Here is an 87,851-nt window from a genome sequence, read left to right on the forward strand (position 1 = left end):
GGTGGTGACGAGATCGAAGCAGAAGGCGAGGGCCGACGTCACCCTGATGGCCGGTGGCTTGAGGAGATCGAGGGTGCTCTCTGCCAGCCACTCGGCCGGTGGCGGGGCCAGCAGGGTGAGCGCCTGGGAGCGAAACGTGCCCTGCTCCGGCTGGTTGACGAAGGTGAGCCGGTGACCCGCCGGGATCAGCAGCCAGCTCTCCTTGTCAAAGGAGAGGCGCTGCTCCCGCCACCACAGCTGCTTGCGGCCCTGCTGCACCCAGATGAGGGTCGGTGCGTAGATGAGCACCCGGCGCAGGGGCTGCTGGCGGATCCCGAAGTAATGATTCAGTTGCAGCAGGGGCGTGCTCATCGGGCGGGCTCCTAGGGGGTGGTGAAAGTGGCGGTCAGGGTGGCCTTGCCAAGGGCCAGGCTGTTGAGCATGTAGCCTACCATGGCGGGCGGGGTGTTGGCCTTCACCTCCAGCGCCTTGGGCAGGGCCCAGACGGTGAACTGGTAGCGGTGCATGCCGTGACCGGCGGGCGGGCAGGGGCCGCCATAACCCTGGGTACCGTAGTCGGTGCCAAGCTCCAGCCCCTGCTTGATCTTGCCGGAGGCATTGCTCGGCAGCTCGCTCTGGCTGGCCGGCAGGTTCACCACCAGCCAGTGCCACCAGCCGCTGCCGGTGGGGGCGTCCGGGTCATAGGCGGTGATGGCGACGCTCTGGGTGCCGGCGGGCAGGCTCTGCCAGCTCAACTGGGGGGAGCGGTTCTCGCCGCTGCAACCAAAGCCGTTGAAGCTGAAGACCTTGTCCATGGATTCACCCTCGCGGATGTCGGTACTCTTGAGGGTCATGGCGCCGGCGGGCAGAGCCGCGAGGCAGAACAGGGGCAGCAGCGGGATAATGGGGGATCTCATGATGGGCACTCCTTTGTGTGAATATGGCATTCACTCTAAGGGGGCTGGCTCAAAACAGAGTGCCCGTATGGCTCAAATTATGCCATGGAGGTGGCTTTTGTGAGCTGTTCGGGGCTTTTGAGGGGCATAAAAAAACCGGCATCCTGGGATGCCGGTTTTTGGGAGAGGCGAGGGGCCTTAGCGCAGGATCATCTCGTCACGGCCCGGGCCGACGGAGACCATGGGCACCGGCACGCCCAGCAGGGCTTCGATGCGCAGCACATAGTCCTGGGCAGCCTTGGGCAGCTCGGCGAAGGTGCGGCAGGCGCTGATGTCTTCGCTCCAGCTCTCCATCTTCTCGTAGACGGGGGTGAGGGCGGCGGTCTGCGGCCAGATCGGGTTCTCGGTGTGGGCACCTTCGTAGGCCACGCAGATCTTCAGATCCGGCAGACCGGTCAGGCAGTCCAGCTTGGTCAGGGCTACTTCGGTGGCAGCCTGCAGCTCGACGCCGTTCTTGGTGGCGACGGCATCGAAGTAACCCACGTCACGGGGACGGCCGGTGGTGGCGCCGAACTCGTTGGTGATCTTGCGGAACTCGTCCTGGTTCTCCATGGCGGTCAGCAGGGTGCCGGTACCGACGGAGGAGCTGAAGGCCTTGGCCACGGCGATGACGCGCTCCGGGCGCAGGCCCGGCAGACCGCCACCGATGCCGGCGTAGGCGCCGGAAACGTGGGAGGAGGTGACCCAGGGGTATTCGCCGTAGATGAGATCACGGCCGGCACCCAGCTGGGCTTCGAACAGCAGGGTCTTGCCTTCGGCTTGCAGCGCCTTGAGGGGCATGCTGACGTTGCAGACGGCGTCCAGCCAGGGAGCGGACACTTCCAGCAGCCAGTCGGCCATCTCCTGGGCGGTCTGGGTGAATTCGAAGTCCGGATAGAGAGCCTTCATCTGCGGCAGTTTCCAGTCCAGCATGAACTGGATGCGCTCGACCAGCACGTCCGGCTGTTTCAGCCAGCCCACCAGGATCGCCTTTTTCATGACCCGATCACCGTAAGCCGGGGCGATGCCCTGACGGGTGGAGCCGTAGGCGCCGTCACCCAGGCGTTGCTCTTCCAGGGTGTCTTCCAGCGCGTGCAGCGGCAGGCAGAGGGTGGCACGGTCAGAGATGGCGAGCTTGGGAATGACGCCGGAGGCCTTGACCTCTTCCAGCTCGACGGTGAGCTTCTCGGGGCTGATCACCATGCCGGGGCCCAGCACGACCAGGCAATCCGGGTTGAAGACGCCGCTCGGCACCTGGTGCAGCTTGAAGGTGCCCAGATCGTTGACCACGGTGTGGCCGGCGTTGTTGCCGCCCTGGAAACGAATACTGGCGCCAGCCTGGCCTGCCAGATAATCGACGATGCGGCCTTTGCCTTCATCACCCCAGTTAGCACCTACGACTACGATAGACGACATGACTCTTTCTCCTAAGACGTTAGGCGTCCATCCTAGGAGCCCCGTGAGGATTAGAAAAATTAATTATCTTTATAATTCCGATAAGGAAGCCATATAATTCCGGTGCAATTATCGACACCGCGCTCCCTTGTGTGGTGCCCGTGCCCTGGCGGCGCTGGCCCAGCCATCGACCCGGGAGAAGAGGAACCCCATGCTGGACATTCACTGGCTGCACACCTTCGTCACCCTGGCCCGGTTGCAGCACTTCGGCCAGACGGCCACCGAACTGCACATGACGCAACCCAATGTGAGCCTGCACCTCAAGAACCTGGAGCAGGCGACCCGGGTCAAGCTGGTGGAGCGCAGCCCGTTTCGCCTGACCCAGGCGGGGGAGCGGCTGCTGCAAAGCGCCGAGCGCGCCATCAACGAGTTGCAGCTCTGCCAGTCCGATCTCAATGCCCTGAGCCAGTTGAGCCAGGGGACGCTCGCCATCGCCGCCAGCGACATCATCTCGCGCCTGCTGCTCATCCAGCCGTTCCAGCGCTTCAAGCAGGCCTTCCCCGGCATCGACCTCACCCTGTTCAACACCACCTCGGATCAGGCGGCGGATCTGGTGCGGGCGGGCAAGGCGGATCTGGGCTTCGTGATGGCACAAAAGCGCAGCGAGCCGCTCTTCTACACCGAGTTGCAGCAGGTGACCTGGTGTGCCCTGGGGCACGGCCTGACCCGCTGGCAGGCGCGGGCCAGCTCGGGGGAGAGCGATCCTCTGGACGAGCCGACCCTGATCCTGCTGGGGCACGACACCCGGACCCGGGCATTGATCGACCCCTCCCTGCCCCTGCTCGGCCTGCCGAGCTGCCGCATCATGGAAGTGGGGAGCGTGGATGCCCAGCTCGACTGGGCCGAGGCGGGCTTTGGCGTCGCCATCGTGCCGGATTTCTCCCTTCACCCCAGGCTCAAGCTGACCGCCCCGGTGACCCGGCTCACCGATTTTCCCGGTACCAGCCTGGGGTACGTGGTGCGCCAGAACCAGGTGCTGTCCCGGGCCATCAAGCAACTGCTGCACTGGGTGGAGGAGGAGATCCAGAATCCGGCGCTGCTGCTGGCGCCGTGACAGGCCAGGCGCCCGTTCCCGATAACCAAGAGGCCACCCCTGGGGTGGCCTCTTGGTTGGTGTTCATTGCCCGGCGGGGGCTGTGGTCTCCACCGCGTGGCTGGGCGGGCTGGCCGGCATGGCCTCCGGTGATGGCGCCTCCAGCGGCGTTGCCGACGAGGCGGGCGCCTCAGGCGGGGTCAGGGGATGGCCTGGTGCCAGGGTTGTGCTGCCCGGTGTGGGCGGCTCGGTCAGGGCCGGGGCCTGGTTGGTGGAGGCCGCCCCCGAACTGGTTGAGAGGGTCGCGGCGGCCGGCTGCTCCGGCAAGGTGTCGGACCCCTCCAGTGGCGCGGTGCCTTCCAGGGGGCCTGTCCCATCGGTCGGTGTGGCCGCGCTGCTCGCCAGGGACAAGGTCGGCAGGGCGCCCGAGGTGGCCCCTGCACCGGATGCAGTGAGGGTGTCCGCCGGGAGGATGGGCACGGCATCCAGCATGCCGGGATGGAGCAGGGCGATGCTGCCCGCCTGCATGCCTTCCCAGGTGAGGGTGGTCAGTGCCGGATGCAGCCGGGTGAACTGCTTGAGCCGCTCGTTCAGCACGTCCCGCAGGGTGCGCACCTCGCTCTCGGGCAGACTGGCCAGCGCCACCAGTTCGGCGGTGACGGCGAAGGTATTGACGCCGCTTGTCTGCCCCGGATAGAGGTTGGCGCCGATGCGGCTGCGATCATAGTAGGGGTGCTGCTTGAGCAGCTTGTCCACCTGTTCCCCCTCGATGGGAATGAGGCGGGCCTGACAGCGGCCGGTGAGATCGCCGATGGCCTGATTGGGGTGACCGGCGACCACGAAGGCAGCATCCAGGGTGCCGTCACAGAGCCCCTCCAGCCGGTTGCCCGGGGAGATCACGGGCGGGCGGCTGAAGTCGGCGATCCGCCACCCCATGGCATCGAGCAGGGCACGGCTGGTGACTCTGTCCCCGGAGTTGGGGGCGCCGACATCGACCCGCTTGCCCTTGATGTCGGCCAGGGTGGTGATGTTGCTGGTGGCGCTGGCAATCAGGGTCAGGGACTCCTTGTGGAGCCGCAAGAGGCTGCGCAGCTGATCGTCCGGGGCCTGGCCCGCGAAGGGGCCGCTGCCGTGCACCGCATGGTAGAGCACATCCGACTGCATCAGGGCGAGCTGTACCTCTCCCTTGGCGAGCGCCGCCAGATTGGCGATGGAGCCCGAGGTACTCTGCACCGTGCAGTGCAGGCCGTGGCGGGCACTCTCCTCGTTGAGCAGGCGGCAGATAGCGCCTCCTGTCGGGTAGTAGACGCCGTTGAGGGCTCCCGTGCCGATGGTGACATAGGCGGGGGAGGCGAAGAGGGAGGGCGCCAGCACGGCCGCGAGCCAGGGCAGGGCGGTACGTGACAGACGCAACAGGGCAGAGAAGGCGAATGGGCGCATAGTGGACCGAAACCGTGGCTGAACATGAGGAGGAGGCGGGCTCATCCGGTGATGAGCCTCATCTTATCCGTATCAGACGGGAAGCTGAACGGATTTTACCGCTTTTGCGCGCATCGGGCGGCCTGGGGCCGCCGCCCGGGACGGTTCGCTAGCGGGTCTGGAGAATGGCTTTCTCCATGCGGGCCAGGGCCTCGGTGAGACGGGCCCGGGTGCAGCCAAAGTTGAGCCGCACGAACTGGCCGTTGCCGAACTGGGCACCGGGAGAGAGACCCACACCCGCCTGTTCGAAGAAGGCGACGGGATCGTCCAGGCCCAGGGCGCTCATGTCGATCCAGGCGAGGTAGGTGGCCTGGTTGCGGGCCAGCTTGACGCCGGGCCAGCGGGCCACGGCCTGCTCGATCAGGGCCAGGTTGCCGGCCAGGTAGTCGAGCTGTTCATTCAGCCACTGCTCGCCCCCCTCATAGGCCGCCTCGGCCGCCACGAACCCCAGCAGATTGACGTCGGCGCTGATGCCGCGCATCGCCTGTTGCAGCTTGAGCCGCAGGCGGGCATTGGGGATCACGGCGAAGGAGCAGCACAGCCCTGCGATGTTGAAGGTCTTGCTCGGCGCCATCATGACGGCGGAGCGTTCGGCCGCCTCCGGGCTCAGGGCACCATAGGGGATGTGGCGGGCATCCTTGTCCAGCAGCAGGTCGCAGTGGATTTCGTCGGAGCAGATCACCAGGTTGTGGCGCTCGGCGATGGCGTCGATGGCCAGCAGCTCTTCCCGGGTGAAGACGGTGCCGCCCGGGTTATGGGGGTTGCACAGCAGCAGCAGATCCGCCGAGGGGGCCTGACGCTCAAGCTCTTCGAGATCCAGCACCCAGCGGCCTTCTTCCTCCACCACGGGGACGGTGAGCAGGGGGCGGTCATTGAAGCCCGGTGCCTGCAGGAAGGGGTAGTAGACCGGCTTGGGGGTGATGATGCCGCGCCCGTGCTGGCTCCAGGCCTTGCAGGCGAGATTGAGGCCCGGCACCACCCCGGGCAGGAAGACGAGCCATTCGGGCTGGATGGTCCAGCCATAGCGGCTGGCCAGACGCGATACGATGAGTTCGATGAGCCGGGGAGAGGGGCGCGAATAGCCGAAGATGCCGTGGGCGACCCGTTTGGTAAGGGCCTCCAGTACGGCGGGGGGAGAGACGAAGTCGGTGTCTGCGACCCACATGGGCAGGACATCCTGACCCTTGTATTTGTCCCATTTCAGGCTCATGGTACCGCTGCGATCTATTTCCCGGTCAAAATCAAACATGTTAAATCCTTGTACTGGCGCTGGATGGGCTTCCAATGTACGGACTTGGACGCCCCCCCGCAACCCTTGAGGTGGCTGTTGATAATGGCATAAAATAGCCGCCGCCATACGCCAAGCCCGCCCGCATCTGGCTCCTTTTTTTCTTCCATATCAATGGTATCTCTATGAGTTTGCTGTCTGCTGCCCGCAAGAGGCCGGATCCCGTCTCTCTCTCGTTTCTCGCCGTGACCTTCATGACCGGGGTGGCGGTGGCGCTGCAGGTGCCGACCTTGAGCCTGTTTCTGGCCGAGGAGGTGCAGGTGCGTCCCTTCCTGGTGGGGCTCTTCTACACGGTGAACGCGGTGATCGGCATCCTCATCAGCCAGTGGCTCGGCCACCGCTCCGACAACAAGGGGGATCGCAAGCAGCTTATCCTGCGCTGCTGCTTCGCCGGCATCGTGCTCTCCCTGCTGTTTGCCTGGAACCGGCAGTACTGGTTGCTGGTGAGCCTGGGGGTGCTGCTGGCGAGCCTGACCGCCACCGCCAGCCCGCAGCTGTTCGCCCTGGCGCGGGAATACGCCGACAGCCGCAACAAACAGGCCGACATGTTCAGCTCGGTGCTGCGGGCCCAGTTCTCCCTGGCCTGGGTGATCGGGCCGCCCATCGCCTTCGCGCTCGCCATCGGCTACGGCTTCAAAGTGATGTATCTGGCCTCGGCGCTGGCCTATGTCATCTGCGCCTTCGTGGTGTGGCGCTGGCTTCCCTCCCTGCCGCTGCCGGTGATGGACAGCGAGGTGGAGCGGGTGAGCAGCTGGCGGGATCCGTCGGTGCGGGCGCTCTTCATCGCCTCCACCCTGATGTGGACCTGCAACAGCATGTACCTCATCAACATGCCCCTCTACATCACTCGCGAGCTGGGGCTGGAGGAGAAGCTGGCCGGTTTGCTGATGGGCACGGCGGCGGCCCTGGAGATCCCCTTCATGCTGCTGGCGGGCTACTACACCCGGCGCTTTGGCAAGCGGCCCATGATGCTGCTGGCGGTACTGGCCGGGGTCGGTTTCTATGGCGGTCTCGTGACCCTGTCGAGCCAGCATGCCCTCATTGCGCTGCAACTGCTCAATGCCATCTTCATCGGCATCGTGGCCGGCATCGGCATGTCCTATTTCCAGGACTTGATGCCGGGGCGCGCCGGGGTGGCGACCACGCTCTTTTCCAACAGCATCCGCACCGGCTCCATCATGGCGGGGGCCATCGCGGGGACGGTGGCGGAGCTCTGGAGCTTCCACGGGGTCTTCATGGTGGCGGCGGCCCTGGCGCTGATGGCGCTGGCCGCCTGCTGGCGGGTCCCCAACGTATAGGGGATGCAAAGGGGAGCCGATGCCCGGATGTGCCGGCACCAGTGCCCCGGTCGTGCGGGGAAGAAGCGGCCTTACCTGGGGTTGTCTCCCTGGTATTCGATGCGCAGGCAGCGCAGCAGCAGCTCGGCCGCCGGCCCCAGCGCCTCCACCGAGGGGGTGAGCAGGTAGGTGTAGAGATAGCGCTCGCTGCCGCCGGTGAGATCCAGCTGCACCAGCGAGCCCTCGGCGAGCTCCTCCTGCACCAGGTGGCGGGGCACCCAGGCGTAACCCATGCCAAGGCGCACCATGTTGAGCACCTCGTGATAGTGGGTCGCCTTCCAGCCAGTGTCGTCCGCATCGTTCCAGTCCACCGAGCGGTGGATGGGGGGATGCAGGCTTATCTGGTTGTGGCTGGCCAGCACCTCGGCGGTGATGGGCTCTCCCTGCTCCGCAAGGGGGTGGTCCGCTGCGCACAGAGGAAGCAGACAGACTTCGTCCAGCGGCAGGCCGGTGCGATCCTGGGGCAGGTGCTCGGAGAGCATCAGATCTCCCGCCTGCAGCGCATTGAAGTGGCAGTGGATCCGCTCATGCAGGTTGATGCGGCAACCGCGGCTGCGGGGGTAGAAGTGGGCCAGCGCCCGGTAGAGGCGCTCCCGCGGCTGCACCACGGACACATAGAGGTTGATCTGCGGCTCCCACTGCCGCTCCAGGTTGTTGGCCAGGTTCTCCAGCTCTTCCACCTGCTGGCTGAGCTGGCGCGCCCGCTTGAGGAAGATCTCCCCCGCCGGCGTCAGCACCGCCTTGCGTCCCCGCACTTCCAGCAGGGCCACCCCCAGACTCTGTTGCAGCTTGGCAACCGCATGATTGAGGGAGGATTGGCTCTTGTTCAGCGCCTCGGCAGCCTGGGCATAACCGCCGCAGTCCACCACCGCCTGAAAGATCCGCCATTGCTCAAACGTGCTCTTGGGACGAAACATAGTGCAACCTGTCTGGGGCCGATGGGATTCAACAGGGCGCGCCTTGGCACCCCCTCTTCACTGTAATCCCATCCGGTTGATTTGTTGATTTATTTGGGTTGGGCCACGAAGGTCTTGCCGCTCTGGCCCTGACTGTCACGCCCCATCAGGTAGAGATAGAGGGGCATCAGATCGGCCGGGGTCTTGAGGGTTTGCGGATCTTCCGCCGGGAAGGCGCTGGCTCGCATCCTGGTGCGGGTGCCGCCCGGGTTCAGGGTGTTGACCCGCACCCTGGTGTTCTCCAGCTCGTCCGCCAGCACCTCCATCATCCCCTCGATGGCGAACTTGGAAATGGCATAGGTGCCCCAGTAGGCGCGCCCTTTGCGGCCCACGCTGGAGGAGGTGTAGACGATGGACGCCTCGCCCTGCTCCTTGGCGGTCTGGCGAAGGAGGGGCAGCAGCGCCTGGGTCAGCAGGAATTCGGATTTGACGTTGACCTGCATCACCTCGTCCCACTCCTGCTCCTGAATGTGTTCGAACGGCGACAGGGTGCCGAGCAGCCCGGCGTTGAACAGCACGCCGTCGAGGCGGCCGAACTGCTGGGCGAAGGTCTCCGCCATGCCGCGGTAGTGGGCGGCAGTAGCCCCTTTCAAGTCCACTGGCACGATGGCGGGCAGGGGGTGACCGGCCGCTTCAATCTGGTCGTAGACCGCCTCCAGCTTGGCACTGGTGCGCCCGAGCAGGATCACGGTGGCACCGTGGGCCGCATAGGTGAGGGCCGCTTCGCGGCCGATGCCGTCACCGGCGCCCGTCACCAGAATGACCTTGTCCTTGAGCAGATCACGGGGGGCCTGATAGTCGAGCATGTGGACTCCTGTTAACAATGCCTGGCGGCTTGGCGCAACGAATCGAGTGGGCAAGTGTACTGACCCGGCCCGGCAGTTGACCAGTATGAGACGGCAAAAATGTGAATAAAACAGGGCGATAGCGTCGATCCCTCCGCCCTTGGCACGGGAGATGGCAGAGTTTTTGCGCGAGGGGGGCAAACTCCTTACTATGTGAAAAAACCGGACATTGAGCGGAGCATCAAGTGGCATTTTTGACCGAATACGGCCTGTTTCTGGCCAAGACCCTCACCTTCCTGCTGGCCATCGGCGCCGTCATCCTGATGGTGGCGAGCAGCCGCCAGCCCAAATCCCGCAAGGGGGAGCTGGTGGTGACCGATCTCTCCGGCGAGCTGGAGCAGGGGCGCCATCAACTGCAGGCAGCCCTGGCGGGCAAGGCCGAGCGCAAGCAGATGGAGAAGACCCGCAAAGCCGAGCACAAGGCCAAAGCCAAGGGGGAGGATGAGCGCAGCCGGCTGTTCGTCATCGACTTCAACGGCAGCATGGATGCCAAGGAAGTGGCCTCCCTGCGGGAAGAGGTGAGTGCCGTGATAGGCGTGGCCCGGCCCGGGGACGAGGTGCTGCTGCGCCTCGAATCCGGCGGCGGCGTGGTGCATGGCTACGGCCTGGCCGCCTCCCAGTTGCAGCGGCTGCGGGACAAGGACATCACGCTGACCGTGGCCATCGACAAGGTGGCGGCGAGCGGTGGCTACATGATGGCCTGCGTCGCGGACAAGATCCTGGCGGCGCCGTTCGCCATCGTCGGCTCCATCGGTGTCATTGCCCAGATGCCGAACTTCAACAAGCTGCTCAAGAAGCACGACATCGAATTCGAGATGCACACCGCAGGCCAGTACAAGCGCACCATCACCATGTTCGGCGAGAACGACGATCAGGGGCGGGAGAAGTTTCGCGAGGAGCTGGGGGCCATCCACGAACAGTTCAAGGCCTTCGTGGCCGAGCACAGACCCGGTCTCGACATCGACAAGGTGACCACCGGCGAGCATTGGCTGGCGAGCCAGGCCAAGCAGCTCGGACTGGTGGATGCGCTTTGCACCAGCGATGACTACCTGCTGGCCCAGGCCAGCCATCACAAGGTGGTCGGCATCCGCTACAGCAAACCCAGGAGCCTGACCCAGAAGCTTGGCAAGCAGGCGGCACTGGGGCTGGAGGGGGCCCTCGGCCGCCTGTGGCAGCAGAGCCCCTGGCGCTGAGAACCTGTTTCGAGCTTACTGCGAGGTCGTGATCAAGGCTCATGTGCTGCTCGGAATCCTCATGTGTATCTACACACTCCGGTTCCTGCGCTGCTCTTCACCTTGCTGACGATCTCTCGCTACAGCTCGTGAACAGGTTTTATAGCTCAGTGCAAAGGACTAAAAAGAGAGCCGGGCATTGCCCGGCTCTCTTTTTTTATTGCGTCGGCTCTGCAGGCCGATGGCGCACCTCAGCGTTGGAAGGGGTAGACGGAACCCAGTTTCAGGATCTGGGTCAGCTCGTCCAGGGCGGTGCGGGTCTCCAGCACCAGGGACGGGTCGCGCAGATCGTCCAGCGCCAGGCTGTCGCGATAGTGCTTCTCGACCCACTGATCCAGGCGGGCAAACTGGCTGTCGGTGATGAGGCAGGCAGGGTTGACCGCGGCGAGTTCGGTGTCGTTCATGGCGACCCGCAGGCGCAGACAGGCGGGGCCGCCGCCGTTTCTCATGCTCTGCTTCACGTCCATGTAGTGGACGTCCTTGATGGGGGTGCCCAGGGTCACCAGCCTGGCCAGATAGGCGGACACCGCCGGGTTGTCGCGGCATTCGGTGGGGGCGATGATCGCCATCTCGCCGGATGGCAGGGTGAGGATCTGGGTGTTGAACAAGTAGGATTTCACCGCATCCTGCACCGACACTTCGCTGGTCGGCACCTCGATGAAGTGCAGTTCCCCGTCGCCGAACTTGGTACGCACCTCGGCCAGCGCCGCCTCGGTATGGAGGAACGCCTGCTGGTGGAAGAAGAGCACGTTCTGGTTGCCCACCGCGATGACGTCGTTGTGGAACACCCCCTGATCGATCACGTCCGGGTTCTGCTGGATAAAGACGGCGCTCTCATCCCCAAGGCCATGCAGGCGGGCGATGGCCTGGCTCGCCTCCAGGGTCTGCCGGGCCGGATAGCGTTTGGGGGCGGGCTGGGAGACGTCGAAGGCGCTGCGGCCATAGACGAACAGCTCGACCCCCGCTTCGCCATAGGCGCGGCACAGCCGGGTGTGGTTGGCGGCGCCTTCGTCACCGAAGTGGTCGTTCTCCGGCAGATGCTGGTGGTGATAGAAGTGGCGATCGTTGTTGAACACGGCCCGCAGGATGCGCCCGGTCACCTCGGGCTCCAGGGAGCGGTGGAACTTGTTGGTCAGGTTGGCGGGGGTGAAGTGGATGCGGCCATCCTGGGTGTCGGCGCTCGGGGAGACGGTGGCGGCGTTGGCGGTCCACATGCTGGAGGCGGAGTAGCAGGCGGCCAGCACGGCGGGGGCCTGTCTGGCCGCCTGGGCCAGGACGCTGGCGTCGTTGCCGGTGAAGCCCAGGCGGCGCAGGGTCGCGAGATCCGGCCTCTCCTGGGGGGCCAGCACGCCCTGCACCATGCCGAGGTCGGTCAGCGCCTTCATCTTGCGCAGCCCCTGCTTGGCCGCTTCCTTGGGGTTGGAGGCCTCTTTGGCGTTGCTCTGGGAGGCGACGTTGCCATAGGAGAGGCCGGCATAGTTGTGGGTGGGGCCGACCAGGCCGTCGAAGTTGACCTCGAAGTGCTTCATGATCACATCCTTTCGATTTTTATATGGGGAGCGGTTCCTTCCGCGCACAAAGCTGCGGTGTGCGGCCATTATAAAGAGATTTCATCCTTTGTAACAAGCTGATAACCAGAATGGGTTTTTATGTCACAAGGGTGGCTGGATATGTCATTTCCAATCTAAAAAAGGGGGGGATATAGCATAAAAACAAAAAAGCGGTTGCTTCCCGCGCCCCGGCTTCGCATTAATAAATAAAGAAGCAGGGCGGTTCGGGCTGTCGGGCAAATTGACCCGCAAGATTGCTTTTTCCCGTCAAATCTCTTATACAGCCCCACAAAACCGCACGCCAACCCCGTCGGGTGCAATGAGGATAATAGTTACAGCATGGGCAAATCACTGGTCATCGTGGAGTCTCCGGCCAAGGCCAAGACCATCAACAAATATTTGGGCAAGGACTACGTGGTGAAATCCAGCGTAGGCCACGTGCGCGATCTGCCGACCAGCGGCAGCGCCAGCACCGAGCCCAAAAAACCTGTCATTCGCGGCATCAAGCTCAGCGAATCCGAGAAGGCGGCCAAGGATCGCAACGCCCTGTTCTCAAGGATGGGCATCAACCCGACCGCAGGCTGGCAGGCCAACTACCAGATTTTGCCCGGCAAGGAAAAAGTGGTCAGCGAGTTGCAAAGTCTGGCCGCCAAGGCCGACACCATCTATCTCGCAACCGACTTGGATAGAGAGGGGGAAGCGATCGCCTGGCACCTGCGCGAGATCATCGGTGGCGACGACAGCCGCTACAAGCGCGTGGTGTTCAACGAGATCACCAAGAGCGCCATCCAGGAGGCGTTCGCCCAGCCGTCCGAGTTGAACATTCATCGCGTCAACGCCCAGCAGGCCCGTCGTTTCCTCGACCGGGTGGTGGGCTACATGGTCTCCCCGCTCTTGTGGAAGAAGCTGGCCCGCGGCCTCTCCGCCGGTCGGGTGCAATCCGTCGCGGTGCGCCTCATCGTCGACAAGGAGCGCGAGATCAAGGCGTTCGTGCCGGTGGAGTTCTGGGATCTCAACGCCGACCTGCTCACCGCCGAGAAGAGCGAGCTGCGCATGGAGGTGGTCAGCCGCAACGGTGCCGACTTCAAGCCGGTGACCCAGGCCGAGACCTTCGCCGCCGTGGCGGCCCTGGAAGGGGTCGACTACAAGGTGGTCAACCGGGAAGACAAGCCGACCGGCTCCAAGCCGTCCGCTCCCTTCATCACGTCCACCCTGCAGCAGGCGGCTTCTACCCGTCTGAGCTTCGGGGTCAAGAAGACCATGATGATGGCCCAGCGTCTCTATGAAGCGGGTTACATCACCTATATGCGTACCGACTCCACCAACCTCAGCAAAGAGGCGGTGGATGCGGTGCGGGAATACATCGGCGAGCAGTATGGTGCCGCCTACCTGCCGAGCGAGCCGAACCTCTACGGCGCCAAGGCCAATGCCCAGGAGGCCCACGAGGCGATTCGCCCCTCCAGCGTCCAGGTGACTGCCGAGATGCTGGAAGGGATGGAGCCCGATGCCATGCGGCTCTATGACCTCATATGGCGCCAGTTTGTCGCCTGTCAGATGACCCCGGCCCAGTACGACTCCTCCACCCTGACCGTCAAGGCAGGGGAGTTCGAGCTCAAGGCGCGCGGCCGCACCCTGCGCTTCGCCGGCTGGACCAAGGCCCTGCCGCCCATGGGCCGCAAGGGTGAAGACAGCCAGCTGCCGGCGGTGACCGTCGGTGAGGTGCTGAAACTGGTCAAGCTGGATCCGCGCCAGCACTTCACCAAGCCGCCCGCCCGCTTCACCGAAGCGGCCCTGGTGCGCGAGCTGGAAAAGCGCGGCATCGGCCGTCCGTCCACTTACGCCTCCATCATCTCCACCATCGTCGACCGTGGGTATGTGCGGGTCGAGAGCCGCCGCTTCTTCGCCGAGAAGATGGGGGAGATCGTCACCGACCGCCTGGTGGAAAACTTCGTCGAGCTGATGAACTACGAGTTCACCGCCAAGATGGAAGACAAGCTCGACGGCATCGCCGAGGGGAGCCTGGAGTGGAAGAAGGTGCTCGACGCCTTCTACGCCGAGTTCACCCAGGAGCTGGAGCAGGCCGACAAGCCCCATGAAGAGGGGGGCATGCGTGCCAACCAGATGGTGTTGACCGATATCGACTGCCCGGATTGTGGCCGCAAGATGGGTATCCGTACCGCCACCACCGGCGTCTTCCTCGGCTGCTCCGGCTATGCCCTGCCGCCCAAGGAGCGCTGCAAGAAGACCATCAACCTGGTCAGTGCGGACGAGTTCGTCTCCGCCACCGACGGGGACGAGGCGGAAACCGATGCGCTGCGTGCCAAGCATCGCTGCGGGATCTGCGGCACCGCCATGGACGCCTACATCATCGACGACAGCCGCAAGTTGCACGTCTGCGGTCGCAACCCGGATTGCGATGGCTACGAGGTGGAACAGGGGCAGTTCAAGCTCAAGGGCTACGAAGGGCCGAGCATCGAGTGCGATCGCTGCGGCTCCGAGATGCAGCTCAAGAACGGCCGTTTCGGCAAATACATGGGTTGCACCAACGAGAGTTGCAAGAACACCCGCAAGATCCTGAAAAATGGCGACATTGCGCCGCCGAAAGAGGATCCGGTACCCCTGCCCGAGCTGAAATGCACCCAGTCCGACGCCCACTTCGTGCTGCGGGACGGCGCCGCCGGCCTCTTCCTGGCCGCCAGCAACTTCCCCAAATCCCGCGAGACCCGTGCGCCCCTGGTGGAGGAGCTCAAGCGCTTCCGCGATCGCCTCTCCCCCAAGCACCAGTACCTGGCGGACGCCCCGGCGTCAGATCCTGACGGAAACGCCTCCGTGGTGCGCTTCAGCCGCAAGACCAAGGAGCAGTACGTGATGACCGAGGTCAACGGCAAGGCGACCGGCTGGACAGCCCATTACGACAACGGAAAATGGCAGGAGAGCCTGCCCAAGGCGAAGAAAGCCTGATGGCGACGCCGCTCACAGCATGATGAAAGAGGCCCCTTGCGAGGGGCTTCTTTGTTGGTGGATGGCGATATACTGGAATGGCTGCATGGATGGCAGCGCAAGACAGGGAGTTGTCATGGAGATACATGAAATACGGCCGGGCATGACCTGCCTGACCCGTGAAGGGACAGCCTATGTGCTGGAGGTGGACAGACAGAGTCTGCTGGTGCTCTTGCAACGGGAGGATGAGACCATCCCGGTACAGGTGCGCAGCGATGACATTCTGGGACCCATTGCCGGCGACTAGGGAAGAGAACGTGACGGAGGGCGACCACAGAGGCCCTCCCTTTGTTGCAAGAGCCCCCATCCCTTCGGGGCGTGCCAGCCTCGTCAGAAGGGAACCAGAAAGAGCAGCTCGGCCAGGTCGGGCTGCCACTGCCACTCCCGCATCCTGACCCGCCCGCCAATCACGGGCACCCCCTCCTCCTGCAGCAGCCCCGCTTGCTTGTCAAAGCCTGCGGATCCTTTTGGCAGCGAAATGGTGCCTGCCGCCCCCAGCACCCGGTGCCAGGGCAGCACCTTGTCGGTCTCCCGCAAGACTTTTCCCACCAGCCTGGCCCGTCCGGGCAGGCCCGCGAGATCCGCCACCTGGCCGTAGCTCACCACGCGGCCGGGGGGGATCAGGGCGAGGATCGCCTCGATGCGGGCCGTCTTGTCCAGAGGGGGCGCGTTCGTTCTCATGATGATGGCTCGTCAAAAACAGCAGAAGCGCCATTGTGGCGCTTCTGTCATGGGGCTTGCAATCTGTCAGCCGAAGGTCTGGCTCAGTCCCCTGAGCTCGCGGGCCCGCCTGAGCAGCTCCTGGCTGGAGTCGTCCACCGCCTGGATCTTCTGGCTGTTGGCGCGGGAGTATTCGGAGATCTGGTGGATGTTGCGGCTGATCTCCTCCACCACCACCTGCTGCTGCTCCGCGGCGGCGATCTGGGTGGAGAATTCGGTCACCTGATCGATTTCCCCCAGCACCAGGTGCAGGTTGCCTGATCCCTGGCGGGTCATCTCGACACATTCCCGGGTCTGGGCCAGGTTGTCCTGCATCATGCCCTGCCAGCGTTCCAGGGTGTGCTGGATCTGGCTGATGCTGCCCTGGATCTGCTCGGTCGCCTTGTGGGTACGGGTCGACAGGGTGCGCACCTCGTCCGCCACCACCGCAAAGCCGCGCCCTTGCTCGCCGGCACGGGCGGCCTCGATGGCGGCGTTGAGGGCCAGCAGGTTGGTCTGCTCGGCGATGCCCTGGATTTCACCCATCACGCTGCCAATGCGCTCCGACTCGCTGGCGAGCTCCACCGCGGAGTGGAAGGCCTGCTCCGCCTGGCTGGCCAGCCTGGTCATCTGCTGCTGGGTCTGGTCCAGCTGTTCCACCGTGCTCTGGCAACTGCTGCGTGCCTCGGTCACCTGGCCGTTGGTGTCCTGGATGTTGCGGGCGATTTCGTGTGCGGTGCTGGCCATCTGGGTCATGGCGGCCGCCATCTGCTGGGTCTGGGCATCCTGCTCGTTGATGTCGAGGAAGGCGCGGTGTGAGGAGTCCTGCAGATCGGTTGCCAGGGCCTGAAGCGGATGGGTGGCATCGTCGACCCGCCCCAGCACGGTGCGGATCCGGGCCTGCAGCATCTTCAGGTGAAAATCGGCGATGGCACCCGGGGCATCCCCCGAATAGACCAGCCGGGTCAGGCTGTCATATTGCTGACCGAGCTGCCTGAGATAGCGGGGCAAGGCGATGAGCTCGCGCCAGTAGGTGCCCGCAATGGCGAGGGGGGGAAGCAGCATCAGCAGCGCGGTGAGGGGGCCCTGGGTGAGGGCGGCCCAGACCAGCAGCGCCAGCAGCGGCAGGCCGAGCATCAGCGGCCTGAAGCGGCGCAGCGAGGGGCGGGCCGGGGTGCCCCGTTGCTCGGCCGAAAGCAGGGCCCGATAGGCCTGGGCGGCAGCCTGCTTGAGCTGGGGGTCGGGCTTGCAGCGCACCGACTGGTAGCCGCTTATCTTGCCGTGCTCGTAGATGGGGGTGACGTAGGCGTCGACCCAGTAATAGCGGCCATCCTTGCAGCGGTTTTTCACCACTCCCCGCCAGGGGTTGCCCTCCTTGAGGCGATCCCAGAGGTCGGCGAAGGCGGCCTTGGGCATGTCGGGGTGGCGAACCAGGTTGTGGTTGTGGCCGACCAGTTCATCGACCTGGTAACCGGCGATGCGGCAGAAGGCGGGGTTGGCGTAGGTAATGACGCCGCGCAGATCCGTGGTGGAAACGAGTTGCACGTCGGCGGGAAATTCCACTTCACTGTCCACGACCTGGGCGTGTTTGCGGGCCATAAGGGTAAGCTCCGATCTGTTTGCTGATTGTTATTGTGGCGGAACCGCAGGGAGGTGCATCCCCTGTCTGGTTTCATCGGGGGCCTTATTTTGCCAACAAAGGCAGATGAAAAGTAGGGGCTAGGTTGGGTTTTTGTTGTCGATGGGTAAAAAAACGGCGACCAAAAGGTCGCCGAAAAGAAAAAGATAACACTACCTCTGTGGCACCCGGTAACGCACTTGCAACTGGTCGAGGATGTGCAGCTGGCCGGGCAGACGGGCGACGAAGTGCTCCCACACCTTGCGGGCGGGAGTGCTCCAGGCCACCTCTGCCGTGGCCAGCATGCGCGGGAACAACATGTAGTCGAGACGATCGCGAGAGGTGATCAGTTCCGACCACAAGGGGCTCAGCACCCCCAGGATGTTATCGTTGGCATGGAAATCGGCCGGGGCAGGATCGCATGCATGCACCTGCGCCAGGTTGAGGGTACCCGCCCAGTAGAGTCCCGGCTCGTGGATGTCCTGACTCCAGGCGAGATCCAGATAGAGGTGCTGGGCAGGCGCCATCACCACGGGGTAACCGGATGCGGCGGCATCCAGGCCGGCCTGGAAGCTGGTCCAGGCGAAGACGGTGGCCTCCCGGCTCACCTTGTCACCGTGCAAAATCTCCTCCCACCCCAGCATCTGCTTGCCCTTGCCAGCCAGGTATTGCTGGCAGTGGCGCAGCAGGTGCCCCTGCAGCTCGCGGCAATCCTGATACCCCTGCTCGGCCATCAGCTGCTGGCAGGCGGGACTGTCGGTCCAGACGCCGGTGGGCACTTCGTCACCCCCCATGTGAACCTGACTCCCTGGGAAGAGATCGCACACCTCGTCCATCACGGCGTCCAGGAACCGGTAGGTGCCGGGCAGGGCCGGGTTGAGCACGTTGTCGTCGAAATATTGCACCGAGAGGTAGCGGGAGCGGTCTGCCTCTTCCACCAGCAGCTCGGGCAGCGCCTTGATGGCGGCGTGACAGTGCCCCGGGATGTCTATTTCCGGAATGATGGTGATGCCAAGCCCGGCGGCGTAGGCGACCAGCTCGCGCACCTCGCTCTGGGTGTAGTAACCGCCATAAGGGTCGGGGCCGCCGCTCAGCTGGGGCCCCACCGCCAGGCCATGGCCGCGCCAGGCACCCACGGCGGTCAGCTGGGGGAAGGCCTTGATCTCAAGGCGCCACCCCTCGTCGTCGGTCAGGTGCCAGTGGAAGCGGTTGAACTTGTAGAGGCTCATCTGCTTGAGCAGGCGCTTGAGGGTGGCGATGGAGTGGAAGTGGCGGGCACAGTCGAGGAAGATGCCGCGAAAACCGAAGCGCGGTGCATCCCGCACCGTCAGGCAGGGCAGGCTCTCTCCGTGTTGCAGCGCCCACTGGGCCAGGCTCACCAGCCCGTGGCGCCAGCCCGCCTCGCCGGCGGCCCGGATGACGATCTCCTCAGGGGTGATGGTGAGCTCATACCCCTCGGGGGGAAGTGTCGCCTCGACGAGGTGGATCTCCGCATCGTGATCCTGGGTCAGGGCCAGGCCTGTCAGCTCGTTGAAATGGGCTAGCAGGGAGGCGAGGGGAACGGGACCGCCGACGTGGGCCCGCTCGGCCAGCCGGAAGTTGCCTTCTGTATAAATCAGGTGGGCGGGTTGGGGCACGAGGCCGTTGACGGCCTCCACCTGTGGCAGATCGGGTCCCGGGGAAGGCGGGTTGGTCAGGCCAAGGTCTTCCCCCTTCAGCACCAGGGGTTGCAGCTGCCCCTTGCTCTCCAGGCTCAGGAAGAAACCCTTGGGCATATCGGAGTCATGCTTGAGCGGGGTGTTGCGACAGCAGAAGCGCAGCTCGCTCCCCCCCTCATGGGGCACCATGACCTTGTAACTGCCGCTCTGGCGCTCCAGGGAGCCCCCTTCGATCGAGTGGGGATCGATCTGGCGGGCGAGGCAGAAGTGGAGTTTCCAGGGGGCTGCTGGCAGTTGGCTCAGGGTGAAGCGAAACCAGACATCGTCACCGTCACGGTGATCGACCCGGGTGTGGATCAGGGGTGCGGACATGGGAATTCCTCTGATGGGGTGAAGGAAACGGGAGCCTGTCCCGCAGGTGTTGTCGGCCCGGCAAGGCTCAGGGATGCAGACATGGCAGCGCCTCCGTCCTGGCAAACAGGATGGCCCCCTCCAGCGCGTCGCGCTTGGGGGCGACCAGATGGAAGTGGCCCAGACGGGGGGTGAGGCGCGTGCCGATGCCGCCCAGCAGGGCGATCCGGTCTGCCCCGAGCTGGGTCATGCCCTCCAGCAGCATGCCGAGCTGGGCACAGGTCTCATCCAGCAGGGCGGTGGCGAGATCGTCCCCGTCGCTCGCGGCATCGAACACCCAGGGGGCGAAGCGGCCATAGTCGGCCGGGATGGCGCGCGCAGCCCAGCGCACCACCTCGGCCTGATCCCGCTTGAAGTGATCCATCAGGCGCACCGCCAGGGTGCTGGGGGGCAGGATGCCGTCGTGGCAGAGCAGGGATTGCTGGATGGCGCGCAGCCCGAGCCAGGCGCCGCTGCCGAGATCCGAGACGGGGAATCCGCGACCCGAGCAGGTGCGAAGGCGTCCCTCCCGGTAGATGAGCCCCGCCGAGCCGGTGCCCGCGATCAGGATGGCCCCCTCCTGGCCGTCGAAGGCGCCGAGGCAGGCACCAAAGGCATCGGAGGTGAGCTTCACCCGCGCAAACGGGAAGGGCATGGTCAGCATGGCGTGGTAGCAGTCGGCGAGCTCGGCGGAGGCGAGTGCGAGCCCGACTCCCATCCGCTGTTCGCTCTCCCTGGGCAGACCCGCGTCGATGCGGGCCTGATCGATGGCAGCCAGTACATGGCCGTGGGCGAGGGCGATGCCCAGCTCCAGATTGGAGCCGGCGGCGCGCCCCTCGCCGAGCAGCTTGCCTGCGTTGTTGCGAATGCGGGCCCGGGTGTGGGTGCCGCCGCCGTCCACCCCGACCCAGAATTCAATCATGGGGGCCTCCCTGCGCGCTTTGCCAGGTGATGGCCAGGGTAAACCTGGCTGGCGGTATGGAGGATCCAGGGCTCTCCCCGGTGCGAGTGATGTGTGAACCGCTCTCAATCATGGTGGCCTCCTTGTGCGCTCTGCCAAGTGATGGCCAGGGCGAACCAGGCGGCGTGCGGGATCCATTGCTCCCCCCAGCGCCAGTTCTGATCCAGCCGATCCTTGTACGCCTCTGGAATAAAGGCCACGTCATTTTCGTCATCGAAGCCGGCGGTGATGCCGTTGCAGATCCCCCCCTGCGCATTGGGGTAGCCGGCGGTGTATTCCGGGTTGTTGATGCCCTGACCCGCCAGCATGCAGGCGTTGAAGGGGTTTCTCCCCAGGATCCAGTCGAGCTGCTGCTGGCCGAAGGTGCGCAGCAGTGCGCTCTGCCCGGGCAGGTGCTGCGCGGCAGCAAACGCCATGGTGGCGAGCGATGCCAGCCGGGCGTTCTCCCCCTGCCACCAGTAACCCGACTCGTTGTGATGGGGCATAAAGAAGCTCACCCGGGGCGCCTCATCGACCCCTTTCACATACTGGCGGGCGAGGGCGAACGGGTTGCCTGCCCGGGCCGCGAGGGCCAGCTCGGCCGCCAGGGCCTGCTCGGCGACGGTCCTGGCCGCCCACTGGCGCGCCGGATCCGGCTCGATGGCGAGATACTCCAGCAGCGCCAGTACCGGCAGGCCCGCCTCGGCGGCGTGGTAGTAGGGGCGAGAGCCATCGTCGTTGGCGGCCCAATGGTGGCCGAGATCGGTGTGGGCGCGCTGGCGGGCGCACAGCCGGCCGGCCCGATCCCGCGCCTCGGCGAGCCACTCGGCGCCCAGCGTTTTGGTGAGCTCGACCGCCGCCAGCAGGGCGCAGTAGTCGTCGATGATGTTCTCGACCCCGTCGTCCAGGTAGGCGAGGTTGTGCTCGCGCAGGTGCAGGTAGCCGCGTCTGGCCGCCTCGGCGTACTGGCTTGTGTCAAGGTCGCCGCCACTCGGTTCCCGGGCGGCGCGGGCCAGGGCGGCGATGGCCATGCCGCCCCCCTGGCGAAAACCCGCCTGCCAGCGGGCGGACTTGATCCCCTGCTGGGTCGAATAGGCGCACAGCTCCCGCTGGGCGGGATCCTTGCTCCACTTGTCGAACAGGGTCATGTAGAAAAAGCCGCGCTCGTCCTGCATCCGGCAGAGAAAATCCGCCCCGTGCAACCCCTCGTCATTGAGCCGTTTGCACAGGTTCACCCCGTCGATGTCACTACGTGTCGCCAGGAGTTCCCGGCACTTGAGCAGGGACCAGACCACCATGGGGGTCTGCTGGGGATTGAGGTAGTTGGCGTAGGATAGATGGCTCAGGTACTTGCTCATGTCGCCGCTGGCGTCGAACCAGCCGCCATGTACGTCCCGGTGCTGATCGGTGCCAAAGAGGCGTGCCCTGCGGTCCGCCCGGTCGAAGGTGCCGCTGGCGCGTTGTCCCTTGAAGTAGTGGATGACATCGGAGAGGCAGCGGCGCGCCAGCAGCCCCCGGCCGATTGCAAAGGGGGGGGAGCGCACCAGACGCTCCTGCGCTTCCGTGGTCACGACGGCCTCCAGCCGGTAGTGGCCGGGCTCGGTGAAGGCGGAGAAATCGGCCCGCCAGTAGTGGCGCCCCTGCCAGCCGGGGACGCTCCCCGCCGCCACCAGCGGCGTCTCCAGCAGGAGGTGGTCGTCCTCCTGGCGCAGCAACCTGACGTGGCCGCGGATATCGAGGTCGGCGCCACACTGCAGCAGGGCGCTCTTCTCCCCGTCACATTCGTAACCCACCTGGTTGATCAAAAGTTCCATCAAGGTCTTACTCCGAAGGCTCGCCCCTGGCGGGCGAGGCTCATTGCGGGGCCTTGCGGCCCCGACGCGAGGCATGGCCGGGCGACGGCGCCCGGCCGCGGGCCTGCTTACCCCTGCTCGTGGAGGTAGCAGCGCACGAAGTGGTTGTCGGCGAGCCGGGTCACCGGGGGCAGGCTCTCCTTGCAGCGGGGCATGGCCTGATGGCAGCGCCCGGCAAAGGGGCAGCCACGGGATTCCGGGGTCCAGAGCGGGATTTCCCCCTTGCGGCCTCCCTCCAGCTCGGCGTGGATGCTCTTCTCGGGATCCGGCACCGCCGAGATGAGCAACTGGGTGTAGGGGTGCTGGGGGTGGTGCAGGATCTCGTCCACCTCTCCCCACTCCACCATGTGACCCACGTACATCACCGCCAGATCTTCCGCCACGTAGCGGGCGGTGGCGATGTCGTGGGTGATGTAGAGCATGGAGACGCCGAGCTCGTTCTTCATCTGCTCCATCAGGTTGAGGATGCCGATGCGAATGGAGACGTCGAGCATGGAGGTGGGCTCGTCCGCCAGCACCACTTCCGCCTCCACCGCCAGGTTGCGGGCGATGTTGACCCGCTGGCGCTGGCCGCCGGAGAGCTGGTGCGGGTACTTGGCCGCAGTCGCCTTGGCGGGGGTCAGCCCCACCTTTTCAAGGAGGCCATAGACCATGTCGGGCAGATCCCGCTTGTCGCTCACCTTGCTGTGCAGCAGCAGGGGGCGGGCGATGTGGTGGTAGATGGTGTGGGTCGGATTCAGTGAACCGAACGGATCCTGCCACACCATCTGCACGCTCTGGCGATAGTCCAGCAGGGCGGTGCCCTTGTTGAACTCCTCCAGGTCGCGGCCACGGTAGAGGATGCGGCCGTTGGAGAGCTTGTACATCTTGGCGATGATCTTGGCGATGGTGCTCTTGCCGGAGCCGGATTCCCCCACCACTGCCAGGGCGCGGCCCCGGTGCAGGTTGAAGGTGATGTCGGACAGCGCCCGCATCTTGCCGCTCTTGATGGCGTTGGAGTTGACGGCGAAGTCCTTGTAGAGGTGCTGGACCTCGATGATGGGCGCGTCGGTTTGGGCGATTTGCATGACAGACATCCTTAACAGCCAGCGGCCTTGTCCAGATGGATCGGAAGATCCGGTTGTTCCTCTGCTGCCTCATGAAGGTGACAGGCAGCCTGTTGGCCGGGCCGGATCTCGGCCAGCCGGGTGTATTCCTGGCGGCAGCGCTCATGTACCTTGGCGCAGCGTGCCTGGAAGCGGCAGCCCACCGGCACCTCCAGCAGATTGAGTGGGCTGCCAGGGATCCCCTCCAGCACGGTCTTGGGCCCGTGCAGGGGCGGGAAGGAGTTGCCAAGGCCCCGGGTATAGGGGTGCAGGGGCGCGGTCAGGATCGCCTTGGCCGGCGCCACCTCCACCAGTTCCCCCGCGTACATGATGCCGATGCGATCGCAAAATTCGACCATCAAGGAGAGGTCATGGGTAATGAAGAGGATGGAGAAGTTGAACTTCTCTTTTAGTGCATAGACCTTCTGCAGGATCTCCCGCTGCACCACCACATCGAGCGCCGTGGTGGGTTCGTCCATGATGAGCAGCTCGGGGTTGAGGGCCATGGCGATGGCGATCACCAGCCGCTGGCGCATGCCGCCGGAGAACTGGTGCGGGTAGTCCTTGAGCCGGCTCGGGTGGATGTCGACGATCTCCAGCAGCTCCTGGGCGCGCTTGATCGCCTCATAGCGGGTCATGCCGGGGTTGTGGGCCAGGAGCACGTCGCAGAACTGCTCCTCCATGCGCAGCACGGGGTTGAGCGCATTCATGGCGGACTGGAACACCACGCTCGCCTGGCGCCAGCGGTAGCTGCGCAACCGCTCGTCATCGAAGCCGAGGATGTTCTCTCCCTTGAACAGGATCTCGCCGCCGCTGATGTAGGCGGGCGGCTTGTGCAGCCTGGCCACCGAGAAGGCGACCGTGGACTTGCCGCAGCCGGACTCGCCGGCGAGGCCGAACACCTCACCCGGCATGATGTCAAAACTGACCGAATTGACGGCGCGCACGTCGCCGCTCTCGGTGATGTAGTCGACGCAGAGCTGGCGCACCGACAGCAGGGGTTGTTGCGGCTTCATGCTGTCTTCTCCTGAGCTGTGATGGGAGTGGCAAGCTGCTTCCAGCGACGCAGGCCCTTGTGGGAACGAAGCTGCGGGTTGGCGATTTCGTCGATGGCGAAGTTGAGCATGGCGAGGCCCGCCCCCAGGGTGGCGATGGCAAAGCAGGGGGCCAGGATCTCCCACCAGGCGCCCACCAGGATGGCGCTCGAGGTCTGGGCGTTGTAGAGCATGATGCCCCAGCTCACGACGGTGGGGTCGCCGAGGCCCAGGAACTCCAGGGTCGCCTCGGTGACGATGGCGTAGATGATGGACCCGATGAAGCTCACCCCGATGATGGAGATGAGGTTCGGCAGTATCTCCACCAGGATGATGCGCCAGGCCGGTTCACCCAGCACCTCGGCGGCGATGACGAACTCCTTCTCCCGCAGGGCCAGGGTCTGGGCGCGGATGACCCGGGCGCCATAGGCCCAGGAGGTCAACCCTATGATGAGGGCGATCACCATGGGGGAGGCTTCTCCGATGAAGCTTGCCAGCACCAGCAACAAGGGGAGGTTCGGGATCACCAGCACCACGTTCATCAGGAAGGTGAGGCACTCGTCCACCACGCCGCCGAAGTAGCCGGCGGTGATGCCCACCGTGATGGCCAGGGCGCACACCAGCAGGCCTGCCCCGAAGCCCACCATCAGGGAGATGCGGGCGCCGTTGGTGAACTGGGCCCAGAGATCGTGGCCCATGCGGTTGGACCCCATCACCAGCTCCACGCTGGGGGGCTGGTGGGGGCGGGCGACCCGCTTGGTGGGTTCGTTGCTGGCGAGCAGCGGGGCGAACAGGGCCATCAGCACGAAGGTGACCACGATGGCGAGGCCGAAGGCGGCCTTCTTGTTGCCCAGCAGGATTTTCAAGATAGTCGGCATACGCATCTTATTTGCCTCCTGTACGCAGACGGGGATCCAGGAAGACGTAGAGCACGTCCGCCAGGAAATTGAAGCTGAGCATGGTGATGGTCATGATGAGCAGTTGCCCCTGGATGAGGGGGTAGTCACGGGCCAGGATGCCCTGATAGAGGGTCAGTCCCAGGCCGGGGTAGTTGAAGATCACCTCGGTGATGAGGGATCCGCCGATGACGAAACCGAGCGCCATGGAGAGGGCGGTGACGCTGGGCAGCACGGCGTTGCGCGCGCCGTAGTTGAAGATCACCCGGTTGCTGGAGAGCCCCTTGGCCTTGGCCATGGTGATGTAGTCCTCGCCCAGGAGGTTGATCATGTTGTTGCGCATGGTGATGAGAAAGCCCCCTACCTGCACCGCGGCCAGGGTGCCCACCGGCATGATGGCGTGCAGCAGGATGCTCTTGATGTGTTCCCAGCCAAAATCGGCGGGGATCTCGGGGCTGTAGGCGTAGCCGATGGGCAGCCAGCCGAGGCTGACCCCGAACAGGAAGAGGGCGAGCAGGGAGACCACCACGGGGGGGATGGCCTGCATCACCAGGGTGAGCGGGGAGAGGATGCTGTCCATGCGTCCGCCCCGGTACCAGGCGGCGAAGATGCCGACGATGGAGCCGATGGAGAAGCTCAGAATGGTGGAGGTGCCCACCAGGAACAGGGTCCAGCCGATGGCGCGGCCGAGGACGTCGGCAACCGGTTGGGGGTAGTAGCGCACCGAGGTGCCGAGATCCCAGGTGAAGACGCTCTTCACATAGGTGAGAAACTGGGTGCCGATGGGGCCGTCCACGAAACCGAAGGTGGCTTTGAGGGCTTCCAGCGCGGCGGGTTCCATCATGGCGCCGGCCCGGGCAAACATGACGGAGACGGGGTCCCCCGGCATGGCTCTGGGTAGCAGGAAGTTGATGGTGGCGGCCACCAGGAAGGCGACCAGATAGAAGGAGAAGCGTCTAAGTATAAATCCCATGGTGATACCTTTTACTGCAAGCCTGCCCCGCGCCGGGCAAAGCCCCCCCAACCCCGGCAGGTGCGGGGGATGGAAGACATGGCGGGGAAGAGGGCCCCCCGCAGGGGGCCGGGGTGATTAGCTGTTTGGCTTGAGTGACAGCACGTGCAGCAGACGCTCCGGAGTGTCCGGGTGAACCTGCGGCTTGGCGACCGGGTTGTCGGCACTGAACCAGCCATTGAAGCGCTTGGTGCTGTATTCGTACCAGGTCGGGTTGTTGAACACCGGGATGATGGTCTGGTTGGCCCCGACACGCTCCTGGATGGCGAACATGATCTCCTTCTGCTTGGCCGCATCGGCGGTCTGGGTGAAGTCGTCGATCAGCTTGTCGAGCTCGGGATCCTTGTAGCGGGGCGCCGCGAAGCGGTTGCCGCGCTCACCCATGTTGCGGGAGTGGAAGGCGGTCTCGAAGTACTTGTGCGGGTTGGCACCGGCAAAGTAACCCTGCAGGGCGACGTCGAAGTCACCGGTGATCAGGGACTCGGTCCAGACGGTGGCTTCCGGGGTGGCGGTCTTGGCGTTCAGGCCCAGGGCCTGCAGGCCTTCGACCCCGATCTGGACGGTGTTGACCCAGTCGGTCCAGCCGTTCGGTACCAGCACCTTGAACTCGATCTTCTTGCAGCTCGGGGTGTCGAGGAACTTGTCGCCGTCACAGTCCTTGTAGCCCGCCTGTTTCAGCAGGGCCTTGGCCCCTTCCAGGTCGAACTTGTTGTACTTGCCGTACTTCTTCTCGACGTCCGGGTTGTCCCAGGAGGCGAATGCCTTGCCAAGCCCTGACGGGTACTCGTTGACGGTGGGGTAGCCGTAGCCTGCGATGTCCACCATGGACTGGCGGTCCATGGCCATGGAGAAGGCGCGGCGGAAGTTGATGTCGTTGAAGGCTTCGTGGTTGCCCGGGTTCTTGCTCTGGAAGTTGACGTTGAACGCCACTGTGCCGGAGGCGGGGAACCAGTACTTGTTGTTCTTGGGATCGTTGCCGACGTAGAGGCGCTCGATGTCCGGCACGAAGGAGCCGAACCAGTCCACGTCACCCTTCATCACGGCGGCCAGTACCTGGTCGTTGGTGGCCATCTGCGGCATGCGCAGGCAGTCGATGGAGAGGCTGGCGTTGTCCCAGTAGTGCGGGTTGCGGCACTGGGTGTAGAGCTGGGCGGAGAAGTTGTCCACTTCGGTGAAGGGACCGGTCCCGACCGGCTTGTCGTTGGTGAAGGCCACCGGGTCTTTCACCGACTTCCACTGGTGCTCCGGTACGATGGGCACCAGCACCAGGTCGTTCACCACGTTGGTGTTGACCTCGGCCAGGTCGAATTTGACCTTGTGGTCACCCAGCTTCTCGACACCCTTGATCTGGGTCCAGATGGAGCGCTCGTCCAGCGCCTTGTTGGCCTTGACCAGGTTGAAGGAGAAGAGGATGTCGTCGGCGGTGAAGGCTTCACCATCGGACCACTTGACCCCTTCGCGCAGGTCGAAGGTGACGGATTTCAGATCATCGCTGAAGGCGTAGTGGGTAGCCAGACGATAGACGGGTTTGCCACCCTGCATATCGTTGAAGATCACCAGCGGCTCATAGATGAAGTGACGGGTGGTGTGGAGCAGACCCGCTTGCAGGAAGGGGTTGAAGTTCTTGACCCATGCGGTTTCCTGCTGGGCAACCAGGGTCAGCACCGTCTTGTTGTCGGCGGCCATGGCTGTGCCGGTGGCACCGGCAAGCAGAGTTCCCAGCATGACTGAGGTTGCGATTTTGGATACTTTGGCAAGCATATTTTTTCCTTTCTTATTGGTCTTCCATGGTTTTGGAATGGAGCACCGACATCGCATGCTTGGATACCGGCCCTCGCTGTTGGTCAGGTTTTGCACCCTTGTAGTTGTGTCGTCCAACGCCCTTAGAAAAGCAGAATTAACAGGAAAACAACAACTCTTCATTTCGTCGATATCGTAAAAATTGCACGGCGCACGTCATTATCGTCAAAATGTATTTTTAATCCTTTTAAATTATACAGTTGCATTAATTCTCACAAAGTAAAAAGTCACCTTGCCACTCCCTGTGACAACGATAATGTGAGCTGGATCGTGCTCGTTTTTTCCCCGTTGACACGGCTTATTTTTGCGCAGGAAACAAGCGGCTCATGTGGCAGGAGAGAAGTGTGCGCTGGTTCACGGGCGCGTGCGAAAAGAGCAAGGGGAGGTGATCGGTGATGAGGGGCGGCACAGGGGATGACATGGGGGCATGCAAGAGCCTGACGGGCGGCGGACATTAAAAAAGCCAGTCGGTGAGACCGACTGGCTTTGAGGGGGAGTGGCGTGATTATTCCACCAGGCTGGCCCAGAGGTCGTACTCGTCCGCTTCGTCGATGCGGACCTTGACCATGTCGCCGGGCTTGAGGCCGGTCTCGCCGTTCAGGTAGACCAGGCCGTCGATCTCGGGGGCATCGGCGGCGGAGCGGCCGGTGGCACCCTCTTCGTCCACCTCGTCGATCAGCACCAGCATCTCTTTGCCCACTTTACGGGCCAGCTTGCGGATGGAGACCTGCTGTTGCAGCTCCATGAAGCGCTGGAAGCGCTCTTCCTGCACCTCGGCCGGCACCGGATCCGGCAGCTCGTTGGCCTTGGCACCCTCGACCGGGCTGTATTTGAAGCAGCCAACCCTGTCCAGTTCCGCCTTGTCGATGAAGTCCAGCAGCATCTGGAACTCTTCTTCGGTCTCGCCGGGGAAGCCGACGATGAAGGTGGAGCGCAGGGTGATCTCGGGGCAGATCTCGCGCCACTTCTGGATCCGCTCCAGGGTGCGCTCGACGGAGCCGGGGCGCTTCATCAATTTGAGGATGCGCGGGCTGGCGTGCTGCAGCGGGATGTCGAGGTAGGGGAGGATTTTGCCGTCGCGCATCAGGGGGATGACGTTATCCACGTGCGGGTACGGGTAGACGTAGTGCAGGCGCACCCACATGCCGAGCTTGGCCAGCTCTTCGCACAGGGCCACCATGCTGGTCTTGACCGGCATGCCGTCGTAGAAACCGGTGCGGTGCTTGACGTCCACGCCGTAGGCGGAGGTGTCCTGGGAGATCACCAGGATCTCCTTCACGCCAGCCTCTTTCAGGCGCTTGGCTTCGGCCAGCACTTCGCCGATGGGGCGGCTCACCAGATCCCCGCGCATGGAGGGAATGATGCAGAAGGTGCAGCGGTGGTTGCAGCCTTCGGAAATCTTGAGATAGGCGTAGTGGCGCGGGGTCAGCTTGACGCCCTGGGCCGGCACCAGGCTGGTGAAGGGGTTGTGGGTGGGTTTTTCCACGTATTTGTGGACGTGGCCCAGCACCTCTTCATAGGCGTGGGGACCGGTGATCTCGAGCACCTTGGGGTGGATCTCGCGGATCTGGTTCTCTTTGGCACCCAGGCAGCCGGTGACGATCACCTTGCCATTCTCGGCCAGGGCTTCACCGATGGCTTCAAGGGACTCCTGCACCGCGCTGTCGATGAAGCCGCAGGTGTTGACCACCACCAGCTCCGCATCGTCATAGCTGGGCACCACGTCGTACCCTTCGGTACGCAGCTGGGTCAGGATGCGTTCGGAATCGACCAGGTTTTTGGGGCAACCCAAGGAGACGAATCCTACTTTGGGGGCCTGTTTTGTGTTGGACATCGCTCAATCACTCTTAGGTGGCTCTTATTCAAGGGCGCGGATTTTACCGGAATGGCTAACCAAAAACTATACAGCCGACACGTCGGAAGCGAACAATCTCTTTGCCCGGGGACGCGGGGTGGGGCGGGCGTGACATGACCACGGGCAGGGAGGGGGCCGTCGTCGGTGCGGGCGGGATCACGATCCCTGTGCGCCGTCACCATTTGGCAGGAGGGGCAAAACGGGTGTCACTATACTCCCAACAGGCCTATCAGAAGGATGTGCGGGATGGAGAGTTCATTTGGTGAGAAAGTGCAGAACGTGCACGCCACCCTCAGGCAGCGCTTTGACAAGTTGAGCCGGGTGGCGATCGCCATCTACGACCCGCAGACGGACCAGCTCAAGACCTTTGCCCACAGCACGGACGGGGGCTCGCCGCTGTTGCAGTACGAGGTCAGGCTGAGCGAGGTGCCTTCCCTACGCTACCTGGCCGAGCACCAGCAGCCCAGGGTGCTCGACACCCTGGATTCCCTGCTGGGCTCCCCCTCCGAGCACAGCCGCAAAGTGCTGGCGGCCGGGTACGCGTCGAGCTATACCGAGCCGCTGCTGCTCAACAGTCGCTTGTTCGGCTTTCTGTTTTGCGATGCCAAAGAGCCCGGTTACTTCGATGGCGCCATTTGCGGTGAGCTGGCGGCCTATGCCCAGATCCTGGCGGCCATCATCGCGGTGGAGTTCTTCTCCATCCAGACCCTGAACGGGGCCCTGACCACGGTGCGGGAGTTCAGCCGCTACCGGGACGAGGAGACCGCCAATCATCTGCACCGGATGTCGGCCTATTCGCGGCTCATCGCCCGGGAGGTGGCGGCCCATTACCCCTTGAGTGACGAGGAGGTGGAGTTCATCCACCTCTTCTCCGAGCTGCACGATATCGGCAAGATTGCGGTGCCCGACGCCATCCTGCTCAAGCCGGGCAAGCTCACGGCCGAGGAGTACGGGGTGATGAAGACCCACCCCTTCAAGGGGCGGGAGATGATCGCCCTGATGATCCGCGAGTTCGGCCTCGACGGCATCCATCACACCGACATGCTGAAGAACATCATCGCCTACCACCACGAGCGTTTCGACGGTCAGGGTTACCCGGAAGGACTGGCGGGGGAGGCGATCCCCCTGGAAGCCCGCATCGTCGCGGTGGCAGATGTGTTTGACGCCCTTACCAGCGAGCGACCCTACAAGCAGGCCTGGCCCCTCGAAACGGCCTTTGAATACCTCAAGACCCATGCAGGCAGCCAGTTCGACCCTGTCTGCGTCGCGGCGGCGCTGCAAAGCCGGGAGGCGTTTTGTGCGATCCATCGGCAATATCGGGATCCCGTGATCACCTGATTGCGCCCCTCTCTCCTCCCCGGTTTCTCCCGGATTCCCCAGGCCCCGTCATCTGACGGCGGGGCCCTGGGGCCATTTCTCGTTTCATCACCTTTTGGTGCATCCGGCGCCGGGGGTTGTTCTGCGGCATTGCGGCGGGGCAGGGCGCCGCGGTGAGCGGGGCGGCCAACGGGAGGATTGTCCGGGGTAAGGTCATAAGAGTGCCTTATAAAGAGAGGCCAGATATTAGCAGTATGACTGACATGAGGCCGCTAGTGGGCACGACATGGCCGGGGCGGCGCTTCTGGCGGCCCGTCCCGTCGCGATGTCGGCTCGGTGGTGACACTTTGATCATTTCAATAATTCTTGTATAGTTGAAATGAAGCATCCAAGGGGGGAGACCCATGAACAAAGAGATGGCCACCAAGGTCTTTGAATCGCTGGCTTCCGGCATCCGGCTCGAGGTGTGGCGGCTGCTGGTCAAGGCCGGGCTGGAGGGGCGGGTCGCGGGGGAGCTGGCCGGCGAGCTCGACATCGCCCCCAATACCCTCTCGTTTCACCTCAAGGGGATGCTCAACGCCGGGTTGCTGTCGGTGGAGCAGGAGGGGCGCTTTCTGCGCTATCGCGCCAACATCCCCCTGATGCTGGGGGTGATCGCCTACCTCACCGAGGAGTGCTGCGCCGGTCATCCCGAGGCGTGCGGCCTGCTGCCCGCCGGGCCCGGCAGCGCTTCCCGCGCCGAGGGGTCGTCGCTCTGCTGCGGCGAGTCGTAGCGGGCCAGGGCGGGCTGTCGATGCCCATGTGCCGTGTCATTCATCTATTCAACCTGGGGTGCGAGCGTGGATCGCACCGGGAGTCATCATGTCTGCAAGCGGTGAGGCCAAGGCAGCCCCTGCCATCGGCTTATTTGAACGTTATCTGACCGCCTGGGTCGCCCTCTGCATCCTGGTGGGCATTGGTCTGGGGCAGGGGTTGCCGAGTCTCTTCAAGGCCATCGGCGCCATGGAGGTGGCCAGGGTCAACCTGCCGGTGGGGCTGCTTATCTGGGTGATGATCATCCCCATGCTGCTCAAGATCGACTTTGGCGCCCTGCACCAGGTGAAGGGGCACCTCAAGGGAATCGGGGTCACCCTCTTCATCAACTGGCTGGTCAAGCCCTTCTCCATGGCCTTCCTCGGCTGGCTCTTCATCCGCGTGCTGTTTGCCGACTGGCTGCCGGCGGATCAGCTGGACAGCTACGTGGCGGGCCTCATCCTGCTGGCGGCGGCCCCCTGCACCGCCATGGTGTTTGTCTGGAGTCGCCTCACCAACGGCGATCCCTACTTCACCCTGTCGCAGGTGGCGGTGAACGACCTCATCATGGTGTTTGCCTTTGCCCCGCTGGTGGCGCTGCTGCTCGGGGTCTCCAGCATAGTCGTGCCCTGGGATACCCTGCTCACCTCGGTGGTGCTCTACATCGTCATCCCCGTCATCCTCGCCCAGCTGCTGCGCAAGGCCTTGCTGAGAAAGGGGCAGGCCCATTTTGACGGCGTCATGACGTGCATCCAGCCCTGGTCGGTGGCGGCCCTGCTGCTCACCCTGGTGCTGCTGTTCGCCTTTCAGGGCAACGCCATCATCGAGCAGCCGCTGGTCATCGCCCTCCTGGCGGTGCCCATCCTGATCCAGGTGCTGTTCAACTCCGGGCTCGCCTACTGGCTCAACCGCAAGGTGGGGGAGAAGCACTCGGTGGCTTGCCCTTCCGCCCTGATCGGGGCCTCCAACTTCTTCGAGCTGGCGGTGGCCGCCGCCATCAGCCTGTTCGGCTTTCATTCCGGTGCGGCGCTCGCCACCGTGGTCGGGGTGCTCATCGAGGTGCCGGTCATGCTGCTGGTGGTGCGCGTGGTCAACGCCAGCAAACCCTGGTACGAGGCGGGACTAAGGCGCTAACGGATGGCCACTAACCCATTTCTATTCACTTGAGTCATGAGAGACAGGCAAATGAGTGCAATCACCCTCTATCACAACCCGGAGTGCGGCACCTCCCGCAACACCCTCGCGCTGATTCGCAACAGCGGCGTGGAGCCCACCATCATTCACTATCTGGAGACGCCCCCCTCCCGCGACGAGCTGGTGGCCCTGATCGCCGCCATGGGCATGCCGGTGCGCGATCTGCTGCGCAAGAACGTGTCCCCCTACGAGGTGCTGGGGCTGGCGGAAGCGCGTTTCAGCGATGACGAACTGATTGACGCCATGCTGGCCCATCCCATCCTCATCAACCGGCCCATCGTGGTCACCCCCCTCGGCACCCGGCTGTGCCGCCCGTCGGAGGTGGTGCTCGATATCCTGCCTGACCCGCAGCAAGGGGCGTTTGCCAAGGAGGATGGCGAGCAGGTGGTGGACGGCCAGGGTAAACGGCTTCGTTGAGCCCCTGCGCGTCAGCGTCTGACCCGCGCCGGGGGGATGCCCTTAACGGGCAGGCGCCAGATCTGCTACTGTGACCTTCGACTCATCACAGAGGGTGGAAACAATGAAGATTCGATTCCTGGTGATAGCCACGGCACTGGCGCTGGCCTCAACCCCCGGTCTGGCCGACTGGGCAAAGCTGAAGGAGGCCGCCTCCGACCTCGGTACCGCGGTGAGCGATACCAGCAAGGAGGCGTGGAAGGGGATCACCGATTTTTCCAAGGAGACCTGGGAGTCGGTGTCCAGCTGGGGGGCCGAGGCCTACAACAAGGCGGGGGCCTGGACGGCAGAGAGCGCGGCCACCGGCAAGGAGTGGCTGACCGCCGCCGACAAGAAGCTCGACACCATGCTCGAGCCCAAGACCCCGGAGGAGGCGAGAACCGCCCTCGATACCATGGCCGATACCGCCCTGGTACGGCTGTTCAACGAGCAGCCCTCGGCCAAGTTGCTGTTTGACAAGGCTTATGGCTATGCGGTGTTCGACTCGCGCAAGTTCTCCCTGATGATCCACACCAATCAGGGGGCCGGGGTCGCCGTCAATCGCACCAGTGGCAAGCACACCTACATGAAGATGTTCGGTGCCGGTCTTGCGGCCGGGATCGGCGGCAAGTTCTACCAGCAGGTGATCCTGTTCGAAGACAAGGCGAGGTTCGATGCCTTCGTCAGCAAGGGGTGGGAAGCTACCTCCGAGGTGGGCGCCGTGGCGGGCAAGGAGAGCGCCGAGCTCACCGCCAAGTACAATGGCGGCATGGCCATCTATCAGATTGGCGAGAAGGGGCTGTTGCTTGACGCCAACATCTCGGGCTCCAAGTACTGGCTGGATGATGACCTGAACAAGTAACCCCTGCCGATCTGACTCGTTTTTTCTTGGAGGAGATCGAGGTGCACTCTGTTTAATTGTCGGGACTTGCAGTAAAAAGAGGGCCTTGGGCCCTCTTTTTCATGGGCGCCGCACAGAGTCCAGCGACAAGGAGAGCAAGATGACCCATGAGGCCGAACAGGAGCGGATGGCTGCCCACCGCCGGGAGTGGGACAAGCAGAGCATCTATCTGCGCCTGCAGGAGGGGATCCCGGCCGCGTTCTGGGTCTGGGGGGATCTGGTAGCACCGCTCGAGCCATGCCTGACACAGAGTGATCAGGGGACATCCTTCGGTTGGGGGGAGGCCGACGAGGCCTGCCTGGCGCTTTCCCATGCCATCATCGCCAGGCTGGTGAGCGTGGGGCTGGTGGCCCCCGAGCAGGCGGGGGAGAAGGCCCGCTACCTGCGCGACGAGGTGCTGGCCAAGCTGCCTGCAGGCGAGCACTACGATCTGCACCTGAGTTACCTGCGGCTGTTGCTGGGCGATCCCCCCGGCTCTGCGGCCTGATCCCCGGATGGCCGGTGCCCGCCGGCCTGATCGCGCCCCGCTTTTATCCCTGATCTCGAGATCTCGCTCTGGTTGGCACCTTTATTGCTTCAAGCCAGTCAGTGTCAATGATTTGTCTGGGAAGGGAAGATGGAAATTAGCGCAAGCAGCCTGATGCAAGAGATGCAGGCCCTCAAGGTGGAAGCCGGTGCCACGCCGTTGACCCAGCCCGGTCGTCCGGTCAGCTCGGATTTCGGCCAGATGCTGCAACAGGCCCTGGACAACGTCAACGAGTTGCAGGGCACCGCCAACGATCTGCGTACCCGCTTCGATCTCGGCGACAAGTCGGTGGATCTCTCCCAGGTGATGATCGCCGGCCAGAAATCCTCCATCGCCTTCGAGGCGACGGTGCAGGTGCGCAACAAGATGGTCGATGCCTACAAGACCATCATGAACATGCCGGTGTAACTCGGGCCCATGGCGACCGAGCATCATGAAGATGTCAGCAACAAGGACATAAACCGTGGCAACTGATCAAAACGGCGATCTGCTGATCAACAACGAGGGGGCGGCCGCCCTCGACGAGCACGAGCAGAAGAGCTCGGCGCTGGGCTTCCTGTCCAACACCGATGTGTTGCGCCAGATCACCCTGATCCTGGGGCTGACCATCTGTCTGGCCATCGCTGTCTTCATCCTCTTGTGGGGCAAGGAGCCGGAGATGCGTCCCCTCGGCACCTTCACCACCCAGGAGCTGGTCTCCACCCTGGATTACCTGGATCAGCAGAAGATCCCCTATCAGGTGGATGGCAAGAGCGTGCTGGTCAGTGCCGAAAACTATGCGGACATCCGGTTGCGCCTGACCCGCGCCGGTCTGGCCAACAACAGCGACGCCAGCAACGACGGCGAAGCCATCCTGCTCAAGGACTCCAGCTTCGGCGTCAGCCAGCGCATGGAGAGCGAGCGCCTGAAACTGAGCCGCGAGCGCCAGCTGGCGAGCGCCATTGAGCAGTTCCAGAACGTCGCCAAGGCCCAGGTGCTGCTGGCCATCCCGAAAGACAACGTGTTCGCCCGCAACGAACGCAAGCCCAGCGCCACCGTGGTCCTGAGCCTCAAGGGCAACGCCCTGGGCCAGGGTGAGGTGGACTCCATCGTCGACATGGTCGCCTCCGCCGTTCACGGTCTGGAGCCGACCCGCGTCACCGTGACCGACCAGAACGGTCGCCTGCTCAACTCCGGCTCCCAGGATCCCCTCTCTGCCCAGACCCGCAAGGAGTTTGCGATGCAGCAGAAGCAGGAGCTCGAATACAAACAAAAAATTGACGCCATCCTGATCCCGGTGCTGGGGGCCGACAACTATACGGCGGAGGTGGATCTCTCCCTCGACTTCTCCCAGCAGGAACAGACCCGCAAGACCTACAACCCGGACCTGCCGGCGGTGCGCTCCGAAATGACCATGGAAGAGAACAGCGCCAGCGGCAGCAACGGCGGGGTGCCCGGCGCCCTCTCCAACCAGCCGCCCGCCGCGTCCAACATTCCCGAGCAGGCTGCCGGCGGGGAAGGAACCGCCTCTTCCGGCCGTTCCCGCAAGGAAGCGACCCGCAACTTCGAACTGGACACCACCGTCAGCCACATCCGGCGCCAGCAGGGCGGCATTCGCCGCATGACGGTGTCGGTGGCGGTGGATTACAAGGCCATCCCCGGCGCCGACGGTGCCGTGACCCGGGAAGCCCGCAGCCAGGCCGAACTCGATACCCTGCGCCGTCTGCTGAGCGGCGGTCTGGGTTTTGACGTGACCCGGGGGGATACCCTGGAGGTGGTCGCCATTCCGTTCAACCGCCCGGAACTCGAGACCGTTGCCGACATTCCTCTCTACGAGCAGCCCTGGTTCTGGCGCGCGGTGCGCATCGCCGCCTCCGTGCTGGTCATCATAGTGCTCATCGTCACCGTGGTGCGGCCCATGCTCAAGCGCCTGCTCTACCCGGACGCCAAGCCGGAAGGGGAGCTGGACTTCGACAACCACACCGTGCTGGGTGGCGACGACGAACTGAGCCTGCTGGCCGCCCAGGCCGAGGCCGAACCAGTATTCGGTCTGCGGGATGGTCAGCTCAAGCTGCCTGACCTGCACCGTGACGAGGATCTGCTCAAGGCCGTGCGCGCCCTGGTAGCGAACGAACCTGACCTGGCCGCCCAGGTCATCAAAGAATGGGTAACCAAAGATGCCTGAAGAGAATAAAAGCCAGGTCACCGGCAACGACATCACCGAAAGCCAGCGCCTGATCCTGGATCAGATGGGCGGCATGGAGATGGCGGCGGTGCTGATGCTGAGCCTCAACGAGGAGGACGCGGCCCAGATCTTCCGCCACCTCGAGCCCAAGCAGGTGCAGCGGCTCGGCATGTCCATGGCCTCCATGTCGGATTTCAGCCACGATCGGGTGGCGGCGGTGCATCGTCAATTTATCGACGACATCCAGAAGTACACCAATATCGGCATCGGCAGTGAAGACTTCGTGCGCAAGGCTCTGGTGGCGGCGCTCGGGGAGGACAAGGCCAGCAACCTGGTGGATCAGATCATCCTGGGCTCAGGCGCCCGTGGCCTCGACTCCCTCAAGTGGATGGATGCCCGCCAGGTGGCCAGCATCATCCAGAATGAGCACCCGCAGATCCAGACCATCGTCCTCTCCTATCTGGAGCCGGAGCAGTCCGCCGAGATCCTGAGCCAGTTCCCGGAGCAGGTGCGCCTGGATCTGGTGATGCGCATCGCGAACCTCGAAGAGGTACAACCGGCGGCGCTGCAGGAGCTCAACGACATCATGGAGAAACAGTTCGCCGGTGCGGCCGGTGCCCAGGCGGCCAAGATGGGCGGCCTGAAGGCGGCGGCCAACATCATGAACTACCTGGATACCAACATCGAAGGGCAGCTGATGGACTCCATCCGCGAGTCGGACGAGGAGATGAGCCAGCAGATCCAGGATCTGATGTTCGTGTTCGAAAACCTCATCGACGTGGACGATCGGGGCATCCAGACCCTGTTGCGGGAAGTGCCCGGGGATCTGCTGCAACGGGCCCTCAAGGGGTCTGACGACCAGATGCGGGAAAAAGTATTCAAGAACATGTCCAAGCGGGCCGCCGAGATGCTGGCGGACGACCTCGAGGCCATGGGGCCGATCCGGGTCTCCGAGGTGGAGGCCGCCCAGAAGGAGATCCTCTCTACCGCGCGCCGCCTGGCGGATGCGGGCGAGATCATGCTGGGGGCGGGTGGTGGCGAAGAGTTCCTCTAAGTCATGGGCCATGGAATGTGCGATGATGTCGGCCCCTGTACCCGGCCCTCGATAGGAGTCTCTTCGGCACATGAATGACAAGAACAGCAAACTGCGCGGCTATCTGAGGCCCGAGTCCGACACGGCGCAGATTGAGACCTGGGGCTGGCCAGAGATGGAGACCGAAGCCGAGGTCGAAACCAATGCCCTGGGGCTGGCTCCTGACTGGTATCGTCAGGAGCAGGCCGATGCGGCCCTGCCGGAAGAACAACCCGAAGAACCCGCCCCCAGCATCACCGCCGAAGAGGTGGAGGCGATTCGTCAGGCCGCCTGGGAAGAGGGGATGCGCGATGGGCGCGAGGCCGGTTTTGCCAAGGGGCTGGAAGAGGGCAAGCTCGAAGGCTTGCAGCAGGGCCACCAGGCCGGGCTGGAGCAGGGCAGGGAAGAGGGCCTCGCCATGGGACGGGAGCAGGTGGAGCTGGAGATAGCCCGCTGGCAAGCCCTGGTCTCACGTCTGGCCACTCCCCTTGGCGAGATGGACGAGGCGGTGGAGCAGCAGCTCATCGCCCTGGTGCAACAGCTCGCCCGCGCCCTCATCCGCCATGAGGCGCAAACCTCCCCCACGCTGCTGCTGGAGGCCCTCAAGCAGGGGTTGGCCCTGCTCCCTGCCGCCGAGCAGGGGGTCACCCTGATGCTGCACCCGGAGGATGTGATCCGGGTAGAGGCCGCCTTTGGCGCCGAGGAGTGCGCGAGGCGCCACTGGCGGCTGCAAAGCGAGCCCACCTTCTCCCCCGGCGATCTGCAACTGGCCACCGAGCTTTCCAGCATCGATCTCACCCTCTCCGGGCGCATCGATCAACTGCTGCGCAATTTCCTGCGTGACAACGCGAGCTGAGCCATGGCCCGGTTCGAACCCGTCGTGCAGCGTCCTGCTGACGGCATCATCAGGCACTCATCGTCGGAGGCGACATGACGGCACCCCTTCTTGATCGGCTTAAAGGCTACCGGGTTCGCGAGCAGGCCCCCATACCGCCGGTGGCGGGCAAGCTCACCCGGGTGGTGGGGTTGACCCTGGAAGCCATTGGCTGCCGCGCCGCCATCGGCTCCCTGTGCCGCATCGATACCCAGGATGGGGCCCTGGAGGCCGAGGTGGTGGGGTTTGCCGGGGATCGCCTGTTCTTGATGCCGAGCGAGCAGCTCAAGGGGGTTATTCCCGGCGCCCGGGTGGTGCCCGTCACCGAAGATCACGGCATTCCGGTGGGCATGAGTCTGCTTGGCCGGGTCATCGATGGCATCGGCCAGCCCCTGGACGGGCTCGGCCCCATCCTCTCGTCCCAGACGGTGCAGTTCGCCCAGCACCGCATCAATCCCCTGGCCCGTCGCCCCATCCATCAACCCATGGACGTGGGGGTACGGGCCATCAATGCCGTGCTCACCGTGGGCCGGGGTCAGCGAATGGGGCTGTTCGCCGGCTCCGGTGTCGGCAAATCCGTGCTGCTTGGCATGATGACCCGGGGCTCGGTGGCGGATGTCGTCGTGGTAGGCCTCATCGGCGAGCGGGGCCGGGAGGTGAAGGAGTTCATCGAGGAGATCCTCGGCGCCGAGGGGCGCGAGCGCGCCGTGGTGGTGGCCGCCCCTGCCGATGCCTCGCCGCTGATGCGCCTCAAGGGGTGCGAGACGGCGCTCGCCATCGCCGAGTATTTCCGCGAGCAGGGGCTCAACGTGCTGCTGCTGATGGACTCCCTCACCCGCTACGCCCAGGCACAGCGGGAAATTGCACTGGCGGTGGGGGAGCCGCCGGCCACCAAGGGCTATCCCCCCTCGGTGTTTGCCAAATTGCCGGCGCTGGTGGAGCGGGCCGGCAACGGCAGCGACGGCCAGGGCTCCATCACCGCCTTTTTCACCGTGCTGACGGAGGGGGACGATCTGCAGGATCCCATCGCCGACGCGGCCCGGGCCATCCTCGATGGCCACATCGTGCTGGCGCGGGAGCTGGCGGATGCGGGCCACTATCCGGCCATCGACATCGAAAAATCCATCAGCCGGGTCATGCCCATGGTGACCTCACCGGAGCACATGGAGCTGGCGCGCACCTTCAAGCAGTTCTACTCCCTCTACCAGCAGAACCGGGATCTCATCACTATCGGCGCCTACAGCCAGGGATCGGATCCGCGCATCGACCGGGCCATCATCCAGAAACCCTATCTGGATCAGTTCTTGCAGCAGAAAATGCGCGAGGTCATTCACTACGATGAAGGCCTGCAATCCCTGCAACTGGTGGCCATGCCCCTGATGCGTTGACCGGTGGAGAGCCCTTATGAGTAAAGGATTGACGTTGCTGGCGAGTCGGCTGGAGGAGGCCGAACAGCAGGCCGCCATGGCGCTGGCCAAGGCCCAGCAGGATCTCAAGCTGTTCATGGATCAGCAAAACGCCCTCAACCAGTACCGTCAGATCTACCACCAGCAGTGGACGGAGCGCGGTCTGCAGGGGATCAGCCCCCAGCAGAACAGCCAGTATCACGCCTTCATCAACAAGCTCGAAAACGCGGCGACCCAGCAGTACCAAGGGGTGTTGCAGGTGCGCGAGGCGCTGGCCGAGTGCCGCACCCAGTGGCTCGAAGCCCAGCAGCGGCGCAAGGCGGTCGAGCTGCTGCTGGAGAAGAAGGCGGACAAGGTGCGCCAGAAGGCCCAGCGCCAGGAGCAGAAGATGCTGGATGACTACGCCATCCTGCGTCGTTATCACCAATCTGGCCTGTAATTTGCTTTCTTCCGGTCATGCGAGGCCGATGGGCCAAGCCATGACCGCACGTGCGGCCGTCACCGAATCGTCGTCAGGGATCCCAGCATGATACAGACCCCCTTGATTAGCTCTCTCCCCCAGGCGCCTTCTGCCGATGGCAGCGCCACCCTGCTGGCTCCCACCATTGGGGGCGAAGGGGGCGTGCAGCCGTCAGGCGAGGGCAAGGCCGCCTTCTCGCAAGCCATGGCCATGGCCCAGCTGATGGGCAAGGCGCCAGCCAGTCAGGGCAACCCACCGCTCCAGGGCCCCGCCGAGGGCGCCCGGGAGGGGCTTGCCCCGGCTGCCAAATCTTTGGCGTCTGACGAGCCCGCCACCGAGTCCGCGTCTTCCTCGAAGGGGGCGGACGACGAGGGCGAGCAGCCTCCCGACGACTTCCTGCAACAGTTGCAAGCCTCCCTGCGCCAGGATGTGAGCCTGGTGGTGCCCCCGACATCGCCCGCCATGGCCGGTGAGGCGGCGGTGCCTGTGGACGGCAACCCCTTGCCGCCTGGCGCCGCAGCGCCTGGGATGGCAGAGGGGGTGGGAATGGCGAAGGACGTGGGGATGGCAGAGAGCGTGGAGGCGGCAGAGGGGAGCGCCTCCCTGCCGCAGATGACGCCAGAGCGTCAGCAGGAAGGGAACAAAACGAAAGCCATCCCCGGTGCGGCCCAAGGCGCCAGCGCCGTGCCGAGCGGTCAGGGTGCTCTGCCGCTGGGGGCCGAAGAGCCCGCCTTGGCCGATGACACTGCCGTGGCCGACCAGGGCGGAGCGACCCGCCAGCCCATGGCAGGCAAGGGAGCTGAGCCGGATGCCAAGGGGGTCGAGCCCCCTCTCTCGGGTCAGGAGCGTGCCGCCCTGCTCGCCAAAGTGGTGGCAGGAGAAAACGCCCAGGCTCCCAATGTCACCCGGGCTGACTCATCGCAAGAGGCACAGGTGACCGATCCCCTGGCGTCGGCCGGACAGGGGGCAACCGCTTCCCGTGCCGCCAGCGCCTATGGCGATGGCGTGATCCGGACGGTGGCGCAGGGGCCTGCCCCTGCGGCCACACCGGAGTCCGCTCCGCCCGCGACGGCGGCCGGGGCAGAGAAGGACGCCCCTGTCGCCGGTGAGGCCAGACAGGCTGAGGCCGCGAGCGGGCAGGGAGCCCGTGCAGGGGCCGAGCCTGCGGTGAATGCAGGGAGCAGCCAGCCCGTGACGACGGAGGACCCGGCCCCCGTGCAGGTGGCGCCGCAGATCCTGGCTCGTCATGAATCCCAGGGGGCACAGGCCCCCCTGACTGCCCTCTCGGCGGGCCTGGACCAGATGGAGAGCGCCCCCGTGGTGGTGGCCGGCGCGGCCGTGTCGGTGAAGCCCGCGGTGGACAAGTCCCGGCTCGATGAGCTGGGCAAACAGTCGAGGATGGAGGTCAATGGCAGTGAACCCGCCGAGGGGAGCCAGCCTTTGCATCAGGCCCAGAGCCAGGTCGGCGAGAACAGACCGCTGGCCGAGGCGACCGTCAGACGAGAGCCTCAGAGCCTGCCCCACCTCAAGCTGGCGACCCCTGAGGCCCCCGAGCAGCTGCACCACAAGGTGAACCTGATGCTGGCGGACAAGCTGCAACAGGCGGAGATCCAGCTAGACCCCCTGGGGCTTGGCAAGATGAAGATCCAAATCCAGATGGATGCCTCCAGCCAGGCCAGCGTGCACTTCGTGGTGCAGCATGGCCAGACCCGTGAGATGCTGGAGCAGGCCATGCCGCGCCTGCGCGACATGCTGGCAGGGCAGGGGATCCAGCTCGGCCAGACCGTGGTACAGCAGCAGGCGCAGCAGCAAGCCTTCCAGCAGCAGGGGCAGTCATCCTCCCAGGGTCAGTCCGGTTTCGGTGACCAGGGGCGACAGGGGGGAAATGGCGGTGGCAGCGATGGCAGAGAGGCCGAGGGGAGCGCTCGCAACCTCACGCTGCTGGTGGAATCGGCAAACGATGCCGGAATCGATTTCTATGCTTGATGCATTCTTAAGTAAGTTTATGATACCGAACAAGTTTGAGACTAGGGTGGACAAGGGATGGCAGACGATAACGAACTGACGCTGAAGGATCCGGCGGCAGGCAAGAAAAAGAAGCTGATCATGATAGTCGCCCTGGCCGTCGTGCTCCTTGGCGGGGGCGGCGCCGGCGCCTGGTTCATGCTCGCCGGTGGGGATGAGCCCGCCGCCGAAAAGAGCGAGGCCAAGCCGGAGGCGAACACGCCCCAGCCCTCGCTCTATGTGGGCATGCCCCGTCCCTTCGTGTTCAACGTGGCGGGAGGCCAGCGGGATCGGCTGGTGCAGATCAAGATCCAGCTGATGGTGCGCGGCACCGCCGACGAAACCCTGGCCAAACAGAACATTCCCCTGATCGAAGGCACCTTGCTGCGGGTCTTCAGCTCGGCGACCGCCGAACAGCTGATGACCTTCGAGGGCAAGGAGAAGCTGCGTCAGGATTCGCTGGAAGAGTGCCGCCGGGTGCTGAACGACCTGGTCTCTTCTCCCGTAATCGAACAAGTGCTGTTTACCGGCTTTGTCATGCAATGAAAGGTGAAGCGTGAGCGATCTGTTAAGTCAGGACGAGATTGATGCCCTGCTGCACGGCGTCGACGATGTCGAGGAGGAGGAGCTGGGAGCTGCCGGGGATCCCGGTATCGCCCAGTTCGACTTCTCCTCCCAGGACCGCATCGTCCGCGGCCGCATGCCGACCCTGGAGCTGGTGAACGAACGGTTTGCCCGCCACATGCGCATCAGCCTGTTCAACATGATGCGACGCACCGCCGAGGTCTCCATCAACGGCGTGCAGATGCTCAAGTTCGGCGAATATGTTCATACCCTGTTTGTGCCCACCAGCCTGAACATGGTGCGTTTCCGCCCCCTCAAGGGGACGGCGTTGATCACCATGGAGGCGCGGCTCGTCTTCATCCTGGTGGAGAACTTCTTTGGCGGTGATGGCCGCTACCACGCCAAGATCGAGGGGCGGGAATTCACCCCCACCGAGCGGCGCATCATCCAGATGCTGCTCAAGCTGGTGTTCGAGGACTACAAGGATGCCTGGGCGCCGGTGATGGACGTGGGCTTTGAATACCTCGACTCCGAAGTGAACCCGGCCATGGCGAACATCGTCAGCCCCACCGAGGTGATCGTGGTGAGCTCCTTCCACATCGAGCTGGACGGCGGTGGCGGTGACTTCCACGTGGCCATGCCCTACTCCATGCTGGAACCCATCCGCGAACTGCTGGATGCGGGGGTGCAGAGCGACAAGGGGGATACCGACGTGCGCTGGAGCAAGGCCCTGCGCGACGAGATCATGGACGTCAAGGTGGAGCTCAAGGCCAAGCTGCTGGAGACCGAGCTCTCCTTGCGTGAGCTGATGGAGCTCAGACCCGGGGACATCATCCCGGTGGAGATGCCGGAGAACCTGCTGGTCTTTGTGGAGGATCTGCCCACCTTCCACGCCAAGATGGGGCGCACCAAGGAGAACGTGGCGCTCAAGATCACCGACAAAATCAAGCGCCCTGACGGGGTCAAGACAGAGATGCATCTGGTGACCCGCGGGGGCGTGCGCATTGATGGCGAAGCCGAGCTGGAAGAGCTCGAGCGAAGCATCTCTGACAAACACCCTGATTGATCCTCCCCCCGGGGAGGTGTTGCAACACTGAGGAATTGAAGATGAGCGGAACCGATGACGAGCAGGATTTGATGGCTGACGCCTGGGCGGCCGCACTGGAGGAGCAGGTCACGGCCGAAGCCAAGCCTGCCCCCCTGGAGGAGTTGAAGGACGAAGCCCCCATCAGCGCCGAAGAGCGGCGCAAGCTGGACACCATTCTGGACATCCCGGTGACCATCGCCATGGAAGTGGGCCGCAGCCAGATCAGCATTCGCAACCTGCTGCAACTGAACCAGGGCTCGGTGGTGGAGCTGGATCGGGTGGCGGGTGAACCCCTGGACGTGCTGGTCAACGGCACCCTGATCGCCCACGGCGAGGTGGTGGTGGTGAACGACAAGTTCGGTATCCGCCTTACCGACGTCATCAGCCAAATCGAAAGGATCAAGAAGCTCAAATGATCCGTGTGCTCCCGTTGTGGCTGTTTTCCCTGCCTGCCCTGGCCAATCCGGGGGTAGGGGCGAATCCCCCCAGCCTCACCTCCTGGCTGCTCTCCAGCCTGATGGTGATCGGCCTCATCCTGGTGCTCGGCTTCCTGCTCAAGAAGAGCAAGCTTTCCCAGGTGATGGGAGGGGGCCAGATGAAGGTCATCGCCACCCTGCCCCTTGGCTACAAGGAGAAGCTGATGGTGGTCAAGGTGGGCGGCCAGCAACTGCTGGTCGGGGTGACGCCGCAGCAGGTCAACTTCCTCTATCGCCTGGAGGAGCCGCTGGACGAGAGCCAGCCTCAGGCGTTCTCCGAGCAACTGGGCAAACTGATGGGCAAGCATGAAAAACGTTAACTGGACCCGGTGGCTGGCACTGCTCTCCCTGATGCTCTCGCCCCTGGCGATGGCCCAGGACGGCATGTCGGCACTCACCGTCAAGACCATGGCGGATGGCAGTCAGGAGTACAGCCTGACCCTGCAGGTGCTGGCGCTGATGACCGCGCTCTCCTTCCTGCCGGCCATGGTGATCATGATGACCTCCTTCACCCGGATCATCGTGGTGCTCGGCATCCTGCGCCAGGCCATCGGTCTGCAGCAGAGCCCCTCCAACCAGGTGCTGATCGGCATCGCCCTCTTCATGTCGTTTTTCATCATGTCGCCGGTGCTGGATCGCATCAACAACGAGGCGCTGCAGCCCTATCTGGCCGAGACCATCGGGGCCAAGGAGGCCCTGGAGAAGGCGGAGCTGCCCATTCACCAGTTCATGCTGGCCCAGACCCGGGTCAAGGATCTCAATACTTTCATGGAGATAGCGAACGTGCAGGTGGCAGAGCCTGCGGACGTGCCGCTACGGGTGCTGATCCCGGCCTTTGTCACCAGCGAGCTCAAGACCGCCTTCCAGATAGGCTTCATGCTGTTTCTGCCCTTCCTGGTCATCGATCTGGTGGTCGCCAGTATTTTGATGGCCATGGGGATGATGATGCTCTCCCCCATGCTGGTCTCCCTGCCGTTCAAGCTGATGCTGTTCGTCATGGTGGATGGCTGGAACCTCATTCTGGGTTCCCTGGCCACCAGCTTCGGGCTGGGCTCGGGTGGTTAGGGGAGGGCAGACCCTCCCCCCGGCTCTCCCCTTCACTCGGGGAGGAAGCGAAGAGGCCTCTCTTTCTTTCGAAGGAGGAGGCCAGGAGGATGCGGCCCTGGGCAAACCCATCAAAAGGAGCGAGCAATGAGTCCTGAAACCTTCGTCGACGTCTTTCGCGAGGCGCTTTGGCTGGTGACCATCATGGTGTGCGCCGTGATCCTGCCGAGCCTGATGGTGGGGTTGGTGGTCGCCATCTTCCAGGCCGCCACCTCCATCAACGAACAGACCTTGAGCTTCCTGCCCCGTCTGGTGGTCACCCTGCTGGCCCTGGGAGCGGGTGCTCACTGGGGATTGCAGAGTCTGATGGACTTCTTCCAGCTGATGGTGAGCCAGATCCCCGAGGTGGTGGGCTGATGCCAGCCAAGGGCCACCCTTTCGCTCTGGCCGAGGCAGACCGGGGCCTGCGTCCTCCCGTTGGCTTGCCCCTGCCGGGAGTGCCGCTGTCATGACCTACACCACGGCGCTCATCATGGAGTGGCTCTCCTCCATCCTCTGGCCCCTGGCCCGGGTGAGCAGTCTCCTGATGGTGATGGCGGTCTTCGGCAGCCGGCTCGCCCCCGCCCATATCCGTATCGGCCTGGCGCTGGCGATCACCCTCATCATCGCCCCCCTGCTGCCCCCGATGCCGAAGATCGAGCTCTTCTCCCTCGGCAGCTTCCTGGTGCTGGGGCAGCAACTGCTCATCGGCATCGCGCTCGGCCTCATGACCCAGTTCCTGCTGGAGACCTTCGTGATGGCGGGTCAGGTCATCGCCATGCAGACCAGCCTGGGCTTTGCCACCCTGGTAGATCCCATGAACGGCCAGTCGGCTCCCGTGGTGGGCCAGTTCTACCTGATGCTGGCGACCCTGGTGTTTCTCGCGGTGGACGGCCACCTGCTGATGCTGCGCATGGTGGTGCTGAGTTTCGAAACCCTGCCGGTATCTGACAGCGGGCTCACCCTGCCTGCCATCCGCAGCCTGGTGAGCTTTCTCGGGGTCATGTATCAGGCTTCTCTGGTGATGGCGCTCTCGGCCATCATCGCCCTGCTGCTGATCAACTTCGCGTTCGGGGTGATGACCCGTGCGGCCCCCCAGCTCAACATCTTCAGCATCGGCTTTGCGGTCAGCATGATGTCGGGGCTCTTCATCCTCTGGCTCACCATAGGTGGCTTCATGGGGCACTTCGACGCGCTCTGGGAGCGGGTGCAGGAGACCAGCTGCGAGCTCATCAACGTCCAGTGCTTCGGGGGCCAGCATGACTGAGGCCCCACCGGTTGCGGCCCTTTTGCCGCCACTCTGGCAGGCCGCCAGTCGGCTGATGCCGGCAGGAGGCCAGCATGGCTGATACCGATCAGGAACGCACAGAACAACCCACGGGCAAACGACTGCAACAGGCCCGGGAAAAAGGGCAGATTGCACGCTCCAAGGAGCTGGGTACCGCCAGCGTCCTGCTGGCGACCGTGTTCGGCCTCCTGATGATCAAGGAGAGTCTGGCAGGGGCCATGATCAAGGTGCTCACCATGGGCTTTACCCTGGACCGGGATCAGGCGTTCGACCCCAATGCCATGGGGGCCATGGTGCCCGCCCTGCTGGGGGAGCTGATCCAGCCTCTGGGGCTGCTGTTCATGCTGGTGATCATCGCCGCCTTCGTCGGCAACACCCTGCTCGGCGGGATGAACTTCTCCTCCGAGGCCATGCTGCCCAAGTGGAGCAAGCTGAGCCCCCTGAGCGGCATCAAAAGGATGTTCGGGGTGCAATCCCTGGTGGAACTTGTCAAATCCATAGCAAAAGTGGTGTTTATTAGTCTGTTCGCCTGGTGGATGCTGTCGAGCCAGTTCAACCATCTGCTGAATCTCTCTCTTGAGGGCTTTCCCGGCGGCATCGTCGATGCCCTGGACCTGTTGCTCTGGATGCTGATCATCCTCTGCTGCGCCCTGATCCCCATTGTCGCCATCGATGTGCCGTTCCAGAGCTGGAACCACAATCGCCAGCTCAAGATGACCAAGCAGGAGATCAAGGACGAGTTCAAGGACAGCGAAGGCAAGCCCGAGGTCAAGGGGCGGATACGCCAGTTGCAGATGCAGATGGCCATGCGCCGCATGATGGGGGATGTCCCCAAGGCCGATGTGATCATCACCAACCCGACCCACTACTCGGTGGCGCTCAAATACGATGCGGGCAAGCCGGGGGCGGCGCCCAAGGTACTGGCCAAGGGGGTCGACGAGGTGGCGATGAAGATCCGGGAGATCGGGCGCGAATACGACATCCCCGTCATGTCCTCCCCGCCGCTCACCCGGGCCCTTTACCACGCCACCGAGATTGGCCAGGAGATCCCGGAGGGGCTCTTCGCCGCCGTCGCCCAGGTGCTGGCCTATGTCTATCAGCTCAAGAAGTTCCGCCGTGGCCGCGGCCGGCGCCCGACCCCCATCGCCAAGGATCTGCCCATTCCCCCCGAGTTTCGCAAATAACGCAGTGGTGGCAGCCTGATCCCGGGTGCTCTCCCTTGTGCCCCCGCGTTTCGCAAATAAAGCGGTGGGATGGCCCCACCATCCGGTCTCTCCCTTGTGTCGCAAACAAGGCCGCAATCTCCCTATCGAGGCGCGTCGCCTCGCCCCATGGCCTGGGCTGGCCTTTGGCCTGCTTGGTGAAGGCAGCTTCCCCCCTGTCACCATTCCCCGTGACGCTAACGACGGACTTCTGACAGCGTTAAAATAAAAACCATATAAATCAATGTATTGAATCCTTGGCTTGATATTTGCTTTAATCCGCTATTGGCAGTTTATCATTGAGATGCACGATGGGATTCAAAGCGGGACTGGGCCGTTTCAAAGAGTACAAGTGGCTGCTCAGCAGAGGGGTAGGGACGCCGCTGCTGGTATTGGCCTCTCTGGGGATGGTGGTACTCCCCATTCCGCCCCTGATGCTGGATATCCTCTTTTCCTTCAACATCGCCCTCTCCATCGTGGTGCTGCTGGTGGCGGTCTATACCCGCCGCCCCCTGGAATTTGCCGCCTTCCCCACCGTCTTGCTGATCGCCACTCTGCTGCGGCTCGCCCTCAACGTCGCCTCCACCCGGGTGGTGTTGCTGGAAGGCCACAACGGCAGCGCGGCGGCAGGCCATGTGATCGAGGCGTTCGGCAACGTGGTGATCGGCGGCAACTATGCCGTGGGCATCATCGTCTTCATGATCCTGGTGATCATCAACTTCGTGGTGGTCACCAAGGGTGCGGGCCGGATCTCCGAGGTGAGCGCCCGCTTCACCCTTGACGCCATGCCCGGCAAGCAGATGGCCATCGATGCGGACCTGAACGCCGGTCTCATCAACCAGGAAGAGGCCAAGAAGCGCCGTCAGGACGTGACTCAGGAAGCGGACTTCTACGGCTCCATGGACGGTGCCTCCAAATTCGTGAAGGGGGATGCCATCGCGGGCATCATGATCCTCTTCATCAATATCATCGGCGGCTTCATCATCGGCATGATGCAGCACCAGCTCACCTTCGGCGAAGCGGCCCAGGTCTATACCCTGCTCGCCATCGGTGACGGTCTGGTCGCCCAGATCCCCTCGCTCCTGCTCTCCATTGCCGCGGCCATCATCGTTACCCGTCAGAATACCGACCAGGACATGGGGACAGCGGTACTCGGCCAACTGTTCGAAAATCCCAAGGCGCTGGTGATCTCCGCCGGCATCCTGCTGATGATGGGCAGCGTACCCGGCATGCCGCACCTGGCTTTCCTGAGCCTGGGGGCGGTGGCGGCGGCGGGCGCCTGGTGGCTGCTGCGCCGCGAGAAGCAGAACAAGGCGAAGGCGGCGAGCGGAGAACTCATGCCGGCCCAGGGGGATGCCCCGGTGGAGCAGAAGGATCTCAGCTGGGACGACGTCATGCCGGTGGACATCATCGGCCTGGAGGTGGGTTATCAGCTGATACCTCTGGTGGACAAGAACCAGGGGGGCGAGCTGCTCAACCGGATCAAGGGGGTGCGCAAGAAGCTCTCCCAGGAGCTGGGCTTTCTGGTACCTGCCGTCCACATTCGCGACAACCTGGATCTTGCCCCCAACCAGTACCGCATCACCCTGATGGGCGTGAGCACGGGGGAAGCCACCGTCTATCACGACAAGGAGATGGCCATCAACCCGGGGCAGGTGTTCGGCCAGATCCACGGTATCGCTACCCAGGATCCGGCGTTCGGGCTGGAGGCGGTCTGGGTCGCCAAGGAGCAGGTCTCCCAGGCCCAGACCCTTGGCTACACCGTGGTCGATGCGGCCACCGTGGTGGCTACCCACCTGAGCCAGATCCTCTCCAACCATGCGGCGCTGCTGCTGGGTCATGACGAGGTGCAACAACTGCTCGACATGATAGGGAAGCATCAGAGCAAGCTGGTGGAAGGACTGGTTCCCGAGGTGATCAGCATGGGCAACCTGGTGAAGGTATTGCAGAATTTGCTCAATGAAGGCGTGCCAATTCGCGATATGCGCACTATCCTGCAGACCCTCGTGGAATATGCGCCCCGCAGCCCGGACCCGGAAGTGCTGACCGCAGCCTGCCGGATCGCCCTGCGCAGATTGATTGTGCAGGAGATTGCCGGCCCCGAGCCCGAGCTGCCGGTGATCACCTTGTCACCAGAACTGGAACGTATATTGCATCAATCCCTGCAAGCAGGTGGGGGAGATGGCGCCGGTATCGAACCGGGACTGGCGGAGCGGATGCAACGCTCCCTGGTGGAAGCCACTCAACGACAAGAACTGGAAGGCCAGCCGGCCGTGCTTCTGACATCGGGGATATTGCGCAATACCCTGGCGAAATTTGTCAAGAATGCCATTCCTGGATTACGCGTGCTGTCCTATCAGGAAGTGCCTGACGACAAGCAGATCCGCATCGTCAGTGCGGTGGGACAGGGCTAGTTAGCGGAGATGACGGGTGAAGATTAAGCGGTTTTTTGCCAAAGACATGCGCACGGCGCTGGCCGAGGTCAAGGAGACTCTCGGACCCGATGCCGTCATCATGTCCAACAAAAAGGTCACCGGTGGGGTGGAGATAGTCGCGGCCGTCGATTATCAATCCCAGGTACCGGGGCCCAAAGACGCGCCGGTTCGCCGTCAGTTGAATGAAGAGAGCGTCAATATCTCGTCTGCGGGCAAGCAGATGACGAGGTCGGCGCCACCCAAGGAACAGAACGAATACTACGCCGATACCCTGGCGGCCCTGCTGGCACGCCAGCAGAAGCTCAATCCGGCCAACCCGGCGGGTGGCAATGCCGCCCCGGGATCATGGTCTGGCAGCGGAGCGGGCAACGGTCAGCCAGCCTCGGCCTCCTGGCCCGCCAATGGCGCTGCCGGCACCCAGTCCGCCGGACTGGCGGGCGCGGCCAGTGCTCCCAGAACCCTGGCCGAACAGGGCCAGTGGGGCGCCGCTCCCGAGCCCGCCAAGCCCAAGGCCCGTCCTGCCGCTGCCCCGCGCCAGGCTCAGTCCGCCCAGCGGGATCAGGAGATGGAGGGGATGCGCAAGGAGATGGCCAGTATCCGCAAGTTGCTGGAGCACCAGATCTCCGGCCTGATGTGGCAGGAGGTGGAGCGCCGCGAACCCATGCGCGCCCTGCTCATCAAGGAACTCAAGAAGATGGGGTTCGACGATGCCTTCGCCGATCAGCTGGCGGGCCTCATCCCCGAAGACATGCCGATCCATCAGGCCATGGCCCAGCTGGCCGAGGTGCTGACGGCCCAGCTCAAGATCAGCGAGGACGAGATCCTGCGTCAGGGGGGGGCGGTGGCCCTGCTCGGACCGACCGGGGTGGGCAAGACTACCACCATCGCCAAGCTGGCGGCCCGCTTTGCCATGAAGTATGGCGCCGAGCAGGTGGCGCTCATTACTACGGACAACTACCGGATCGGGGCCCACGAACAGCTACAGACCTATGGTCGCATCATGGGTTGCCCGGTGCGTCAGGTGCGGGACGCCGAAGAGCTGGCCAGTGCCCTCTATCAGTTCCGCCATCGCCGGCTGGTGCTCATCGACACCGCCGGGGTGGGTCAGCGGGATATCCGCCTGACCGAACAGCTCGACACCCTGGTGAAGAATGCCAAGGTGCGCATCCGCAGTTATCTGGTCATGTCGGCCACCTCCCAGCGACGTGTGATGCAGGAGGCGGTGGATCACTTCCGGCGCATTCCGCTCTCTGGCTGCATTCTGACCAAGCTCGACGAGAGCCTGAATCTGGGTGAAGTGATCAACGTGTGCATTCAAAACGCCCTGCCCATCAGTTACATCACCGACGGGCAACGGGTGCCGGAAGATATTCAAGTTGCCAACGCGGCGCTGCTGGTCGGTGCCGCCATGGGGTCGCTGGAACGGGAAGCAGAAGATCCCTATTTCTGGGGATCGGGTTTTGGCGAATCCGAAGATTCGGAGTTTTATGAGTAACATGTATATGGATCAGGCGAGTGGTCTGCGCAAAATGCGTCAAAACAATCGAGTGAAAGTGATCGCCGTGTCCGGAGGCAAGGGGGGCGTCGGCAAGACCAATGTGACCCTGAACGTGGCGGGAGCCATGGCCGCCCAGGGCAAGCGGGTGTTGGTGCTGGACGCCGACCTTGGTCTGGCCAACGTCGACGTCATGCTGGGGCTGAGGGTGCATCGCAACCTCTCCCATGTGCTGGCCGGGGAGTGCACCATAGACGACATCATCGTCGAGGGGCCCTACGGCATGATGATAGTGCCGGCCACCTCGGGCACTCAGTCCATGGTCGAGCTCTCCCCGGTACAACATGCCGAGCTCATCCGCGCCTTCAGCGAGATGAAGACCCAGGTGGACGTGTTGCTGGTGGACACGGCGGCGGGGATTTCCGACATGGTGCTGAGTTTCACCCGTGCCGCCCAGGACATCATGGTGGTGGTGTGCGATGAACCCACCTCCATCACGGATGCCTACGCGCTCATCAAGATCCTCTCCAAGGATCACGGTGTGTTCCGCTTCAAGGTGGTGGCCAACATGGTCCGCTCCCTGCGCGAGGGGCAGGAGCTGTTCGCCAAGCTGACCCGGGTCACCGACCGCTTCCTGGATACCTCCCTGGAGCTGGTGGCCTGCGTGCCTTACGACACCAACCTGCGGGCCGCGGTGCGCAAGCAGAAACTGATAGTTGAGGCGTTTCCAAAATCCCCTGCCGCCCTGGCATTTCGTGCCCTGGCGAACAAGGCGGCGAGCTGGCCCATCCCGAATCAGCCGGGCGGCCACCTCGAATTTTTCCTGGAAAACTTGTTGCAAAAGCCGGTCATAACACAGGAAGACTCCCGTGAATAAAGCCCAAGCATACTTGCGTCATCAGGATTCCTACGTGCTGGTCGAGCGACACGCTCCGCTGGTCAAGCGGATTGCCCAGCATTTATTGGCTCGCCTGCCAAGCAGTGTCTTGCTGGATGACCTGATCCAGGCAGGTATGATTGGGCTGCTCGAAGCTTCCCGCAACTTTGACGGCAGCAAGGGCGCCAGCTTTGAAACCTATGCCGGCATCCGCATCCGTGGTGCCATGCTCGACGAGATCCGCCGTGGGGACTGGGTGCCCCGCTCGGTGCACCGCAACAGCCGTGCCATCGCAGAAGCGATCGAGAACGTGGAGCAGGCCCATGGCCGGGATGCCAGAGACACCGAGGTGGCCGCCAATATGGGGGTGTCCCTCGGGGAGTACCATGCCATGCTGCAGGATGTCTCCTGCGGCAAGATCATCGGCATCGAGGATCTGGGCGTCAGCGAAGATGTCATCGGTCATCCCGATGAAGGCAACGGTCAGGGAGGATTCGACGATCTGGCGGCCGAGCGCTTCCAGGGGGCCCTGGCCGAGCACATCGCCCGCTTGCCGGAGCGGGAGGCGCTGGTGCTCTCCCTTTATTACGATGAAGAGCTGAATCTGCGCGAGATCGGTGAAGTATTGAGTGTGAGTGAGTCTCGGGTGAGCCAGATTCATAGTCAGGCCATGCACAGGCTGCGCGCCCGTTTGCGAGATTGGAATTTATAAGTGGTTGTACTGGCTACACTGGAGCACAACTCTAAGGCATAATCCGCACCATAAAACCTGCGATCTGCATCATGTAAGTGAGCCGTCTTGGCGGCTATTTAGGAGGAACTTTGGACAAGAACATGAAAATCCTCATCGTCGATGACTTTTCAACGATGCGCCGGATTATCAAGAACTTGCTGCGTGACCTGGGATACAACAATACCCATGAAGCAGACGATGGCAACACGGCGTTGCCGATGCTGAAAAATGGCGACTTCCAGTTCGTGGTCACCGACTGGAACATGCCTGGCATGCAGGGCATCGACCTGCTCAAGGCGATTCGCCTCGACGACAAGCTCAAGCACCTGCCGGTTCTGATGGTGACTGCCGAAGCCAAACGCGAGCAGATCATCGAAGCCGCCCAGGCCGGGGTCAATGGCTATATCGTCAAGCCGTTCACCGCTGCCACCCTCAAAGAGAAGCTCGACAAAATCTTTGAACGTATCGGCTAAGGAGCGGCAGGGATGAAGGCCAAAACGAGTGCCATGATCTCGCTTGACCAGGCAAGGATGCTGGTTGCCCACCTGGAGCGGGAAGAGTTTGAACAGGCCGATACCATCCTCGCCGATGTGTGCGCCCCCAATGCGGCGGCCCTGTTTGACAAGGTGGGGCAGCTGACCCGCCAATTGCACAACTCATTGCAGGATTTTCGCCTGGATCCCAGGATCCCCGACCTGGCCACCCATGAGATCCCGGATGCCCGGGAGCGTCTGAGCTATGTCATCGACATGACGGACAAGGCGGCCAATCGCACCATGGATGCGGTCGAGGCAAGCCTTCCCATCGCCGATCGACTCAACGACAACATTCAGCTGGTCATGCCCAACTGGAATGCCCTGATGAGCCGGGATCTCGAGCTGGGTCAATTCAAGGCGCTGTGCCATCAACTGAATGATTTTATTAAGGCTTCTGAGACGGATGCCGATAAGTTACGACAACTGCTGACGGAAATTCTGATGGCTCAGGATTTCCAGGACCTGACCGGTCAGATGATCCGCAAGGTGATCAAACTGGTGCAGGAAGTTGAAACGAAGTTGATAGAGATGCTGACCATGTTCGGTGAGGGCGTTAGCGACAATTCGGCACGTAGCCTGCCAGTGAGCGGCATCGAGGCGGAAGGCCCCATCATGAACCCGCAGACCCGCTCAGATGTGGTCAATGGTCAAGATGATGTGGACGATCTGCTGTCTAGCCTGGGATTCTAATGGAGTGACGCATGGCCTTCGAAGTTGATGAAGACATACTGCAAGACTTTTTGGTCGAAGCATCAGAAATATTGGAACAGTTGTCTGAACAACTGGTCGACTTGGAAAAGCGGCCCGATGACAAGAACCTGTTGAACGCCATCTTCCGCGGCTTCCACACCGTCAAGGGGGGAGCGGGCTTCCTCTCCCTCACCGAACTGGTGGATGTCTGTCACGGTGCCGAGAACCTGTTCGACATGCTGCGCAACGGCAAGCGGACCCTCAGTGCCGAGCTGATGGATGTCATCTTGCAGGCGCTGGATGCCATCAACGTCATGTTTGCCCAGGTCCAGAACCGCGAAGAGATAAGCCCCGCTTCTCCCGATCTGCTGCACGATCTGCACGAGCTGTGCAAGCCGGAAGGGCAGGAGCAGCTGCGTACCGCCAGCGTGGCGGCCCAGCCAGAACCCGAGCCTGAGCCCGAACCCGCACCAGAACCCGAGGTCATCGCCGAGGTGGCGCCTGTCGCCGTCAATGGCGGTGGCTCCATCGACGAGATCTCCGCCGACGAATTTGAACGCCTGCTCGATGAGCTGCACGGTGTCGGCAAAGCGCCGACGGTCTCTGCCGCCCCCGTGCTGAGCGGTTCAGGTGACATCACAGACGACGAATTCGAGGCTCTGCTCGACCAGCTCCATGGTCAGGGCCAGCACGGTGGTGCCCCCGATCTGGCCCCCCTGCAGTCGGTCCAGAAAGAGGTGGACGAGCTCATCGACGACGATGAGTTCGAGCGCCTGCTGGATGAACTGCACGGCCGTGGCCAGGCGCCCCAGCACAGTCTGGCACCTGCTCCTGCGCCCGAACCCAAGGCCCCGGCACCCGCTGCCCCCGCAGCCCCGGTGACGCCGCCCAAGGCGCCAGTGGCCGCCAAACCTGCGCCGGCAGAGCCCACAGCGCCAGCCAGGGCCGCCCCTGCCAAGCAGGCCGCTCCCGCCGAGAGCAGTGCGGTACAGAGCGATACCACGGTGCGGGTGGATACCAAGACCCTGGACGTCATCATGAACATGGTGGGCGAACTGGTGCTGGTGAGAAACCGCCTGGTGAGCCTCGGCATCGCCAGCAATGACGAAGAGATGTCCAAGGCTGTCGCGAACCTCGACGTCGTGACCGCCGATCTGCAGGGCGCGGTCATGAAGACCCGCATGCAGCCTATCAAGAAAGTATTCGGCCGCTTCCCGCGCGTGGTGCGCGATCTGGCTCGTACCCTCAAGAAGGAGATCGAGCTGGTGATGGTGGGTGAGGACACGGATCTGGACAAGAACCTGGTGGAGGCCCTGGCCGACCCCCTGGTTCACCTGGTGCGCAACTCCTGCGACCATGGCGTCGAGATGCCGGACGTGCGCGAGAAGGCGGGCAAGCCCCGTCAGGGCACCATCACCCTGAGCGCCTCCCAGCAAGGGGACCACATTCTGCTCTGCATCGAGGATGACGGCGCAGGGATGGACCCGGAGAAGCTCAAGTCCATCGCCATCAGCCGTGGCGTGCTCGATGCTGACAGCGCGGCGCGCATGAGCGACAACGATGCCTACAACCTGATCTTCGCCCCCGGCTTCTCCACCAAGTCGGAGATCTCCGACATCTCCGGCCGTGGAGTGGGCATGGACGTGGTGAAGACCAGCATCGTCAGCCTCAATGGCTCGGTACACATCGATTCCACCTGGGGCAAGGGCACCCGTCTCGAAATCAAGGTTCCCCTGACCCTGGCCATTCTGCCGACCCTGATGGTGGAGGTGGGTCAGCAGACCTTCGCCCTGCCCCTCGGTTGCGTGAATGAAATTTTCCACCTGGATCTGAAAAAGGCCAACGTGGTGGATGGCCAGCTCACCATCATCGTCCGTGACAAGGCGATTCCGCTGTTCTACCTGCACAAGTGGCTGGTACGCGGTGCCGGCAAGACGGCCCGCCAGGACCAGGGTCACGTGGTCATCGTCCAGATAGGGACCCAGCAGGTGGGCTTCGTGGTAGACAACCTCATCGGTCAGGAAGAGGTGGTGATAAAGCCCCTGGACAACCTGCTGCAAGGTACCCCCGGCATGGCCGGCGCCACCATTACCAGCGACGGCGGCATCGCCCTCATTCTGGATGTGCCCAGCCTGCTCAAGGCCTATGCCCGTCGCCACTGAGCGCCAGGCTCAAGGAGTTAAAAGAATATCAATGGCAGTCAAGGTATTAGTGGTCGACGATTCGAGTTTCTTCCGCCGTCGGGTCAGCGAAATCATCAATCAGGATCCCCTGATGACGGTGATCGACACGGCCCAGAACGGGCGGGAGGCGGTAGACAAGGCGCAGCAGTTGCGGCCCGACGTCATTACCATGGACATTGAAATGCCGGTGCTCGACGGCATCAGCGCCGTGCGCGAGATCATGGCCAAGTGTCCGACCCCCATCCTGATGTTCTCCTCCCTGACCCACGAGGGAGCCAAGGCAACACTGGATGCGCTGGATGCGGGCGCCCTCGATTTTCTGCCCAAGAAGTTTGAAGACATCGCCCGGGACAAGGACGAAGCCGTCAACCTGCTGCAGCAGCGGGTCAAGGAGATCGCTCGCAAACGCTTCCTGATGGCGACCCGGCCCCGTGCCCCCGAGCCTGCCGTCCGGCCCTCCCTCACGGGGACCCTGAATCGTCCCTTGGCCGAACGCCAGCCCGAGCCTGCGCGGGCAGCGGCGGCTCCCGCCGCGTTCAAGCGCAGCGGCAAGAGTTACCAGCTGGTTGCCATCGGTACCTCCACCGGCGGGCCGGTGGCACTGCAGAACGTGCTGACCAAGCTGCCGGGGGATTTCCCTCATCCCATTCTGCTGATCCAGCACATGCCAGCTACCTTCACCGCTGCCTTTGCCGCCCGCCTCAACGGGCTGTGCCAGATAGGCGTCAAGGAGGCGCAGGACGGCGACGTGCTCAAGCCGGGTCAGGCCTATCTTGCCCCCGGTGGCAAGCAGATGCTGCTGGAAGGGCGCGGGCCCGGTGCCCGTCTTCGCATCATCGATGGCAATGACAAGGTCAACTACAAACCCTGCGTGGACATCACCTTCGCCTCCGCCGCCAAGACCTATGGCGACAAGGTGCTGGCCATCGTCCTGACCGGCATGGGCGCGGATGGCCGCGACGGTGCCCGTCTGCTCAAGGAGCAGGGGGCGACCATCTGGGCGCAGGATGAAGCCTCCTGCGTGGTCTATGGCATGCCCCAGGCCGTTGCCAAGGCGGGCATAGCAAGCGAATCCCTGCCGCTGGATCGGGTGGCCCAGCGCATTCTGGTCGAGTTGGGTCGCTGACCATGGGCATGCTCGGCCTGGTGCTGGCGCTGGGGGCCGTCGCCATCGCCCAGTGGTGGCATGGCGGCAGCCTGCTGACCCTGCTGGATGGCCCGGCCTTTGTCATCGTCGTCGGGGGAACCTGGGGGGCGGTGATCTTGCAGACTCCCCGCAGGTACCTGCTCAGTGCCCTGAGGCAGGCGACCTGGATGCTGTTTCCGCCGCAGCTGGATCTTGCGGAGCAGGCCGAGCGCCTGAAGACGTGGGCCCAGTTCGCCCGCCAGCAAGGCTTGCTGGCGCTGGAAAACCAGGCCGAGGCCGAGCCCGATCCCTTCACCCGCCAGGGGCTTTCCATGATTGTGGATGGCGTCTCCATCGAGGATATCCGCAGCCTGCTGGAGGCGGACATCGACATCGAGCAGGAGCGCAACGAGCACTCGGCCAGGGTGTTCGAGTCCATGGGCGGGTACAGCCCCACCATCGGCATCATCGGGGCCGTGATTGGCCTCATCCAGGCCATGTTTCATCTGGAGGAGCCAGGCACCCTGGGGGCGGGCATTGCCGTGGCCTTCGTCGCCACCATCTACGGGGTGGGCTTTGCCAACTTGCTCTATCTGCCGATTGCGAATCGGCTGCGCGCCTTCCACTACCATTACGGCCTCTATCAGGAGATGACCCTGGAGGGGCTTCTGGCCATCGCCCACGGGGAGAACGGCCCGCAGGTTGAAAGGCGGTTACGGGCTTATCTGAAAGGGGAGTAGCCATGCGCAAGCGCTATCGTTTGCACCTGCAAGGGCGAGAGCATCTCGATCGCTGGCTGGTCTCCTATGCCGATTACATGACGCTCATCTTCGCCCTTTTCGTGGTGCTCTACTCCGTTGCCATCGTCAACAAGGAGGAGTACCGCGCCGTCATCGAGGGCATGACCCAGGCCTTCAACCAGGCGCCGCGCAGCGATGGCCTGCTGGAAGGGCGGGGCAATTCCTTGCTGGACAACCCGGTGTCGGCCGCCCCCAGCCTGCTGGAGAGCCAGGCCTCTGCGTCCCCCTCGCGTGCCCCCATCACGGGTACGCCCGTCTCGCAAGATGGCACGGCTCTTGCGCAGATCGACATGCAGATCCAGGAGTCCATGGGCGCCCTGGTCGATGCGGGGGTGGTGAAGCTTGCGCAGGATGACAACTGGCTGACGGTGGAGCTGAGTTCAGGTCTCCTGTTCAACAGTGGCAGCGCTTTTCTGGGTAACAATGCCGCCCCCGTGCTCGATACGCTTTCAGGTATTCTCAAACCGGTCGATAACTATGTCAGGGTGCGGGGCTACACGGATAACCAACCGATAAACAACGAAATTTTCCGCTCCAACTGGACATTGTCAGCGGCCCGCGCCGAGGCAGTGCTCAATGCCCTGGTGGGCAAGGGGGTGGCTCCCGGTCGGCTCGCCTACGAGGCGTACGGAGAGTTTTCCCCCTTCGTCGACAATGGCACCGAGCAGGGACGATTACAGAATCGCAAGGTGGTGGTCGCCATATCCAGGTTCGCCTGGGTGCCGCCAGCCCCCGTCAAACCGCTGACGGTGGCGCCGGTGCAGGACGCACCGCAGAGTGTCGACAGTGAAAAGATCAGGGTGATCGCGCTGCCCGGTGGGGGCATACGCATAACAACAAGGCAGGATTGATACAGTGATTGTTTGGACGGTTGCCAATCAGAAGGGTGGAGTCGGTAAAACCACCACGGTCGTCTCCCTGGCGGGCATTCTGGCCCAGCGTGGCCAGCGGGTACTGCTGATCGACACCGACCCCCACGCCTCCCTGACCTCCTATCTCGATTTCGACTCGGACAGGCTGGAAGGCACCCTGTACGAGTTGTTCCAGGCGGCCAAACCCAGCGCCGAGCTGGTCAACCGGATGACCCTCAAGACCCGATTCGAGAACATCAGCCTGCTGCCCGCCTCGATTACCCTGGCCACGCTGGATCGGGTGATGGGCAACCGGGAAGGGATGGGGCTGGTGCTCAAGCGCGCTCTGCTGCGGGTGCAGGATCAGTTCGACTACGTGCTCATCGACTGTCCGCCGGTGCTGGGGGTCATGATGGTGAACGCGCTGGCGGCCTGCGATCGCATCCTGGTGCCGGTGCAGACCGAATTCCTGGCCCTCAAGGGGCTGGAGCGGATGATGAAGACCTTCGAGATCATGCAGCGCTCCAAGCGGGAGAAGTTTCGCTACACCATCATTCCGACCATGTTTGACAAGCGTACCCGCGCCTCCCTGATGACATTGCAGTCCATCAAGGAGCAGTATGGGGAGGCGGTGTGGAATGCGGTCATTCCCATCGACACCAAATTCAGGGATGCCAGTCTGGTGCACATTCCTCCCTCCATCTATGCACCGGGCAGCCGGGGCACCTATGCCTATGAGACCCTGCTCAACCATCTCGACGCGCTGGAGCGTCAACGGACCCAGGAGGTGATGCCGTGAGAGAGACCACCCAGGTTCGGGCCATGGACGACTATTTCCACTCCCTGCTGCTGGACGATGCCCTGCTGCGGGAAGATCCCGAAGACGAAGCACCGGCCCCTGCGTTGCAACGTCAGACCGTCGCCGTGCCGGAGGTGGCTGCCACCCCCTATCTTGAAGCCGATACCCGACTGGCCCAGCTGAGCGAGCTGCTTGCCCAGGTGGGACAGGTCCAGTTCGAGATGGATGCCCTGAGCCACGAAGAGGTGCATGTCGAGCCATTCCAGCTCGAGGCGGAGGTGGTTGACAGTGAGCCTCTGGTCGCCCTGGCAGAGCCGGTGGTGGAAGCCGTGGCGGAGGAGGTCGAGCCCGTCGCCCTCGCGGTGGCAGAACCTGCGCCCGCCCTCGAAGCGGCGCCCGCACCGTCGACCTGGGAGAACCTGGATACCGGCAACGAGTTTCAGGCGCTCTTCTTCGATGTGGCCGGGGTGACGTTTGCGGTGCCTCTGACCGAGTTGGGGGGCATCCATCAACTGGGGGAGGTGACCTCTCTCTTCGGCCAACCGGGCTGGTACAAGGGGATCATGACCTCCCGCGAGCAGAAGATGAACGTGGTGGACACGGCCCAGTGGGTCATGCCGGGCCAGCATCTGGAGATGGACGATTACAAATATCTGATTATGCTGGGAGAATCACCCTGGGGATTGGCCTGTCACCAGTTGAAGGGCACAGAACTGCTGCACCGGGACCAGGTGAAGTGGCGCCATCAGGAGGGCAAGCGCCCCTGGTTGGCCGGCATGGTCAAGGAGAAGATGTGTGCCCTGCTGCACGTCAGGGAGCTCTTGCTGCTGCTTGGCCGGGGCGTGAACATCGAAGGCCGCTGACAACGTCGGCATCGCCATGGTTTTATTGCTAATTTTACCCGTTGACGGGTTCATACAAGGATCAAGAAGATGACAGAGAAGCGCAATATTGCACAGAATCTGGCCGAAGACGAAGTGCTGCAGTGGGTGACCTTCCAGTTGGAAAACGAGACCTATGGCATCAACGTGATGCAGGTTCAGGAAGTGTTGCGCTACACCGAGATCGCTCCGGTCCCGGGTGCACCTGACTACGTGCTGGGCATCATCAACCTGCGTGGCAACGTGGTGACCGTCATCGATACCCGCTCCCGTTTCGGCCTGCCGGCCGGGGATGTGAGCGAGAACTCCCGCATCGTCATCATCGAGGCGGAGAAGCAGGTGATCGGCATCATGGTGGACAGCGTGGCCGAGGTGGTCTATCTGCGCTCCTCCGAGATCGATGCCGCCCCGGCGGTGGGCACCGAGGAAAGCGCCAAGTTCATCCAGGGCGTCAGCAACCGTGACGGCCAACTGCTGATCCTGGTGGATCTCAACAAGCTGCTCTCCGACGAAGAGTGGGAAGACATTGGTTCCCTGTAACAGGGACGGGAACGTGCGGACGGGGGCGATGGCACCTGTCCGCCTCCCTGTGACGGTAAGGTGATGGTTTGATGATTGAATTTGCAGCCTTGGGGTTGTCCTTGCTCGCACTGGTGCTGGCCCTTTACGGGATCCTGGGGCACCGTCGTCGCCAGCGAGAGTCCGAGGCCAGGGTGGAAGCGCTGCAGGGGCAGCTCGAGAGTCTGCGCAAGCAGATGATGGAGTTGCACACGGGTGCCATCGGCATGGGTCAGCGTCTGCAAGCCGCAGAAGGGGCCATGCAGAAGATCCACGACAGCCAGCAGGAGCTGACGTTGCAGGATCCGGAGCGCCGCCTCTACAGCCGCGCCGCCAAGATGGTGGAGCTTGGTGCCGATCTGGACGAGGTGATGAGCGAGTGCGAGTTGCCCCAGGCGGAAGCGGAGCTGCTTATTTCCCTGCGAAAGGGGCGCAGCTGACGGATGTGTCGCGGGGAGGCCGGTGCCTCCCCGCTTTCTGTTCGGCCCGTGGCCACCTCTTTCTTGATGCCGGGACGGTGGATAATCCTTTGGCATCAATCTCTTTGGTGGGGGCGCGATCTTCCCCACAAATCCTGTTGATTATTGGCATCTTTGAAAAGACGCCTCCGGATCCTGTGTTAAGATGCAGGCCGCCTCATTTTCAACGATTACATCCCCATGCTGCTTCAAGCGAACAATCTGAGCTGCGTGCGTGAAGATCGCACCCTGTTTGAACATCTCTCCTTCGCGGTGCGTGCCGGGGATTTGATGCAGATTGAGGGGCCCAACGGGGTGGGCAAGACCAGCCTATTGCGCCTGCTCACCGGCCTCTCCCAGCCCTTTGCTGGCGAGGTGTGCTGGAATGGAGAGAATATCCGCCATTGCCGGGATGAATACCACGCCAGCCTGCTTTACCTGGGCCATCAGCCCGGCGTCAAGGCGACCCTGACCCCCCTTGAGAATCTCTCCTTCTACCAGAAGCTTCATGGCCCTGCCGGGGACGGCGTGGATCTCTGGCGGGTGCTGGCCCAGGTCGGCCTCGCCGGTTTCGAAGACTATCCCGCGGGACAGCTCTCCGCCGGGCAGCAGCGACGGGTGGCGTTGGCCAGGCTGTGGCTGAGCGAGCGACCGGCGCTCTGGATCCTGGACGAGCCCTTCACCGCCATCGACAAGCAGGGGGTCAGGGTGCTGGAGCAGTTGTTCCTCGCCCACGCGGACAGGGGGGGCATGGTGGTCCTTACGACCCACCAGGATCTGACCCTGATGCAGGGGCGGCTCAAGACTCTCTCCCTGACCTCGCTGTTGCAGGAGTAGCCCATGCTGCGCGCCGTCATACACCTTATTCACCGCGAGTTGCTGATGGCCCTGCGCCAGCGCGCCGACATCTTCAACCCGCTCTGGTTCTTCCTCATCGTCATCACCCTGTTTCCATTGGGGATCGGGCCCGAGCCCCAGTTGCTGGCACGCATCGCTCCCGGCATCATCTGGGTGGCGGCCCTGCTGGCGGCCATGCTCTCCCTGGAGCGGCTGTTTCGTGACGACTTCAGTGACGGCGCCCTGGAGCAGATGATGCTGATGCCCCATCCCCTGGGGTTGCTGGCCCTGGCCAAAGTGATCGCTCACTGGTTGCTGACCGGTCTGCCGCTGTTGCTGGTCTCCCCCTTGCTCGCCATCCTGCTCTCCCTGGAGCTGAAGACCTATCTGGCCGTGGTGGCCACCCTGGCGCTCGGTACGCCGGTGCTGAGCCTGCTCGGGGCGGTCGGAGTGGCGCTGACCGCAGGGCTGCGTAAGGGGGGCGTGCTGCTCAGCCTGTTGCTGCTGCCGCTCTATATTCCGGTGCTTATCTTCGCCACGTCCGCCATCGACGCGGCCAGCATGGGACTGCCCTATGCCGGTCAGCTCGCCATCCTGGGGGCCATGCTGGTGGGGGCATTGACCCTGACGCCCCTGGCCATCTCGGCGGCGCTGCGGGTGAGTGTCAACTGATTGATTTGGCGAAAAGATTTTCGTTTGAAGCCTTGTTAGGGGCGAGATAGTTGAGATAGATCAAGGGGATGGTTGCTTATTGCTTTCGGGGGATATGATGTTTTTCCCCCATGGGTATGGTAGCCCTCGCCACTTAAAAATTAATAACTGAAAGGTTTCGTGAGCTATGTGGAAATGGTTGCACCCTTATGCCAAACCCGAGCGCGCCTATGGGCTGGCCGGCACCCTGCTGCCCTGGTTTGCTGTGACAAGCCTGCTTGCCTTCATCATCGGCACCGTCTGGGGGCTGGCTTTTGCACCCGCCGATTACCAGCAGGGCGACTCTTTCAGAATCATCTATATCCATGTACCCTCCGCCATCCTCTCCATGGGCGCCTACTCCACCATGGCGGTGGCCGCCTTCATCGGCCTGGTGTGGCAACTGCGCATGGCAGACATGACGGTGGCGGCCATCGCCCCGGTGGGGGCCGTCTTCACCTTCATCGCCCTCTTTACCGGCGCCGCCTGGGGCAAACCCATGTGGGGCACCTGGTGGGTGTGGGATGCCCGGCTCACCTCCGAGCTCATCCTGCTGTTCCTCTATCTGGGTGTCATCGCCCTCTACAACGCCTTCAGCGACAAGGTGGTGGCGGGCCGAGCCGCCGGCATCCTGGCGCTGGTCGGGGTGATCAACCTGCCCATCATCCACTACTCGGTGGAGTGGTGGAACACCCTGCACCAGGGGGCCACTATCACCAAGTTTGACAAACCCTCCATCTCCCCCGAGATGCTGTGGCCGCTGCTCATCATGATCCTGGCGTTCGCCGCGTTTCTCGGTGCCCTGACCCTGATGCGTTTTCGCAATGAGCTGCTGATGCGGGAGTGGCACCGCCCCTGGGTCGCCGACATCGCCAGGCAGGAGAAGTAAGCATGCACTTTGCCTCGTTCAGTGATTTCATGGCCATGGGAGGCTATGCCTTCTACGTCTGGCTCTCCTTCGGTCTGACCCTGCTCTGCCTGGTCGGCATCGTCATTTCCACCCGGTTGAAGACCCGCAGCCTGCTTGGCGAACTGCGCAACAAGCAGGCTCGGGAGGCACGCCGCAAGGCGGCCCAGCAGATGGAGAACACCCTATGAACCCGCGCCGCAAGAAACGCCTCACCATCATCCTGGCCATCAGCCTGGGCCTTGTCAGCGTGACTGGCCTGGTGCTCTATGCCCTGAGCCAGAACATCGACCTCTTCTACACCCCGAGCGAGCTGGTGGAAGGGAAGGGGCCGGAGAAGATCAAGCCCGAGGAGGGGCAGCGCCTGCGCATCGGTGGCCTGGTGGTGCCGGGGTCTGTGGTGCGGGATCCCCAGAGCCTCAAGGTAGCCTTCAAGCTGGTGGACAACGGCGGCCATCTGGTGACGGTGGAGTTTGACGGCATCCTGCCGGATCTCTTCCGGGAAGGGCAGGGGATCGTCGCCCAGGGCACCCTCAAGGATGCCACCACGGTCGCCGCCTTCGAGGTGCTGGCCAAGCACGACGAGAACTACATGCCGCCGGAAGTGGCCGACGCCACCAACGGCATGCACTTCAAGCCCGAATACACAGAGGCGCAGTTGCAGGGAGCCAAGCAATGATGCCGGTATGCGCCAAGAATTCACTTCTTTATACCGCCAAATCGGCAGGTTTCTCCGTGCAATCGAGAGGGAATAGTCAATGATCCCGGAATTAGGGCAGTTCTCACTGATCCTGGCCTTCGCCACCGCCCTGCTGCTGGGCAGTTACCCGCTGATCGGGGCCCATCTCGGTCGTCTTGGCATGATGTCGGCGGCCCGCCCGCTCGCCTACAGCCAGTTCCTGCTGCTGCTGCTGTCGTTTCTCTGCCTCACCTGGGCCTTTATCGACAACGACTTCACCGTGCAGTACGTGGCCACCAACTCCAACAGCCTGCTGCCCCTGCAATACCGCATCTCGGCGGTGTGGGGAGCCCATGAAGGCTCGCTGCTGCTCTGGGTGCTGACCCTGGGGGGCTGGACGGCGGCGGTAGCCCTCTTCAGCCGCCGCCTGCCGCTCGATGCAGTGGCGCGGGTACTCGGGGTGCTCGGCCTTATCTCGGTGGGCTTCACCGCCTTCGTGCTGTTCACCTCGGATCCTTTCACCCGCACCCTGCCGTATTTCCCGGTGGACGGGCGGGATCTCAATCCGCTGCTGCAGGATCCCGGTCTCATCTTCCACCCCCCCATGCTCTACATGGGCTACGTGGGCTTCTCGGTGGCCTTCGCCTTCGCCATCGCCTCCCTGATGACGGGGCGTCTGGACGCCACCTGGGCGCGCTGGTCCCGTCCCTGGACCATGGCGGCCTGGGTCTTCCTGACGCTGGGCATCGTGCTCGGTTCCTGGTGGGCCTATTACGAACTCGGCTGGGGCGGCTGGTGGTTCTGGGACCCGGTGGAAAACGCCTCCTTCATGCCCTGGCTGGCGGGCACGGCCCTGCTCCACTCCCTCGCGGTGAGCGAGAAGCGCGCCACCTTCAAGGCCTGGACCGTGCTGCTGGCGCTCTCGGCCTTCTCCCTGAGCCTGCTAGGCACCTTCCTGGTGCGTTCCGGCGTGCTGGTGTCGGTCCATGCGTTTGCCTCGGACCCGACCCGGGGTCTGTTCATCCTGGGCTTCCTGCTGGCGGTGATAGGCAGCTCCCTGCTGCTGTTCGCCTTCAAGGGCTCCCAGGTGAAGAGCCACGGCAAGCATGAGCTGTGGAGCCGCGAGACCCTGCTCCTTGGCAACAACATCCTGCTGGTGGCGGGCCTGCTCACCGTGCTGCTCGGCACCCTGTTGCCCCTGGTGCACAAGGAGCTGGGGCTTGGCAGCATCTCCATCGGTACCCCCTTCTTCAACCACATCTACAGCTGGCTCATCATCCCCTTCGCCCTGCTGCTGGGGGTGGGCCCCCTGTTCCGCTGGCGCCGCCAGGATCTCGGTGAGCTCAAGGGCAAGGTGATGCTCGCCCTGGTGCTGAGCCTGGCCGCGGCTCTGCTGTTGCCCAAACTCTTTGCCGAGGCGTTCAAACCCTGGGCTGCGCTCGGTATCGGGCTTGGCGTCTGGATCATCGCCACCAGCGTGCAGGAGACCTGGGCGCGGGCCACCCACAAACACGGTTTTGCCACCGGCGTGCGCAAGCTTGGCAACAGCCACTGGGCCATGATCCTGGGGCACGTGGGGCTCGCGGTCAGCATCATCGGCATCGCCTGCACCCAGAACTACAGCATCGAGAAGGACCTGCGGATGCAGGCCGGCGATCGCGTCCAGTTCGCCGATTACGAGTTCGTCTTCACCGGCATCAAGGAGAAGAACGGCCCCAACTACGACGGTTTCAAGGGCGTGCTGGAAGTGCACCGGGATGGCAAGCAGGTTGCCCTCCTCAAGCCCGAGAAGCGGATGTACACCGTGAGCCGCATGCCGATGACCGAGGCGGCCATCGATGCGGGGGTTACCCGGGATCTCTATGCGGCGCTCGGCGAGCAGCTCGACAACGGCGCCTGGGCGGTACGGATCTACTACAAGCCCTTCGTGCGCTGGATCTGGTTCGGCGGCGTCTTCATGGCCCTCGGCGGCGTGCTGGCCATGCTGGACAAGCGCTACCGCTTCGGACGTCGTGACGAGGAGGCCAAGGCATGAGCAAGAAGACCTGGCTCTATCTGCTGCCCTTCATCATCTTCCTGATGGGGGCCGTGTTTCTGTTCAAGGGGCTCTACTCCGATCCCACCAAGCTCGAATCCGTGATGGTGGACAAGGAGGTGCCCGTGTTCACCCTGCAGGACATCTATGACCTGGGCAAGCAGCACGACAGGAGTATCCTCAAGGGGCGCCCCATGCTGCTCAACGTCTGGGCCACCTGGTGCCCGACCTGTTACGGGGAACACACCTACCTCAAGGAGTTGGCGGGGCAGGGGATCTACATCGTCGGCATGAACTACAAGGACGAGCGTGACAAGGCCATCAAGTGGCTGGCGGAGCTTGGCAATCCCTACCAGGTCAACCTCTACGATCCGGACGGCATGCTGGGGCTGGATCTCGGTGTCTATGGCGCGCCCGAGACCTTCTTCATCGACAGCCAGGGCATCATCCGCTATCGCCACGTGGGGGACATCAACCCAGACGTCTGGGCCAGTACCCTCAAACCCATCTTCGATGCCATGAAGTGAGGCCTCCCCGATGAAAACACTGATTGCATCCCTGTTGCTGCTGGCCGGTCTCGTCTGTGCCGGACAGGCCCGCGCCGCCATCGATGTCTACACCTTCGAGAGCGACGCCCAGGAGCAGACCTTTCGCGAGCTGACTAAGGAGCTGCGCTGCCCCAAGTGCCAGAACCAGGACATCGCGGATTCCAACGCCGGGCTTGCCAAGGATCTGCGGGACAAGACCTACCAGATGGTGCGCGAGGGCAAGGAGAAGCAGGAAGTGGTGGACTACATGGTGGCCCGCTACGGCAACTTCATTCTCTATGATCCCCCCCTGATGGCCTCGACCCTGATCCTCTGGCTTGGCCCCTTGTTGGTCATCGTGATTGGCGTCGTCACCGTGGTGGTGCGAAGCCGCCGCCATGCCCCTGCTCCCTTTCAACAGCCTGAAGGCACCCTGAGTGCAGAAGAGCAGGCCAGGCTGTCCGCCCTGCTCAAAGAGGAAGAGAAACCATGACCCCATTCTGGATACTGGGTGCGGCCCTGCTGGTGCTGGCGAGCCTGGCGCTGATCGTGCCGCTGTGGCGCGGCGAGGGCAGGCAGAGCATCAGTCGCTCGGCCCTCAACAAGCAGCTCTATCGCCAGCGCCTGCTGGAGATAGGGGAAGAGCGGGAGCAGGGGACACTGGCGGAGGAGCCGGAATCCCTGGTGGAGCTGCAGCGCAGCCTCCTGGACGACATTCCCGACGTGGAGCAGACCGCCCGTGGCGGCAAGAGCCTGATCTGGATCCCCGGTGTGCTGGTGCTGGCGGTGGTGAGCATCGGCCTCTACGCCAAGCTCGGCGCCTGGCAGGAGGTGAGCCGCTGGCAGGATGCCAGCAGCCGGTTGGGGGAGCTCAGCAACCGCATCCTGGTGGAGCGCGACGCCCGGGTGACCGAGCAGGATCTGCTGGACTTCACCCTGGCCCTGCGAACCCGGCTGAAAGAAGAACCGAACGACTATCGCGGCTGGCTGCTGCTGGGGCGCCTGACCCTGGATGGCAATGATCCCGAGATGGCCCGCGAGGCGCTGGAGCGTGCTTACGCCCTCGCGCCCCAGAAGGCCATGGTGGCGGTGCCCTATGCCCAGGCCCTGATGATGACGGGGGAGGAAGCCCGTGCGGATCAGCTGTTGCAGGCGGTCATTGCCGAGGACCCGGCCAACATCGAGGCCCGCTCCGTCCACGCCTTCATGGCCCTGCAAAAAGAGGATTTCCAGACCGCCCTCGACCGCTGGCAGGGGATGTTGCCGCTGCTGGAGCCGGGCTCGGCCCGCTACACCATGGTGGAGCGCTCCATGGTGTACGCCAGGCAGCAGCTTGGCCAGCGTGGCATCGCCGTGACCACCCCGTCTGCCGAAGGCCAGGCACAAGCCGAGGTGCTGGCGGTGAAAGAGGGGGAGTTCCCCCTGCACATCACCCTGGCGCCGGGTATAAAGATGCCGGAAGATGCCCATCTGTTCGTCTTTGCGGTGATCCCCAACGGTCCGCCCATGCCCATCGCGGTCAAGCGCATTGCTGGCCCGCATCTCCCGCTCACCCTCTCCCTGGGGGACGGGGATGCCATGATGGAGGGGAGCAAGCTGGCGGCCCATGCCGAGCTACAGTTCAAGGCGCGACTCTCCCGGGGCGGCAACGTCATGAACAAGGAAGGCGCCTTTGAAGGGGTTTCTGTCACCGTGCCGACCAGCACCATCCCCACAGCGCCGATTGACATCCGCATCGATCACGCCCTCTAATACGCTTTTGGCCCACCCCTTGGGGTGGGCCCCCTGTATAATTCATATCAATACCCAAAAAAATCTTAGGACTTTCATATGTATCTGCGTTCAGGAGCATTGGCGGTGGCATTGCTGCTCGCGGGCTGTGCGGGCGGCCCTCCCAAGCCGGGCCCGGAGAGCCTGGATCTCGGCGAGACCCCGAGCCGCCCCGGGGCATCCAGCACGGCCAGCGATCCTCGCGACCCCTTCCAGGGGCCCAACCGTGCCATGTGGGCCGTCAACTATGACGTGCTGGAGCCCTATGTGGCGCGCCCCGTGGTACACGGCTATGCCCGCTATGTTCCGCAAGGGGTGAGGGACAGCATCGAGAATTTCGTGGACAACTTCGACGAGCCGAGCAGCATGGTAAACCACCTGCTGGTGGGTGATCTGAAAGGGGCCGGTACCAACCTGGGCCGCTTCACCCTCAACACCACTGTGGGCCTGCTCGGTCTGTTCGACGTGGCCAAGCATGCGGGCCTGGCTCGCAACACGCTGGAGATGGACACCGTGCTCGGCAAGGCCGACATCGGGGATGGCGCCTATCTGATGGTGCCGGTCTACGGTCCCACCACCACCCGGCAACTGGTTGGGGATACCATCGATACCATCTACTTCCCCTATGCCCTGCTGACCTTCCCGCTGAAGGTGGTGCACTGGGCGCTGGATGGCCTCGGTACCCGCTCCAAGCTGATCGATCAGGAGCGCATCATCGACAACGCGCTGGATCCTTACGCCCTGACCAAGGACTTCTACTTGCAGTACAACGATGGCAAGGTGACGGGCCGCAAACCCGAGCTCCAGGAGCAGAAGCCAGAGGCGGCTGATGATGGCAACCTCGACGATTACATGGACGAGATAGACCAGTAAGCACGGTCATCTTCCACAAGGCGCCTGCGGGCGCCTTTGTTGTCGATGGCAGGTATTCGACCATAAAAAAACGCCCCGCAAGTGCGGGGCGTTTTGGCAAGAAAGGCTTATCAGGCAGCCAGGTTCTTGGCCACGAATTCCCAGTTGACCAGGGCCCAGAAGGTTTCCATGTACTTCGGACGCAGGTTGCGGAAATCGATGTAGTAGGCGTGTTCCCACAGGTCGACGGTCAGCAGCGGGGTGGTACCGGCTTCGGTCAGCGGGCAACCGGCGTTGGAGGTGTTGACGATGGCCAGGGAGCCGTCAGCCTTTTTCACCAGCCAGGTCCAGCTGGAGCCGAAGTTGCCGATGGCAGACTTGGTGAACGCATCCTTGAACTCGGCGAAGGAGCCGAAGGCCTTGGTGATGGCATCGGCCAGGGCGCCAGTGGGCTCGCCACCGCCGTTCGGGGAGAGGCAGTGCCAGTAGAAGGTGTGGTTCCAGATCTGGGCAGCGTTGTTGAAGACGCCACCAGTGGAGGTCTTGATGATCTCTTCCAGAGACTTGCCTTCAAACTCGGTACCCGGCACCAGGTTGTTCAGGTTGACCACGTAGGTGTTGTGGTGCTTGCCATGGTGGTATTCCAGAGTTTCCTGGGAGATGTGCGGTTCCAGAGCATTGATTGCATAGGGCAGAGCGGGAAGTTCGAAAGCCATTTTCTACTCTCCATTGGCTGGTCCGTGCGAAGGCGACGGTTGCAAGACATTGCGTACTCTTTTCTATCTTGAAAAGAATTGTTCTTGAAATGAGGGGGCCAGACGGCCCAAAGCCCGTCGATTGTAGCAGTATCAAAGATGGGCGAACAACCCTTGATTCTTGCCATGATCCGGATCAAGCTGCGGCGTATTGATGCATGACTTCTTTCATTCGCAACGGTTTGCCAGTTTGTGGTCTGCCCGGATTGCAGTAGAATGGCCGCCGAAATCGCTCCAGTGAGGCATTTATGGAAACTATTGAAAAGATCAAACAGCAGTTGGCTGAGAATCCCATCATCCTCTACATGAAGGGATCCCCCAAGCTGCCCAGCTGCGGTTTCTCTGCCCAGGCCTCCCAGGCCCTGATGTCCTGCGGCGAGCCTTTCGCCTATGTCGACATCCTGCAGAACCCGGACATCCGCGCCGAGCTGCCGAAATTCGCCAACTGGCCCACCTTCCCGCAACTGTGGGTCGAGGGCGAGCTGGTCGGTGGTTGCGACATCATGATCGAGATGTTCCAGGCCGGCGAGCTGCAGACCCTGATCAAGGACACTGCCGCCAAGCACAAGCAGGATGACGCTGCCGCCGAATAAGGCCGCATTCATACCATGCAAAAAGGGGAGCCATTGGCTCCCCTTTTCTTTGTGCCCACGACAGACATCAAGCGATGCGCTCGAGGCGCGCCATGTAGAAGCCGTCGAAGCCGGTCTCGGCCGGGCTGACGTTGTGATCGCCGATCAGGCGGAAGTGCTCGTTGGCGGCGAGGAACTTGTCCACCTGCTGGCGGTTCTCCTCGGGCAGGATGGAGCAGGTGGCGTAGACCAGCAGGCCGCCCACCTTCACCATCTGGCTGTAGCGCTGCAGGATCTCCTCTTGCAGGGCGACCAGCACCGGCAGGCGCTCGGCGGTGTCGCGCCACTTGGCATCCGGGTTGCGCTTGAGCACGCCAAGGCCGGAGCAGGGGACGTCCAGCAGCACGCGATCGGCGCTTTCTTTAAGGCGCTTGACGGTCTTGCTGCTGGTGATGACCCGGGTCTCCACGTTGTGGGCACCGGCGCGGCGGGCGCGCTGCTTGAGGTTCTCCAGTTTCCACTCTTCCACGTCCATGGCCAGCAGACGGCCCTTGCCCTGCATCATGGCGGCCAGGTGCAGGGTCTTGCCGCCGGCACCGGCACAGGCGTCGATGACCCGCATGCCGGGCTTGACGTCGAGGGCCGCGGCTACCAGCTGGGAGCCGGCATCCTGCTGCTCGAAGCAGCCGTCGGCAAAGGCCTGGGTACGGAACAGGGCGGCGTCCGAGGTCACTTGCAGGGCGGTTTCCACTCCGTCGACGGGCACTGTGGTGACATGCTCTTTGGCCAGCATGGCTTGCAGCTCGTCCCGGGTGCACTTGAGGGTGTTGACCCGCAGGTAACGCTTGGGCATCCAGGCCAGGGCGGCACGCTCGGCCGGCCAGGCGTCGCCCAGTTGCTCGCTGCCGAGTTTTTCCAGCCAGGCAGGGCAGCCGTCCATCAGCACCGGGTTCTTCTTGGCCTCGGTCAGGCGGCGGCGGAACGCCTCCTCGTTGAAGCGATCCAGGGTCGGGTGGTTGGGCTGATCTATCTTGTGGAAGGCGTGCCAGCTGTGTAGCAGCGGCCAGACATTCTTCTCCGCCTGACGGACCTGGATGCCGGTGAGGAAGCAGTAGAGGCTGAGGCGGCGCAGCAGATCGCCGGTGACCAGGGCAATCCTTGCCTGTTCTTGCGGTTTGAGTTCGATGCCGGAGAAGTGACGTGCATAGGCGCGGTCGAGGGTAAGACCCTGACCCAGCACATCGTCAACGATGGCAACGACCAGATCCCCGAAACGGGGCAACAGTGGGGACTTGAGCATGAGATTAACCTTGGCCAAAGAAAGAGTGAACCGGCCCCGTCGAAGAGGGGTTCTGGAACGGACAAATCCGCGCCATGATAGGGGCTAGTCTGCATTGGTGCAACCTTCCCCATTCGGGGAATGTACAGAGGATGTTGCTGGACTAATCGGACCAGCGGGCAAATGATGCCGTGGCAGTTCAGGTGAATCCGTTTAAAAAGGAATTAAAAAGATGCAGTTGATGAAATATTCTCCGCTGGCGGTGCTGGTGGCGGGTCTGATGACGTCCGGCAACCTGATGGCCGGCGAGTGGCATACGGTCACGGCGCGGGCCACCGCCGCCGATGGGTACGAGGTGAGGGCCAGCCAGTATCGCATCGTCACCGTCTCCACCGATTACCTGGCTGCCCTGAAGGGGGGCGAGCGCCGCCTGACCCTGCCCCTGCCGGATGGCAAGGAGGTGACCTTCAGCCTGCAACCCTATGATCTGCTGCCGGCGGATCTGGCCGCCAAATATCCCGATATCCTGGCCTTCAAGGGGCATAACGAAGCGGCGCCGGGCGAGACCGGGCGCTTCGATTTCGGTCCCCAGGGATTCCACGCCATGTTCAGCCATGAAGGGAAAATGGTGTTCGTCGATCCCCTTCGCAACGGGGAAGGCTATGCCGTCTATTACCAGCAGGATGCCCACAGCCGGCTGGAAGAAGAGGCGGACAAGGTGATCGGGGGCGAGGCCAAAAAGCTGGCCCGCCAGGTGCTGGTGGATGGCAACGAGCGCAAGCGTTATGTCATCGCCATCTCGGCGGCGGGGGAGTACACCCAGTATCACGGCGGTACCGTGGAGGCGGGTCTTGGCGCCATCACCACCCTGCTCAACCGGGTCAACGAGGTCTACCAGCGTGACGTGGCGGCCGAATTCCAGCTGGCCAGCGGCAACGACACCATCATCTTCACCGACGTGGCGAACGATCCCTTCAACAATGATGACGGCGATGTGGATGCCAACATGCAGGTGCAGGCCGATGCCCTGACCAAGGGGCTGGGGGCCTTCGACATCGGCCATGTGGTCAATACCGGTGGCGGTGGCCTGGCGGGACTGGGCGTACTCTGTACCGACGAAAAATCGGCGGGGATGACGGGCTCCTCCGAGCCGGTGGGGGATGCCTTCTTCATCGACTACGTGGCCCACGAGATTGGTCACCAGTTCGGGGCAGACCACACCTTCAACGGCACCACAGGCAGTTGTGGCGGCGGCAACCGGGAACCAAGCCAGGCCTGGGAGCCGGGCAGCGGCAGCTCCATCATGGCCTATGCGGGGATCTGCGGAGACGAAGATCTGCAGCCCCACAGCGAGCCCTATTTCCACAGCAAGTCCATCGAGCAGATGCGGGCCCACATGGCCACTGTGCCAAATTGCGGCACCCCATTGGCGCTGGTCAACAATGCGCCCCAGGTGGCGGCAGGCAATGACTACGTCATTCCTGCCAACACCCCCTTCGTGCTCAAGGGGGCGGGGGCCGATCTTGACGGCGATCCGCTGAATTACACCTGGGAGCAGATCGATCTGGGGACGGAGTCGAGCAGCCCGGCCACCATGGTGGACGACGGCAGCCGCCCGTTGTTCCGTTTCGTGGCGCCGACCAGCGTGCCGGAGCGCACCCTGCCGAGTCTCACCTCCCTGCTCACCAACACCCTGGCGATAGGGGAGGCCTGGCCTGCCACCAACCGGGACCTGAACTTCCGCCTCACGGCGCGGGACGGCAAGGGCGGTGTCGCCAGCGATGACATGAAGATCCAGGTGGTCAACACCGGCAAGGCCTTTGCCCTGACCAGCCCGGTGGTGACCCCCCTGGGGGCGGGCAAGACGCAGACCATCAGTTGGGAAGTGGCTGGCACCAATGCCGCCCCCATCAACTGCAGCAAGGTGGATCTCTTCATGACCCGGGACGAGGGGGCAAACTGGACTTCCCTTGCCAGCGGCAAACCCAACTCGGGCTCGGCGAGCGTCACCATCCCGGCGGGCCAGGATGGCACTGCCCGCTTGAAGGTGGCGTGCAGCGACAACATCTTCTTCGCCATCAGTCCCCTCAAGCTCTCGGTCACCCAGCGCGGTGAAGAGGGGGGAAGCGGTGGCGGCGGTGCCCTCGGCTTCTGGACCCTGGCCCTGGCGTTGCTGGGCTGGCAGCGGAGGCGGGCATGAGACTGGCCGGGGTGCTGCTGCTCACCCTGCTCGGCGGTTGTCAGGCCGATGCAGACACCCTGGATCAGGCGGTCAGCGCCAGCCTTGCCAGGCAGGATTACCGGCTGATCGTGCGGGCCGGGCGCGGCGAGGTGGCGCCCGGGATCGCGGCGGATCAGCAGGCGGCGGCCAAGGCGCGCTGCGGCGTGCGCTATCTCGATGGATTCGGGGATGTCATCAAGCCGGATCAGAAGGAGGCCCATGCCAGGCTGAGCGCCTATGCGGCGGACTACAACCGGCGCATGCTGGCCCATTGCCCGTCGGTTGACGGCAAGCAGTAGGCTGACGGTCATCGGCATAAAGAGGGAGGCATGAGCCTCCCTCTTTTTTTGCTCCGCCATTTGGCCGCCCCGAGGCTTGTACCCATGGCGCGCTCGTCGCACAATGCCTGCACCCATCGCCGCACGGGCGGCAGAGAAAGAGAGAAGGAAAATCAAGATGATGGATGTGGCTGATCTGCGTCGCGAATACACCAGGGGTGGACTGCACCGGGCCGATCTGCCGGCCGAGCCCCTCGCCCTGTTCGAGAAGTGGCTGGCCCAGGCGTGCGAGGCCAAACTGACCGATCCCACCGCCATGGTGGTGGGCACCGTGGATGCCGATGGCCAGCCCTGGCAGCGCACCGTGCTGCTCAAGCACTACGATGCCGAAGGCATGGTGTTCTACACCAACATGGGCAGCCGCAAGGCGCATCAGCTGGAGGGCAACCCCCGTATCAGCCTGCTCTTCCCCTGGCACACCCTGGACAGACAGGTGCACGTGACCGGTCGGGTGGAGAAGATGAGCACCTTCGAGGTGATGAAGTATTTCCACAGCCGTCCCAAGGACAGCCAGATCGCCGCCTGGGTCTCCAAACAGTCGACCCGCATCTCGGCCCGTGGCGTGCTGGAGGCCAAGTTCCTCGAACTCAAGCAGAAGTTTGCCAATGGCGAAGTGCCGCTGCCGAGCTTCTGGGGTGGTTTCCGGGTGCGCATCGACACCGTCGAGTTCTGGCAGGGCGGGGAGCACCGTCTGCACGATCGCTTCTATTACACCCGCGAGGGGGACGGCTGGCACATCGAGCGCCTGGCGCCCTGATGAACATCGCCCGGCTCAAGAACTTCACCGAGATAGTGAAGAACAACTTCAACATCTCGGCGACGGCGGAGAAGCTCTATACCTCCCAGCCGACCCTCAGCAAGCAGATGAAGATGCTGGAAGAGGAGCTGGGGCTGGCGCTGTTTACCCGCAAGGGCAAGAACCTGGCGGGCCTGACCCCCATGGGGGAGCAGGTGATGGAGCTGGCCAGGGGAGTGGTGGCCCAGGTGGAGCAGATTGGTCAGCTTTCCCTCGGGGATCAGCTGGCCACCAGCGGGGTGCTGCGCATCGCCACCACCCACACCATGGCCCGCTACAAGCTGCCGGCGGTCATTACCGAATTCTCCTGCCGCTACCCCGAGGTGAGCATCCAGCTGCATCAGGGAGCCCCTGCCCAACTGGCGCAGATGGCGCAAAACGGGGATGTGGAGATGGCCATCGCCACCGAGTCCATGCACCTGTTCGACGAGCTGGCGACCGTGCCCTGCTATCGCTGGGGGCGCAGCGTGGTGGTGCCCCACGGCCATCCGCTGCTGGACTGCCAGCCGCTGGCCATGGCGGATCTGGCCCGGTATCCCCTCATCACCTATGTGTTCGGTTTCACCGGCCGCTCCAAGATGGACAAGGCGTTCGGTCGCCATGGCCTCAGCCCCCGCATCGTGCTGACGGCCACCGACAGCGACATCATCAAGCACTATGTGCGCCTGGGGATGGGTGTCGGGGTGATCGCCACCTCGGCGTTCGACAAAGGGGACAGGGAGAGCCTGGTCTGCCTCAACATCGATCATCTGATCGCCTCGAGCGTGGCCCATGTGTGCCTGCGCAGGCACGCCCACCTGCGGGACTACATGTACGACTTCATCCACCTCTATGCCCCCCATGTGAGCCGGGAGACGGTGCAGCTGGCGCTGCTCAACCAGGCAACGCCCGCCCCGTCTGCGACCCTGCCCTGGCTCTGAAGACCGTCAGGGGGAGTCAGATGTGCTGCATAGAGGCAAAAAAGAGAGGCCAATGGCCTCTCTTTTTTGTGATAAGTGGTGTCCTGCGCTGCCTTTTCCCGGTGATCCCTCTCTCCCGGCTGTCGTGGTCACCAGATTGACGGCGCTCCGGGTGCCGAGCAGCAGATCGCCATCATCCAGCAGGGCCTCGGGGGGCGGCAGCCCCCTTGCTGCTTAGGGGGGTCGGGTCGCCAGATTGACGAAAATCTGGGCACCCACCAGCAGGCAGTCGTCGTCCGGGTAGTAGGGGATTGACGTGGTGCTGGTAGTGGCAGATCCCCCTGGCCCGTCAGTCGACCCTGGTCGCCAGATTGACGAAGATCTGGGCTCCCACCAGCAGGCAGTCGTCGTCCAGGTAATAGGGGTTCGCGTGCAGGTAGTTACAGATCCCCTTGGCCTGATTACCGCTGCCGAGGAAGAACATGGCCCCCATGCGGCTTGGCGTGGCGTTGATCATGTAGCTGAAGTCCTCGCTGCCGGTCATGGGCTGGCCCTTTGCGTTGATCCCGTCGCTGGACAACACATTCGAGGCGGCTTGTTGCAGGCGCTCGCAGGCCTGGGGGTGGTTCTCCACTGCCGGGTAGCCGGCATGGACCATGGTGGTCTTGAAGCCGCGCAGCTCGCTCTGGGCGATGATGTCCCTGAAGCTGTTTTTCAGGATCTGGTCGGTTTCGGCATCCATGGCGCGGATGGTGCCACGGGCCTGCACATGATCGGCGATGGCGTTGGGAATGGTGCCGCCGTTGATCATGCCGCAACCAAAGACCGCCGGGCTGAACGGGCTGGTGCGCTTGGCGACGATGTAGTCCATGTCCTCGATGATCCGCACCGCCTCCCGGATGGCATCCAGCCCCTTGTGGGGGGTGGATCCGTGGGCGGAGATGCCGTGCACATCGAGCGTCCAGGCAGATCCCCAGGAGGACATGACCCCCTGGTTGAACTTGATGGTGCCCGTCTCCATGGCGCCGTCGTTGTGCAGGGCATAGACCTCGTCCACCCCCTTCATGCAGCCAAGCTCCACCATCTTTTCGGCACCGGGGACGCGCATGTCCTCTTCCGCCATCTGGAAGATGAAGCGGACGTTGTACCGCAGGCGATCGCGGTTGGCGGCCAGAAACCTGGCGGCGGTCAGAGCGATCGCCATGTGGGAGTCGTGGCCGCAGTTGTGGGCCATCCCCTCATGGGTGGATTTGAACGCCACCTCGCTCATGTCGTGCATCTCCAGGCCATCCATGTCGGCACGAAAGGCAATGGTGGGCAGGGCAGGGTCGACCGCCAGATCCCCGTGAAAACCGGTGAAGCCGGGATACAGGGTGATCCTGTAGCCGAACTCTTCCATCAACCCACGGCAGTAGGCAGAGGTCTTGAACTCGGCCCCGGAGTATTCCGGGATGCGGTGCAGGTGGTGGCGCACTTCGTAGCTGAAGTCGCGCAGGGCCAACAGGTCAGGTTCGATATGGTAGTGGTTCATCAGATGATCCCTTGAATGGAGAAACCGAGCTGGGCAACCAGGGAGGCGCCAAAGAAGCAGCAGGTGGAGACGATCATGAAAATGAGGATCACCTTCCACGACATCTTCTTGAGCTCCTCCAGCTGACCGCCCACCGAGAGGCCGGCGAAGGCCAGGAGCGGCACGCAGCAGGAGAGGAAGGAGATCTTGGCCACGGCATCGATGAAGAGGCCGCGCACCGGGGTCTCGGGCAGGCAGATGAGAATGCCGATGATGGTGGCATAGGCAAAGGCCGGCAGGGAGGAGGGCAGATAGCGCTTGGTCACCAGGGAGGCGAACACCACCAGGGACATGGCGATGAAGCTGTCCCCCATCTGCCACAGCGGCAGGCCCGAGGTCAGGGTCTGGGTGAACATGGCCAGCAGGATCGCCAGGAAGACGAAGCGCATATCCATCACGATGCTTTTCATGCTTTCTCTCCTTTGGCTGTCAGGGCATAGATTTTTTCAGCGAGCGGCAGACCCAGATAGGTGAGGGAGAGCGCTCCCAGGGCCGACGAGAGCAGGTTCGAGGCGGCGGCGATGCTGAGCACCTGCTGGGCCATCGCCTCATCGAGGCCGTTGATGAGGGCACCTGAGGCGGCGCTCAGCATGGAGCCGGATCCCACGCCGGAACCGGCGGCCAGGGCCAGAGGATGCAGCCCCGTGAGGGGGGCGATGCTGCCGAGCACGCTGAACCAGAGGGTGCCGATGACGGAGCCGCACAGGTAGATGGCGAGCACGCCGATGTACTCCTGGGAGCCGGTGCCGAACTTGCCCTGGATCACCGCGACCGAGGGTTCACGGCTGATGGAGGAGCAGGCCCCGATGGAGCGGCGGCCAAAGCCGAACTTCACCGCCAGCGGAATGGCGATGAGGATGGGCAGGAGGTTGCCTATCTCTTGCAGGAAGAGCGGCACGCCGACGCTCAGGATCATCTTGAGGTTGGGGATGATCATCCCCGCATACTGGGTCCCGAGGATCAGCAGGCTGAAACCCACCATCTTGCCGCAGAAGCCCTCTTCTCGCTCGGTGAAGAGCCTCTTCCAGCCGGGAATGCGATCCTTGACGGGCTTGGCGGAGACGATCATGCCGATGATGACGGCAAAGAGCATGGGCAGGATGGGGATGATGGCGATGCCGAGTCTGATCTCCTGCTTCCCGATGAGGGATTGGGCCACGAAGATCAGCAGGGCGGTCGCCAGGGTACTGACTACTACCGTTTTGAGTGGGCTGGTTGGCTGCATAGTGTGTTCTCTTGTTATCCGTTGTCCTTCATGGGCGTCTTTGGTCGCGCCATGATGGGGGCATGATAGGAAGCGAGGAGGGGAAGGAATGTGACCGCCATCAAGTCAGCCATATGGCATTTTTTCATGGGGTATGCCGTTTAACCATGGTAAACATATGGTTTAACAACTCATTGGCAGCGGCTTATGCTGCCTCAGACAGGAGTGTGGTGCCGCCCGGGCACCCGGTGCCTGATCCGGGGGGCGGATGTGGGGGAAGGAATGGATCTGTTGATCGAGGGTGCGCTCTGGCGCCCCTCCTGGCAAGCGGCGTTGCAGGCCTGGCAGCACCAGGGAAACCGCTGGTGGCTGCTGCTTGGCAAAGGGGAGGCGAGGGAGATGGCACCCTGGGCGGCCAGCCCGCCAGATAGCATTCTCCTTGCCCGCGACCTGCTTGCCGCCTGGCTGGGGGAGGCCGCCTCCCCGCTGATGGCGACACAGCCGGACCGGCAGATCCTGATCGCTGCCTCCGGCTCCCTGCTGACCCTGGCCAGAGAGAGCGGCCTGCTCACCCTGGGGCCCGCGGGGGCGGATCATCGCCTCGGTGCCGATGACGACCTCGGGGTTGCCCTGCAACGCCTGCTTGCCCGCCGCCTGATGACCCCGGTGCTGCGCGAGCCTGGCGGGCAGGACGCGCTGGTGCTGCGCCCCCTGCTGCCCGGCGATGAGAGCACCATCCTGCGTTATTGTTCGGATGCGGCGCTCGCCCGCTATACCCTCAACATCCCCCACCCCTATTCGCCGGAGGCGGCGCGGGACTGGCTTGCCCTGAGCGGGCGTAAGGCTGCTCTCGGGCTGGGATGCACCTGGGCCCTGACTCTGCCCCAGGGGCGTGAAGACGAGCCCGCTCCCCTGGTCGGCACCCTCTCCCTGCACTGGCACGGGGAGCTGGCATGGTGGGTCGGCGTGCCCTGGCAGAACAGGGGGCTGGCCACCCGGGCCGCGAACCTGGTCAGGGCGTTTGCCTTCGAACAGTGGCACCTGCCTGCCCTCACCGCCCGCCACATGCCGGGCAACCTCGCCTCAGGCCGGGTGATGGAAAAGACTGGCATGCACCATGACGGGCGTCGGCCAGATCCGGCCGATGGCGCCCTCGAGCTCGATCACTGGCGGCTGGATCGCCCGGCGCGCCTGACGGATGCACGCAAAGAGGCGCTGGCCCCCTGGCTGGATGACGAGGAAGTGGTCGTGGCCATACTGCACGATGAGGGGGTGGCGCTCTTCATGGCGGGGGAGGCGACAGAGGGCGAGCAGACACTCAGCGGGCTGACGGTGCGGCGCTATCCCCTGGCCATGCTGGCGCCAGAGGCACCCGGGGTGCAGGCCCATGGTGGTGGCGCCCTGCTCAAGGAGTGCGGGGATCTGGGCCTCGCCTATCTGCGGCGATTGCGACAGCCTGACGACGGACGCTGATGGCTTGCGCAAGGGCGGTCATCGCGAAGCCTGGTGCGGTGTCTGTCAGGCGTTTTCCTGAGTCCGCCCTCCCATTTTCAGACAAAGGCAGTGAAGAGGCGCCCCACTTCTGTGGAATAATGGCCGCCCTGCTGTACGAGGAGTAACGCTGTATGTTGAGAACCGAGCGTCCCGGCGACATGCTGCCAGTCTATGAGCTGGTGAGTGCCGCCTTTGGTCGTCCCGACGAGGCCGAACTGGTCAACCGCCTGCGAGAATGTGGGGCCGCCGTGGTCACCATGGTCGAGGAGGAAGAGTACGAGTTCATGGGGCACCTGATGCTGAGCCCGATCACCATTGAGGGACAGGAAGGGCCCTGGTTGGGACTGGCACCCGTGGCCGTGCATCCCGACTGGCAGGGACAGGGCATTGGCTCGGATCTGGTGCGGGAAGGGCTGGACACGGCACTGGAGATGGACTGGAAGGCGGTGGTGGTACTCGGGGATCCCGCCTACTACGCCCGTTTCGGGTTTCGGCCTGCCAGCGACTTCGGCCTGCACTGCATCTACGAGGTGCCGACGGAGTGTTTTATGGCGATGGAGTTGCAACCCGGCGGGCTCGACGGGGTAAGGGGCGAGGTGCTCTATCACCCCCTGTTCGATGAAGAGCCGGTGGAGTGACCGCCTGCCCATCCATGAAAAAGTACCCTGAGCGGGTCCTTTTTCATGCCATGCCCATCGCTTGAATGGACGTCACTGGGCCAGGGATTTCAGCTGCTGCTTGCCCGGCGGGTTGTTCCAGTCGATGGGGCCGTGGGTGAAACGGTACTGAAGCCTCGGCAGACTCAGTTCCAGCCACTCCTCCCGGAAGTAGGCATAACCCTGGTCCCAGTCCGGATCCTGCGCCCAGCCGGTCTGCAGGAAGTGGAGTCGGGTGCCCTGGCCCTCCGGCACGAAGCGCAGGCTGACCTGGGTCTTCTGCTGACGAATGTGGGGAAACTGGGGAGGGAAATTCCAGCTGAAGCTGAGCAGATCATGGGGCATGACCGCCATCACCCGGCACCCTTCGCTGCCACGCTCGCCGAGGGGAGCATCGGGTCTGAAATAGATCTCGAACGGCCCGTTGGGTTCCGGGACCATGAGGCACTCCGGCGCCAGAAAACTGCGCAGCCCGCTCTCCGTGGTCCAGGCCCGCCAGACATCGTCAATGTGGGCGGGTACCAGAATACTGCCTTCAATTTGCTTGTTATCCATAAATCAGTGAACCTCAAACCAGTCATGGACGGGACCTCGGCAGTATAGCCCCTGAGGCGATAAAATAGGCAGCCCTGTGTCACACGGTTACGTATTCAAGAGGGTCCACATTGCCGATTTGACAGCACGGCGGGATCCATCGAGAGTGGGAAGCGACAAGCACGCAACGCAAGGATGGTGTCATGATCAGAATGATGACGGAAGCTGACGAGCCCATGCTGGCGCAGCTCTTCCTCAAGGGAAGGCGCCAGGCCTTCCACTGGGTTGATCCCGCCCTGTTCCGGCTCGAGGATTTTGCCGAGCAGACCCGGGGCGAGGAGGTCTGGGTGGCGGAGAAAGGGGGCAGCCCGTGCGGATTCGTCTCCATCTGGGGGGCCGAGAGCTTCGTGCATCATCTCTACGTGGTGGCGGACTGGCATGGGCAGGGCATGGGGCGGGCCTTGCTTGCCGCCGGCTTGGCCGGATACCCCTCCCCGGCCTCCCTCAAGGTGGCCATGCGCAACACCACGGCGATGGCTTTCTATCATCGACTGGGCTGGGAGAACACCGAAGAGACGGGTCATTGCGACATCACGGGGCCCTGGCGCAGGCTGGTGCTGACGCCCGATGACGCAGGGGAATAAGCCGCTGGCAGACTGCGGCAACCGCACCGCACATTGATCTCCAGCCCTTGCAGGGCATAAAAAAGCCACTTCGCGGGAAGTGGCTCTTCAACACATCCGGGGGAGGGCAGACCTTCCCCCGCTCAACCGATGATCACAGGGCCGCCACGGCCTCTCTTACCAGGGCGGCCAGCTCTTCCCACCTGCCCTCGTCGATGAGCTTGGCCGGCACCATCCAGGTGCCGCCGCAGGCGATCACGGCATTCAGCCCCAGATACTCCTTCAGATTGGCCGACGTCACGCCGCCGGTGGGCATGAAGCGCACCGGATAGACGGCACCCAGGGCCTTGAGCATGGCGGTGCCGCCAGACTGCTCGGCCGGGAAGAACTTGAGGTGGCGAAGCCCCATCTCCATGGCCTGCTCCACCAGGCTGGGGTTGTTGACCCCGGGGATGATGGTGACGTCCTTGTCCAGACAGTACTGCACCGTGGTCGGGTTGAAGCCGGGGCTGACGATGAAGTCGGCGCCCGCCGCAACGGCCGCATCCACCTGCTCGCGGTTGAGCACGGTGCCGGCCCCGATCAGCAGATCCGGGTAGGCCGCGCGCATCTGGCGGATGGCCTCGGCGGCGGCGGGGGTGCGGAAGGTCACCTCGGCGGCGGGCAGGCCATTTTCCACCAGCACCCGGGCGAGAGGGACGGCCTGGGCAGCATCTTTCAGCGCGATGACGGGGATCACCTTGAGGGCTTCGAGGCGGGCGATGAGATCAGACATGGTGCGTTTTCTTGAGTGATGGCATGTGGGAGGGGGGAATGATGGCCCCCGGATACTGGATAACGGCCGCCGCCAGGCGGTGGCCTGCCCGGGCGGCGTCGGTGACGTCGGCCCCTTGCAGGCGTGCGGCGAGATAACCGGCGCTGAAGGAGTCGCCCGCCGCCGTGGTGTCGATCACCTGTTCGGCGGACAACCGCAGGGCGGCGATTTCGATCCGCTGCGCTGCCGTGACCACCAGGCAAGGCTCAGAGCCGCGCTTGACGACGATCTCGCCCACCCCGAAGCCCTGGCTCCCTGGCTGCATTGCGAGCGCAACTCCTACTGGCGCAAGCTCCACGAGCATATCGACGACAAGGCCATCTCCAGCTGGTGCGACGATCACGACCAGATCCTCAAGGCCTTGATGCGCAAGGATCCGCAGGCGGCCAAGCTGGCCATGTGGCAGCACCTGGAGAACACCAAGCAGATGCTCTTCCAGGCCACCATCTTCGATGACGAAATGGAGGATGACCGCTACCTCTTCTCCGAAAATCCCGTCGTTCATCTGACCCAGCCTTCCACTGCCAACGGCTAGTGGAAGATTCTCGGGGGCGAACCCTCGAGGTTGTTTCAACCCCATGGAGGCGCTGGGCTGATGGCGTGGCCCATAGCTCCCGGGCAAATTGCTGCTCCACTCGCCGGTTTTTGCTGGCGACGCCACCTGGAGCTGGCCCATGTCAAATGCAGCCACCCCCCGCAGAGCCTTTGGCCTGATCTGGAGATGTGCTGTGCTCGTGGGGCGGTTACATCCTCTGAAAGCCAGAAAAAGGATACAAAAAGGGCCACTTCTTGCGAAGTGGCCCTTTCCAAACGTTTGGTGGAGCTGGGGGGAGGTGACAACCAATCTTTAGTTTATCATTTCAGATCAATCGGTTAGATGACCTGTTCCAGCGAATCATTTCTGTGACCCTTCACCATGACACCAAATTTTGGACGCCGATTCAATTCCCATTTTAGTGTTCTTGTCATCACTTGGAACTCACTGATAGCATACAAAAGGTATTTGAATGGGGGATTTACGGTGGCAGAAAGGCAAGAAGAGTATCGCGATTTAAACCTCGACCGGACTTGCATACGGCGTGTGGTTGACGAGTTCATTGAGAAACGTAACCTCAACCTCAGAGGAGTGACGGAACGGCAAAATGGGCCGACAACAATCCAGCTCTACGAGTTTGGACAACCTGGTATTGATAATGCGAAGCTTGAAATTTATCTGAACACTAACGGTACGACTACGCTTCATTATCGTTTGGGTCAGAACAGAGATCTTGGGCATCAGCTTGCACAATGTTTGTTTGAAACGATACACCCGGATGAGTTCAAACAAGTGAATATGGCAATCAAGGGAATAGCAAGTGACCAGATCAACGCAATCATTGATGAGATAACAGGTGATAAACCTGCAAAGTTTACTTCTGATATTCGTCGTAATGATGAGCTTCAAAGTCAGTGGTGCCTTACATCTGTTGAACATAATGACCACATTGTTGTTGTTCATCATAAGACTACGCTTAAGCTTCAGATTCAAGGGAGGCCATTGTCAACATATAGGTATCTCATTTACCTGCTATCAGAATTGTTAGATATGGCGGGGCTAGAGAATGTCCTGAATCGCACCGAAGATGGCAAGAACACTGAGATTGTTCGGACAGAGGTTGCTCTTGACTATCTCAGGACGAAGCTGCCTAAGTCTATCGATATCATACCTGATGGCACTAAAAGATTACTTCTGTCAAGCCTATGTGTTAAGCTTTCGGTCCCTCAGCTTCCTGACTATTCCATGCTTTTATACCCTGAGCTCAGGTCTCTTGAAGGGGCGATCAAATCCGTAATGGCTGATAAAGGCTTCGATGTGGACTCGAATGATGTTGGTTCGTTTTACTACTGCCTAGATATCGGACGAGGAGACTTCGTACTACGACGCGAGCATGAAGGCAAAGTACCTTTAGTACCTGAACGTTCCCTGCTTTCTGATGCGTACTCTTTCTTTCGACGACACCGCCACGGTTTGTTTCATATGAATAGCTTGGTTAACGCAAGCCGATTTGTTAGTGATCTTAATGAAGTTAACAAACTCTCCACAAAGATCTATTCTTTAGTGGATGAGCTACACAGTGTGTGAGGAATATGTACTCAATTAGGACAACTGATGATAAACACTTTGCAGCAGTAATTGTTGCGATGGGTTATCAGAGTCCCCTAGAGCATCTCCCTTCAATTGTGAAGGAGTTGCACGAGAAGAGTATCTCTGGTGAGGTACTCTTCGATTTGTTGTGCTCAAATGGTTATGAATGGAATCGCTTTGCTTCAATGAGATTTAACGGTCAAAATTTTGAACGAAAAACTTTTCAAGTAATTGATTCTAATAAAGTATCATGCTCCCTTGCTAGGGAGCATGAAGTGCTTGTCGGGAACCGATGTCCCGTTTAATTTTTCCTCGTATTTTCGGGTGATAACCCCGATCGGTTGATATGTTTGTACAGATCTAGTTATCGCCTGACACCGGCCTCAAACCGGCGTCTTGTTTACGCTACTTTAGTGCGCACTTCCTTCGGTATCAATTTCAGACCCTTCTTGAACATGCTGTAGGGGGTCTGACCCTC

Annotated in this window: 88 protein-coding genes (1 of these 88 cut by a window edge); 61 read left to right on the forward strand and 27 right to left on the reverse strand. The window is 63.0% G+C overall.

Going from position 1 to position 87,851, the window contains the following annotated elements; all coding sequences use genetic code 11:
* The 3 genes from AB7E19_RS17770 to AB7E19_RS17780 all read right to left on the reverse strand — a co-directional run.
* Positions 1–351, reverse strand: the start of a protein-coding gene (locus AB7E19_RS17770; protein ID WP_223952923.1) for a helix-turn-helix transcriptional regulator. Its footprint begins 453 nt before the window's first position; 351 of the gene's 804 nt are visible here — the first part of the coding sequence; the start codon lies at positions 349–351; its stop codon lies off the left edge, out of view.
* Positions 352–362: 11 nt separating this feature from the next.
* A complete protein-coding gene (locus tag AB7E19_RS17775) occupies positions 363–896 on the reverse strand; it encodes a YbhB/YbcL family Raf kinase inhibitor-like protein (protein ID WP_128297037.1) in 534 nt (177 codons plus the stop codon).
* Between the two features lie 177 nt (positions 897–1,073).
* Positions 1,074–2,330, reverse strand: a complete 1,257-nt coding sequence (locus AB7E19_RS17780) for an adenylosuccinate synthetase (RefSeq protein WP_042880306.1) — start codon at positions 2,328–2,330, stop codon at positions 1,074–1,076.
* 190 nt (positions 2,331–2,520) lie between these two features.
* Between AB7E19_RS17780 and AB7E19_RS17785 the strand changes: the two genes are divergently transcribed.
* Positions 2,521–3,423 carry a LysR family transcriptional regulator gene (locus tag AB7E19_RS17785; RefSeq protein WP_151027460.1) on the forward strand — a complete coding sequence of 301 codons (903 nt, stop codon included), beginning with the start codon at positions 2,521–2,523 and terminating at the stop codon, positions 3,421–3,423.
* Between the two features lie 63 nt (positions 3,424–3,486).
* Here the strand turns inward: AB7E19_RS17785 and AB7E19_RS17790 are convergent, their stop codons facing one another.
* Together AB7E19_RS17790 and AB7E19_RS17795 are read right to left on the reverse strand one after the other, a co-directional pair.
* Positions 3,487–4,842 carry a TAXI family TRAP transporter solute-binding subunit gene (locus AB7E19_RS17790; protein WP_427936093.1) on the reverse strand — a complete coding sequence of 452 codons (1,356 nt, stop codon included), beginning with the start codon at positions 4,840–4,842 and terminating at the stop codon, positions 3,487–3,489.
* 148 nt (positions 4,843–4,990) lie between these two features.
* Positions 4,991–6,130: a MalY/PatB family protein gene (locus AB7E19_RS17795; protein WP_010673889.1), complete on the reverse strand. Its 1,140-nt coding sequence runs from the start codon at positions 6,128–6,130 to the stop codon at positions 4,991–4,993.
* Positions 6,131–6,294: 164 nt separating this feature from the next.
* On the opposite strand from AB7E19_RS17795, the gene AB7E19_RS17800 reads away from it, so the two are divergent.
* On the forward strand, positions 6,295–7,467 hold the full coding sequence (locus AB7E19_RS17800; protein WP_041212605.1) for an MFS transporter: 1,173 nt from the start codon (positions 6,295–6,297) through the stop codon (positions 7,465–7,467).
* A gap of 71 nt (positions 7,468–7,538) precedes the next feature.
* On the opposite strand, the gene AB7E19_RS17805 is transcribed toward AB7E19_RS17800, so the two are convergent.
* Both AB7E19_RS17805 and AB7E19_RS17810 read right to left on the reverse strand, forming a co-directional pair.
* Complete coding sequence (locus AB7E19_RS17805; RefSeq protein ID WP_202042901.1) at positions 7,539–8,423, reverse strand: LysR family transcriptional regulator; 885 nt, start codon at positions 8,421–8,423, stop codon at positions 7,539–7,541.
* Between the two features lie 89 nt (positions 8,424–8,512).
* A complete protein-coding gene (locus tag AB7E19_RS17810) occupies positions 8,513–9,268 on the reverse strand; it encodes a YciK family oxidoreductase (RefSeq protein ID WP_427936096.1) in 756 nt (251 codons plus the stop codon).
* A gap of 224 nt (positions 9,269–9,492) precedes the next feature.
* Between AB7E19_RS17810 and sohB the strand changes: the two genes are divergently transcribed.
* A complete protein-coding gene (gene sohB, locus AB7E19_RS17815) occupies positions 9,493–10,500 on the forward strand; it encodes a protease SohB (protein WP_103243541.1) in 1,008 nt (335 codons plus the stop codon).
* Between the two features lie 230 nt (positions 10,501–10,730).
* Here sohB and astB read toward each other — a convergent pair whose 3' ends face one another.
* Positions 10,731–12,068: an N-succinylarginine dihydrolase gene (gene astB / locus AB7E19_RS17820; protein ID WP_039040522.1), complete on the reverse strand. Its 1,338-nt coding sequence runs from the start codon at positions 12,066–12,068 to the stop codon at positions 10,731–10,733.
* A 360-nt stretch (positions 12,069–12,428) separates the two neighbouring features.
* On the opposite strand from astB, the gene topA reads away from it, so the two are divergent.
* Together topA and AB7E19_RS17830 are read left to right on the forward strand one after the other, a co-directional pair.
* Entirely contained in the window at positions 12,429–15,050 is a 2,622-nt protein-coding gene (gene topA / locus AB7E19_RS17825; protein ID WP_010673895.1) for a type I DNA topoisomerase, read from the forward strand.
* Positions 15,051–15,165: 115 nt separating this feature from the next.
* Positions 15,166–15,336, forward strand: coding sequence for a hypothetical protein (locus AB7E19_RS17830; protein ID WP_164882955.1), 171 nt, complete (start codon positions 15,166–15,168; stop codon positions 15,334–15,336).
* Positions 15,337–15,419: 83 nt separating this feature from the next.
* Here the strand turns inward: AB7E19_RS17830 and AB7E19_RS17835 are convergent, their stop codons facing one another.
* The 11 genes from AB7E19_RS17835 to rimO all read right to left on the reverse strand — a co-directional run bounded on the left by AB7E19_RS17835 (position 15,420) and on the right by rimO (position 29,908).
* A complete protein-coding gene (locus AB7E19_RS17835) occupies positions 15,420–15,770 on the reverse strand; it encodes an MGMT family protein (protein WP_039040524.1) in 351 nt (116 codons plus the stop codon).
* 66 nt (positions 15,771–15,836) lie between these two features.
* Entirely contained in the window at positions 15,837–17,387 is a 1,551-nt protein-coding gene (locus AB7E19_RS17840) for a methyl-accepting chemotaxis protein (protein ID WP_427936101.1), read from the reverse strand.
* 192 nt (positions 17,388–17,579) lie between these two features.
* Positions 17,580–19,436 (reverse strand): beta-N-acetylhexosaminidase, encoded by a 1,857-nt coding sequence (locus AB7E19_RS17845; RefSeq protein WP_427936103.1) that lies wholly within the window; start codon positions 19,434–19,436, stop codon positions 17,580–17,582.
* Between the two features lie 67 nt (positions 19,437–19,503).
* Positions 19,504–20,376, reverse strand: a complete 873-nt coding sequence (locus tag AB7E19_RS17850) for a BadF/BadG/BcrA/BcrD ATPase family protein (RefSeq protein ID WP_368153914.1) — start codon at positions 20,374–20,376, stop codon at positions 19,504–19,506.
* Between the two features lie 104 nt (positions 20,377–20,480).
* On the reverse strand, positions 20,481–22,208 hold the full coding sequence (locus AB7E19_RS17855; protein ID WP_427936106.1) for a glycoside hydrolase family 9 protein: 1,728 nt from the start codon (positions 22,206–22,208) through the stop codon (positions 20,481–20,483).
* A 107-nt stretch (positions 22,209–22,315) separates the two neighbouring features.
* Positions 22,316–23,314, reverse strand: coding sequence for an ABC transporter ATP-binding protein (locus AB7E19_RS17860; protein WP_039040529.1), 999 nt, complete (start codon positions 23,312–23,314; stop codon positions 22,316–22,318).
* Between the two features lie 11 nt (positions 23,315–23,325).
* Complete coding sequence (locus tag AB7E19_RS17865) at positions 23,326–24,348, reverse strand: ABC transporter ATP-binding protein (RefSeq protein ID WP_042015838.1); 1,023 nt, start codon at positions 24,346–24,348, stop codon at positions 23,326–23,328.
* Positions 24,345–25,250, reverse strand: coding sequence for an ABC transporter permease (locus tag AB7E19_RS17870; RefSeq protein ID WP_010673904.1), 906 nt, complete (start codon positions 25,248–25,250; stop codon positions 24,345–24,347). Before AB7E19_RS17870 ends, AB7E19_RS17865 begins: the two co-directional genes overlap by 4 nt.
* Before the next feature lies 1 nt (position 25,251).
* Positions 25,252–26,235 (reverse strand): ABC transporter permease, encoded by a 984-nt coding sequence (locus AB7E19_RS17875; RefSeq protein WP_010673905.1) that lies wholly within the window; start codon positions 26,233–26,235, stop codon positions 25,252–25,254.
* A 117-nt stretch (positions 26,236–26,352) separates the two neighbouring features.
* Complete coding sequence (locus AB7E19_RS17880) at positions 26,353–28,035, reverse strand: ABC transporter substrate-binding protein (RefSeq protein WP_039040531.1); 1,683 nt, start codon at positions 28,033–28,035, stop codon at positions 26,353–26,355.
* A gap of 544 nt (positions 28,036–28,579) precedes the next feature.
* Entirely contained in the window at positions 28,580–29,908 is a 1,329-nt protein-coding gene (gene rimO, locus AB7E19_RS17885) for a 30S ribosomal protein S12 methylthiotransferase RimO (RefSeq protein ID WP_427936110.1), read from the reverse strand.
* Between the two features lie 267 nt (positions 29,909–30,175).
* Here rimO and AB7E19_RS17890 point away from each other — a divergent pair, with 267 nt between their 5' ends.
* The 45 genes from AB7E19_RS17890 to AB7E19_RS18110 all read left to right on the forward strand — a co-directional run bounded on the left by AB7E19_RS17890 (position 30,176) and on the right by AB7E19_RS18110 (position 71,514).
* The gene (locus AB7E19_RS17890; protein WP_039039918.1) at positions 30,176–31,267 is read left to right on the forward strand and encodes an HD domain-containing phosphohydrolase; all 1,092 of its coding nucleotides are present in this window, start codon (positions 30,176–30,178) and stop codon (positions 31,265–31,267) included.
* Between the two features lie 383 nt (positions 31,268–31,650).
* On the forward strand, positions 31,651–32,019 hold the full coding sequence (locus AB7E19_RS17895) for an ArsR/SmtB family transcription factor (protein WP_427936112.1): 369 nt from the start codon (positions 31,651–31,653) through the stop codon (positions 32,017–32,019).
* Between the two features lie 88 nt (positions 32,020–32,107).
* Positions 32,108–33,172, forward strand: a complete 1,065-nt coding sequence (arsB, locus tag AB7E19_RS17900) for an ACR3 family arsenite efflux transporter (RefSeq protein ID WP_427936114.1) — start codon at positions 32,108–32,110, stop codon at positions 33,170–33,172.
* A gap of 51 nt (positions 33,173–33,223) precedes the next feature.
* On the forward strand, positions 33,224–33,649 hold the full coding sequence (arsC, locus tag AB7E19_RS17905; RefSeq protein WP_427936116.1) for a glutaredoxin-dependent arsenate reductase: 426 nt from the start codon (positions 33,224–33,226) through the stop codon (positions 33,647–33,649).
* 103 nt (positions 33,650–33,752) lie between these two features.
* The gene (gene befA, locus AB7E19_RS17910) at positions 33,753–34,529 is read left to right on the forward strand and encodes a beta cell expansion factor BefA (protein ID WP_052815838.1); all 777 of its coding nucleotides are present in this window, start codon (positions 33,753–33,755) and stop codon (positions 34,527–34,529) included.
* 139 nt (positions 34,530–34,668) lie between these two features.
* Positions 34,669–35,055, forward strand: coding sequence for a hypothetical protein (locus AB7E19_RS17915; RefSeq protein ID WP_048207225.1), 387 nt, complete (start codon positions 34,669–34,671; stop codon positions 35,053–35,055).
* Between the two features lie 129 nt (positions 35,056–35,184).
* Positions 35,185–35,502 carry a flagellar hook-basal body complex protein FliE gene (fliE, locus tag AB7E19_RS17920; protein WP_029314161.1) on the forward strand — a complete coding sequence of 106 codons (318 nt, stop codon included), beginning with the start codon at positions 35,185–35,187 and terminating at the stop codon, positions 35,500–35,502.
* A 55-nt stretch (positions 35,503–35,557) separates the two neighbouring features.
* Positions 35,558–37,258, forward strand: coding sequence for a flagellar basal-body MS-ring/collar protein FliF (fliF, locus tag AB7E19_RS17925; protein ID WP_041212623.1), 1,701 nt, complete (start codon positions 35,558–35,560; stop codon positions 37,256–37,258).
* Positions 37,251–38,312 carry a flagellar motor switch protein FliG gene (gene fliG, locus AB7E19_RS17930; protein ID WP_010673917.1) on the forward strand — a complete coding sequence of 354 codons (1,062 nt, stop codon included), beginning with the start codon at positions 37,251–37,253 and terminating at the stop codon, positions 38,310–38,312. The genes fliF and fliG overlap by 8 nt, the downstream gene beginning before the upstream one ends.
* 70 nt (positions 38,313–38,382) lie before the next feature.
* Positions 38,383–39,186 (forward strand): flagellar assembly protein FliH, encoded by an 804-nt coding sequence (fliH, locus tag AB7E19_RS17935; protein ID WP_139736710.1) that lies wholly within the window; start codon positions 38,383–38,385, stop codon positions 39,184–39,186.
* Between the two features lie 74 nt (positions 39,187–39,260).
* Positions 39,261–40,592: a flagellar protein export ATPase FliI gene (fliI, locus tag AB7E19_RS17940; protein ID WP_029314163.1), complete on the forward strand. Its 1,332-nt coding sequence runs from the start codon at positions 39,261–39,263 to the stop codon at positions 40,590–40,592.
* 16 nt (positions 40,593–40,608) lie between these two features.
* Positions 40,609–41,049 (forward strand): flagellar export protein FliJ, encoded by a 441-nt coding sequence (fliJ, locus tag AB7E19_RS17945; RefSeq protein ID WP_039039911.1) that lies wholly within the window; start codon positions 40,609–40,611, stop codon positions 41,047–41,049.
* 87 nt (positions 41,050–41,136) lie between these two features.
* The gene (locus tag AB7E19_RS17950) at positions 41,137–43,056 is read left to right on the forward strand and encodes a flagellar hook-length control protein FliK (protein WP_427936121.1); all 1,920 of its coding nucleotides are present in this window, start codon (positions 41,137–41,139) and stop codon (positions 43,054–43,056) included.
* A gap of 57 nt (positions 43,057–43,113) precedes the next feature.
* The gene (gene fliL / locus AB7E19_RS17955; RefSeq protein ID WP_010673922.1) at positions 43,114–43,620 is read left to right on the forward strand and encodes a flagellar basal body-associated protein FliL; all 507 of its coding nucleotides are present in this window, start codon (positions 43,114–43,116) and stop codon (positions 43,618–43,620) included.
* 10 nt (positions 43,621–43,630) lie between these two features.
* Positions 43,631–44,704 (forward strand): flagellar motor switch protein FliM, encoded by a 1,074-nt coding sequence (gene fliM, locus AB7E19_RS17960; RefSeq protein ID WP_010673923.1) that lies wholly within the window; start codon positions 43,631–43,633, stop codon positions 44,702–44,704.
* A 41-nt stretch (positions 44,705–44,745) separates the two neighbouring features.
* On the forward strand, positions 44,746–45,141 hold the full coding sequence (gene fliN, locus AB7E19_RS17965; protein ID WP_010673924.1) for a flagellar motor switch protein FliN: 396 nt from the start codon (positions 44,746–44,748) through the stop codon (positions 45,139–45,141).
* Positions 45,138–45,521 carry a flagellar biosynthetic protein FliO gene (fliO, locus tag AB7E19_RS17970; RefSeq protein WP_010673925.1) on the forward strand — a complete coding sequence of 128 codons (384 nt, stop codon included), beginning with the start codon at positions 45,138–45,140 and terminating at the stop codon, positions 45,519–45,521. Before fliN ends, fliO begins: the two co-directional genes overlap by 4 nt.
* Positions 45,508–46,266, forward strand: coding sequence for a flagellar type III secretion system pore protein FliP (gene fliP / locus AB7E19_RS17975; RefSeq protein WP_183148780.1), 759 nt, complete (start codon positions 45,508–45,510; stop codon positions 46,264–46,266). The genes fliO and fliP overlap by 14 nt, the downstream gene beginning before the upstream one ends.
* Positions 46,267–46,392: 126 nt before the next feature.
* Positions 46,393–46,662, forward strand: a complete 270-nt coding sequence (gene fliQ, locus AB7E19_RS17980; protein ID WP_010673927.1) for a flagellar biosynthesis protein FliQ — start codon at positions 46,393–46,395, stop codon at positions 46,660–46,662.
* Positions 46,663–46,753: 91 nt separating this feature from the next.
* Positions 46,754–47,551: a flagellar biosynthetic protein FliR gene (gene fliR, locus AB7E19_RS17985; RefSeq protein ID WP_010673928.1), complete on the forward strand. Its 798-nt coding sequence runs from the start codon at positions 46,754–46,756 to the stop codon at positions 47,549–47,551.
* A 74-nt stretch (positions 47,552–47,625) separates the two neighbouring features.
* A complete protein-coding gene (flhB, locus tag AB7E19_RS17990; protein WP_041212629.1) occupies positions 47,626–48,756 on the forward strand; it encodes a flagellar biosynthesis protein FlhB in 1,131 nt (376 codons plus the stop codon).
* A 329-nt stretch (positions 48,757–49,085) separates the two neighbouring features.
* Positions 49,086–51,188, forward strand: coding sequence for a flagellar biosynthesis protein FlhA (gene flhA / locus AB7E19_RS17995; protein WP_010673930.1), 2,103 nt, complete (start codon positions 49,086–49,088; stop codon positions 51,186–51,188).
* A 16-nt stretch (positions 51,189–51,204) separates the two neighbouring features.
* On the forward strand, positions 51,205–52,704 hold the full coding sequence (gene flhF, locus AB7E19_RS18000; RefSeq protein WP_201956072.1) for a flagellar biosynthesis protein FlhF: 1,500 nt from the start codon (positions 51,205–51,207) through the stop codon (positions 52,702–52,704).
* A gap of 1 nt (position 52,705) precedes the next feature.
* The gene (locus AB7E19_RS18005) at positions 52,706–53,581 is read left to right on the forward strand and encodes a MinD/ParA family protein (RefSeq protein WP_041212631.1); all 876 of its coding nucleotides are present in this window, start codon (positions 52,706–52,708) and stop codon (positions 53,579–53,581) included.
* Entirely contained in the window at positions 53,574–54,293 is a 720-nt protein-coding gene (locus tag AB7E19_RS18010) for an RNA polymerase sigma factor FliA (protein ID WP_029314170.1), read from the forward strand. Before AB7E19_RS18005 ends, AB7E19_RS18010 begins: the two co-directional genes overlap by 8 nt.
* Before the next feature lie 122 nt (positions 54,294–54,415).
* Entirely contained in the window at positions 54,416–54,787 is a 372-nt protein-coding gene (gene cheY, locus AB7E19_RS18015; protein ID WP_425278782.1) for a chemotaxis response regulator CheY, read from the forward strand.
* Positions 54,788–54,799: 12 nt separating this feature from the next.
* On the forward strand, positions 54,800–55,540 hold the full coding sequence (locus AB7E19_RS18020) for a protein phosphatase CheZ (RefSeq protein WP_041212633.1): 741 nt from the start codon (positions 54,800–54,802) through the stop codon (positions 55,538–55,540).
* 11 nt (positions 55,541–55,551) lie between these two features.
* On the forward strand, positions 55,552–57,702 hold the full coding sequence (locus AB7E19_RS18025) for a chemotaxis protein CheA (RefSeq protein WP_322131889.1): 2,151 nt from the start codon (positions 55,552–55,554) through the stop codon (positions 57,700–57,702).
* Positions 57,703–57,733: 31 nt separating this feature from the next.
* On the forward strand, positions 57,734–58,849 hold the full coding sequence (locus AB7E19_RS18030) for a protein-glutamate methylesterase/protein-glutamine glutaminase (protein ID WP_236276424.1): 1,116 nt from the start codon (positions 57,734–57,736) through the stop codon (positions 58,847–58,849).
* Positions 58,850–58,851: 2 nt separating this feature from the next.
* Positions 58,852–59,589 carry a flagellar motor protein gene (locus AB7E19_RS18035; RefSeq protein ID WP_164882629.1) on the forward strand — a complete coding sequence of 246 codons (738 nt, stop codon included), beginning with the start codon at positions 58,852–58,854 and terminating at the stop codon, positions 59,587–59,589.
* A 2-nt stretch (positions 59,590–59,591) separates the two neighbouring features.
* Positions 59,592–60,500 (forward strand): OmpA family protein, encoded by a 909-nt coding sequence (locus AB7E19_RS18040; RefSeq protein ID WP_134996662.1) that lies wholly within the window; start codon positions 59,592–59,594, stop codon positions 60,498–60,500.
* Between the two features lie 4 nt (positions 60,501–60,504).
* Entirely contained in the window at positions 60,505–61,299 is a 795-nt protein-coding gene (locus AB7E19_RS18045; protein WP_010673940.1) for a ParA family protein, read from the forward strand.
* Positions 61,296–62,162, forward strand: a complete 867-nt coding sequence (locus AB7E19_RS18050; RefSeq protein ID WP_134996663.1) for a chemotaxis protein CheW — start codon at positions 61,296–61,298, stop codon at positions 62,160–62,162. The genes AB7E19_RS18045 and AB7E19_RS18050 overlap by 4 nt, the downstream gene beginning before the upstream one ends.
* 69 nt (positions 62,163–62,231) lie before the next feature.
* Positions 62,232–62,720, forward strand: a complete 489-nt coding sequence (locus AB7E19_RS18055) for a chemotaxis protein CheW (RefSeq protein WP_010673942.1) — start codon at positions 62,232–62,234, stop codon at positions 62,718–62,720.
* Between the two features lie 71 nt (positions 62,721–62,791).
* Positions 62,792–63,178 (forward strand): DUF2802 domain-containing protein, encoded by a 387-nt coding sequence (locus AB7E19_RS18060; protein ID WP_010673943.1) that lies wholly within the window; start codon positions 62,792–62,794, stop codon positions 63,176–63,178.
* 219 nt (positions 63,179–63,397) lie between these two features.
* Positions 63,398–64,033 carry a cytochrome c biogenesis heme-transporting ATPase CcmA gene (ccmA, locus tag AB7E19_RS18065; protein ID WP_039039903.1) on the forward strand — a complete coding sequence of 212 codons (636 nt, stop codon included), beginning with the start codon at positions 63,398–63,400 and terminating at the stop codon, positions 64,031–64,033.
* 3 nt (positions 64,034–64,036) lie between these two features.
* Entirely contained in the window at positions 64,037–64,705 is a 669-nt protein-coding gene (ccmB, locus tag AB7E19_RS18070) for a heme exporter protein CcmB (protein ID WP_010673945.1), read from the forward strand.
* Between the two features lie 166 nt (positions 64,706–64,871).
* A complete protein-coding gene (locus AB7E19_RS18075; protein ID WP_010673946.1) occupies positions 64,872–65,612 on the forward strand; it encodes a heme ABC transporter permease in 741 nt (246 codons plus the stop codon).
* A gap of 2 nt (positions 65,613–65,614) precedes the next feature.
* Positions 65,615–65,821, forward strand: coding sequence for a heme exporter protein CcmD (gene ccmD, locus AB7E19_RS18080; protein ID WP_039039901.1), 207 nt, complete (start codon positions 65,615–65,617; stop codon positions 65,819–65,821).
* Complete coding sequence (gene ccmE / locus AB7E19_RS18085) at positions 65,818–66,309, forward strand: cytochrome c maturation protein CcmE (RefSeq protein WP_052815847.1); 492 nt, start codon at positions 65,818–65,820, stop codon at positions 66,307–66,309. Before ccmD ends, ccmE begins: the two co-directional genes overlap by 4 nt.
* A gap of 79 nt (positions 66,310–66,388) precedes the next feature.
* Positions 66,389–68,344 carry a heme lyase CcmF/NrfE family subunit gene (locus AB7E19_RS18090; protein ID WP_427936134.1) on the forward strand — a complete coding sequence of 652 codons (1,956 nt, stop codon included), beginning with the start codon at positions 66,389–66,391 and terminating at the stop codon, positions 68,342–68,344.
* The gene (locus AB7E19_RS18095; protein ID WP_041215578.1) at positions 68,341–68,871 is read left to right on the forward strand and encodes a DsbE family thiol:disulfide interchange protein; all 531 of its coding nucleotides are present in this window, start codon (positions 68,341–68,343) and stop codon (positions 68,869–68,871) included. Before AB7E19_RS18090 ends, AB7E19_RS18095 begins: the two co-directional genes overlap by 4 nt.
* Before the next feature lie 10 nt (positions 68,872–68,881).
* Positions 68,882–69,364, forward strand: coding sequence for a cytochrome c-type biogenesis protein (locus AB7E19_RS18100; RefSeq protein WP_113979059.1), 483 nt, complete (start codon positions 68,882–68,884; stop codon positions 69,362–69,364).
* A complete protein-coding gene (gene ccmI, locus AB7E19_RS18105; RefSeq protein WP_322131419.1) occupies positions 69,361–70,623 on the forward strand; it encodes a c-type cytochrome biogenesis protein CcmI in 1,263 nt (420 codons plus the stop codon). The genes AB7E19_RS18100 and ccmI overlap by 4 nt, the downstream gene beginning before the upstream one ends.
* A gap of 78 nt (positions 70,624–70,701) precedes the next feature.
* Positions 70,702–71,514: an MlaA family lipoprotein gene (locus AB7E19_RS18110; RefSeq protein ID WP_029314176.1), complete on the forward strand. Its 813-nt coding sequence runs from the start codon at positions 70,702–70,704 to the stop codon at positions 71,512–71,514.
* 110 nt (positions 71,515–71,624) lie between these two features.
* Here the strand turns inward: AB7E19_RS18110 and sodB are convergent, their stop codons facing one another.
* Positions 71,625–72,209, reverse strand: a complete 585-nt coding sequence (sodB, locus tag AB7E19_RS18115; RefSeq protein WP_010673954.1) for a superoxide dismutase [Fe] — start codon at positions 72,207–72,209, stop codon at positions 71,625–71,627.
* A gap of 287 nt (positions 72,210–72,496) precedes the next feature.
* Between sodB and AB7E19_RS18120 the strand changes: the two genes are divergently transcribed.
* Positions 72,497–72,841 (forward strand): Grx4 family monothiol glutaredoxin, encoded by a 345-nt coding sequence (locus AB7E19_RS18120; RefSeq protein ID WP_322131420.1) that lies wholly within the window; start codon positions 72,497–72,499, stop codon positions 72,839–72,841.
* 67 nt (positions 72,842–72,908) lie between these two features.
* Here the strand turns inward: AB7E19_RS18120 and AB7E19_RS18125 are convergent, their stop codons facing one another.
* Positions 72,909–74,120, reverse strand: coding sequence for an RsmB/NOP family class I SAM-dependent RNA methyltransferase (locus tag AB7E19_RS18125; protein WP_010673956.1), 1,212 nt, complete (start codon positions 74,118–74,120; stop codon positions 72,909–72,911).
* A gap of 211 nt (positions 74,121–74,331) precedes the next feature.
* Between AB7E19_RS18125 and AB7E19_RS18130 the strand changes: the two genes are divergently transcribed.
* The 4 genes from AB7E19_RS18130 (at position 74,332) to AB7E19_RS18145 (ending at position 78,374) form a co-directional block, all read left to right on the forward strand.
* Positions 74,332–76,299, forward strand: coding sequence for a reprolysin-like metallopeptidase (locus AB7E19_RS18130; RefSeq protein WP_322131421.1), 1,968 nt, complete (start codon positions 74,332–74,334; stop codon positions 76,297–76,299).
* Complete coding sequence (locus AB7E19_RS18135; RefSeq protein WP_239053150.1) at positions 76,296–76,619, forward strand: hypothetical protein; 324 nt, start codon at positions 76,296–76,298, stop codon at positions 76,617–76,619. Before AB7E19_RS18130 ends, AB7E19_RS18135 begins: the two co-directional genes overlap by 4 nt.
* 157 nt (positions 76,620–76,776) lie before the next feature.
* The gene (gene pdxH / locus AB7E19_RS18140; protein ID WP_010673959.1) at positions 76,777–77,415 is read left to right on the forward strand and encodes a pyridoxamine 5'-phosphate oxidase; all 639 of its coding nucleotides are present in this window, start codon (positions 76,777–76,779) and stop codon (positions 77,413–77,415) included.
* Positions 77,415–78,374: a LysR substrate-binding domain-containing protein gene (locus AB7E19_RS18145; RefSeq protein WP_322131422.1), complete on the forward strand. Its 960-nt coding sequence runs from the start codon at positions 77,415–77,417 to the stop codon at positions 78,372–78,374. Before pdxH ends, AB7E19_RS18145 begins: the two co-directional genes overlap by 1 nt.
* A 328-nt stretch (positions 78,375–78,702) precedes the next feature.
* Here the strand turns inward: AB7E19_RS18145 and AB7E19_RS18150 are convergent, their stop codons facing one another.
* From AB7E19_RS18150 to AB7E19_RS18160, 3 genes are read right to left on the reverse strand one after another with little or no spacing between them, the layout of a single operon-like run.
* Positions 78,703–79,884, reverse strand: coding sequence for a M20 metallopeptidase family protein (locus tag AB7E19_RS18150; RefSeq protein WP_266139526.1), 1,182 nt, complete (start codon positions 79,882–79,884; stop codon positions 78,703–78,705).
* Complete coding sequence (locus AB7E19_RS18155; protein WP_010673962.1) at positions 79,884–80,333, reverse strand: hypothetical protein; 450 nt, start codon at positions 80,331–80,333, stop codon at positions 79,884–79,886. The genes AB7E19_RS18150 and AB7E19_RS18155 overlap by 1 nt, the downstream gene beginning before the upstream one ends.
* Positions 80,330–81,148 (reverse strand): DUF3100 domain-containing protein, encoded by an 819-nt coding sequence (locus tag AB7E19_RS18160; RefSeq protein WP_322131423.1) that lies wholly within the window; start codon positions 81,146–81,148, stop codon positions 80,330–80,332. The genes AB7E19_RS18155 and AB7E19_RS18160 overlap by 4 nt, the downstream gene beginning before the upstream one ends.
* A 261-nt stretch (positions 81,149–81,409) precedes the next feature.
* Between AB7E19_RS18160 and AB7E19_RS18165 the strand changes: the two genes are divergently transcribed.
* Together AB7E19_RS18165 and AB7E19_RS18170 are read left to right on the forward strand one after the other, a co-directional pair.
* Positions 81,410–82,600, forward strand: coding sequence for a GNAT family N-acetyltransferase (locus AB7E19_RS18165; RefSeq protein ID WP_322131424.1), 1,191 nt, complete (start codon positions 81,410–81,412; stop codon positions 82,598–82,600).
* Positions 82,601–82,752: 152 nt separating this feature from the next.
* Entirely contained in the window at positions 82,753–83,259 is a 507-nt protein-coding gene (locus AB7E19_RS18170; protein ID WP_010673966.1) for a GNAT family N-acetyltransferase, read from the forward strand.
* 72 nt (positions 83,260–83,331) lie between these two features.
* Here the strand turns inward: AB7E19_RS18170 and AB7E19_RS18175 are convergent, their stop codons facing one another.
* The gene (locus tag AB7E19_RS18175) at positions 83,332–83,832 is read right to left on the reverse strand and encodes an SRPBCC family protein (RefSeq protein WP_010673967.1); all 501 of its coding nucleotides are present in this window, start codon (positions 83,830–83,832) and stop codon (positions 83,332–83,334) included.
* 182 nt (positions 83,833–84,014) lie between these two features.
* Between AB7E19_RS18175 and AB7E19_RS18180 the strand changes: the two genes are divergently transcribed.
* Positions 84,015–84,455: a GNAT family N-acetyltransferase gene (locus AB7E19_RS18180; protein WP_010673968.1), complete on the forward strand. Its 441-nt coding sequence runs from the start codon at positions 84,015–84,017 to the stop codon at positions 84,453–84,455.
* Between the two features lie 133 nt (positions 84,456–84,588).
* Here AB7E19_RS18180 and AB7E19_RS18185 read toward each other — a convergent pair whose 3' ends face one another.
* Together AB7E19_RS18185 and AB7E19_RS18190 are read right to left on the reverse strand one after the other, a co-directional pair.
* Positions 84,589–85,209, reverse strand: coding sequence for a bifunctional 4-hydroxy-2-oxoglutarate aldolase/2-dehydro-3-deoxy-phosphogluconate aldolase (locus AB7E19_RS18185; RefSeq protein ID WP_322131425.1), 621 nt, complete (start codon positions 85,207–85,209; stop codon positions 84,589–84,591).
* Positions 85,202–85,552 (reverse strand): PfkB family carbohydrate kinase, encoded by a 351-nt coding sequence (locus AB7E19_RS18190; protein WP_322131440.1) that lies wholly within the window; start codon positions 85,550–85,552, stop codon positions 85,202–85,204. Before AB7E19_RS18190 ends, AB7E19_RS18185 begins: the two co-directional genes overlap by 8 nt.
* A gap of 15 nt (positions 85,553–85,567) precedes the next feature.
* Between AB7E19_RS18190 and AB7E19_RS18195 the strand changes: the two genes are divergently transcribed.
* The 3 genes from AB7E19_RS18195 to AB7E19_RS18205 all read left to right on the forward strand — a co-directional run bounded on the left by AB7E19_RS18195 (position 85,568) and on the right by AB7E19_RS18205 (position 87,678).
* Positions 85,568–85,783: an FCD domain-containing protein gene (locus AB7E19_RS18195; protein ID WP_235712607.1), complete on the forward strand. Its 216-nt coding sequence runs from the start codon at positions 85,568–85,570 to the stop codon at positions 85,781–85,783.
* 486 nt (positions 85,784–86,269) lie between these two features.
* A complete protein-coding gene (locus AB7E19_RS18200; protein ID WP_322131426.1) occupies positions 86,270–87,370 on the forward strand; it encodes a type II toxin-antitoxin system RnlA family toxin in 1,101 nt (366 codons plus the stop codon).
* Between the two features lie 5 nt (positions 87,371–87,375).
* On the forward strand, positions 87,376–87,678 hold the full coding sequence (locus AB7E19_RS18205) for a type II toxin-antitoxin system RnlB family antitoxin (RefSeq protein ID WP_409070729.1): 303 nt from the start codon (positions 87,376–87,378) through the stop codon (positions 87,676–87,678).
* The last annotated feature ends 173 nt before the right edge of the window (positions 87,679–87,851 follow it).

Origin of the sequence: Aeromonas sp. (assembly GCF_050252055.1) — a bacterium.
Classification (GTDB): domain Bacteria; phylum Pseudomonadota; class Gammaproteobacteria; order Enterobacterales; family Aeromonadaceae; genus Aeromonas; species Aeromonas caviae.

Bases quoted from the DNA above. Each gene is read 5' to 3' on its own strand.
- AB7E19_RS17865 (WP_042015838.1), bottom strand. From the start codon at position 24,348: ATGAAGCCGCAACAACCCCTGCTGTCGGTGCGCCAGCTCTGCGTCGAC.
- AB7E19_RS17850 (WP_368153914.1), bottom strand. From the start codon at position 20,376: ATGATTGAATTCTGGGTCGGGGTGGACGGCGGCGGCACCCACACCCGG.
- AB7E19_RS18190 (WP_322131440.1), bottom strand. From the start codon at position 85,552: ATGCTCGTGGAGCTTGCGCCAGTAGGAGTTGCGCTCGCAATGCAGCCA.
- AB7E19_RS18175 (WP_010673967.1), bottom strand. From the start codon at position 83,832: ATGGATAACAAGCAAATTGAAGGCAGTATTCTGGTACCCGCCCACATT.
- AB7E19_RS18155 (WP_010673962.1), bottom strand. From the start codon at position 80,333: ATGAAAAGCATCGTGATGGATATGCGCTTCGTCTTCCTGGCGATCCTG.
- AB7E19_RS17805 (WP_202042901.1), bottom strand. From the start codon at position 8,423: ATGTTTCGTCCCAAGAGCACGTTTGAGCAATGGCGGATCTTTCAGGCG.
- AB7E19_RS18135 (WP_239053150.1), top strand. From the start codon at position 76,296: ATGAGACTGGCCGGGGTGCTGCTGCTCACCCTGCTCGGCGGTTGTCAG.
- AB7E19_RS17880 (WP_039040531.1), bottom strand. From the start codon at position 28,035: ATGCTTGCCAAAGTATCCAAAATCGCAACCTCAGTCATGCTGGGAACT.
- fliN (WP_010673924.1), top strand. From the start codon at position 44,746: ATGAGCGGAACCGATGACGAGCAGGATTTGATGGCTGACGCCTGGGCG.
- AB7E19_RS17830 (WP_164882955.1), top strand. From the start codon at position 15,166: ATGGAGATACATGAAATACGGCCGGGCATGACCTGCCTGACCCGTGAA.
- AB7E19_RS18025 (WP_322131889.1), top strand. From the start codon at position 55,552: ATGGCCTTCGAAGTTGATGAAGACATACTGCAAGACTTTTTGGTCGAA.
- AB7E19_RS17845 (WP_427936103.1), bottom strand. From the start codon at position 19,436: ATGTCCGCACCCCTGATCCACACCCGGGTCGATCACCGTGACGGTGAC.
- AB7E19_RS18125 (WP_010673956.1), bottom strand. From the start codon at position 74,120: ATGCTCAAGTCCCCACTGTTGCCCCGTTTCGGGGATCTGGTCGTTGCC.
- rimO (WP_427936110.1), bottom strand. From the start codon at position 29,908: ATGTCCAACACAAAACAGGCCCCCAAAGTAGGATTCGTCTCCTTGGGT.
- flhA (WP_010673930.1), top strand. From the start codon at position 49,086: ATGGGATTCAAAGCGGGACTGGGCCGTTTCAAAGAGTACAAGTGGCTG.
- AB7E19_RS17895 (WP_427936112.1), top strand. From the start codon at position 31,651: ATGAACAAAGAGATGGCCACCAAGGTCTTTGAATCGCTGGCTTCCGGC.
- ccmD (WP_039039901.1), top strand. From the start codon at position 65,615: ATGCACTTTGCCTCGTTCAGTGATTTCATGGCCATGGGAGGCTATGCC.
- AB7E19_RS18165 (WP_322131424.1), top strand. From the start codon at position 81,410: ATGGATCTGTTGATCGAGGGTGCGCTCTGGCGCCCCTCCTGGCAAGCG.
- AB7E19_RS18090 (WP_427936134.1), top strand. From the start codon at position 66,389: ATGATCCCGGAATTAGGGCAGTTCTCACTGATCCTGGCCTTCGCCACC.
- arsC (WP_427936116.1), top strand. From the start codon at position 33,224: ATGAGTGCAATCACCCTCTATCACAACCCGGAGTGCGGCACCTCCCGC.
- AB7E19_RS17855 (WP_427936106.1), bottom strand. From the start codon at position 22,208: ATGGAACTTTTGATCAACCAGGTGGGTTACGAATGTGACGGGGAGAAG.
- AB7E19_RS17780 (WP_042880306.1), bottom strand. From the start codon at position 2,330: ATGTCGTCTATCGTAGTCGTAGGTGCTAACTGGGGTGATGAAGGCAAA.
- AB7E19_RS17950 (WP_427936121.1), top strand. From the start codon at position 41,137: ATGATACAGACCCCCTTGATTAGCTCTCTCCCCCAGGCGCCTTCTGCC.
- AB7E19_RS17790 (WP_427936093.1), bottom strand. From the start codon at position 4,842: ATGCGCCCATTCGCCTTCTCTGCCCTGTTGCGTCTGTCACGTACCGCC.
- AB7E19_RS18110 (WP_029314176.1), top strand. From the start codon at position 70,702: ATGTATCTGCGTTCAGGAGCATTGGCGGTGGCATTGCTGCTCGCGGGC.
- astB (WP_039040522.1), bottom strand. From the start codon at position 12,068: ATGAAGCACTTCGAGGTCAACTTCGACGGCCTGGTCGGCCCCACCCAC.
- AB7E19_RS18040 (WP_134996662.1), top strand. From the start codon at position 59,592: ATGCGCAAGCGCTATCGTTTGCACCTGCAAGGGCGAGAGCATCTCGAT.
- AB7E19_RS17915 (WP_048207225.1), top strand. From the start codon at position 34,669: ATGACCCATGAGGCCGAACAGGAGCGGATGGCTGCCCACCGCCGGGAG.
- AB7E19_RS18145 (WP_322131422.1), top strand. From the start codon at position 77,415: ATGAACATCGCCCGGCTCAAGAACTTCACCGAGATAGTGAAGAACAAC.
- fliQ (WP_010673927.1), top strand. From the start codon at position 46,393: ATGAGTCCTGAAACCTTCGTCGACGTCTTTCGCGAGGCGCTTTGGCTG.
- fliR (WP_010673928.1), top strand. From the start codon at position 46,754: ATGACCTACACCACGGCGCTCATCATGGAGTGGCTCTCCTCCATCCTC.
- AB7E19_RS18020 (WP_041212633.1), top strand. From the start codon at position 54,800: ATGAAGGCCAAAACGAGTGCCATGATCTCGCTTGACCAGGCAAGGATG.
- befA (WP_052815838.1), top strand. From the start codon at position 33,753: ATGAAGATTCGATTCCTGGTGATAGCCACGGCACTGGCGCTGGCCTCA.
- AB7E19_RS17840 (WP_427936101.1), bottom strand. From the start codon at position 17,387: ATGGCCCGCAAACACGCCCAGGTCGTGGACAGTGAAGTGGAATTTCCC.
- AB7E19_RS18205 (WP_409070729.1), top strand. From the start codon at position 87,376: ATGTACTCAATTAGGACAACTGATGATAAACACTTTGCAGCAGTAATT.
- ccmE (WP_052815847.1), top strand. From the start codon at position 65,818: ATGAACCCGCGCCGCAAGAAACGCCTCACCATCATCCTGGCCATCAGC.
- AB7E19_RS17860 (WP_039040529.1), bottom strand. From the start codon at position 23,314: ATGCAAATCGCCCAAACCGACGCGCCCATCATCGAGGTCCAGCACCTC.
- AB7E19_RS18170 (WP_010673966.1), top strand. From the start codon at position 82,753: ATGTTGAGAACCGAGCGTCCCGGCGACATGCTGCCAGTCTATGAGCTG.
- AB7E19_RS17795 (WP_010673889.1), bottom strand. From the start codon at position 6,130: ATGTTTGATTTTGACCGGGAAATAGATCGCAGCGGTACCATGAGCCTG.
- fliG (WP_010673917.1), top strand. From the start codon at position 37,251: ATGCCTGAAGAGAATAAAAGCCAGGTCACCGGCAACGACATCACCGAA.
- fliE (WP_029314161.1), top strand. From the start codon at position 35,185: ATGGAAATTAGCGCAAGCAGCCTGATGCAAGAGATGCAGGCCCTCAAG.
- AB7E19_RS18055 (WP_010673942.1), top strand. From the start codon at position 62,232: ATGACAGAGAAGCGCAATATTGCACAGAATCTGGCCGAAGACGAAGTG.
- fliP (WP_183148780.1), top strand. From the start codon at position 45,508: ATGAAAAACGTTAACTGGACCCGGTGGCTGGCACTGCTCTCCCTGATG.
- flhB (WP_041212629.1), top strand. From the start codon at position 47,626: ATGGCTGATACCGATCAGGAACGCACAGAACAACCCACGGGCAAACGA.
- arsB (WP_427936114.1), top strand. From the start codon at position 32,108: ATGTCTGCAAGCGGTGAGGCCAAGGCAGCCCCTGCCATCGGCTTATTT.
- AB7E19_RS18030 (WP_236276424.1), top strand. From the start codon at position 57,734: ATGGCAGTCAAGGTATTAGTGGTCGACGATTCGAGTTTCTTCCGCCGT.
- AB7E19_RS17785 (WP_151027460.1), top strand. From the start codon at position 2,521: ATGCTGGACATTCACTGGCTGCACACCTTCGTCACCCTGGCCCGGTTG.
- AB7E19_RS18035 (WP_164882629.1), top strand. From the start codon at position 58,852: ATGGGCATGCTCGGCCTGGTGCTGGCGCTGGGGGCCGTCGCCATCGCC.
- AB7E19_RS17800 (WP_041212605.1), top strand. From the start codon at position 6,295: ATGAGTTTGCTGTCTGCTGCCCGCAAGAGGCCGGATCCCGTCTCTCTC.
- AB7E19_RS17890 (WP_039039918.1), top strand. From the start codon at position 30,176: ATGGAGAGTTCATTTGGTGAGAAAGTGCAGAACGTGCACGCCACCCTC.
- AB7E19_RS18095 (WP_041215578.1), top strand. From the start codon at position 68,341: ATGAGCAAGAAGACCTGGCTCTATCTGCTGCCCTTCATCATCTTCCTG.
- AB7E19_RS18180 (WP_010673968.1), top strand. From the start codon at position 84,015: ATGATCAGAATGATGACGGAAGCTGACGAGCCCATGCTGGCGCAGCTC.
- fliJ (WP_039039911.1), top strand. From the start codon at position 40,609: ATGAGTAAAGGATTGACGTTGCTGGCGAGTCGGCTGGAGGAGGCCGAA.
- fliL (WP_010673922.1), top strand. From the start codon at position 43,114: ATGGCAGACGATAACGAACTGACGCTGAAGGATCCGGCGGCAGGCAAG.
- ccmI (WP_322131419.1), top strand. From the start codon at position 69,361: ATGACCCCATTCTGGATACTGGGTGCGGCCCTGCTGGTGCTGGCGAGC.
- AB7E19_RS17775 (WP_128297037.1), bottom strand. From the start codon at position 896: ATGAGATCCCCCATTATCCCGCTGCTGCCCCTGTTCTGCCTCGCGGCT.
- topA (WP_010673895.1), top strand. From the start codon at position 12,429: ATGGGCAAATCACTGGTCATCGTGGAGTCTCCGGCCAAGGCCAAGACC.
- AB7E19_RS18150 (WP_266139526.1), bottom strand. From the start codon at position 79,884: ATGAACCACTACCATATCGAACCTGACCTGTTGGCCCTGCGCGACTTC.
- AB7E19_RS18005 (WP_041212631.1), top strand. From the start codon at position 52,706: ATGTATATGGATCAGGCGAGTGGTCTGCGCAAAATGCGTCAAAACAAT.
- ccmB (WP_010673945.1), top strand. From the start codon at position 64,037: ATGCTGCGCGCCGTCATACACCTTATTCACCGCGAGTTGCTGATGGCC.
- AB7E19_RS18100 (WP_113979059.1), top strand. From the start codon at position 68,882: ATGAAAACACTGATTGCATCCCTGTTGCTGCTGGCCGGTCTCGTCTGT.
- AB7E19_RS18160 (WP_322131423.1), bottom strand. From the start codon at position 81,148: ATGCAGCCAACCAGCCCACTCAAAACGGTAGTAGTCAGTACCCTGGCG.
- AB7E19_RS17810 (WP_427936096.1), bottom strand. From the start codon at position 9,268: ATGCTCGACTATCAGGCCCCCCGTGATCTGCTCAAGGACAAGGTCATT.
- AB7E19_RS17870 (WP_010673904.1), bottom strand. From the start codon at position 25,250: ATGCGTATGCCGACTATCTTGAAAATCCTGCTGGGCAACAAGAAGGCC.
- sodB (WP_010673954.1), bottom strand. From the start codon at position 72,209: ATGGCTTTCGAACTTCCCGCTCTGCCCTATGCAATCAATGCTCTGGAA.
- fliO (WP_010673925.1), top strand. From the start codon at position 45,138: ATGATCCGTGTGCTCCCGTTGTGGCTGTTTTCCCTGCCTGCCCTGGCC.
- cheY (WP_425278782.1), top strand. From the start codon at position 54,416: ATGAAAATCCTCATCGTCGATGACTTTTCAACGATGCGCCGGATTATC.
- AB7E19_RS18060 (WP_010673943.1), top strand. From the start codon at position 62,792: ATGATTGAATTTGCAGCCTTGGGGTTGTCCTTGCTCGCACTGGTGCTG.
- AB7E19_RS18130 (WP_322131421.1), top strand. From the start codon at position 74,332: ATGCAGTTGATGAAATATTCTCCGCTGGCGGTGCTGGTGGCGGGTCTG.
- fliI (WP_029314163.1), top strand. From the start codon at position 39,261: ATGACGGCACCCCTTCTTGATCGGCTTAAAGGCTACCGGGTTCGCGAG.
- pdxH (WP_010673959.1), top strand. From the start codon at position 76,777: ATGATGGATGTGGCTGATCTGCGTCGCGAATACACCAGGGGTGGACTG.
- ccmA (WP_039039903.1), top strand. From the start codon at position 63,398: ATGCTGCTTCAAGCGAACAATCTGAGCTGCGTGCGTGAAGATCGCACC.
- AB7E19_RS17835 (WP_039040524.1), bottom strand. From the start codon at position 15,770: ATGAGAACGAACGCGCCCCCTCTGGACAAGACGGCCCGCATCGAGGCG.
- AB7E19_RS18120 (WP_322131420.1), top strand. From the start codon at position 72,497: ATGGAAACTATTGAAAAGATCAAACAGCAGTTGGCTGAGAATCCCATC.
- AB7E19_RS18185 (WP_322131425.1), bottom strand. From the start codon at position 85,209: ATGTCTGATCTCATCGCCCGCCTCGAAGCCCTCAAGGTGATCCCCGTC.
- AB7E19_RS18075 (WP_010673946.1), top strand. From the start codon at position 64,872: ATGTGGAAATGGTTGCACCCTTATGCCAAACCCGAGCGCGCCTATGGG.
- AB7E19_RS17875 (WP_010673905.1), bottom strand. From the start codon at position 26,235: ATGGGATTTATACTTAGACGCTTCTCCTTCTATCTGGTCGCCTTCCTG.
- fliH (WP_139736710.1), top strand. From the start codon at position 38,383: ATGAATGACAAGAACAGCAAACTGCGCGGCTATCTGAGGCCCGAGTCC.